The sequence below is a fragment of the Lentzea atacamensis genome, assembly GCF_003269295.1.
Classification (GTDB): Bacteria; Actinomycetota; Actinomycetes; order Mycobacteriales; family Pseudonocardiaceae; genus Lentzea; species Lentzea atacamensis.
Map to the genome: position 1 here is coordinate 1 of NZ_QLTT01000008.1, position 111920 is coordinate 111920.

General features: G+C 69.1%; 114 protein-coding genes, 4 pseudogenes and 1 riboswitch (1 of these 119 running past the window's edge). Of the genes and pseudogenes, 51 read left to right on the forward strand and 67 right to left on the reverse strand.

From position 1 onward, the window contains the following. Positions 1 to 344 precede the first annotated feature (344 nt). Entirely contained in the window at positions 345 to 1196 is an 852-nt protein-coding gene (locus C8D87_RS31035; RefSeq protein WP_170166644.1) for a helix-turn-helix domain-containing protein, read from the forward strand. Continuing rightward, positions 1171 to 1353 (forward strand): DUF397 domain-containing protein, encoded by a 183-nt coding sequence (locus C8D87_RS31040; protein WP_112229356.1) that lies wholly within the window; start codon positions 1171 to 1173, stop codon positions 1351 to 1353. Before C8D87_RS31035 ends, C8D87_RS31040 begins: the two co-directional genes overlap by 26 nt. On the opposite strand, the gene C8D87_RS31045 is transcribed toward C8D87_RS31040, so the two are convergent. Together C8D87_RS31045 and C8D87_RS31050 are read right to left on the reverse strand one after the other, a co-directional pair. Then, positions 1331 to 2662, reverse strand: coding sequence for an O-antigen ligase family protein (locus tag C8D87_RS31045; RefSeq protein WP_112229357.1), 1332 nt, complete (start codon positions 2660 to 2662; stop codon positions 1331 to 1333). The two genes, C8D87_RS31040 and C8D87_RS31045, sit on opposite strands and share 23 nt — an antisense overlap. Then, positions 2641 to 3477 carry a YveK family protein gene (locus tag C8D87_RS31050; protein WP_146771920.1) on the reverse strand — a complete coding sequence of 279 codons (837 nt, stop codon included), beginning with the start codon at positions 3475 to 3477 and terminating at the stop codon, positions 2641 to 2643. The genes C8D87_RS31045 and C8D87_RS31050 overlap by 22 nt, the downstream gene beginning before the upstream one ends. 137 nt (positions 3478 to 3614) lie before the next feature. On the opposite strand from C8D87_RS31050, the gene C8D87_RS31055 reads away from it, so the two are divergent. Continuing rightward, positions 3615 to 4583: a TolB-like translocation protein gene (locus tag C8D87_RS31055; protein WP_109641759.1), complete on the forward strand. Its 969-nt coding sequence runs from the start codon at positions 3615 to 3617 to the stop codon at positions 4581 to 4583. Here the strand turns inward: C8D87_RS31055 and C8D87_RS31060 are convergent. From C8D87_RS31060 to C8D87_RS31070, 3 genes are read right to left on the reverse strand one after another with little or no spacing between them, the layout of a single operon-like run. Next, on the reverse strand, positions 4576 to 5769 hold the full coding sequence (locus C8D87_RS31060) for a rhamnosyltransferase WsaF family glycosyltransferase (protein ID WP_112229359.1): 1194 nt from the start codon (positions 5767 to 5769) through the stop codon (positions 4576 to 4578). The two genes, C8D87_RS31055 and C8D87_RS31060, sit on opposite strands and share 8 nt — an antisense overlap. Beyond that, positions 5766 to 7202, reverse strand: coding sequence for a lipopolysaccharide biosynthesis protein (locus C8D87_RS31065; RefSeq protein WP_109641801.1), 1437 nt, complete (start codon positions 7200 to 7202; stop codon positions 5766 to 5768). Before C8D87_RS31065 ends, C8D87_RS31060 begins: the two co-directional genes overlap by 4 nt. Next, on the reverse strand, positions 7199 to 8224 hold the full coding sequence (locus C8D87_RS31070) for a glycosyltransferase (protein ID WP_233442380.1): 1026 nt from the start codon (positions 8222 to 8224) through the stop codon (positions 7199 to 7201). Before C8D87_RS31070 ends, C8D87_RS31065 begins: the two co-directional genes overlap by 4 nt. Before the next feature lie 109 nt (positions 8225 to 8333). Here C8D87_RS31070 and C8D87_RS31075 point away from each other — a divergent pair, with 109 nt between their 5' ends. Next, positions 8334 to 9176, forward strand: coding sequence for a glycosyltransferase (locus C8D87_RS31075; protein WP_112229361.1), 843 nt, complete (start codon positions 8334 to 8336; stop codon positions 9174 to 9176). Positions 9177 to 9188: 12 nt separating this feature from the next. Here the strand turns inward: C8D87_RS31075 and C8D87_RS31080 are convergent, their stop codons facing one another. From C8D87_RS31080 to C8D87_RS31090, 3 genes are read right to left on the reverse strand one after another with little or no spacing between them, the layout of a single operon-like run. Continuing rightward, the gene (locus C8D87_RS31080) at positions 9189 to 10436 is read right to left on the reverse strand and encodes an MFS transporter (protein ID WP_112229362.1); all 1248 of its coding nucleotides are present in this window, start codon (positions 10434 to 10436) and stop codon (positions 9189 to 9191) included. A 7-nt stretch (positions 10437 to 10443) separates the two neighbouring features. Continuing rightward, the gene (gene asnB / locus C8D87_RS31085) at positions 10444 to 12267 is read right to left on the reverse strand and encodes an asparagine synthase (glutamine-hydrolyzing) (protein WP_112229363.1); all 1824 of its coding nucleotides are present in this window, start codon (positions 12265 to 12267) and stop codon (positions 10444 to 10446) included. 2 nt (positions 12268 to 12269) lie between these two features. Next, on the reverse strand, positions 12270 to 14276 hold the full coding sequence (locus C8D87_RS31090) for a glycosyltransferase (protein WP_112229364.1): 2007 nt from the start codon (positions 14274 to 14276) through the stop codon (positions 12270 to 12272). A gap of 206 nt (positions 14277 to 14482) precedes the next feature. Between C8D87_RS31090 and C8D87_RS31095 the strand changes: the two genes are divergently transcribed. Next, entirely contained in the window at positions 14483 to 15814 is a 1332-nt protein-coding gene (locus tag C8D87_RS31095) for a glycosyltransferase family 4 protein (RefSeq protein WP_112229365.1), read from the forward strand. Next, a complete protein-coding gene (locus C8D87_RS31100; protein WP_112229623.1) occupies positions 15814 to 17106 on the forward strand; it encodes a UDP-glucose dehydrogenase family protein in 1293 nt (430 codons plus the stop codon). Before C8D87_RS31095 ends, C8D87_RS31100 begins: the two co-directional genes overlap by 1 nt. A 270-nt stretch (positions 17107 to 17376) precedes the next feature. On the opposite strand, the gene C8D87_RS31105 is transcribed toward C8D87_RS31100, so the two are convergent. Further along, a complete protein-coding gene (locus C8D87_RS31105) occupies positions 17377 to 18072 on the reverse strand; it encodes a PIG-L deacetylase family protein (protein WP_109641743.1) in 696 nt (231 codons plus the stop codon). A gap of 35 nt (positions 18073 to 18107) precedes the next feature. On the opposite strand from C8D87_RS31105, the gene C8D87_RS31110 reads away from it, so the two are divergent. Beyond that, entirely contained in the window at positions 18108 to 18563 is a 456-nt protein-coding gene (locus C8D87_RS31110; protein WP_233440229.1) for an SLATT domain-containing protein, read from the forward strand. Positions 18564 to 18574: 11 nt separating this feature from the next. Further along, on the forward strand, positions 18575 to 18781 hold the full coding sequence (locus C8D87_RS47145) for a hypothetical protein (RefSeq protein ID WP_215732541.1): 207 nt from the start codon (positions 18575 to 18577) through the stop codon (positions 18779 to 18781). A 134-nt stretch (positions 18782 to 18915) separates the two neighbouring features. On the opposite strand, the gene C8D87_RS31120 is transcribed toward C8D87_RS47145, so the two are convergent. The 3 genes from C8D87_RS31120 to C8D87_RS31135 all read right to left on the reverse strand — a co-directional run bounded on the left by C8D87_RS31120 (position 18916) and on the right by C8D87_RS31135 (position 22028). After that, a complete protein-coding gene (locus C8D87_RS31120) occupies positions 18916 to 20019 on the reverse strand; it encodes a right-handed parallel beta-helix repeat-containing protein (RefSeq protein WP_146771921.1) in 1104 nt (367 codons plus the stop codon). Between the two features lie 270 nt (positions 20020 to 20289). Next, positions 20290 to 21057 carry an enoyl-CoA hydratase/isomerase family protein gene (locus tag C8D87_RS31130; protein ID WP_112229624.1) on the reverse strand — a complete coding sequence of 256 codons (768 nt, stop codon included), beginning with the start codon at positions 21055 to 21057 and terminating at the stop codon, positions 20290 to 20292. Between the two features lie 14 nt (positions 21058 to 21071). Next, positions 21072 to 22028: a magnesium transporter CorA family protein gene (locus C8D87_RS31135; protein ID WP_215732542.1), complete on the reverse strand. Its 957-nt coding sequence runs from the start codon at positions 22026 to 22028 to the stop codon at positions 21072 to 21074. 69 nt (positions 22029 to 22097) lie between these two features. Here C8D87_RS31135 and C8D87_RS31140 point away from each other — a divergent pair, with 69 nt between their 5' ends. Further along, positions 22098 to 23423: a serine/threonine-protein kinase gene (locus C8D87_RS31140; RefSeq protein ID WP_233442381.1), complete on the forward strand. Its 1326-nt coding sequence runs from the start codon at positions 22098 to 22100 to the stop codon at positions 23421 to 23423. Here the strand turns inward: C8D87_RS31140 and C8D87_RS31145 are convergent. Then, positions 23408 to 24274: a hypothetical protein gene (locus C8D87_RS31145; protein WP_112229368.1), complete on the reverse strand. Its 867-nt coding sequence runs from the start codon at positions 24272 to 24274 to the stop codon at positions 23408 to 23410. The two genes, C8D87_RS31140 and C8D87_RS31145, sit on opposite strands and share 16 nt — an antisense overlap. Next, complete coding sequence (locus C8D87_RS31150) at positions 24267 to 24758, reverse strand: RNA polymerase sigma factor (protein ID WP_233442411.1); 492 nt, start codon at positions 24756 to 24758, stop codon at positions 24267 to 24269. The genes C8D87_RS31145 and C8D87_RS31150 overlap by 8 nt, the downstream gene beginning before the upstream one ends. An 84-nt stretch (positions 24759 to 24842) precedes the next feature. Between C8D87_RS31150 and C8D87_RS31155 the strand changes: the two genes are divergently transcribed. The 4 genes from C8D87_RS31155 (at position 24843) to C8D87_RS31170 (ending at position 30610) form a co-directional block, all read left to right on the forward strand. Then, the gene (locus C8D87_RS31155; RefSeq protein ID WP_112229370.1) at positions 24843 to 25337 is read left to right on the forward strand and encodes a GNAT family N-acetyltransferase; all 495 of its coding nucleotides are present in this window, start codon (positions 24843 to 24845) and stop codon (positions 25335 to 25337) included. A gap of 36 nt (positions 25338 to 25373) precedes the next feature. Next, positions 25374 to 26666 (forward strand): beta-propeller fold lactonase family protein, encoded by a 1293-nt coding sequence (locus tag C8D87_RS31160; RefSeq protein WP_112229627.1) that lies wholly within the window; start codon positions 25374 to 25376, stop codon positions 26664 to 26666. 116 nt (positions 26667 to 26782) lie between these two features. Next, positions 26783 to 29320 carry a glycoside hydrolase family 97 catalytic domain-containing protein gene (locus C8D87_RS31165; protein WP_146771922.1) on the forward strand — a complete coding sequence of 846 codons (2538 nt, stop codon included), beginning with the start codon at positions 26783 to 26785 and terminating at the stop codon, positions 29318 to 29320. A 183-nt stretch (positions 29321 to 29503) separates the two neighbouring features. Next, positions 29504 to 30610, forward strand: coding sequence for an endo-1,4-beta-xylanase (locus tag C8D87_RS31170; RefSeq protein WP_112229372.1), 1107 nt, complete (start codon positions 29504 to 29506; stop codon positions 30608 to 30610). A 12-nt stretch (positions 30611 to 30622) separates the two neighbouring features. Here the strand turns inward: C8D87_RS31170 and C8D87_RS31175 are convergent, their stop codons facing one another. After that, entirely contained in the window at positions 30623 to 30814 is a 192-nt protein-coding gene (locus tag C8D87_RS31175) for an MbtH family NRPS accessory protein (protein WP_109641734.1), read from the reverse strand. A 107-nt stretch (positions 30815 to 30921) separates the two neighbouring features. Between C8D87_RS31175 and idi the strand changes: the two genes are divergently transcribed. Then, on the forward strand, positions 30922 to 31497 hold the full coding sequence (gene idi, locus C8D87_RS31180) for an isopentenyl-diphosphate Delta-isomerase (protein ID WP_109641733.1): 576 nt from the start codon (positions 30922 to 30924) through the stop codon (positions 31495 to 31497). 13 nt (positions 31498 to 31510) lie between these two features. On the opposite strand, the gene C8D87_RS31185 is transcribed toward idi, so the two are convergent. The 3 genes from C8D87_RS31185 to C8D87_RS31195 all read right to left on the reverse strand — a co-directional run bounded on the left by C8D87_RS31185 (position 31511) and on the right by C8D87_RS31195 (position 35981). Next, entirely contained in the window at positions 31511 to 32557 is a 1047-nt protein-coding gene (locus C8D87_RS31185; RefSeq protein ID WP_112229373.1) for a ribonucleotide-diphosphate reductase subunit beta, read from the reverse strand. Then, complete coding sequence (locus C8D87_RS31190; RefSeq protein WP_233442382.1) at positions 32557 to 34917, reverse strand: ribonucleoside-diphosphate reductase subunit alpha; 2361 nt, start codon at positions 34915 to 34917, stop codon at positions 32557 to 32559. The genes C8D87_RS31185 and C8D87_RS31190 overlap by 1 nt, the downstream gene beginning before the upstream one ends. Before the next feature lie 107 nt (positions 34918 to 35024). Then, positions 35025 to 35235: riboswitch (cobalamin riboswitch) on the reverse strand. A gap of 197 nt (positions 35236 to 35432) precedes the next feature. Further along, positions 35433 to 35981: a LysE/ArgO family amino acid transporter gene (locus C8D87_RS31195; RefSeq protein ID WP_109641785.1), complete on the reverse strand. Its 549-nt coding sequence runs from the start codon at positions 35979 to 35981 to the stop codon at positions 35433 to 35435. Between the two features lie 99 nt (positions 35982 to 36080). Here C8D87_RS31195 and C8D87_RS31200 point away from each other — a divergent pair, with 99 nt between their 5' ends. The 7 genes from C8D87_RS31200 to C8D87_RS31230 all read left to right on the forward strand — a co-directional run bounded on the left by C8D87_RS31200 (position 36081) and on the right by C8D87_RS31230 (position 40433). Continuing rightward, positions 36081 to 36938 carry a LysR family transcriptional regulator ArgP gene (locus C8D87_RS31200; protein WP_112229629.1) on the forward strand — a complete coding sequence of 286 codons (858 nt, stop codon included), beginning with the start codon at positions 36081 to 36083 and terminating at the stop codon, positions 36936 to 36938. Between the two features lie 17 nt (positions 36939 to 36955). Then, complete coding sequence (locus C8D87_RS31205) at positions 36956 to 37672, forward strand: glycoside hydrolase family 16 protein (protein ID WP_112229374.1); 717 nt, start codon at positions 36956 to 36958, stop codon at positions 37670 to 37672. Further along, entirely contained in the window at positions 37651 to 38394 is a 744-nt protein-coding gene (locus C8D87_RS31210) for an SDR family oxidoreductase (protein ID WP_233442383.1), read from the forward strand. The genes C8D87_RS31205 and C8D87_RS31210 overlap by 22 nt, the downstream gene beginning before the upstream one ends. An 80-nt stretch (positions 38395 to 38474) precedes the next feature. Then, positions 38475 to 39182 (forward strand): DUF998 domain-containing protein, encoded by a 708-nt coding sequence (locus C8D87_RS31215; RefSeq protein WP_233440226.1) that lies wholly within the window; start codon positions 38475 to 38477, stop codon positions 39180 to 39182. After that, positions 39107 to 39517: a type III secretion system chaperone family protein gene (locus C8D87_RS31220; protein ID WP_112229376.1), complete on the forward strand. Its 411-nt coding sequence runs from the start codon at positions 39107 to 39109 to the stop codon at positions 39515 to 39517. The genes C8D87_RS31215 and C8D87_RS31220 overlap by 76 nt, the downstream gene beginning before the upstream one ends. Further along, on the forward strand, positions 39517 to 40083 hold the full coding sequence (locus C8D87_RS31225; RefSeq protein WP_112229377.1) for a TIGR03086 family metal-binding protein: 567 nt from the start codon (positions 39517 to 39519) through the stop codon (positions 40081 to 40083). Before C8D87_RS31220 ends, C8D87_RS31225 begins: the two co-directional genes overlap by 1 nt. 11 nt (positions 40084 to 40094) lie before the next feature. Continuing rightward, positions 40095 to 40433, forward strand: coding sequence for a condensation domain-containing protein (locus C8D87_RS31230; protein ID WP_146771923.1), 339 nt, complete (start codon positions 40095 to 40097; stop codon positions 40431 to 40433). Here the strand turns inward: C8D87_RS31230 and C8D87_RS31235 are convergent. Genes C8D87_RS31235 through C8D87_RS31255 form a run of 5 tightly spaced genes read right to left on the reverse strand, consistent with a single transcriptional unit; the run spans position 40426 to position 44776 of the window. Then, positions 40426 to 40728, reverse strand: coding sequence for a putative quinol monooxygenase (locus C8D87_RS31235; protein WP_109641724.1), 303 nt, complete (start codon positions 40726 to 40728; stop codon positions 40426 to 40428). The genes C8D87_RS31230 and C8D87_RS31235 overlap by 8 nt on opposite strands. After that, on the reverse strand, positions 40725 to 41432 hold the full coding sequence (locus C8D87_RS31240; RefSeq protein ID WP_109641723.1) for a class I SAM-dependent methyltransferase: 708 nt from the start codon (positions 41430 to 41432) through the stop codon (positions 40725 to 40727). The genes C8D87_RS31235 and C8D87_RS31240 overlap by 4 nt, the downstream gene beginning before the upstream one ends. After that, a complete protein-coding gene (locus C8D87_RS31245; RefSeq protein ID WP_112229379.1) occupies positions 41425 to 42105 on the reverse strand; it encodes a DUF3800 domain-containing protein in 681 nt (226 codons plus the stop codon). The genes C8D87_RS31240 and C8D87_RS31245 overlap by 8 nt, the downstream gene beginning before the upstream one ends. Continuing rightward, positions 42105 to 43718 carry a vWA domain-containing protein gene (locus C8D87_RS31250; protein WP_112229380.1) on the reverse strand — a complete coding sequence of 538 codons (1614 nt, stop codon included), beginning with the start codon at positions 43716 to 43718 and terminating at the stop codon, positions 42105 to 42107. Before C8D87_RS31250 ends, C8D87_RS31245 begins: the two co-directional genes overlap by 1 nt. Further along, on the reverse strand, positions 43715 to 44776 hold the full coding sequence (locus C8D87_RS31255; RefSeq protein ID WP_112229381.1) for an ATP-binding protein: 1062 nt from the start codon (positions 44774 to 44776) through the stop codon (positions 43715 to 43717). Before C8D87_RS31255 ends, C8D87_RS31250 begins: the two co-directional genes overlap by 4 nt. Before the next feature lie 154 nt (positions 44777 to 44930). On the opposite strand from C8D87_RS31255, the gene C8D87_RS48075 reads away from it, so the two are divergent. Then, positions 44931 to 46613, forward strand: coding sequence for a cellulase family glycosylhydrolase (locus tag C8D87_RS48075; protein WP_233442384.1), 1683 nt, complete (start codon positions 44931 to 44933; stop codon positions 46611 to 46613). A gap of 24 nt (positions 46614 to 46637) precedes the next feature. Here the strand turns inward: C8D87_RS48075 and C8D87_RS31265 are convergent, their stop codons facing one another. The 4 genes from C8D87_RS31265 to C8D87_RS31280 form a co-directional block, all read right to left on the reverse strand. Further along, positions 46638 to 48116, reverse strand: coding sequence for a glutamate--cysteine ligase (locus tag C8D87_RS31265; protein WP_112229383.1), 1479 nt, complete (start codon positions 48114 to 48116; stop codon positions 46638 to 46640). A gap of 135 nt (positions 48117 to 48251) precedes the next feature. Beyond that, a complete protein-coding gene (locus C8D87_RS31270; protein ID WP_112229384.1) occupies positions 48252 to 48722 on the reverse strand; it encodes an RICIN domain-containing protein in 471 nt (156 codons plus the stop codon). Positions 48723 to 48893: 171 nt separating this feature from the next. After that, entirely contained in the window at positions 48894 to 50057 is a 1164-nt protein-coding gene (locus C8D87_RS31275) for an FG-GAP-like repeat-containing protein (protein ID WP_112229385.1), read from the reverse strand. Then, the gene (locus tag C8D87_RS31280) at positions 50057 to 51370 is read right to left on the reverse strand and encodes a VCBS repeat domain-containing M23 family metallopeptidase (protein ID WP_170166645.1); all 1314 of its coding nucleotides are present in this window, start codon (positions 51368 to 51370) and stop codon (positions 50057 to 50059) included. Before C8D87_RS31280 ends, C8D87_RS31275 begins: the two co-directional genes overlap by 1 nt. Before the next feature lie 288 nt (positions 51371 to 51658). Here C8D87_RS31280 and C8D87_RS31285 point away from each other — a divergent pair, with 288 nt between their 5' ends. Beyond that, on the forward strand, positions 51659 to 54481 hold the full coding sequence (locus C8D87_RS31285) for an AfsR/SARP family transcriptional regulator (protein WP_170166646.1): 2823 nt from the start codon (positions 51659 to 51661) through the stop codon (positions 54479 to 54481). Here the strand turns inward: C8D87_RS31285 and C8D87_RS31290 are convergent. The 7 genes from C8D87_RS31290 to C8D87_RS31320 are packed head-to-tail and all read right to left on the reverse strand — an operon-like array spanning position 54462 to position 60307. Continuing rightward, the gene (locus C8D87_RS31290; protein ID WP_112229388.1) at positions 54462 to 55265 is read right to left on the reverse strand and encodes a carbohydrate ABC transporter permease; all 804 of its coding nucleotides are present in this window, start codon (positions 55263 to 55265) and stop codon (positions 54462 to 54464) included. The genes C8D87_RS31285 and C8D87_RS31290 overlap by 20 nt on opposite strands. After that, entirely contained in the window at positions 55265 to 56080 is an 816-nt protein-coding gene (locus C8D87_RS31295; RefSeq protein ID WP_112229389.1) for a carbohydrate ABC transporter permease, read from the reverse strand. Before C8D87_RS31295 ends, C8D87_RS31290 begins: the two co-directional genes overlap by 1 nt. Then, positions 56077 to 57309, reverse strand: a complete 1233-nt coding sequence (locus C8D87_RS31300) for an ABC transporter substrate-binding protein (RefSeq protein WP_112229390.1) — start codon at positions 57307 to 57309, stop codon at positions 56077 to 56079. The genes C8D87_RS31295 and C8D87_RS31300 overlap by 4 nt, the downstream gene beginning before the upstream one ends. Next, positions 57306 to 58046 (reverse strand): amidohydrolase family protein, encoded by a 741-nt coding sequence (locus tag C8D87_RS31305; protein WP_109641712.1) that lies wholly within the window; start codon positions 58044 to 58046, stop codon positions 57306 to 57308. Before C8D87_RS31305 ends, C8D87_RS31300 begins: the two co-directional genes overlap by 4 nt. Beyond that, a complete protein-coding gene (locus C8D87_RS31310; protein ID WP_112229391.1) occupies positions 58043 to 58792 on the reverse strand; it encodes an amidohydrolase family protein in 750 nt (249 codons plus the stop codon). Before C8D87_RS31310 ends, C8D87_RS31305 begins: the two co-directional genes overlap by 4 nt. Positions 58793 to 58834: 42 nt before the next feature. Next, complete coding sequence (locus C8D87_RS31315) at positions 58835 to 59488, reverse strand: 4'-phosphopantetheinyl transferase family protein (RefSeq protein ID WP_112229392.1); 654 nt, start codon at positions 59486 to 59488, stop codon at positions 58835 to 58837. Continuing rightward, on the reverse strand, positions 59489 to 60307 hold the full coding sequence (locus C8D87_RS31320; protein ID WP_112229393.1) for a metallophosphoesterase family protein: 819 nt from the start codon (positions 60305 to 60307) through the stop codon (positions 59489 to 59491). Positions 60308 to 60933: 626 nt separating this feature from the next. Between C8D87_RS31320 and C8D87_RS48080 the strand changes: the two are divergent. Further along, a pseudogene (locus C8D87_RS48080) lies at positions 60934 to 61338 on the forward strand (transposase); the annotation flags it as partial. Between the two features lie 52 nt (positions 61339 to 61390). On the opposite strand, the gene C8D87_RS31330 reads toward C8D87_RS48080, so the two are convergent. The 7 genes from C8D87_RS31330 to C8D87_RS46260 form a co-directional block, all read right to left on the reverse strand. Further along, positions 61391 to 61915, reverse strand: coding sequence for a CbrC family protein (locus tag C8D87_RS31330; RefSeq protein ID WP_112229395.1), 525 nt, complete (start codon positions 61913 to 61915; stop codon positions 61391 to 61393). A gap of 6 nt (positions 61916 to 61921) precedes the next feature. Continuing rightward, a complete protein-coding gene (locus C8D87_RS31335; RefSeq protein ID WP_112229396.1) occupies positions 61922 to 63097 on the reverse strand; it encodes a sensor histidine kinase in 1176 nt (391 codons plus the stop codon). 13 nt (positions 63098 to 63110) lie between these two features. Continuing rightward, positions 63111 to 64853, reverse strand: a complete 1743-nt coding sequence (locus C8D87_RS31340) for a sodium/solute symporter (protein ID WP_112229397.1) — start codon at positions 64851 to 64853, stop codon at positions 63111 to 63113. Beyond that, on the reverse strand, positions 64850 to 65197 hold the full coding sequence (locus C8D87_RS31345) for a hypothetical protein (protein WP_233440224.1): 348 nt from the start codon (positions 65195 to 65197) through the stop codon (positions 64850 to 64852). The genes C8D87_RS31340 and C8D87_RS31345 overlap by 4 nt, the downstream gene beginning before the upstream one ends. 53 nt (positions 65198 to 65250) lie before the next feature. Beyond that, complete coding sequence (locus C8D87_RS31350; protein WP_233442385.1) at positions 65251 to 66162, reverse strand: LytR/AlgR family response regulator transcription factor; 912 nt, start codon at positions 66160 to 66162, stop codon at positions 65251 to 65253. A 314-nt stretch (positions 66163 to 66476) separates the two neighbouring features. Next, on the reverse strand, positions 66477 to 66764 hold the full coding sequence (locus C8D87_RS31355; RefSeq protein ID WP_112229398.1) for a hypothetical protein: 288 nt from the start codon (positions 66762 to 66764) through the stop codon (positions 66477 to 66479). Positions 66765 to 67155: 391 nt separating this feature from the next. After that, entirely contained in the window at positions 67156 to 67614 is a 459-nt protein-coding gene (locus C8D87_RS46260) for a hypothetical protein (protein WP_170166647.1), read from the reverse strand. Here C8D87_RS46260 and C8D87_RS31360 point away from each other — a divergent pair. The 4 genes from C8D87_RS31360 to C8D87_RS31370 all read left to right on the forward strand — a co-directional run bounded on the left by C8D87_RS31360 (position 67607) and on the right by C8D87_RS31370 (position 68993). Next, positions 67607 to 67867 (forward strand): AMP-binding protein, encoded by a 261-nt coding sequence (locus tag C8D87_RS31360; protein ID WP_170166648.1) that lies wholly within the window; start codon positions 67607 to 67609, stop codon positions 67865 to 67867. The two genes, C8D87_RS46260 and C8D87_RS31360, sit on opposite strands and share 8 nt — an antisense overlap. A gap of 204 nt (positions 67868 to 68071) precedes the next feature. Further along, a complete protein-coding gene (locus C8D87_RS47165) occupies positions 68072 to 68182 on the forward strand; it encodes a cytochrome P450 (protein WP_215732543.1) in 111 nt (36 codons plus the stop codon). Continuing rightward, positions 68182 to 68793 (forward strand): cytochrome P450, encoded by a 612-nt coding sequence (locus tag C8D87_RS31365; protein WP_112229400.1) that lies wholly within the window; start codon positions 68182 to 68184, stop codon positions 68791 to 68793. Before C8D87_RS47165 ends, C8D87_RS31365 begins: the two co-directional genes overlap by 1 nt. Beyond that, on the forward strand, positions 68706 to 68993 hold the full coding sequence (locus C8D87_RS31370; RefSeq protein WP_112229401.1) for a cytochrome P450 family protein: 288 nt from the start codon (positions 68706 to 68708) through the stop codon (positions 68991 to 68993). Before C8D87_RS31365 ends, C8D87_RS31370 begins: the two co-directional genes overlap by 88 nt. Here C8D87_RS31370 and C8D87_RS31375 read toward each other — a convergent pair. Both C8D87_RS31375 and C8D87_RS31380 read right to left on the reverse strand, forming a co-directional pair. Beyond that, on the reverse strand, positions 68971 to 71457 hold the full coding sequence (locus C8D87_RS31375; protein WP_109641702.1) for a DEAD/DEAH box helicase: 2487 nt from the start codon (positions 71455 to 71457) through the stop codon (positions 68971 to 68973). The genes C8D87_RS31370 and C8D87_RS31375 overlap by 23 nt on opposite strands. Before the next feature lie 10 nt (positions 71458 to 71467). Beyond that, positions 71468 to 72802 carry a glutamine synthetase family protein gene (locus C8D87_RS31380; RefSeq protein WP_233442386.1) on the reverse strand — a complete coding sequence of 445 codons (1335 nt, stop codon included), beginning with the start codon at positions 72800 to 72802 and terminating at the stop codon, positions 71468 to 71470. A gap of 316 nt (positions 72803 to 73118) precedes the next feature. Between C8D87_RS31380 and C8D87_RS31385 the strand changes: the two genes are divergently transcribed. Beyond that, a complete protein-coding gene (locus C8D87_RS31385) occupies positions 73119 to 73694 on the forward strand; it encodes a MarR family winged helix-turn-helix transcriptional regulator (protein ID WP_109641700.1) in 576 nt (191 codons plus the stop codon). 66 nt (positions 73695 to 73760) lie between these two features. Here the strand turns inward: C8D87_RS31385 and C8D87_RS31390 are convergent, their stop codons facing one another. The 3 genes from C8D87_RS31390 to modA form a co-directional block, all read right to left on the reverse strand. Continuing rightward, positions 73761 to 75110 carry a pyridoxal phosphate-dependent decarboxylase family protein gene (locus tag C8D87_RS31390; protein WP_112229403.1) on the reverse strand — a complete coding sequence of 450 codons (1350 nt, stop codon included), beginning with the start codon at positions 75108 to 75110 and terminating at the stop codon, positions 73761 to 73763. A 40-nt stretch (positions 75111 to 75150) separates the two neighbouring features. After that, positions 75151 to 77277, reverse strand: a complete 2127-nt coding sequence (locus C8D87_RS31395) for a glycosyl hydrolase family 95 catalytic domain-containing protein (RefSeq protein ID WP_411711471.1) — start codon at positions 77275 to 77277, stop codon at positions 75151 to 75153. Positions 77278 to 77470: 193 nt separating this feature from the next. Further along, positions 77471 to 78202 (reverse strand): molybdate ABC transporter substrate-binding protein, encoded by a 732-nt coding sequence (gene modA / locus C8D87_RS31400; protein ID WP_109641697.1) that lies wholly within the window; start codon positions 78200 to 78202, stop codon positions 77471 to 77473. 152 nt (positions 78203 to 78354) lie between these two features. Between modA and C8D87_RS31405 the strand changes: the two genes are divergently transcribed. From C8D87_RS31405 to C8D87_RS46265, 4 genes and pseudogenes are all read left to right on the forward strand, one after another. After that, entirely contained in the window at positions 78355 to 79041 is a 687-nt protein-coding gene (locus C8D87_RS31405) for an energy-coupling factor ABC transporter permease (protein WP_109641696.1), read from the forward strand. Next, on the forward strand, positions 79038 to 79319 hold the full coding sequence (locus C8D87_RS31410; RefSeq protein WP_112229405.1) for a PDGLE domain-containing protein: 282 nt from the start codon (positions 79038 to 79040) through the stop codon (positions 79317 to 79319). The genes C8D87_RS31405 and C8D87_RS31410 overlap by 4 nt, the downstream gene beginning before the upstream one ends. Beyond that, a pseudogene (gene cbiQ, locus C8D87_RS47170) lies at positions 79319 to 79957 on the forward strand (cobalt ECF transporter T component CbiQ); the annotation flags it as partial. The gene C8D87_RS31410 and the pseudogene cbiQ, both read left to right, overlap by 1 nt. Then, complete coding sequence (locus C8D87_RS46265; protein WP_170166669.1) at positions 79946 to 80734, forward strand: energy-coupling factor ABC transporter ATP-binding protein; 789 nt, start codon at positions 79946 to 79948, stop codon at positions 80732 to 80734. The pseudogene cbiQ and the gene C8D87_RS46265, both read left to right, overlap by 12 nt. Positions 80735 to 80740: 6 nt before the next feature. Here the strand turns inward: C8D87_RS46265 and C8D87_RS31420 are convergent, their stop codons facing one another. Beyond that, positions 80741 to 81538, reverse strand: a complete 798-nt coding sequence (locus C8D87_RS31420; RefSeq protein WP_407657035.1) for a DUF899 family protein — start codon at positions 81536 to 81538, stop codon at positions 80741 to 80743. 1 nt (position 81539) lies between these two features. On the opposite strand from C8D87_RS31420, the gene C8D87_RS31425 reads away from it, so the two are divergent. Together C8D87_RS31425 and C8D87_RS46270 are read left to right on the forward strand one after the other, a co-directional pair. Then, the gene (locus C8D87_RS31425; RefSeq protein WP_112229631.1) at positions 81540 to 82460 is read left to right on the forward strand and encodes an aminoglycoside phosphotransferase/kinase family protein; all 921 of its coding nucleotides are present in this window, start codon (positions 81540 to 81542) and stop codon (positions 82458 to 82460) included. A 106-nt stretch (positions 82461 to 82566) separates the two neighbouring features. Further along, positions 82567 to 82707: a hypothetical protein gene (locus C8D87_RS46270; protein ID WP_170166650.1), complete on the forward strand. Its 141-nt coding sequence runs from the start codon at positions 82567 to 82569 to the stop codon at positions 82705 to 82707. Positions 82708 to 82716: 9 nt separating this feature from the next. Here C8D87_RS46270 and C8D87_RS31430 read toward each other — a convergent pair whose 3' ends face one another. Further along, positions 82717 to 83445 (reverse strand): RDD family protein, encoded by a 729-nt coding sequence (locus C8D87_RS31430; protein ID WP_233442387.1) that lies wholly within the window; start codon positions 83443 to 83445, stop codon positions 82717 to 82719. 19 nt (positions 83446 to 83464) lie between these two features. On the opposite strand from C8D87_RS31430, the gene C8D87_RS31435 reads away from it, so the two are divergent. Beyond that, on the forward strand, positions 83465 to 84472 hold the full coding sequence (locus C8D87_RS31435; RefSeq protein WP_112229408.1) for a stage II sporulation protein M: 1008 nt from the start codon (positions 83465 to 83467) through the stop codon (positions 84470 to 84472). Here the strand turns inward: C8D87_RS31435 and C8D87_RS31440 are convergent. The 7 genes from C8D87_RS31440 to C8D87_RS31470 form a co-directional block, all read right to left on the reverse strand. Continuing rightward, a complete protein-coding gene (locus C8D87_RS31440; protein ID WP_112229409.1) occupies positions 84469 to 84624 on the reverse strand; it encodes a DUF397 domain-containing protein in 156 nt (51 codons plus the stop codon). The two genes, C8D87_RS31435 and C8D87_RS31440, sit on opposite strands and share 4 nt — an antisense overlap. A gap of 14 nt (positions 84625 to 84638) precedes the next feature. Beyond that, on the reverse strand, positions 84639 to 85469 hold the full coding sequence (locus C8D87_RS31445) for a helix-turn-helix domain-containing protein (RefSeq protein WP_112229410.1): 831 nt from the start codon (positions 85467 to 85469) through the stop codon (positions 84639 to 84641). Between the two features lie 89 nt (positions 85470 to 85558). Then, on the reverse strand, positions 85559 to 86848 hold the full coding sequence (locus C8D87_RS31450; protein ID WP_112229411.1) for a DUF58 domain-containing protein: 1290 nt from the start codon (positions 86846 to 86848) through the stop codon (positions 85559 to 85561). A gap of 1 nt (position 86849) precedes the next feature. After that, positions 86850 to 87812, reverse strand: coding sequence for an AAA family ATPase (locus C8D87_RS31455; protein ID WP_112229412.1), 963 nt, complete (start codon positions 87810 to 87812; stop codon positions 86850 to 86852). Continuing rightward, entirely contained in the window at positions 87809 to 88840 is a 1032-nt protein-coding gene (locus C8D87_RS31460; protein ID WP_112229413.1) for a DUF4350 domain-containing protein, read from the reverse strand. The genes C8D87_RS31455 and C8D87_RS31460 overlap by 4 nt, the downstream gene beginning before the upstream one ends. Beyond that, on the reverse strand, positions 88837 to 89436 hold the full coding sequence (locus tag C8D87_RS31465; RefSeq protein ID WP_109641685.1) for a DUF4129 domain-containing protein: 600 nt from the start codon (positions 89434 to 89436) through the stop codon (positions 88837 to 88839). Before C8D87_RS31465 ends, C8D87_RS31460 begins: the two co-directional genes overlap by 4 nt. Beyond that, on the reverse strand, positions 89423 to 90433 hold the full coding sequence (locus C8D87_RS31470; protein ID WP_233442388.1) for a hypothetical protein: 1011 nt from the start codon (positions 90431 to 90433) through the stop codon (positions 89423 to 89425). Before C8D87_RS31470 ends, C8D87_RS31465 begins: the two co-directional genes overlap by 14 nt. A gap of 146 nt (positions 90434 to 90579) precedes the next feature. Here C8D87_RS31470 and C8D87_RS46275 point away from each other — a divergent pair, with 146 nt between their 5' ends. Then, entirely contained in the window at positions 90580 to 90915 is a 336-nt protein-coding gene (locus C8D87_RS46275) for an STAS domain-containing protein (protein ID WP_170166651.1), read from the forward strand. Here C8D87_RS46275 and C8D87_RS31480 read toward each other — a convergent pair. The 5 genes and pseudogenes from C8D87_RS31480 to C8D87_RS31495 form a co-directional block, all read right to left on the reverse strand. Beyond that, on the reverse strand, positions 90912 to 92765 hold the full coding sequence (locus tag C8D87_RS31480; protein ID WP_112229414.1) for a CheR family methyltransferase: 1854 nt from the start codon (positions 92763 to 92765) through the stop codon (positions 90912 to 90914). The genes C8D87_RS46275 and C8D87_RS31480 overlap by 4 nt on opposite strands. Positions 92766 to 92776: 11 nt before the next feature. Beyond that, positions 92777 to 93511 (reverse strand): ATP-binding protein, encoded by a 735-nt coding sequence (locus tag C8D87_RS31485; protein WP_170166652.1) that lies wholly within the window; start codon positions 93509 to 93511, stop codon positions 92777 to 92779. After that, positions 93508 to 93687, reverse strand: coding sequence for a hypothetical protein (locus tag C8D87_RS48085; RefSeq protein ID WP_233442422.1), 180 nt, complete (start codon positions 93685 to 93687; stop codon positions 93508 to 93510). The genes C8D87_RS31485 and C8D87_RS48085 overlap by 4 nt, the downstream gene beginning before the upstream one ends. Positions 93688 to 93692: 5 nt before the next feature. Next, positions 93693 to 94169: pseudogene (locus tag C8D87_RS48090) on the reverse strand (chemotaxis protein CheB); the annotation flags it as partial. 52 nt (positions 94170 to 94221) lie between these two features. Then, entirely contained in the window at positions 94222 to 94800 is a 579-nt protein-coding gene (locus C8D87_RS31495) for a uridine kinase family protein (RefSeq protein ID WP_233442389.1), read from the reverse strand. 111 nt (positions 94801 to 94911) lie between these two features. On the opposite strand from C8D87_RS31495, the gene C8D87_RS31500 reads away from it, so the two are divergent. The 3 genes from C8D87_RS31500 (at position 94912) to C8D87_RS31510 (ending at position 97787) form a co-directional block, all read left to right on the forward strand. After that, a complete protein-coding gene (locus C8D87_RS31500; RefSeq protein ID WP_112229418.1) occupies positions 94912 to 96261 on the forward strand; it encodes a replication-associated recombination protein A in 1350 nt (449 codons plus the stop codon). Positions 96262 to 96593: 332 nt separating this feature from the next. Beyond that, positions 96594 to 96980 (forward strand): RidA family protein, encoded by a 387-nt coding sequence (locus C8D87_RS31505; protein WP_112229419.1) that lies wholly within the window; start codon positions 96594 to 96596, stop codon positions 96978 to 96980. A 171-nt stretch (positions 96981 to 97151) separates the two neighbouring features. Further along, entirely contained in the window at positions 97152 to 97787 is a 636-nt protein-coding gene (locus tag C8D87_RS31510) for a maleylpyruvate isomerase N-terminal domain-containing protein (RefSeq protein WP_233442390.1), read from the forward strand. Between the two features lie 100 nt (positions 97788 to 97887). On the opposite strand, the gene C8D87_RS31515 is transcribed toward C8D87_RS31510, so the two are convergent. Next, positions 97888 to 98466 (reverse strand): GNAT family N-acetyltransferase, encoded by a 579-nt coding sequence (locus tag C8D87_RS31515; RefSeq protein WP_215732546.1) that lies wholly within the window; start codon positions 98464 to 98466, stop codon positions 97888 to 97890. A 152-nt stretch (positions 98467 to 98618) separates the two neighbouring features. On the opposite strand from C8D87_RS31515, the gene C8D87_RS31520 reads away from it, so the two are divergent. The 7 genes from C8D87_RS31520 to C8D87_RS31550 all read left to right on the forward strand — a co-directional run bounded on the left by C8D87_RS31520 (position 98619) and on the right by C8D87_RS31550 (position 105143). Beyond that, a complete protein-coding gene (locus tag C8D87_RS31520; RefSeq protein WP_112229420.1) occupies positions 98619 to 99116 on the forward strand; it encodes a DinB family protein in 498 nt (165 codons plus the stop codon). Between the two features lie 105 nt (positions 99117 to 99221). Next, positions 99222 to 99626 carry a DUF948 domain-containing protein gene (locus tag C8D87_RS31525; RefSeq protein ID WP_112229421.1) on the forward strand — a complete coding sequence of 135 codons (405 nt, stop codon included), beginning with the start codon at positions 99222 to 99224 and terminating at the stop codon, positions 99624 to 99626. Continuing rightward, entirely contained in the window at positions 99623 to 99892 is a 270-nt protein-coding gene (locus tag C8D87_RS46280) for a hypothetical protein (RefSeq protein WP_030471638.1), read from the forward strand. Before C8D87_RS31525 ends, C8D87_RS46280 begins: the two co-directional genes overlap by 4 nt. A 71-nt stretch (positions 99893 to 99963) precedes the next feature. Further along, entirely contained in the window at positions 99964 to 102633 is a 2670-nt protein-coding gene (alaS, locus tag C8D87_RS31535; RefSeq protein ID WP_112229423.1) for an alanine--tRNA ligase, read from the forward strand. Beyond that, entirely contained in the window at positions 102620 to 103108 is a 489-nt protein-coding gene (gene ruvX, locus C8D87_RS31540) for a Holliday junction resolvase RuvX (protein ID WP_109641673.1), read from the forward strand. Before alaS ends, ruvX begins: the two co-directional genes overlap by 14 nt. Next, positions 103105 to 104325: an endolytic transglycosylase MltG gene (mltG, locus tag C8D87_RS31545; RefSeq protein ID WP_109641672.1), complete on the forward strand. Its 1221-nt coding sequence runs from the start codon at positions 103105 to 103107 to the stop codon at positions 104323 to 104325. The genes ruvX and mltG overlap by 4 nt, the downstream gene beginning before the upstream one ends. Beyond that, positions 104325 to 105143 (forward strand): shikimate dehydrogenase, encoded by an 819-nt coding sequence (locus tag C8D87_RS31550; protein ID WP_233440218.1) that lies wholly within the window; start codon positions 104325 to 104327, stop codon positions 105141 to 105143. Before mltG ends, C8D87_RS31550 begins: the two co-directional genes overlap by 1 nt. Before the next feature lie 16 nt (positions 105144 to 105159). Here the strand turns inward: C8D87_RS31550 and C8D87_RS31555 are convergent, their stop codons facing one another. Genes C8D87_RS31555 through C8D87_RS31565 form a run of 3 tightly spaced genes read right to left on the reverse strand, consistent with a single transcriptional unit; the run spans position 105160 to position 107563 of the window. Continuing rightward, positions 105160 to 105549: a hypothetical protein gene (locus C8D87_RS31555; protein WP_146771926.1), complete on the reverse strand. Its 390-nt coding sequence runs from the start codon at positions 105547 to 105549 to the stop codon at positions 105160 to 105162. Continuing rightward, a complete protein-coding gene (locus tag C8D87_RS31560) occupies positions 105546 to 106892 on the reverse strand; it encodes a sensor histidine kinase (RefSeq protein ID WP_109641670.1) in 1347 nt (448 codons plus the stop codon). Before C8D87_RS31560 ends, C8D87_RS31555 begins: the two co-directional genes overlap by 4 nt. Further along, a complete protein-coding gene (locus C8D87_RS31565) occupies positions 106889 to 107563 on the reverse strand; it encodes a response regulator transcription factor (protein WP_109641767.1) in 675 nt (224 codons plus the stop codon). Before C8D87_RS31565 ends, C8D87_RS31560 begins: the two co-directional genes overlap by 4 nt. A 330-nt stretch (positions 107564 to 107893) precedes the next feature. On the opposite strand from C8D87_RS31565, the pseudogene C8D87_RS48095 reads away from it, so the two are divergent. Beyond that, a pseudogene (locus C8D87_RS48095) lies at positions 107894 to 108157 on the forward strand (phosphatase PAP2 family protein); the annotation flags it as partial. A 195-nt stretch (positions 108158 to 108352) separates the two neighbouring features. Here the strand turns inward: C8D87_RS48095 and C8D87_RS46285 are convergent. From C8D87_RS46285 to C8D87_RS31580, 3 genes are read right to left on the reverse strand one after another with little or no spacing between them, the layout of a single operon-like run. Continuing rightward, entirely contained in the window at positions 108353 to 108619 is a 267-nt protein-coding gene (locus C8D87_RS46285; RefSeq protein WP_170155338.1) for an HPr family phosphocarrier protein, read from the reverse strand. A 23-nt stretch (positions 108620 to 108642) separates the two neighbouring features. Then, positions 108643 to 109935 carry a PTS transporter subunit EIIC gene (locus C8D87_RS31575; protein ID WP_112229426.1) on the reverse strand — a complete coding sequence of 431 codons (1293 nt, stop codon included), beginning with the start codon at positions 109933 to 109935 and terminating at the stop codon, positions 108643 to 108645. Then, on the reverse strand, positions 109932 to 110687 hold the full coding sequence (locus C8D87_RS31580) for a GntR family transcriptional regulator (protein ID WP_233440217.1): 756 nt from the start codon (positions 110685 to 110687) through the stop codon (positions 109932 to 109934). Before C8D87_RS31580 ends, C8D87_RS31575 begins: the two co-directional genes overlap by 4 nt. Before the next feature lie 110 nt (positions 110688 to 110797). On the opposite strand from C8D87_RS31580, the gene C8D87_RS31585 reads away from it, so the two are divergent. From C8D87_RS31585 to C8D87_RS31595, 3 genes are all read left to right on the forward strand, one after another. After that, positions 110798 to 111034 carry a glucose PTS transporter subunit EIIB gene (locus C8D87_RS31585; protein WP_109641667.1) on the forward strand — a complete coding sequence of 79 codons (237 nt, stop codon included), beginning with the start codon at positions 110798 to 110800 and terminating at the stop codon, positions 111032 to 111034. After that, positions 111031 to 111486 carry a PTS sugar transporter subunit IIA gene (locus C8D87_RS31590; RefSeq protein ID WP_112229427.1) on the forward strand — a complete coding sequence of 152 codons (456 nt, stop codon included), beginning with the start codon at positions 111031 to 111033 and terminating at the stop codon, positions 111484 to 111486. The genes C8D87_RS31585 and C8D87_RS31590 overlap by 4 nt, the downstream gene beginning before the upstream one ends. Before the next feature lie 194 nt (positions 111487 to 111680). Continuing rightward, positions 111681 to 111920 carry the 5' portion of a prepilin peptidase gene (locus tag C8D87_RS31595; RefSeq protein WP_112229428.1) on the forward strand. It continues 213 nt past the right edge of the window, so only the first 240 of its 453 coding nucleotides appear in the window; the start codon lies at positions 111681 to 111683; its stop codon lies off the right edge, out of view.

Below are 111920 nucleotides of genomic sequence, written 5' to 3' on the forward strand. Positions count from 1 at the left end.
GCAGGAACACGTGTTCGAATGCCATTCCACAATCGGGTGAACACGCAGGTCAGCGGCCCTATGGCACCGTGCGCGCACACTCTCTCTAGTGCGCAACACGCGCCCAGCAACCACCTGCGCAACCGGCGCCCGTCGCACGCACCAGGTCCACGCCCCGCAGCCATCTATGCACGGCGACCACAGAAATTCGGTCCGGCGCACGCCCGACGCAGGAAGGCATGTGCCGGGTCGGCGTAAGGCGAAGCCGTGCCGCCCCAACGCAAGGCACGCATCCGCAGAACCGTTGCGTTTTCACCCGAACGAGCCGGTACCGTGGAGTAAAACCAAGGCATAGCGTCGGGCGCATGACCGCGACCACCTCCACCGCCTACAGCCGGGACCTCGGCGACGAACTGCGGCTGCTGCGTGAGACGTGCACCAATCTCAACGGCCGCGCCCTCGCGATCCACCTTGGCTGGGATCCAAGCAAAGTCTCGAACATCGAGCACGGCAAAGCGCGGGCCAGCGAAATCGATCTCGTCCAGTTCCTCACGGCCTGCGGCAAGGACCTCGACTACTTCCACGAGTTCCGCAACAGGTACCACAACGCGTTCGACCCGTACTTCGCCCAGGTCTCCGACAACCTCCGCACGCTCGCGATGACGGAGTCGATGGCCAAAAAGATCACGGCCTACGACGTCCTGACCGTGAACGGCCTCATGCAGACGGAGAACTACGCACGAACGTTGATCACGGAGACCAGATGGCACGACGAGGCTGAAGTGGAGAAGTTCGTCCAGATCCGCATGGAACGACAGGCGGTCATGCGGCGCCCGAACCGCCCCGAGTGCGTGTTCTACATCCATGAACTCGCCCTGCAGATGCTGCTGGGTGATGCGAAGACCGTAGAGGACCAGTACCTGCGCTTGCTCTTCAACACCCACGTACTGCGGGTCGTGCCGGCGGACGTCAAGGCTGCCGCCTTCCAGTCGAAATGCACGATCTACGAGTTCGAGAAGGCGCCACCGGTGGCCTACACGGAGACCGACATGGTTCAGGTGTTCGCCCAGGACAGCGCCGCTGTCGAGCAGAGCAGGAGGCTGTTCGAGCGACTAGATGCCGTTGCCTTGGATGAGGAACAATCTCGGAGCAAGCTGGCGGAGTACGTCAGCGGACTGCGAGAGGACCCTCATGACCACGGAACGGACCTGGCGTAAAAGCAGTCGCAGCCACGGCAACGGCAACACCGATTGCGTCGAGGTGTCGCTCGCCGGCAACGCCCTGGTACGGGACTCGAAGAACGCGAGCGGCGCTGTTCTCGCGTTCTCCGCCCCGGCGTGGCGCGACCTGGTCAGCTGGCTGGGCTCCCGCTGACCGGAGCCGTCCTGACGGCGGCCTCCTGTCTGGCTGTCCGCAGCAACGCACCGGAAGCGCCTATCAGCAGGAACGTCAGCCCGGTCGCCACGCTGAAGCTGAGCGAGTCGAACGTCGCGGCCCCCAGCGCCGACGTCAGCATCGCGCCGACCAGGCACACGGCGATGCCGCGGATGTTCTCGTCCTTCGACAGCGCGCGAGCCCGCAGCGCCGCGAAGATGCCGCCGAGGAACAGCAACACGAAGGCCAGCAGGCCCAGGTAGCCGTTCTCGATCATCGTCAGCAGGTACTGGTTGTCGAGGATCGTGTACTTCGACGGCAGGAACGTGCCGAAGCCGCGGCCCAGCCACGGGTGTTTGGCGATCTCCAGCCACGCGCCGTCGTAGTCCTTGGTGCGGCCCTGGAACGACGGGTCGTCCTCGATGTTGGAGAACATCGACGTCACCGTGCCGAACAGGCCCGGCACCACGGCCGCCGCGCCGCCCAGGAACACCGCGCCCACGCCCAGCAGGGGCAGGCCTCGCCGGCGGGGGAGCAGCAGGCCGAGCACGATGCCCGTCACCACGAGGCCGATGATCGCGGTGCGGGACAGCGACAGGATCGCCATCAGGCTGAGCAGCGAGAGCGCGAACCACCAACGGCCCTGCGGCTCGCCCCGGTCACGCGCCTGGAAGACGAAGTGCGCGGCGAACGGTACGCCCAGGACGCACACCAGGCCGAACTCGATGGGGTGGTTCACCGTGCCCGCCGGGCGGAAGAAGATCGACCGCGACTCCAGCGCCGAGTAGCCGTTGTCCTGCACGCGCAGGCCGGGCAGGGTCACGTACGACGCGAGGTCGACGCCCAGGCCGAACTGGATCAGGCCGATGAACGCGCCGAACGTCAGGCAGCCCACCATCACCCGCAGCAGGCGGCTGAGTCGTTCGCCGGTGCGGACCGCGTCGCACACGAACACCGCGAGTGCCGCCATCGCCACGATCCGGACCAGGGCCGAGTCCGACACCGACAGCTCGTCGGCCGGCAGGTAACGGCGCGTGGCGATGGCGTAGGTCGTGAGATGCAGGACCACGTACGCCGCGAGCAGGGTGCGCACCGCGTTGCGGCCCTTGGCCATCGCCAGGTGGTCGACGAGGTGCGCGGCGAACCACACCACCGCGAGGCACAGCGCCACGAACAACGCCGGCGGCAACGTGATCGGGACGAACGCGATGGTGAACCTGGCCGGGACGACGAGGAGGGCCAGGACGTAGAAGATCAGCAGGGTGGCGCCGTCGGCACGCTGCTCGGTCAGTCGTCTTTGGTCGGCCATGCCGGGTTCGGTGGCTTGGGCGCGGGGATGATGACCGTCTTCTGGTGCGCGTTGGGCACGCCCTGGGCCGGGGGGCGGTGCGGGTGCCCGCCGTTGCCCTGCGGCTGCGGCCGGGCCGGGGGAGCGTGCGAGGGCGGCGGCGCTGCGGGAGCGTCCTTCCCGGACGGTGCCCCGCCTTCCTTGTGGCGCTTGATCTTCAGCAGGATCGAGTCGGCGGCGAACGTCGAGGCGATCGTCAGCAACAGGAGCACGACCGTCGCCGCGCCCACGTACCGGACCTTGCCCCCGATCTTGGCCGAGGCCGTCGTCGGCTTCACCAGGATCTGCGCCGTGATGAACGTCTGCTCGGGCGCGTTCAGCGCCTTCTGCTGCGAGGCGAGCTCGGCCACGGTCTTGTCGAGCACCTTGCCGACCAGGCCCTCGGCCGCCTCCGCCGAGTCCGCCTCGGTCGAGACGAACAGCAGCGGGCCGCCGACGGGGCCGGTGTTCGCGGTGTAGGTCGCCGTGGAACCCTTGCCCGCCAGCTCCTCCGCCGTCTTCGGGTCGCCGAGGATCTGGGTCAGGATCTGGGCGGTGGTCGTGAGGCTGCCGTCGAACTGCAGCAGCGGGTTGACCTTGACGACGTCCTCGGGCTTGGTCTTCTCCGAGTACCGGCCGCCCGCCGCGGGGGAGGTGAGGACCAGCACGCCGCTCGACTCGTAACGCGTCGGCACGGTGATGTAGACGTACAGGGCGAGGACACCGGTGAGCAGCACCGCGGGCAGGGCTATGTACCACCGCCGCCGCAGCACTCGTACGGTTCCCCAGAAATCCATCAAAATCCCCGATCCGCGGCTCGGTCTTGCGAACGCAATGTTTGTAGGGTATCGCCTGCCTGGAAAATCGTGGTGAGCTGCCAACTGTTACAGGCCGTAGCCGTACGACGATGAAGAAGAGGAATCCAGGAGGCAGCATGCGTGTACGACGACTGACCGTGACCGTCGCGGCCATTCTCGTGGTCATCGGCGGGACAGCGGCGTATGTCGTCACAGCCGCCACCGAGGCGAACGAGCCGGCCGCCAACGCCGAGCACGTCTCGCAGGCCAAGACCGGTGATCTGCTGTTCGTCGACCTCGCCGGTGGGCAGAACCGCGTCGAGAAGCTCGCCGGCGGCGGTGCCCGCACCTCGACCGAGCTCGCCTGCCAGCGGTTTTACGTCGCCGGCGGCACGAGCGCGTGCCTCAAGCTCGCCGGTCCCGGTCCGTCCTACGCCGCCGAGATCAGCCGCGACGGCAAGGTCGTGAAGACCGTCGCGCTGCCCGGCATCCCGAGCCGCGCGAAGGTGTCCCGGTCCGGGAACGTGGTGTCCTGGACCAGTTTCGTCACCGGCGACTCGTACTCGGTGCCCGGCGGGTTCTCGACCCGCACCGGCTTCTACGACGTCCGCACCGGCGAGACCGCCGAGTCGCTGGAGCACTTCGCCGCCACTGTGGAGGGTGCCCCGCTCACAGCGCGTGACATCAACTACTGGGGCTTGACCGTCGGCTCCGACGACAGGACCTTCTACGCGACGCTGGCCAGCGGTGGCTTCACGTGGCTGGTCAAGGGCGATCTCGCCGCCAAGACCGTCACGTCGCTGCGCCGCGACGCCGAGTGTCCGTCGCTGTCGCCGGACGGCACGAAGGTCGCCTACAAGAAGCGCATCGGCCGTCTCGGGCCGTGGGACCTGGCGGTGCTGGACCTCGCCACGAACACGGAGAAGCGGCTGCCCGGCACAGCAGGAATCGACGACCAGGCGACGTGGCTGAGCGAGACTGAGCTCGCGTTCGCCGCGGTGCCCAGGGACGCCAAGCTGCCCGCGGTTCACGTCACCCCTGCCGACGGCTCGCAGCCCGCGAAAGTCCTGATCCCGGACGCCACTTCGCCGTCGCCCGTCATGTAGCGAGTTCGCGGCGGAGCACCTTTTCGAGCTCATGGCCTGCCGCATCCCAGGAACGTCCCTCCACACTGGACGCGGCCGCGCGGGCGATCGCGTCGAAGTCCGGCGATGTGACCACTTCGGACAGCGCACGCGCCAGTGAGTGCGGGGTGGGTGCCGCGTACCGGACGTGGTCGTTGTCCAGGACCACGCGGTTGAAGTGCGCGTCGTTCACCACGGGGATGCAGCCGGCCGCGAGCATCTCGTGCGGAACGAGTGACACGTTGGTCATCGACAGTGACAACCCGGCGAAGCAACGGTTGTAGATGGCGTTCAGGTCGTCGGGCGTGACCAGGCCGTGGTCGACGAACTGCGGCCCCAGCTGCCCGATCTTCTCGCCGTAGACGTGGATCTTCACGTCGGGGTGCTTCTCGGCGAACACCTCGAGCGCCAGCACACCCAGCTCGAACGCGCGCCGCGGTGCCTTGCGCCGGGCGTAGAACACGATGCCGTCGCGCTTCTCGCCGCCGAGCTTGTACCGGTCGGCGTCGCAGCCGAAGTCGAAGTGGTCGGCGGGCATGCCGTGCTCGTCGCGGACCTTGTCGGCGAGGAACCGCCCGGCGGTGAAGCCGTGCATGCCCATCCGGTAGGTGTTCTCCGCCAGCGCGTAGAGGCCGCCGGACGGGTAGAACCACGGCTCGTAGTCCTGCACGAGGTAGAACCTCTTGCCCGCGCACGGGTCGTTGAACGCCGGGTACGCGGTGATCCACGCCGTCGCGAACACCGCGTGGGCGTCGGCCATGCCGTCGGTCACGTCGTGGATCGGGCCTTTGAAGAACGGGAACGCGTCGCGCACCACGGGTTCGAGGTCGGCGACGGTGTTGCCGAACGTCTCGTACAGGTACAGCCGGCACTCGTGGCCGAGCGACTCGAGGTGCTGGATGAGGCGGAACATCGTGGTGTGGCCACCGGATCCCCTGGACGGGGGAGCGGTCACCCAGTTGATCGTGAGCTTGCCGTCCTGCGGGATCGGCGGGATCACCACGGGCCTGCGCGACTCGACGTCGGCCTTGCGGACGTCCTCCAGCCGCACCGGCAGGTCCTCGCCCTCGGCGCCGAGCTTGCGCGTCGCCGCGTTGAGGACGCGGATGCCGAGCTGGCGGGCACCCTGCTCGCGGACGATCTTCGTGACCTGTCTCAGTCGTCTCACGCGTCGGCTCTCTTCCGCAGCACACCAAGGATTTCGTGTCTCATCGGGAACACCACGAGCACGTAGGCGAGGCACGACAGCGTGCCGCCGACGAGGATCTGCAGGAGTTCACCGTCGATCAGGCTCCGCACCGCGAGCACGACCGCGACCATCAGCACGCCACCGAGGAAAGGCCGCAACAGCCGGGCGCCCAACGCACCCGCGCGCACGCCGTAGGGCTTGAACGCGATCAGGTACGCGGGCGCGATGAGCAGAACCGCGACGATCACGTGGGCCACCGCGACCCCGCGGATGCCGTCGAGCTTCGCGCCCAGCGCCAGCAACGGCACCAGCGCGCCCAGCCACACCAGGTGGATCACCAGGATCGCCCGCGACCGCCCGGCGGAGGCCAGGTAGTCGTAGCCGAGCTCCAGCGCCACCCGGACCGCGCCGAGCAGCACCAGCATCGCCAGCGCGGCCGCCGCGGGTGCCCAGCGCTCGCCGTAGACGACGCGGATGAGCGGTTCGGCGAGAGCCGCCAGCAGCACGCACGCGGGCACGGTGACGAGCGCCAGGAGGCCCAACGCGCGCCCGAACGACTTCTGGAACAGCTCGGGGTCCTCACGCACCTTCGAGAACGCGGCGAGGGAAACGCTGCGCACCGGGGCGGAGAACGCCGACACCGGCCAGCTCGCCAGGTTGAACGCCAGCAGGTAGAAGCCCAGCGGCACGGTGCCGAGCAGCGAGCCGACCACGATGTAGTCGACGTTCATCACGCCGAAGATGAGCAGGCTCGACCCGGCGAGCGGCAGGCCGAACGCCAGCAGCGCCCGTGCCTGCACCGGGTCCCAGCCCGGTCGGAACCGGTCCTTGGTGAGCCAGAACATGATGATCGCCGCGGCCAAGTTCTGCACGATCCGCTGCCACGCGAGGCTCCAGGCACCGAAGCCCATGAACGCGAGTACGACGGCGACGGCGGTGCCGCACACGAACGCGGCCGTGTCGGCGTAGAACTTGTGGTCCTGCCGGAAGTTCCGCTGCATCATCGCGCCAGGAACCGCGGTCGCGCCGGCGATGACGAGGGCCACCGACATGAGCTGGATGACGCCGGTCGCCTCCGGTGTGTCCATCGCGTTCGAGAACCACGGCGCGCCGATCACGCAGATCAGCGCCAGCAGCGTGCCCGACGCGAGCGACAGCGTCGTGACGGTCGGCGCCATCTTCTCGACCGGGTCGTTCGTGCGGACCAGCGCCGCGCTGACACCGAGTTCGGAGACGCTCAGCACGATGTTGAGCACGACCAGGGCGACCGCGAAGACACCGAACTGCTCGGGCGCGATCAGCCGGGCGAGCAGGATGCTGAAGCCGACGGCGGCGAGCCGTTGCAACAGCGAGTTGACGGCACTCCACCGAATCGCGGAGGAGACCTTGCCTTCGAGTTGCCGGGTGCTCACCACTCGCCCCGCCACTTCCAGCGCTGCGTGCCGACCCACAGCTTGGCGCGCTTGTAGGCGTGGGGCGCGAGGAACAGCTGGGTGCGGCTGAGGAACGAGGGGCTGAACTTCCGGCGCCGCAGCAGTGCCCGGTACTCCGGCAGCTCCTCCAGCGCGGGGTAGGTCTCGCGGGCGAAGCCGAGCAGCTCCTTCTCGGTGCCGTCGAGCTGGTCGCGGTCGTGCAGCCGGACCGCGCGCCACAGCGCGTCACCCGCGATCGCCTTGCGCACCAACGGCTTCAGCCGCGCGGGCAGGCCGGGGTTCTGCTCCAGCACCAGGTCGAACACGTCACGGCGCTGTTCCAGGTCGGCGAACACCGACTTGAACGTCGTGCGCATCATCGAGTTCTCGTGCACCCGGTAGTACGCGGCAGGCTTGCCGCTGACGTACCCGATGTCCGACACGGCCGCGATGCGCAGCCACATCTCCAGGTCGCCCGCGTGCGGCAGATCGGCGCGGTAGCCGCCGACCTTCTGCTGGATCTTGGTGCGCACCACGACCTCCGGCGAGGAGATCACGTTGCGGCTGCTGCGGAAGCGGTTCTCGATCCACTCCTCGCCGCGCCAGACCTTCGACGTCGTCGGCAGCTGGGTGACCTTCGGCAACGCGTCGTGGTCGCTGTAGTAGACGACCCGCCCGTAGACCATGCCCACGTCCGGGTTCTGCTCGAAGACCGCGGCCGCGCGCTGCAACGCTCCCGGTGCCAGCAGGTCGTCCGCGGACAGCAGCACCGTGTAGTCGGCGCTCGCCCAGTCCAGCAGGCCCTCGTTGTACGTGGCGATGTGCCCTTTGTTCACCTCGTGCCGGTACCCCTCGACGCGCTTGTCGGCGGCCATCAGGTCGGCCATGACCTCAGGGGTGTTGTCCGACGACGTGTCGTCGATCACAAGCACTCGCACGTCCACACCGGGCTGGTCGAGGACGCTGCGGACACAGACCGGCAGGAAGTGGGCGTAGTTGTAACAGGGGATCACGACGTCCACTGTGGGAAGCGTTGGCACAACCTGGTTATCGGTATGGCGCCGTTTTCGTTAGCGCCGCAACGTTTCGTGCCGTTCGGACGATGTAGTGGTGACCGGAGTAAGGGGAGTCATGGACCACGTCATCCTGACGCGCTTCAACCTGCCGTCGAAGGGCGCCGAAAGTTACGTGCGGGCGAAGGAAGGATGGCTGACCGAGCGCGTTGCGCTGTTCGAGCGCTACTGCCTGCCATCGGTCCTCGCCCAGACGGACAAACGGACGCGGTGGCTCATCTATTTCGACCCCGAATCACCGAAGTGGCTCAAGGACAAGATCGCCGGACACGGTGACGCGTACACGCCCGTTTACCGCGCGGAGGTGTCGCGGGAAGAGCTGAGGTCCGACATCCGGTCGCTCTACTCCCAGACCGGCGACGAGCTCATCACCACGAACCTGGACAACGACGACGGCCTGGCCGTCGACTTCGTGGAACGGCTCTGCGCGGCGCCGCGGCCTACGACCACGGCGGCGTACTACCTGGTCAACGGCCTGATCAAGTCGCCGGGCGGCCTGTACCACCGGGTGGACCGGCACAACGCCTTCGTCTCGGTCCGCGAGACCTGGGACGAGCCCGTCACGTGCTGGGCGCACTGGCACAACCACATGCACCTGCACTTCCCGGTCGTGGAACTGGGCGGCGCGCCGGGCTGGCTGCAGGTCGTGCACGGCGGCAACGTGTCCAACCGCACACGCGGCCGGCTGGTCTCGCCGGAGCCGTACCGGGCGTCGTTCGGTGACTCGCTGGACGACGTGGCAGCGCCTGACCTGAGGGCCGTCGCGCAGGACCGGCTGGTGGCTCAGCCGATCCGGTTCATGCGCGACTCCGGCCGGGTGGCCGCGAAGAACGCGGCGATGAAGGTGCTGGGCAAGGGCGGCTTCGAGGCCGTCAAGCAGAAGCTGGCTGCTCGCGGTTGATTCCGCTTCCGCTCACGAGCGCTTTTCTCGTGAGCGGAAGCGGACCTGGTCTCGTTGGTTCAACACAGCGCTGATGATCAGCGTGACGGTGAGTGCGGCGAGCGCCACCGTCACGCCCGTCCCGAAGCTCGTGTACTGCAGCAGCAGTCCAAAAACGACGGACGAGACGAGACGCCCGAGCGCTTGGCCCGTCTGCACGACGGAAAGCCCCGATGCCCGCAGCGACTCCGGCGCCGTCTCGCTCACCTTCGCCGACAGCACGCCGTCCGTGGCCGCGTAGAAGAGTCCGTGCAGCACCAACGCGACCACCGCGACGACCATCCCGCCCTCGGGGATGAACAGCAGCGCGTACACGCCCAGCAGCAGTGCGTGCCCGGCGAGGAACATCCGCCAGCGGCCGGCCCGGTCCGCGAGCTTCCCGAGCGGCGTGGCGGCCGCGAGGAAGACGACCGCCGTGCCGAGCGGGAGCAGGGGCAGGAAGCCGAGCGAGATGTTCGTGGCCTTCTGCACCAGCACGTAGACGAACGCGTCCGACACCGTCGCGAGCCCCAGCAGACCGGCGGAGATGGTGGTACGGCGGAACTGCCGGTCGTTCAGCAGGTCGAGGCCCGCCCGGAACGACGGCCGCGGCCCCTTCGGCTTCTCCTTGGCAGGGGTGTCCCGCACGAACGAGATCAGCACGATCAGGCCGATGACCGCGAACGCCGCGGACACCGCGAAGATCGGCCCCGGCACCATGCCGATCTGGGCGAGCAGCAGGAACGTCACCAGCGGCCCGAGGAGCGCGCCGAACGTGTCCATGCTGCGGTGCACGCCGAACGCCGCGCCCAGCCGGTCCTCGGGTGTGGCCAGTGAGATCATCGCGTCGCGCGGCGCCGTCCGGATGCCCTTGCCCGCCCGGTCGGCGGCCATCAGCGCGCCGATGCCGAACGGTGAGGCGCCGACCAGCGGGAAGAACACCTTCGTCGCCGCCGACAGCCCGTAACCCGCGGCCGCGACGGCCTTGGGCTTGCGGAACTTGTCCGAGATGCCGCCGCCGACCAGCCGCAGCACCGCCGTGGCGCCGGTGTAGATGCCGTCCAGCAGACCGAACTGCGCGTAGCCCAGCTGCAGCGTGAAGAGCAGGTACACCGGCAGGAACGCGGTGATCATCTCCGCCGAGATGTCGGTCAGCAGGCTGACCGTGCCCAGCGCGAAGACGGTGCCCGGCAACCGTTTGCGGAAGTCGGTCTTGGAGGGGCGGGACGAGGCGACGTACACGGCGGGCCTACCAGCTCAGCGTCTGGTGCCACACCTCGAGCGACAACAGCGTCCAGATGCGCGGCTGCTCGTTGCGGTCACCCGAGTCGTGGTCGTCGAGCAGCGCGCGGACCGCCGCCCGGTCGAAGGTCTTGCCCACGAACGACGTGGGCCCGGTCAGCAGGTCGTAGGCCATGTCCCGCAACCCGTCGCGGAACCACGCGTCGAGCGGCACCTTGAAGCCCGACTTCGGCCGGTCGACGACGTCGGCCGGCAGGTGCTGGCGCGCGACCTCCTTGACGACCCACTTGGTCGTGCCGCGGCGCACCTTCACGTTGCCGGGCAACGAGAACGCGAGCTCGGCCACCCGGTGGTCGAGGAACGGCGGGCGCAGCTCCAGCGACGCGGCCATCGACATGCGGTCGCCGCGTTCGAGGAGGTTGTCGGCGAGCCAGGTGTGCGAGTCGGCGTAGAGCATGCGGCGCAACGCGTCGCCGCGCCCGTTCTCGTACGGCGCCAGCACGGACCTCGTCGCGGGCCCGCCCAGCAGCGCGGCCCGTTCCGCCACCGTGAACGGCGCGAACCAGCCCCGCATGCGTTCGGCGTACGAGGGCTCGGCGATCGCGCGGACCGCGATGCCCAGCCGTGCCCTGGACGCCGGGAGGGCCTTCTCGAAGCGCCGCAGGGCAGCGGACGGCAGGACGCCCGCGTACCGGGTGGCGTTGGCGAAGCGGTACTTGGGATAGCCGCCGAAGAGCTCGTCGCTGCCCTCACCGGACAGCACGACCTTCACCTCGCGGCGGGCCAGCTCGGCGAGCCGGAACACCGCCACGTCGGCGGGCTCGGACAGCGGCGCGTCGCGGTGCCAGGACAGCTTCGCCCAGCTGTCGCGGAAGTCGTCGGCCGTCACGATCACGCTGTGGTGCCGGCTGCCGACGATGCCCGCCACCTTCTCGGCCCAGTGCAGCTCGTCGACGCGAGGGTCGCCGAAGCCGGCGGAGAACGTGTGCAGCGGGGCGCCGTCGCGTTCCCTGGCCACCAGCGCGGTGATCAGCGACGAGTCCACGCCGCCGGACAGGTACGCGCCGACCGGCACGTCAGCGACCAGCGCGTCGCGCACGGAGGCCGTCAGCGCCTCGTCGACCAGCCGGACGGCCTCTTCCGGCGTCACCGAACGGATCCGCGACTCGCGCGGCAGCTCCCAGTACGGCTCGGTCCGGACGGAGCCGTCGGCCGACACGACGAGGTGGTGACCCTGCGGCACCTTCCGCACGCCGCGCAGCAGCGTGTAGGGCGCGGGCACCGACCGGTGCGCCAGGTAGTCGTGCAGTGACTCCTGGTCGACGTCGGCCGAGCCGATCGCGGGCAGCAGCGCCTTGATCTCGGACGCGAAGGCGAAGAACGACGAGTCCGCGTAGTAGTACAGCGGCAGGATGCCCAGCCGGTCGCGGAACAGGTGCGTTTCACCGGTCTTGGCGTCGTGGATGGCGTACGCGAACTGACCGCGCAGCTTGGCGACGCCCTTCGCGCCGTGCTGTTCGTAGATCGCGAGCAGCACCTCGGTGTCGCCGTTGGTGCGGAACGGATAGGACAGCTCCGTGCGCAGCTGCCGGTAGTTCAGGATCTCGCCGTTGAACGCGATCTGCGTGGTGCCCGACGCGCCCGCCATCGGCTGCGGTGAGCCGGCCAGGTCGATGATCGAGAGCCGCGTGTGGGCGAAGCCGATCGGCCCGTCGGACCAGAAGCCGCTGTCGTCCGGGCCGCGGTGGTGCAGCCGCTTCGCCATCTCGGCGAGCAGCTCACGGGTGACGGGCGCGCCGTCGAACCGTCTGACGCCTGCGATTCCGCACATGGTCAGCGACCCTCCGCGATCTGCATGAGCTCACGGGCACGGGAGTCCCACGACGCGGTCAGCACGGCCGCACGCCGTTCAGCCGGGGTCTTCAGGCCGCCGTCCTTGAGCGTCAGGCGGATCTGGTCGATGAAGTCGGCCTCGCCCTTCGCGATGCGGATCACGTCGGCGTAGCGCTCGACCTCGGGGAAGTCCGTGGACACCACGGCGAGGCCGAGGGCCAGGTACTCCTTCATCTTGATCGGGTTCGCGTGCTTGATCCAGTCGTTGTCGAGCCACGGCATCAGCGCCACGTCGAAACCGGAGCCGTAGCCGGGAATCTGCTCGTACGAACGGAAGTCCAGCCAGTGCACGTTGGGGTACCTGGCGTAGCGCTCCATCGAGCAGGTGGCGTCACCGATCAGTACGACCGACGCCTCCGGGAACTCCTGCGCGACCTTCTCGATCAGGTCGAAGTCCACCAGGTAGTCGTCGAGGCTGCCGAAGAACCCGATGCGCGGCCCGGGAATCGACGCGATGTCGGCGGGCAGCTCGTCGCGGCGGGTGAAGTGGTCGACGTCCACGCCGTGGTCGAGGAAGTGCGCGCGTTCACCGGTCAGCGGGGACTCTTCCTCCTGCAGCGCGCGGCTCACGTAGAGCACGGTGTCCGAATTGGACAGCAGCTGGTTCTCCAGCGCGGCGATCGTGCCCTGGTCGGCCTCGGGGAACGCCGAGTGCCGGTCCGAGCGGTTGAAGATCAGGCCCTTGTGCCGCATGGGCTCCACGACGTCCCACGCCGTGGGGATGGTGGCGACGACGACCGGCGTGCCCATCCGCAGGAACAGGCACACGAGGCGGACCTGCGTGCGCACCAGCACCGAGTTGAGCTTGCGCAGCCACGGCTTGCCGTAGAACGGCAGGGGAGCGGGCGTCATCACGTAGAAGTTCGGCGTCTCCGGGATCGGCCGGCGCACGAGCATCGCGACGCTCTTGGCCTTGCGCAGGATCCGGCGCAGGAACTGCGTGCTCTTGCCGGGCGACGGCATCCGCAGGCCGATGCTGTTGACCAGCAACACCTTGCGGTGCTTCGCGACCCGGCGCAGCAGCTGGAAGTCCGAGTGCGCCCGGTTGTGGTACCACCAGTCCTGCGCCGAGAAGCACAGGTAGCTCGGGCCCTCGGAGGCCACTTCCTCCGGCCAGGTCCGCATCCGGAACAGTCCCTTCAGCGCGGCCCGGTGCTTGGGCGAGCGGGCGCGCAGGCCCTCGTTCAGCACCACCGCGAGCCACATGAAGAACGCGGCGACCTTGCCGTGCCGCTCGCGGTGCAGGCGGACCCGGTTCGCGGCCAGGAGCGACCACAGCCGCGCGTTCGTGGAGACCTCGCCACCGATGTGCGTGGCCACCGCGCGCGGCTCGTACCAGACGCCTCCGGCGCGCAGCATGTACTCGACCTCCTCCGAATAGAGGAAGTAGCGTTCGTCCAAAAGACCCAGTCGCTCGATGGTCTCGCGCTTGACGAGCCACGCGCAGCCGGTGGCCCATTCGGCCGGGTGGGCGTGCTCGTAGGCCTTGAGGTCGGTCACCATCGCGCCGAGCCCGATCCGCCCGGCGCGGTGGCCGCCGATGAGGGCCTCGGAGATCGCGGTGCGCAGCTTGGGCTCGCGGCGCAGCGAGAAGTGGGTGAGCCCGTCCACGCCGACGATCTTCGGCACGGTGATGGGCTTGTCCGCCGCCCGCAGGGTGTCGATCGTGCCGGGGTGCAGGCGGGTGTCCGCGTTCAGCACGAGCACGTCGTAGCCCTCGGCGGCTTTGATGCCCAGATTCACGCCCGCGGCGAATCCCGCGTTCACCGGGTTGCGGATGATCCGCGCGTCCGGTCGAGTGGCGGCCGCCACACTCACGGTGTCGTCGGTGGAAGCGTTGTCGACGACGAAGACCTCCACGTCGTCGGGTAGCGAGGCCAGGCATCCCGCGATGACCTGTTCGCTCTGGTACGTGACGATGACCACCGCGACAGGTGACCGCTCCACAACCGCTCCTCGCTTTTGGGCTTGTGCCCGCTACATCGAGCTTTTCGGAACCGTTGTTACCGGTGCCGTGATCGTCGGCCTTCGCCCCGTGTTCGGCGGTCAGACGGTGCCCTGCTGAGCGTCGAAGACGCGGTGGAGGTCAGCGGTCACGGCACTGGATTGGCGCGAGCTGTAACCGTTTCGCCCTCCCGAACGAGAACAAGGGCGTGACGTCATCGCCGCACGTGTTGATCATCGTGCAGAACCTCCCCGTGCCGCTGGACCGCCGGGTGTGGCTCGAGTGCCGTGCCCTGACCGCCGCCGGCTACGAGGTTTCGGTGATCTGCCCCAAGGGACCGGGTGATCCCGCTTACCAACTGCTCGACGGAGTGCATCTGTACAAGTACGCTCCGCCGCCCCAGGCCGAGGGAGCCCTCGGCTACGCGTGGGAGTTCCTGTACTGCTGGGTGCGCACGGCGTTGCTGAGCGTGAAGGTTCGCGCGCGCAGGCGGTTCCACGTCATGCAGGCGTGCAACCCGCCGGACACCTACTGGGCGCTCGCCCTGCTGTGGCGGCTCGGTGGCGTCAAGTTCGTCTTCGACCACCACGACCTCAACCCCGAGGTGTTCCTCTCGCGGTTCGGCGAGCCGAAGGGTGCCGCGGGCAAGCTGCAGTACCGGATCCTGAAGTGGCTGGAGCGCCGGACGTTCCGCACGGCCGACCGGGTGACGTCGACCAACACCTCGTACCAGAAGATCGCGTGGACCCGCGGCTCCGTGCCGCCCGAGCACACCACCGTCGTGCGCTCCGGCCCGGACACGACCGTGATGCGACCTGTCGAGGCGGTGGACGAGCTCCGGCGCGGCGGCAAACATCTGGTGGCCTATCTGGGAATCATGGGGCCGCAGGACGGCGTCGACGGCGTCCTCGAAGTCGCACGCAGAGTTGTTTCCGACCGCGGCCGCACCGACGTCCGGTTCGCGCTGCTGGGCTTCGGCGACTGCCTGGAAGACCTGAAGAAGCAGGCCACGGCCTGGGGGCTCGACCCGTACGTGGAGTTCACCGGACGTGTCGGGCCCGAACAGATCACCCGTTATCTGTCCACGTCGGCCGTCGGTCTCGGCCCGGATCCGTTGTCGCCTCTGAACGACGTGTCCACTATGAACAAGACCATGGAGTACATGGCCTACGCGCTGCCGGTCGTCTCGTACCGGCTGACGGAGACCGTGGTGTCCGCCGGCGACTGCGCCGTCTACGTCGAGCCTGGTGACGTCGAGGGGTTCACCACGGCTCTGCTGGATCTGCTGGACGACGCGGAACGCCGCGGACGCCTCGGCTTCGAGGGCAGGCGCCGCTGCGAGGCGGAGCTCGACTGGCGCCCGCAGGCCGAGAACTACGTGGCGGTGTTCGACGGGCTCACCGGCTTCGCCTCGCGCGGGCCGTTCCCCGACGGCAGGCCGGCGCTCGGTGCCGGCACCGACCAATGGGGCAACAAGATGATCGACGTGAGCGACGACGCCGTGCTCCGAGCGTTCGCCGTGAACCGAACGGGAGAATGATGTTCGTCAGAAGGATCGCGGTCGTCGGCACCGGCTACGTCGGTCTCACCACCGGCGCCTGTCTCGCGTCGCTGGGCCACCGCGTGGTGTGCGCGGACGTCGACGCGACCAAGGTCGAGCGGCTCTCGCGCGGCGAGGTCGACATCCTGGAACCCCGGCTCGCGGAGCTCGTCGCGGAAGGCCTGGCGTCCGGCCGGTTGACCTTCGTGCTCGGCGCCTCGGCCGCGGTCGCCGACGCCGAGGTCGTCTTCCTCTGCGTGCCGACGCCGATGGGTGTCGGCGGCATCGCGGACCTGCAGGCCGTCGAGTCCGTTGTGGACGAGACGCGCGACCTGCTGCCGTCCGGCTGCGTGATCGTCAACAAGTCCACGGTGCCCGTGGGGACGTCCGTCCGGACCGCGGAGCTGTTGCGGCGCGACGACGTCGCCGTGGTGTCGAACCCCGAGTTCCTGCGTGAGGGCTCGGCGGTGCACGACTTCCTGAACCCGGACCGGATCGTCGTCGGCTGCGACCAGCAGGACGCGGCCGAGCGCGTCGCCGCCCTGTACGCCCGCCTCGGCGCGCCCACGGTGCTGACCGACGCGGCCTCGGCGGAGATGGTCAAGTACGCCGCGAACTGCTTCCTCGCGATGAAGCTCTCGTACGTCAACGCGGTGGCGGAGCTGTGCGAGCGGCTCGGCGCGAACATCACCGACGTCACCGAGGGCATGGGCTACGACAAGCGCATCGGCCAGGCGTTCCTCAACCCCGGCCCCGGCTGGGGCGGCTCGTGCCTGCCCAAGGACACCCACGCGATGCTCCAGGTCGCGGACGCCGCCGACTTCGAGTTCCGCCTGCTGCGCGCCACGATCGACACCAACGAGCGCCAGCGCCAGCGGATGGTCGAGAAGGTGCGGCTCGCGGTCACCGGCAAGCGCGGCGGCTCGCTGTCCCACGTGCGGCTCGGGCTGCTGGGCCTCACGTTCAAGGCGGGCACGGACGACCTGCGCGACTCGCCGGCGCTGGCGGTGGCGGCGCTGCTGAAGCAGGCCGGTGCCGACCTCGTTGGCTACGACCCGGCGCTGACCGGCGGCACCGACCTGGGCTCGGTGTCCGTTGTGGACGATCCGTACCTGGCGGCGAAGGACGTCGACGGTCTCGTCGTGCTGACCGAGTGGCCGGACTTCCGCTCGCTGGACTGGGCGCGTCTCGCGGAGACCGTGCGGCAGCCGGTCGTGGTGGACACCCGCAACCTGCTGGATCCGGACGTCATCCGCCGTGCGGGGTTCACCTGCACGTCGCTCGGCCGGTAGTCCATTTGAGACAGTCCTTTTAGCTCGATGGTGTGAGTCGGCTTAGCGGTGTTGCCGTGCTGGCGCTTTGATCTCCGGCAACACCCGGCGGGACCAGCCCGCTGAGGTGCGTCGGAAGGTTCCACCGTGGGTGGACTCATGGACGTCATCAGCGGTCTCGTCAACCAGGCGAGCGGTCTCCTCGGCCAGGCGAGTTCGCCCGCGAACGGCCTGCTGTCCGCGCTGCCGCTCTGACGCCGGGTGACGGGGGCGCTCGACGGAGCGCCCCGCTCACCACCGCGGCAGATCCGGGCCGTGGCCGGTGATGCCCGCGAACAGGTCGGTCTCCGGCAGCGGCGCGTCGGTCGTGTCGAGCGCGCGGAAGTAGTGCTCCTGCACGGCGAACGCCCCGTGCACCTGCTGGCTCGCGTGACACCGCAACGCCTTGCGCTTCACGTCGGCGACCTCGCTGATGTCGATCGTCGTGGAACCCTCTTTGGCGGTCAGGTAGAGCTTGGCCGGGATGCCGGTGCGGTGGACGGCGAGCTTGGCCACGCGGATCACGTGCATGTGGTCGCGGTGCGAGCTGTAGTGCGTGACGACGACCTGAGGCCGGTAGTGCTCGATCAGCGCGGCGAGCCGGCCGGCCGCGGTCTCCACCGGAATGGTGCAGAGCCCGCCCTCCGGCACCTCACCGCTCAGGCCGGAGTCGTGATAGCCCAGCAGTTCCAGATCCGAGATGCCCAGCGCGTCGCACGCCGCCTGCAGCTCGGCCCTGCGATGCGCCGCCACGGCCTTCGGGTGATGGCCGACCTCGCCGGGCACTGCGCCGTTCGGAGCATCGTCGAACTCCCCGTTGGTGCATGTCACCACCACGGTTCTGGCGCCCTGTCTGGCGTAGTGCGCCAGCACGCCCCCGGTCGCCGTCGACTCGTCGCCGGGATGGGCGTGCACGGCCAGCAAGGTTCTCGGTCCACCGAACTGCACGCGGGCGAACGTACCCGGTGGCTAGTCTGCCGCGCGTGACCGACTTGCCGTCCGGCCTGAAGCCGCTGGAACTCGCCAACCACGTCCGCGCGCAGATCGAGCGGGGCCACGCCTATGCCCGCTCCCGCAAACACCGGTTCCGCTGGAAATCGGTGCTGGTGAGGCTGACGACGCTGGTCCTTTCGGCGGCGTCGACGATCATCCTCGGGCTGCAGAACCTTGATCCCTGGACGGGCACGGCGTTCTCCCTGATCGCGGTGGTGACCGTGGTGTCCGCTTTGGAGCCCTTCTTCGCCTGGCGCTCGTTGTGGGTGCTGATGGAGGACGCGAGCTACCGGTTCCACCGCCTCGAAGACGACCTGGCGTACTACATCGCCTCACGCCCCGCCGAGGAGATCGACGTCGAGCGGGTGCGCGAGATGTTCCAGCAGTACCAGGAGATCTGGGACTCGCTGAGCTCGCGCTGGCTCAAGTACCGCGACAACGGCTAGGGCCCCGTCGGTTGGGCGATCCGCTGCTGCTTCCCGCCGGCGCCGGGGACCCGGCGTTCCCCTTCGTGGCCTCGATCGACGTCGCGGCCATGCCCACCGGGGCGACGTTCGAGGAGCACCCGCGGGGGCCGCTGCGGGCGGCGATCGACGTGTCGCTGCCCTGCCGCGGCGCTCCCGTTGCCGGACGGCCGCCCGCTGCCAGGGCATCCCCGATCTGAGGAACTGGCCGACCGGTACGTCGGCGTGGAGGACTGCGAGAACGCCACCGTCCACTGGCTGATCCAGCGCGAGGACCTGGCCGCGCGGCGTTTCGACCGCGCGTTCACCAGCGTCTTCCGCAATCCGTGACCTGCTACGGCGTGCCCGCGGGCTTGCCCTTCGCGTCCGGGGCGTTGGGGTCGAGGAGGTAGTTCTCCTGCCACACCGCCCACTTGTAGCCGACGTTGTTGGAGGTCACGTAGGCCGCGCCCCAGCCGCTGCCGGTGAAGCGGTTGTTGATGGCCTTCATGTTGCGGCCGTACTGGTTGCCGTGGCTCGACTCCAGGCCGAGCTGGTAGCCGCCGCCCTCCAGGAGGTTGCCCTCGACGGTGACGTTGTCGATGTCGCCGCCGTAGGTCTGGATGAACAGCGCGCCGGTGTCCTGGCCGGTGGAGCAGTCGATCCGGTTGTTGCGGAACGTCAGCGTGCGACCGGCGTTGCGGTCCAGCGGGAAGTCGCGGACGGTGGCGCCGTCGTTGTGCGCGTCACCGGCCGTGCGCAGGCCCCGGACGTAGTTGCCCTCGGCGAGGCCGCTGAGGGTGGTGCCGGTGTTGTAGAAGCAGATGCCGGAGCCCATGCCGGTGATGTAGTTGCGCTGCAGGGTGCCGACGCCGAGGAACGCGCAGGACTTCGCGATCGTGGACGCGGACAGCCGGGAGCCGTCGATGTTCGAGTCGCGGATGGTCACCGGGGCGCCGGTGACCTGGCAGGAGTTGCTGCCGCACGGGCCGTTCGTGGTGACCAGCGGGGCGGCCTCGTTGAGCTTGGTCGGGCGGATGCAGGACTTCTCGATGGTGATGTTGCCCGCGAACAACGTCAGAGCCTGCTCGATGCGCTTGCCCGAAATGACCGTGCCCGAGCCGGGGGTCGCGGGGCCGGTGTAGACGGGCAGGGAGTCGCAGTTCAGGCCGACTGCGGCCAGACCGGTGTTGGCCTGGGTGAGCTTCCAGCCGGGGGAGCCGGCGGGAGCGGGGGTGCCGGGGTTGGCCGGGGGCTTCACCGGGCCGTTGGTGGCGGACTGCGGTGCCGGGGCCGGGGCGGAGGAGCTGCTGCTCGGGGCGGGAGAACTGCTGGACGTGCTGGTCGAGGTGGCGCTCGTGCTCTCCGCTACGGGTGTCGGGTTGACCGCCTTGGTCGGGGAACAGGCGGCCAGTGTGATGACACCACCGGTCAGCAGTACGGCCAATCTCAGTTTCACGGCTGGTTCTACCTCCACGCGCGTTCACGACGGGGGACCGTGAACTCGCTTATTGTGTCGTCGGCCGGTGCGGAATGTGTACGGAACTCGTGCGACGGAGTTCGCGCTGGGCCGTTGAACGGACTGCACATTGCACGGGCCGACGGGAGGAGTCAAGCGGATCTCCTTGTGCCGCAAGGTCATCTTCGCACCGGGCGGGAATAGTCCGTCCGTGTGAGCTGGCAGATCACGGTTTTATCTCCGAGCCATATGATTCCTTGATGTGTGAGATCAGCGACCCAGGAATGTGGCGCGGCCGGGACCGTCCGTGAGGAAGCTGTGCACAGCCCGTGGCAGATCCTGGGTCTCGAACAACGCGGACGCGATCGTCGTCACGTGAGCGTCGGCCTCCGGAACGCCTCCGTTTTCGAAGTGCGCGAGCACCTGTTTGGTCGCGGCGTGGGCCCTGGTGGGGCCGACGGCGAGCGAGAGGGCGAACTGTTCGGCGGCCAGTGCGAAGCCTTCGTCCGGCAGGACGCGGTTCACGACGTTCCAGCGCTCCAGCGTCGCCGCGTTGTAGAGGTCGCCGGTCATCACGAACTCCTTCGCGCGGCCAACCCCCGCGCGGGCGGCCAGGCGTTGCGTGCCGCCCATCGTCGGCGTGAGGCCCACGACCTTCTCCACCAGGCCGAAGCGCGCGCTCTCGGCCGCCAGGATCAGGTCGCACGCCACCGCCAGCTCGAACGCCCAGGTCAGGCACAACGCGTGCGCGGCGAAGACGGTCGGGATCGGCAGCGCGGCGAGGCGTTGCGGCAGCAGCAGCATGCGGTCGAACAACGCCTGCGCGTCCTCGCGGTACTCCTGGGCCGCGAACAGCGACACGTCGACCCCGCCGGACACGACCTTGCCCGTCGCGTTGACCAGCAACGCCCGCGCGTCGCCCAGCTCGTCCAGGGCGTCGTGGAACTCGGCGTCGAGGTCCAGGGCGTAGAGGTTGAGCGGCGGTGCGTCGATCGTGATGATCGCGAGCTCGTTCTGCCTGGTCAGATGGATCTTCATCGTGCGGGAGTCCCTCACAGCCAGTCACGGCGCTTGAACATGACGTACAGGAAGTAGGAGAGGCCGAAGATGCCCAGCGTGGCCGCCCAGAATCCCCAGGCCTGCTCGTAGCCGGGGTACGGCACGTTCATGCCGTAGTAGCCCGAGATCGCGGTCGGCACCGCGATGATCGCGGCCCAGCTGGTGACCTTCTTCATGATCGAGTTCAGCCGGTTGCCCTGCACGGCGACCTCGGCCTCGCGCAGGTTCGTCACCAGCTCGCGCATCGACTCGGTCAGCTCGGCGGTGAACAGCGTGTGGTCCTTGACGTCGAGGTAGTACGGCATCATCACGTCGTCGACGAGGTCGTGCTCGCGGTGCAGCAGCGAACCCAGCACCTCGCGCATCGGCAGCGCGACCCGGCGCAGCTGCACCAGGGCCCGCCGCAGCTGCAGCGCCTTGCGGCCGACGTGCGGTTTCTCGTCGTAGATCCGGTCCTCGAGAGCCTCGATGTCCTCGTCCAGTTGCTGGGCCACGGCGTAGTGCCCGTCCACGACGTCGTCGAGCAGCCCGTGCAGCAGGAAACCGACGCCGGAAGCGGCGAGAGCCGGAGCGCTGTCCCACCGGCGCTGCACCCCCGCGAGGTCGTACGACTCGCTCTCCCGGACGGTCACCAGCGCGTTGCGGGCGATGAAGACGTCGACCTCGCACGTCTTGATCTCGTGCTCGGCGTACCGGACCGCGTAGACCGAGAGGAACAGGTGGGTGGGGTAGCGGTCGACCTTGGGGCGCTGGCGTTCGGCGAACGCGTCCTCGATCGCGAGCTCGTGCAGTCCCAGTTCGTCGCGCAGCAGACCCATCTCGTCCTGCGACGGCGCGCAGAGGTCGAACCACACGACCGCGGAGGGATCTTCCAGGTGCCGCGCGACGTCGGCGACCGGGAAGTCCCGGTCCACGAGTTCGCCGTTGCGGTACAAGCGGGTCCGACCCATGGGTGACAACGATACGTAGATCTACTCAGATGTGAGGTTCCAGCCCGAGTTCCCGCTACCCTCGATCCGGTGAAGGTGGACCAACCACAACGCATAGGCGACTACCTGCTGCTCGGCAGGCTTGGTCGTGGTGCCATGGGAACGGTCTACCTGGGGCAAGGCAGCGACGGGCGGCAGGTCGCCGTCAAGGTCGCCCGCGCCGAGCTCGCCGACGACCCGCGCTTCCGCGAGCGGTTCCGCCGCGAGGTGCAGATGGCCCGCGCGGTCGGCAGCGCCGGCACCGCGGCGGTCGTGGACGCCGACACGCGCGCGCCCCGCCCGTGGATGGCGACGGAGTACGTGCCCGGCCCGACGCTGCAGGAGGCGATCGAACGGCACGGCCCGCTGCCGGAGCACCACCTGCGCCGGCTCGCGGAGGGCCTGGCCGAGGCGCTCACCGCGATCCACCGCGCCGGCCTGGTGCACCGCGACCTCAAGCCGTCCAACGTGCTGCTCGGCGCCGACGGCCCGCGCGTGATCGACTTCGGCATCTCGCGCGCCATGGAACACACCGCGCTGACCGAGACCGGGATGGTCTTCGGCACGCCGGGCTTCCTCTCGCCGGAGCAGATCACCGGCCAGGAGGTCGGCACGCCGAGCGACGTCTTCGCGCTGGGCGCCGTCCTCGTCTACGCGGCCACGGGCAAGGGGCCGTTCGGCGAGGGCCCGACCGCGACACTGCTCTACCGGGCCGCGCACGGCGAACCGGACCTCGACGGCGTGCCCAAGCCGCTGCGGCCGCTGGTGCAGAAGTGCATGCACCGCGACCCCGCGAAGCGCCCGGAGCCGGCCGAGGTGACGCGCCTGCTCTCCCAGGTCGTCTCGCCGAAGCCGGCGACCACCAAGCTGCCCGCGCCGATGACACCCGCCGCGGCGACGTTCTCGACGTCGCGGATCGTGCCGTTCGCGTGGGGCCTGACGAACCTCGCCGCCGGCCTGCTCGCCGCCGCGATCGCCGACCCGGCCGCCGGGGCCAACGGTGCCACGCAGCTGCTGGCGCTGGCCGCGTTCTGCGTGCTGGTCGTGCGCGCGGTGCGGTACTTCGGCGCCGCCGCCCGCAGCAAGATCGTCATCGAGATCAGCCGCGAGGGCATCGCCACCACGCGCAACGGCAAGTTCCACCAGTACTGGTGGTACGAGCTGGCACGGGTGCGCGTCGTGCCGCACAAGAAACGGCCGTGGGTCGTCGTCTGGCTGAAGGACCCGGCGCCGCGCCGGTTCTTCGGCGCGAATCACGGCGGGGTGCGGGTCTTCCCGATCGCCCACGAGCGGTCCAGACGGCGGCGCCAGCGTGACATCGCCGAGCTGCGCGCCGCCCTGGCCTGGTACCTGCCCCGCTCCTACGACGGGCGCTGATCGGTCCACTCGTAGGTGATGGTCACCGACCGCGGCGGCATCCCCTGCGGCAACGGGCTGGTCGCGGTCTCGACCTCCTCCTTGCCGGTCACCCGGCCCGTGGCGGGATCGATGGCGAACTGGACAACGCTGCCGTCGACCGACAGCCTCCCGTCGTTCCAGCGGATCTCCGGAGACTCGGCGAGCGCGCGGTACACCGCGGCCTTCTCCTCGATCGTCGTGAACGGCGAGAGCAACCGCGGCGACGCGGCCAGCAGCTTCTGCTTCGGGTCGGCGGGCAGCGGCGTGGAGACGCTCTCCTCCTTGCACGGGGTGGCTGCGCAGAACGTGGTCCACAGCTGCGGGAAGCTCATCGTGCTCAACGTCTGCTCCGGCCCCGGCTGCACGCCGGAGATCGGCCGGCGCTGCCCGGTCTCCCTGCGGTAGATGACCACCATCTCGTCGTTCCCGGTGGGCAGCCACACGTCGTACTCGAACTCGACCAGAGTCCTGCCGACCCCTTGGACGCCGAACGACGAAGCGCTGATCACCTCCCAGATCCGGTAGGTGATGTGCTGGTACTTGGCGGCCGGCTTCTCGCTCAGCTCCAGCAGGGTCGCGGCCTCCTGGAGGGACGTGGCAGGTGTGCTGGGCATCGTGGCGGGCGCGTCCCGCTGGGCGGGCCTCAGCAGGACCACCAGCCCGGTGATCATCACCACGCCGACGGCCGCGGCCGCGATGCCGACCCAGCGCGGTGCCCGGCGCACCGGCTTCTCGGCGAACAGCTGCTCGCGCAGGCGGGCCAGCCGCACGTCGTCGGCGCCCCGGACCGGGTACAGCTCGGCGAGGTCGTCGTCCAGCACGTCACGCATGTTCCACTTCCTTCAGCTTGGCGCGCAGGCGGTGCAGGCGGGATCTGGCGGTCGAGGGGTTCATCTCGAGCGCCTCTGCCGCCTCCTGCACGCTCAGCCCCGCCAGCGACACGAGCAGCAGCAGGTCGCGGTCGGTCTCCTGCATCTTCGCGAGTGCACCGGCGATCCGCCGCAGGTGCGAGCGGGCGTCGATGCGGGTCACCACCGTGTGCTCCAGCGTCTCCGCCACGCCGAGGTCGACGCCGTAGCGCTCGGCGGTGCGCAACAGCCGGGTCTCGCGTTTGGCGTGGCCGCGCAACAGGTTCGTCGCGATGCCGTAGAGCCAGCCGACGACACTGCCCTTCCCGGGGTCGTAGGTTTCCTTGCTGCGCATGGCTGCCAGGAACGTCTCGCTGACGAGGTCGTCAGCGACGTCAACACCCACCCGTCGCGCGAGATATCGGTGCAGCGGGTGGGCGTGCTCGTCGAACAGCTCCGCGAACATCACGACCCCAGTTGGCTTCTCGCGGCACGGGTGTTGCAGTGACGTGGGTCACAATTGAGTGGACGCGTTCTCGATGATGTTCGCATGACCAACTGGACCGTGAGAGTTGCTGACGCCGCGTGCTCGCCGCTCAACCGCGAGTACAACGCGGAGATGATCAGCCGCTACTGGGGACGGCCCACGAACGAAGCCGAGATCGACGCCTACGAACGCGACGAGCAGGACCACGACGTGCCGGTGTTCCTCGTGGTCTCCCGCGACGGCGAGGACGCGGGCTGCCTCGGGATGAGGTTGCTCGGCGACGGTGCCGGCGAGCTGACCCGGATGTTCGTGCGAACGCCGTTCCGCGGGCAGGGTGCCGCGTCGGCGCTGCTGAAGGCGATGGAGGAGGAGGCGCTCGCGTGCGGCGTGACGACGCTGAGGCTCGACACGCGCAAGGACCTCGTCGAGGCGCGAAACCTCTACGCCAAGCACGGTTTCGCGGAGATCGGCCGTTACAACGACGCCGGGTACGCCGATCACTGGTTCGAGAAGAGGCTGAAGAGGCTAACGTCCGCTCCTCCGGTCGCGATGTCCTGAGAAGGTCGGGAAGACGCGCGCCAGGAGGCATTGAACATGCGGTTGCGTCCACTGGTGATGGCTGTTGCCGTCACCGCGGCACTGGTGGTGCCCTCGGCCTCGGCGGCTCCCGCCGGTCGGGTGCTGGGTTACGTCGCCAACAACGGCGGCGGAGTGTCGGTGATCGACACGGCCACGAACGCGGTGACCGAGACGATCGCCGACAGCGGTGGTAACTCGCCGTACATGGCGGCGGTCGCGTTCGACGGAACTCGTGGCTACGTGACGAACTCCGCGCACAACACGCTGACCGTCATCGACACGCCGACCAACACGGTCGACAAGTCCATTCCCGTCGGGAGTCACCCGGCGGGTGTCGCGGTCGCTCCGGGTGGCGGCTTCGTCTACGTCACCAACTACGCCGACGGCACGGTTTCCGTGGTCGACACGGCCACGCTGACGGTCACCGCGACCGTCACGGTCGGGCAGAACCCGGACGGTGTGGTCGTCACGAGGGACGGCACGGCCGTCTACGTGACGCACGACGTCGTCGGGCCGAGCAAGGTCTCGGTGATCGACACCACGGCCAACGCGGTCGTCGCCACGATCAACGTCGGCAGCACGCCGACCGCGGTCGCGGCCTCCGCCGACGGCACGCGCATGTACGTGGTGAACAAGGGGTCTGACGACATCTCCGCCATCGACGTCGCCACGCGCACCGTGGTCGGCACCGCGAAGGTCGGCTTCGTGCCGCACGGCATCGCGTTGTCGTCCGACGGAACCCGCGCGTACGTGACGAACAGCGAGTTCGACTCGGTGTCCGTCGTGGACCTGACGGCGATGGTGGAACTGCAGAAGATCGTCGTTGGTGACCGCCCGATCAGCGTGGCCCTCACGCCGGACGGTGCCAGCGCCTACGTCACGAACTTCAACAGCAACACGGTGTCGATCATCGACACGGCGTCGAACACGGTCACCGGGTCCGTTCCGGTCGGCCAGCGCCCGGTGGGCATCGCGATCAGCTTCGTGCCGCCCGCCCCGTCGAAGCTCGTGGCCGGCTCCGCCCAGCTGCAGCTGCGGCTCCTCGGCTTCACGGTCCGCTCGCTCGACGCGACGCTGACCGAGAAGCACACCGGGGCGCCGGTCGCGGGTCAGAAGATCGTGTTCAGCACGGTCAAGGGCAACCCCCTGTGCACCGCCACGACCAACTCCGACGGCAAGGCCACCTGTGATGCTCAGGTGTCTCTGCTGGTCGGCTTGTCCACCCTGCTGCAGGGCTTCACGGCCTCGTACGCGGGCAACGACGAGCACGGTGGTGCTTCGGCGCACGGCAACATCGCCCTGTTGTAGTCATCGGAGTTGTCACGGTTGTTACATCCCTTGACTCGGACGAAATGCCCGGCATAGCGTCCGAGTCATTGGATGTCTTCCGGTGACCGCCGCCCCGGATCACGAGGGGAGTGTCCGTGGCGGTGAGAGTCTTGGCCGTGGTCGCCTTGGTCGCGGGACTGGTGGTCGTACCGCCTGCGCAGGCCGGATCGCGCGGTCCGCAGGCTGTCGTCAGCGCTTCCGGCGGGACCGTCACCCTGGCGGTGACGCACGGGGGCAGGACGGTGCTGCGGCCGTCGCCGGTCGGGATCACGACCGAGCGCGCCGACCTGTCCTCCGGCCTGACGCCCGCCGGCAGGTCGAAGCGGGCGATCTTCGAGCGCTACCGCACGACGTCGGGCAAGAAGCTCGACCGGACCGTGCGCGCCACCGAGACGACGTACCGGTTCACCTCCGGTGCCAACAGGCTCAACCTCGTGGTGCGCGAGTCCTCCGACGGCGTCGCGTACCGGTACGAGCTGCCGCAGGACACCGGTGCGGTCACCGGCGAGGCGTCGGCGTTCGTGCTGCCGGCGGATTCCGCCGCCTGGCTGGCGAAGTTCCGCCGTGACTACGAGAACCCGTTCCTGCGGTACGCCACGGGGACCGCCGAGCAGGCCGAGTACATGCACCCGGTGCTGTTCGAGGTCGGCGGCACGTTCGCGTTGATCACCGAGTCCGATGTGGACGGTCGTTACTCCGGTGGCCGTCTCGTGCACACCGGTGGCGGCCGGTTCCAGCTGAAGCTGTGGGACGAGAAAGTCGCGGTGTCCGGCGCCTTGAAGACCCCGTGGCGCACCATGATCGTGGGCTCACTGGCCACCGTCACCGAGTCGACGCTCGTGGACGACCTCGCGCCGAAGTCCAGGGTGCGGGACACGTCGTGGATCAAGCCGGGCCCGGCCGTGTGGACGTGGCTCGCCGGTGGGCGGTCGGTCCAGCAGGACCTCACGCGGCAGAAGGAGTTCGTCGACTACGCCGCGGCGCGCGGCTGGCCGTACGTCGTGGTCGACGCCGGCTGGTACGACGACCCGAACTGGCGGCGGACCAGCTTCATCCCCGAGCTCGTGCGGTACGCCGAGGCGCGCAGGGTCGGCATCCACACGTGGGTGCGGTTCAGCAGCGTCGACACGGCCGAGAAACGCGCGGACTACCTGCCGTGGCTGCAAAAGTGGGGCGTGCGGGGGCTGAAGATCGACTTCATGGACTCCGACGGCCAGGACCGCTACCGCTGGTACGACGAGATCCTGCCGGAGACCGCCCGCATGCGTTTCCTGATCAACTTCCACGGTGCCACGCTGCCGCACGGCATCCACCGCACGTGGCCGCACGTCATGACGACCGAGGCCGTGCACGGCGCGGAGAAGTCCAGCGGTCTCACCACCTCGCACCTCACCGCGCTGCCGTTCACCCGCAACGTCGTGGGAGGCATGGACTACACGCCGGGTGGCTTCCACCGCGCCCGCGCCAACACCGACGCCGGTGAGCTCGCGCTGACCGTGCTCTACGAGTCCGGGGTGCAGAACCTCGCCGGCCGCCCGGACTCCTACGACGCCCGGCCGTGGGCGCGCTGGTACCTGGAGCAGGCACCGGCCGCGTGGGACGAGACGCGGCTGTTGTCCGGCCGCCCCACCGAAAGCGTGGTGATGGCACGGCGCAGCGACGACCGCTGGTTCGTCGGCGGCGCGGTCGCGGGGGAGGCCCGTGTTCTCGATCTGCCGACGCTCGGCGAGGGACGCTGGCTGGTCGAGGTCGTGCGTGACGGCGCGGCCGGCCTGGCCAAGGAAACCCATGTCACCGACGGGAAACTGACGATTCCGGTGGCCAAGGACGGCGGGTTCGCCGCGCTGGTGTGCCGTCCGGTCCGCGACACCTGCGCGCGGCCGACGTACGGCATCCCGTCAACCACCGTCGTGACCACGCCATCGCAGGTGTCGGTGCAGCCGGGGCAGACGTTCGAGATGACCGGCACGTTCACCAACACGTCGGCCCAGCCGCTGTACGACGTCTCGTTCGCGCCGCGCGTGCCGTCCGGCTGGAGCACTTCCGGTTCCGCGCGGGCGTTCCGGGTGGCGCCGGGGGAGTCGCTGTCCGGCAGGTGGACGGTCACGGCGGGCGCCGATCCGGCCGGTCTGACGGAGGTGCCCGCGGTGGCGCGGTTCCAGCCACACAGGTTCGGCTCCGGCGTCGAGGCGGAGAAGGCGACGCGCGTTCACCTGTGGAAGCCGTTGCCTGCCGGGCAGTCCTACGTGGCGGGCAACGATCGTTCCGTCGAGGGCAGGACGCTGACGACCGGCGGTGTGCGGTTCGGCAAGGGCATCGGCACGACACCCGCGGACAAGGTCGTCGAGCTGGGGCCGTGCACGAGGTTCGACGCCACCGTCGGGGTGGACGACGAGGTCGACGGCCGGGTGGACCGCGCTGCGGGCGCCGGAGGATCCGTCACGTTCGTGGTCGTCGGTGACGGGCGGGTGCTGTACGAGAGCGGGCTGCGCAGGTCCGTCGATCCGGCGCTGCCGGTCAGTGTGGACGTCTCCGGTGTGCATTCGCTGACCTTGCGAGTGACCGACGGCGGCGATGGCACCAGTCTCGACCACGCCGTGTGGGGTGACGCGCGGCTGACGTGCCGGGGGTGAGGCGTCGATCTGTTCGACAGCGGTTCCGTCGAATGCGCAGTCGATTCGGCGGAACCGGATTTCGACGCTGTGCCAAGGACTTCGTGCGGTTGACGCTTCCGCGACAAGCGCCATAGGGTGCCGAAAGGCTCGCCCGTTCGAGCCCAAAGTCTCGGTCACCAGTCGTGCCGAAACGAGGTTCTGATGAAACCGGCTCGTGTGATCATCACGTTGTTCGCCGCCGTGACGTTGTCGATCCCGCTGGCCCCGGTGGCGTCGGCCGCGCCGGACACGGGCGGCCACAAACAGACCTTGCGCTGGGCCGCGCCCAAGGGTTTCCACATCGGAACCGCGGTCGCCGGTGGCGGTCACCACGAGAACCAGCCCTACCCGGACCCCTTCACCTCGGACAGGAAGTACCGGCAGGTGCTGGCCGCGGAGTTCGGCTCGGTCTCGCCGGAGAACCAGATGAAGTGGGAGTACATCCACCCGGAGCGCGGCCGGTACAACTTCGGCACGGCGGACGCGATCGTGCGGTTCGCCCAGCAGAACCGGCAGGTCGTCCGCGGCCACACCCTGATGTGGCACAGCCAGAACCCGGAGTGGCTGGAGCAGGGGCAGTTCACCGCGGCCGAACTGCGCCAGATCCTGCGCGAGCACATCACGACCGTGGTCGGGCGGTACCGGGGCCGGATCCAGCAGTGGGACGTGGCCAACGAGATCTTCACCGACTCGGGCGCGCTGCGGACCACGGAGAACATCTGGATCCGCGAGCTCGGCCCCGGCATCGTGGCCGACGCGTTCCGGTGGGCGCACCAGGCCGATCCCAGGGCGAAGCTGTTCTTCAACGACTACAACGTCGAAGGCGTCAACGCGAAGAGCGACGCGTACTACGCGCTGATCAAGGACCTGCGTGCCGCCGGTGTGCCCGTGCACGGCTTCTCCGCCCAAGGCCACCTCAGCCTGGACTACGGCTTTCCCGACGACCTGGAGCGCAACCTGAAGCGGTTCGCGGGCCTCGGCCTCGAGACCGCGCTCACCGAGGTCGACGTGCGGATGACCCTGCCCGCGAGCGGCGTGCCGACCGAGGCGCAGCTGCGCCGGCAGGCCGACTACTACCAGCGCATGCTCGTCGCCTGCCTGAACGTCAGCTCCTGCAGGTCGTTCACCATCTGGGGCTTCGTCGACAAGTACTCGTGGGTACCGGTCTTCTTCCAGGGGCAGGGCGCGGCCACGGTGATGTGGGACGACTTCACGCGCAAGCCCGCGTACTACGTCCTGCGGTCCACCCTCGCCAAACGGGGTGCCTGAGAAAGCAGGTGTCTAAGCGGCCGAGGGCAGGTCGCCGCGGGTGGCGTTCAAGAAGTCCTCGCAGGACATCCAGGACGCGACGCCGTGAACGACCTGCCACCCGGCGGGCACCCGCAGCACCGCCGGCCAGATCGAGTACTGGCCCGTCGGGCTGACCAGCACCAGGAACAACGTGGTGTGAGCCTGAGCGAACGGGGAAGTCATGACTCCAGGGTGACCTGGGACACCTATGGTCCCGCTATCTCCACGCTCAAGCTCACACCTCCGGCTTCCGGTTCCGGTCGTTCCTGTGATTACGTACTGTCGTGACTGTGGAACAGGTGGTTCTCCTCGCTGAGGACGGTTCGGCGATCGGCGTCGAGGACAAGGCCGTGGTGCACCACGCGGAGACCCCGCTGCATCTGGCGTTTTCCAGCTACGTCTTCGACTCGGCCGGGCGCATCGTGCTCACCCGCCGCGCGCTGCACAAGAAGACGTTCCCCGGCGTGTGGACGAACACGTGCTGTGGTCACCCGCTGCCGGACGAGGACATGGGCCAGGCCGTGCTGCGCCGCCTGCGCGACGAGCTCGGCCTGAAGTGCTCCGATCCGGAACTGCTGCTGCCCCGCTTCCGCTACCGCGCCGAGATGGGTGGCGTCGTCGAGAACGAGATGTGCCCGGTGTTCCGGGTCCTCTCCGACGACGAGCCCACCCCGAACCCGGACGAGGTCGACTCGGCCGAGCGCGTGCCGTGGGCGGAGTTCGCCTCTTCGGTGCTGGACGGCACGCGCGAGATCTCGCCGTGGTCGAAGCTGCAGGTCGCCGAACTGGTGAAGCTGGGGCCCGATCCGCTGCGGTGGCCCGTCGCGGACCGGGCCGGGCTTCCGAGCGCTGTCCGGCTCGGCTGACACGAGTCGTGGCTCACCACTCCAGTGAGCCACCGTTCTGGTATTCGATGACGCGGGTCTCGAAGAAGTTCTTCTCCTTCTTCAGATCCATCATCTCCGACATCCACGGGAACGGGTTCTCCGTCTGCTCCCACACCGGTTCCAGCCCGAGCTGGGCGCAGCGGCGGTTCGTGATGAACCGCATGTACTGCTCGCACAGCTCGGCGTTGAGACCCAGGATCCCGTTCGGCATCGTGTCCCGGCCGTACGCGATCTCCAGCTCGCAGCCCTCGGCGAGCATGGTGCGCACCTCCTTCTGGAACACGTCGTTCCACAGGTGCGGGTTCTCGATCTTGATCTGGTTGATCGCGTCGATGCCGAAGTTCAGGTGGATCGACTCGTCGCGCAGGATGTACTGGTACTGCTCGGCGATGCCGACCATCTTGTTGCGGCGGCCCAGCGACAGGATCTGCGCGAAGCCGGTGTAGAACCACATGCCCTCGAAGACCACGTAGAACGCCACGAGGTCCTTGAGGAAGGCCTGGTCCTTGTCCGGCGTGCCGGTCGTGAACTCCGGGTCCTCCAGGTGCTGAGTGTACTGCAGCGCCCAGGCGGCCTTGTCCGTGATGGACGGGATCTCCCGGTACATGTTGAACAGCTCGCCCTCGTCCAGGCCGAGCGACTCGCAGATGTACTGGAACGTGTGGGTGTGCACGGCCTCCTCGAAGGCCTGGCGCAGCAGGTACTGGCGGCACTCGGGGTTCGTCAGGTGCCGGTACACCGCGAGCACGATGTTGTTGGCCACCAACGACTCGCTCGTGGCGAAGAAGCCGAGGTTCCGCTTGATCATGCGGCGTTCCTCGTCGGTCAGGCCGCCCGATGAAGACGCTGTCTTCCAGAGCGCGATGTCCGCCTGCATGGACACCTCGGTCGGCATCCAGTGGTTGTTGCAGCCGTTGAGGTACTTCTCCCACGCCCAGTGGTACTTGAGCGGCAGCAGCTGGTTGACGTCGGCGCGACAGTTGATCATCGCCTTGTCGTCGACGATCACACGCGCCGCGCCCGCTTCGATGTTGCTCATTACTGGCAAGCCTCACAGTCGGGTTCGGTGACGGAGCAAGCGACGGGGGAGACGGCGTTGAGCTTGCCGTCGGTGCCCTGCAGCGTGGACTTCTCCACGTGCGTGGCGCTCTGGGTGCGCAGGTAGTACGTGGTCTTGAGACCGCGCACCCACGCCAGCTGGTACAGCTCGTCGAGCTTGCGGCCACTGGGCTGGCCGAGGTACAGGTTCAGCGACTGCGCCTGGTCGATCCACTTCTGCCGGCGCGCGCCCGCCTCGATCAGCCACGAGCTGTCGACCTCGAACGCGGTGGCGTACAACGCCTTGAGGTACGGCGGCACCCGGTCGATCGCGCCGAGGCTGCCGTCGTGCAGCTTGAGGTCCGCGACCATCTGCTCGTCCCAGAGCTTGCGCTGCTTGAGCGCGCGCACCAGGTCGGGGTTGATCACGGTGAAGTCGCCGGACATGTTCGACTTCACGTACAGGTTGCGGTACAGCGGTTCGATCGACTGGTTCACGCCGGTGATGTTCGCGATGGTCGCGGTCGGCGCGATGGCCATGACGTTGGAGTTCCGCATGCCCTTGCGGGCCTTCTCCCGGATCCTGCCCCAGTCCATCGTGGACTCGCGGTCGACGTCGAGCTCGTTCTCGCCGCGGTTCCGCGCGAGGATGCCGATCGAGTCGATGGGCAGGATTCCCTGGCTCCACAGCGATCCCTCGAACGACCGGTACGCGCCGCGTTCGGCCGCGAGGTCGGCGGACGCCTCGATCGCGTAGTAGCTGATCTCCTCCATGCTGCGGTCCGCGAACTCGACGGCCGCCTTGCTCGCCATCGGGGTGCCGAGCGTGAACAGCGCGTCCTGGAAACCCATCAGGCCCAGACCGACCGGGCGGTGCTTGAGGTTCGAGTTCCGCGCCTCGGGGATCGTGTAGTAGTTGACGTCGATCACGTTGTCGAGCATCCGCACCGCCGTGCGCACGGTCTTCTCGAGCCGCGCGTGGTCGATGCCCTGCTCGGTGACGTGCCGCGCGAGGTTGACCGAGCCCAGGTTGCAGACCGCGACCTCGTCGACCGCGGTGTTGAGGGTGATCTCGGTGCAGAGGTTGCTGGAGTGCACGACACCGCTGTGCTGCTGCGGCGAACGCAGGTTGCACGGGTCCTTGAACGTGATCCACGGGTGGCCCGTCTCGAACAGCATGGTCAGCATGCGCCGCCACAGGTCCACGGCCTGCACGCGGCGGAACACCCTGATCTCGCCGCGGTCGGCCTTCTCCTCGTACGCACGGTACTTCCGCGCGAAGTCGTCACCGAACGCGTCGTGCAGGTCCGGCACCTCGTCGGGCGAGAACAGCGTCCACCGGCCGTTCGCGCGGACCCGGCGCAGGAACTCGTCCGGCACCCAGTTCGCGGTGTTCATGTCGTGTGTGCGGCGGCGTTCGTCGCCGGTGTTCTTGCGCAGGTCGAGGAACTCCTCGACGTCGATGTGCCAGGTCTCCAGGTACGCGCAGACCGCGCCCTTGCGTTTGCCGCCCTGATTCACGGCTACGGCGGTGTCGTTCGCGATCTTCAGGAACGGCACCACGCCCTGCGACTTGCCGTTGGTGCCCCTGATGTGCGCGCCGATGCCGCGCACCGGGGTCCAGTCGTTGCCGAGACCACCCGCGAACTTGCTGAGCAGTGCGTTGTTCCTGATGCCGTGGAAGATGCCGGCAAGATCATCGTCCACAGTGGTCAGGAAACACGACGACAGCTGCGGGCGGGTGGTGCCCGAGTTGAACAGGGTCGGGGTCGAGCACATGAAGTCGAACGACGACAGCAGCTCGTAGAACTCGACGGCGCGGGCGTCGCGGTCGTCCTCGTCGAGGGCGAGGCCCATGGCGACGCGCATGAAGAACGCCTGCGGCAGCTCGTAGCGGCGGCCGTCGTGGTGCAGGAAGTAGCGGTCGTACAGCGTCTGCATGCCCAGGAACTGGAAGTTCAGGTCACGCGACGCGTCGAGCGCGGCACCCAGGCGGGCCACGTCGTAGTCCGCGAGGCGCGGGTCGAGCTGGCCCAGCTCGATGCCGTGGCGGACGAACTCGGTGAAGTACGACGGGTAGCGCTCGGTCATCTCGGCGTGGGACAGGGGTGCGCCGCAGGCCTCGGCGCGCAGCCTGTCCAGCAGCAACCGGGCGCTGACGTACGAGTAGTCCGGGTCGTGCTCGACCATCGTGCGGGCGGCCATGATCGGCGCCAGGGCGAGCTCGGCGTCGGTGATGCCGGCGTAGAGGTTCCGCTTGGTCTCGGTCAGAACCGCCTCTGCCGACGCGTTGGGCAGGTCGGCACATGCTTCGTTGACGACCCCAGACAGGCGATCCACAGCCGTTGGGCGGTCGGGCACGCTCTCTCCTCGCGAGCTCGGCCCGAGGAAACGCATGCGCACGCCAGCGACGACACCACTGGTGCACACAGCCGCCCTCCCTCGGGGCACCGTGTCGTGCGCGCAGGCTTGCGCGCACACCAGTGGCAGGTCTTCGGACTCGTGGGCGCACCTCCCGCTCCTACCGGCCGTCGCTTCCCAGGTCTCGCGACCCAGTGCTTCGTTGACGGCTTTCGTTCCCACTCACCGCTGCGGGGCAGTCCTGGACTCGCACCAGGTTCCCTCTTGCCTCACCGGCCCGTTGCTCCGGGCCGGTGAACCACCAGCGCGGCAGATACTACATGTGGTGGTGGGCTCTGGGTCACCACCCAACATGGGCGTGTCGTGGGTTAGGGTGATCAACGTGGGTGAAGTTCGGCCGAAGATCATCGCAGGTGCTCTCGTCAGCGCGGGGCTGGCTTCGGCGTCTCTCGCGGCCGGTGCCGCGGCGCCCGTGACGAGCGTTGTGCTGGCGGTGTCGGCGGTGCTGGTGATGATCACGACCCGGCGATCAGGGTCACGCCGAGACTGATCATCACGGCCGCGATCACGCCGTCCAGCACCCGCCACGCGCGGGGCTTCGCGAACAGCGGGCTGAGCAGCCGGGCGCCGAACCCGAGCGCGACGAACCACGTGACGCTCGCCGTCACCGCGCCGACCCCGAAGAGCCACCGGCCGGCCGCGATCGAACCGAGCAGCAGCACGGTGTCCAGGTAGACGTGCGGGTTGAGCCACGTGAGGGCGAGTGCGGTGAGGACGGGGCGGCCGCTCCGGGCCGGCTCCACGGTCAGTGCGGACGGGTTGAACGCGCGACGGGCGGCCAGAAACCCGTAGCCCAGCAGGAAGAGACCGCCCACGATCGCGGCGACGGTGATCGCCTGCGGCCATTTGCTGACGATGGCTCCGAACCCGGCGACGCCGACCGCGACCAGGATCGCGTCCGAGACGGCGCACACCGCGACGACCTTCGCCACGGCGTGGCGGCGAAGTCCTTGGCGCAGCACGAAAGCGTTCTGCGCGCCGATCGCGACGATCAGGGTCAGCATGGTGCCGAAGCCGAGCAGCAAATCAGTCACACCATCGACGGTATTGACGCCGACTTGATGAGACCAGCTAAAGATTCTTACGTACCATTAGCAGCTGTGATGGATCTGGACCTGGTGCGCACGCTGCTCGCAGTGGTCGACGCGGGCACGTTCGACGCCGCGGCGGCGATGCTGCACGTCACGCCTTCCGCTGTGTCGCAACGGATCAAAGCCCTGGAGCAGCGAACGGGCCGGGTGCTGCTGGTGCGGGCGCGGCCGGTGCGGCTGACGCCGTCGGGGGAGGTGCTGGTCCGGTACGGTCGGCAACTGCTCGCGCTGGACCAGGATCTTGACGCTGCCCTCGGGTCGGACGCCGTGGTCCGGGTGCCGATCGCGGTCAACGCCGACTCGCTCGCCACGTGGTTCCTTCCCGCGCTGCAACGGGTTCCCTCGTCGCTCAGGATCTCGTTCGACCTCCACCGCGAGGACCAGGACCACACGACGGCTCTGTTGCGACAGGGCGTGGTGATGGCCGCGGTGACGTCCTCACGTGAGCCGGTCGCGGGCTGTTCCGTGCGGAAGCTGGGCAGCATCCGTTACGCGGCAATGGCGCCGCAGTCCTTCATAGACACGTACGCCGACGGTCCCGTGAAGTCGTGGCTGCCGGACGCGCCGGTGGTGGTGTTCGACCGCAACGACGACCTGCAGGACAGGTTCGTGCGCACGCTGACCCGTGGCCGGGGCGCCGCGGAACACCGCCACTACGTGCCGTCGTCGGAGGTGTACGTGCGGGCGATCGTGGCCGGGCTCGGGTGGGGCATGGTGCCGCCGCAGCAGCTGCAGGAGGGCCTGGTCGACCTCGCGCCGGGCCGGACCGTCGACATCCCGCTGTACTGGCAGCAGTGGAAGCTGGACTCGCCGGCGCTGACCGCCGTGGCCGACGCGGTGGCCGCAGAAGCGGCTGTCGCGCTGCGGTAGGAGTTACCCTCGGTGACATGACCGGACGAGAGCTCGAGTTCGAGGACCGGTTCATCACGCTGGACCGGTGGTACCCGCACTATCTGCCGCACTGGAGTTCCAGGTCGGCCACCGCCGCCCGCTACCGCAACGACAACGGCCTGGTCCTGCGCATCGACGCCGACCAGGAGCCGTGGTGCCCCGAGTTCGACGGCGACACCAGGGTCTCGGGCCTGCAGACCGCGCTCACCGAGGGACAGTCCCGGTTCCGCCCCGACCTCCAGGTGCGGGAGAAGCAGCAGGACCTGCGGCTCTACACCCCGACGTACGGCCGGTTCGAGATCCGCTGCAGGGCGATCGACGACCCCAGCTGCATGGTCGCGCTGTGGATGATCGGACTGGAGGACGTGCCGGAGCGGTCGGCCGAGATCTGCATCGCGGAGATCTTCGGCAAGCACGTCTACCCGGCGAACACCGGCGTCGGGATGGGGCTGCACCCGTTCGGCGACCCGAGGATCACCGACGAGTTCGAGGTCGTGGACGTGCCGATCGACGGGCGCGAGTTCCACGTCTACGGCGCGGACTGGCAGCAGGGCCGCGTCGACTTCTTCGTGGACGGCGACCTGGTCAACACGGTGCACCAGGCGCCGGACTACCCGATGCAGTTCCAGCTCGCCGTCTTCGAGTTCGGGCCGGAGCGGACCGGGCGCTATCCGAAGGAGTTCGAGGTCGAGTGGTTCAGGGCGTACCGGTGAACCTCACCGGCAAGGTCGCCGTCGTCTACGGCGCCGGCACGATCGGCGGCGCGATCGCCGGGGCGTTCGCCGAGGCGGGTGCCGAAGTGCACCTCGCCGCGCGCACCGAGGCGGCGCTCAAGGCCAAGGCGGAAGAGCTCGGCGTCGGGTACGCCGTGGTCGACGCGCTGGACGAGCAGAGCGTCGACCGGCACGCGGCCGCGTTCGAGCGGATCGACATCTCGGTCAACGTCATCTCCGACAACGACGTGCAGGGCACACCGATCCACGAGATGAGCGTCGACGACTACCTCAGCCCGGTCGTCACCAACGTCCGCTCGAAGTTCCTCACCGCCCGCGCCGCCGCCCGGCACATGGTCAGGCAGGGCAGCGGCGTCATCCTGTTCTTCGGCGGCACAAGTGACGGCTCGGTGCACCGCCGCTGGCAGCTCGGCGGCCTGGTCACGGCGTTCGACGCGGTCCAGGCGATGTGCCGCCAGCTCGCCGCGGAGCTCGGGCCGCACGGCGTCCGGGCCGTGACGCTGCAGACCGGCGGAATCCCCGAGTCCATCCCCGCGGGCATCCGTGACCAGGTCGAGCCGGACATCGTCGGCCAGACGGCGCTCGGCAGAGCGGCGACACTGGACGACGTCGGGAGAGCAGCGGTGTTCGTGGCCTCGGACTGGGGCCGCACGATCACAGGAACGCAGGTCAACGTCACGTGCGGAGCCGTGCTGAACTGAACCTGTCGGAAAGCTGGGAGCATCCTGTCGGCTTCCTGAACCCAGGAACCGCACGGGCTCGTCCCGGCGTTGGGCGTTATGTGCTGATTCCTCGACTCGCCGCCACCGGCGGCTCACTCGCCGTCGTCGTGACGGTGGCCATGGTCGGTCTGCTCGACCTGACCGTGGGCCCGCTGCGCCGCACCATCAGCGAGTACGCGCTGGGCGACTACCGCCCCGTCTTCGACGTCGCCGTGCTGCTCCTGGCCTTCGGCTCCCTCGCGATCCTCGCCGCGCTCGTCCACAAGGGACTGACGAGATGGCGGTCCGGCGGGTCGATCGCGCTGATCCTGTGGTCGGTGGGCCTGCTGCTGGTGGTGGCGTTCCCGAAGACGAACTGGGCGATGGGCACGAACCAGGTCAGCGGCAGCATCCACCGCTTCGGCAGCATGCTGGCGTTCGTCAGCCTGCCGATCGCGATCATCCTGCTCGCCCGGCCGTGGCTGAAGGACCACGTGTGGGGCAAGCACGCGCGGTGGACGATGGCGTCCGGGGTGCTGAGCGTCATCGCGTTCATGCCGATCCTCTACGCCATCGTGATGGGCTCGATGGGCGGCGTTCGGTGGTGGCGCGTGTTCCCGTTGGGCTACATCGAGAGGATCTTGCTCATCGCCGAGGTGGGCGCTGTGCTCGTCGTCGGGCTGTGGGCGATCGCGGCAAGTAGGGTTGCGCCATGGCGAGTTGGGGAGATCTCGCGGACTACATCCGCGCCGAGTACGACGTCATCCACGACGAGGACGAGGAGCTGAGGATCCTCTTCACCTTCGGGGATGAGGAGGAGGACGACGACAGCCGCACGCAGGTCGTGATCATCGTCCGGGAAGTGCTCGACAAGATGCACGAATGGGTGCAGATCGCCTCCCCCTGCGGGTTGGCCTCGCAAGTGAACCTCCGTGACGTGCTGGAGGAGGTCGGCAAGTCGACCGTGGCGTGCGGCCTCGCGATCATGGGGGAGCACGTCGTGGTGCGGCACTCGTTGCCGCTGGTCGATCTCGACATCCACGAGTTCACCGACCCGCTCCAGCTGCTCGCCGGCACGGCGGACACGCTCGAGGAACAGTTCTGGGGAGGGGACGGGTACTGATGTACGACTTGACGCCCGCGGCCGATCGGCTGGCGGGGCTCGTGCGCAACGTGACGGACGGCGATTTGAAAGCGCCGACTCCGTGCCCGGACTACACGGTCGGCGACCTGCTCGACCACGTCAACGGCCTGGCGGTGGCGTTCACGATGGCCGCGTTGAAGACCCCGCTGGAGGCCACGGGTTCCGGCGACGCGTCCCGGCTGCCGCCGGACTTCCGCGAGTCGGTGCCCGAGCGGCTGGCCGAGCTCGCGCAGGCCTGGCGCGCACCGCAGGCCTGGGAGGGCATGACGCGCGCGGGCGGCGTCGACCTGCCCGGCGAGGTCGCGGCTGCCGTGGCGCTGGACGAGATCGTGCTGCACGGCTGGGATCTCGCCCGAGCGACCGGGCAGCCGTTCGACGTCGACGAGAACCTGCTCGAGGTCGTTCACGGGTTCGTGTCGTCGATCGGCCCGGACGACCGCGATGGGTCGTTGTTCGGGGCGGCGGTGGAGGTAAGCCCGGACGCGCCTCTGCTCGACCGTGTCGTGGGACTCAGTGGGCGGGATCCCGGCTGGAACCTAAGTTAGGCTCTCCTAACGTGAGAGCTATTACGGTGCAGGTTCGGGCGGGCCTGGGCGTCGGACGCCTTGCCGCCGCGGTGGATTCCCTCGTGGCACTGCATCCCGAACTGCGTCGTTCCGGCTTCGCGCACGTCAACGTCGTCGACCCCGCCGCCGCCACGGACGCCGCGCTGGCGCGGGCGGAGGCGGGGCTCGACCTTCAGGCCGGCGTGCTGATGCAGGCCGTGTGGCTGGACGCCGGACCTGATCGTTCCGGCCGGATGGTGCTGGTGCTCCACGACATCGTGGCCGACCGGATGCCGCGCATCCTGCCGTGGCTCGTGCAGGCGTGGACGCAGCCCGCGCTCGTCAGCTGACTCCGAGCCCACCCACGATCTGGACCCGCTGACCGCTGAACTCGCCGGTCAGCATCGGCATCGCCTCGGCGATGGCGGCCTTGGTCTCGGGGAGCTGCAACGAGTCGGCGTGGTGCTGGGCGGACTCCCAGATCTCGCTGATCCAGATCTTGTCCTGGTCCTCGGGGTCGAGTCCGACCGCGTACAACCGGCACCCGGCCTCCCGCAGACCCTGCTCACCGCGGGTCAGGATCGCCACCACGTCGTCGCGGTGACCCGGCTTGGTCCTCATCGAGCCGATGTAGCCGAACGTCATGCGTGCGATCCCCTCTTCCGCGCCACGAACACGAACTCACGCCCAGGCCGATCCGGCGCGTCGCGTACGTCCACGACCTCGAAGCCGCAGCGCACGAGGCTGGCGGAGATCTCGGCGCGCGACCGGAACCGCAGCGTCGACTCCGAGGAGATCTCCGAGCCGTCCGGGAACCGGTAGGTGTGACGGAACGACACGAACGGCAGGCTCACGCCGAGCAGGTCGAGTTGCTCGCGCACCCCGACCAGCACTCGTGGCTTCGCGCGAGCCCAGTCCTCCCAGGCTCGTCGCTCCGGCCGGCGCGTCTCGAACACGAAGTGCCCACCGGGCCGCAGCGCGTCGCGCACACCTCGAATCGCGGCTTCCCAGTCGTCACCGAGGAACACCTGCGCCACGTTCCCCGTCATCGTCGCGAGATCGAAGGACAGCGCGGGCAGAGCGGTCGCGTCCCCGTGAATCCAGGTGACCCGGGAATCCTTGGCCCGCGCGATCTCCAACGACGCCAGTGCAGGATCGACGCCGACCACCGCACGCCCGGACGCCGCCAGCAACACCGCGAGGGAGCCCGTGCCGCAACCGACGTCGAGCACGCTCGACGCCCCCACCTCGGCGGCGATCTCCAGGTAGAGGTTCAGATCGTCGCGCGGTGCGTCGAAGGCGTCGTAGATCCGTGCCAACCGGGGGTCGGCGAATATCGCATCAGGCATGCCACATCCTAGGTCCGGCGACGAACGGCCGGAGCAGCGCGATCACCTCGCGGTCCGGCCGACCGTTCAGCTCGTCCTCCGCGACGCGACGGGCGATCCCGGCCAGGAAGTCGGCAACCTGCACGCGCGCGTCGTGCTGCGAGTCCACCAGAGTCAGGCTCTCCAGCCCCGGTGCCAGCTTCTTGAGCTGCCGGATCCGCCCGTCGGTCAGCGACAGCTGCTGGTCGTGCACGATCGAGACCGAACCACCTCCCGAGAAATGCCACTGCGCGACGGCGCGGAGAATGGCCGGGAACAGCGGATCCAGGGTTCCGCGCGGCCCGCGGGCGCGCAGCAGGTCGTTGTAGTGCTCCAGCGGTCCGGTCACGGCGCCGAACTCCGCGCGCACCCGTGAGGCGAGGAGCAGCCGTTTGTCCACGAGCTGCACGCGGGCACGACCGGCCAGCGGGCCGGCCGGGCCGAGGAACCACAGCAGCGCCCACCGGTTCTTCTCGCGCAGCAGGTGGTTCGCCTTGTACTCCAGCGCCGGCGACTTGATCATCCGGCGCAGCGACGCGACGCAGGCGGCGGCCTCCTCGTGCGACAGCCGCACACCGGCGTGGGCGAAGACCGCGGTGACCCCGCCGACGAGCTTCTCGCCCTCGGAACCCGACTCGTCGCAGGCGATCTCCATCAGGACATCCGGAAGACGGGGCCACGGGCGCGGAACGGCAGATGCGCACCGGCGGGGATCAGGAACGCGTGCTCGCGCCGGATCCTCAGCACGTCGCACCACCCGTCGGTGATGACGAGAACAGGGCCGGTGGAGGGGAAGTCGGACGCGCGTTCGAGCAGGTCGATGCCGGGCTGCAGCACGGTGCCACCGCGCCCGCGCACCGTCACCCTGCCCGCGATGTCCTCGACGGGAACATATCCGGCGTCATATGCCATCGCGTCACAGAAGACCACGCGGGCCGCAGGTACGTCACGTGCCGCGGCGTAGGAGGCGATCGCGCCCAGCGCTTTGCCCAGCAGCTTGGGATCCATCGACCCGGACGTGTCGAGCACGACCCCGAACGTGGGCCGCGACTCCAGCGTCTCCGGCCGCACCCGGCCCGGCCGCGGAATGTCCGGAGTGGACGCTTGTCGCCGTGACGCACGCGCGTAGGTGCGCCGTTTCTCCACCGCGGGAACGAACTCCTCGAACCACCGCGCCAGCTGGGCGTCCCACGTCAGCGGCGGGTGCTCCAGCGCGCGGATCTCCTCGACCAGCCCGGCGGGCAGCAGGCCGCGCGACGAGGTGTGGTGGCTCAGCCCGGTCAGCAGCGCCCGCCGGTAGAACTCGTCGAGGTCCGTGATGTCCGCCGGGCCGCGCAACGGCTCGCCGAGCAGATCGCCCTTGTGCCCGCCCCGCAACGTGAGCAGCTTCCGGTACCGCCGCAGGTCCGTCGTGATCCGGTCGTAGACGGACTCCGCAGACAGTCCGCTCAACGAGGGATCGTGCAGCACACCCTCAGGTGCGGAACCCACGCCCATCTCGATCAGCCAGCCGTTGACGACGTAGTCCGCGGCGATGTTCCACAGGTACGGGTCCCGCCCGCCGACCCGGTCGCAGTGGCGCAGCGCGGCGTGCAGCATCTCGTGCGCGAGCACGAACCGCCACTCCACGCGGGACAGCCCCGCCAGCGGGTTCACGTAGATCTCCGCCGACGCCGTGGACACCGCCGCGACCGAGATGTCCCAGCCCCGCGCCAGTTCCGCGTCCGCCACCACGGTCATCGCCGACGCCAAAGCACCCAGCAGGGGGTAGTTCGACACGAACCAGCTCAGCGCCAGGTCCCACTCGGTCTTCGCCGGCCGTGCGTCGGACAACGACGAGCGCGCGCCGCCCGCCACGTCGATCGCGGCCACCGCGGCGTTGGACAGCGCGGTGGCGAACCGTCGCGCCCACTTCTCCGGATCCTTCGACTCCTCGCCGCGCACGCACGCTCCCGGCTCCCAGGACGACGGGCGCGTGCCGAACTTCAGCGCGGGCTGGAAGTCCAGCACGTCGTCACACGAGTGCGTGCCGAAACCGAGGTGCAGCAGGCAATGCGCGAACACCCACGCCCACTCGTCCTCGCTCGCCTTGCGCGCCGGATGGGCCAGCAGGAAGCCGTCGAGCGAGATGTCCGCCCAGTCGTGCGAGGAGTCCCGGCGCACGTACGTGGTGAGGGCGGCGAACAGCGGATGCCTGTTGATCCGCTGTTCCGCCGCCGCGAACGCCTGCGCGGCCGGGTCGGTGCGAGCCCTGGAGCGGCGGCTCATGCCCGTGCGGCGACCAGTCGCGGCAGATCGCGGGTCACCTCGACGAGGAACCACGCGGGCAGCACGGGGTTGCCGTTGTCGTCGGCCGCGATCACCATCTGCGCGATCTCCAGCGACAGCTCGGCCAGTTCCAGCAGCAGCGCCTTGCCGCGGTGCGCGAGCTGCTTGCCCGCCGCCGGCGCGTGCGCCTTGTCGTGCGGCAGCTCCTTCACCAGCCGGGCGCGGAACGCCTCGGCCAGGAAGTACAGCAGGTCGCGGTCTCCCGGCGCCGACGGCCAGCGGGCGTCCCCGCGCAGCACGGCCTCCAGCCCGTACGCGTGGCGCACGGTCTTCACGAACGCCTTGAACATCGACGCGTGGTTCGCGGTGACCGTGCCGAACGCCAGCACCCCTAGCAGCTCCTCGGAGACGTCCTCGCCGAACGAGTGCAGTGCGTCGGACAGCATGTGCCAGCCGCGCGGCGTGGAGAACGTCTCCTCGACCTTCGGTGCCGTGCTCCACAGGTGGTCCGGGCGCTGGGTGAGGTACTCGAGCACCCATGGGTGGATGTCGTTCTCACGCGCCCATGCCAGCCAGTCCTTCGCCGACGCGGTGAGGTGCACGTGGACCATGCGGTTCACGAGCGCGGACGCCATCGGGCGTGCCAGGGCGTTGTCGACGGCCCGGTTGCCGGCGCCGATCACGATCGAGCCCTTCGGCAGCTCGTAGGAACCGATGCGGCGGTCGAGGATCAGCGAGTAGAACGCCTTCTGCACCTCGGGGCTGCTCGCGTTGAGCTCGTCGAGGAAGAGGCAGTACGGGTCGTGGCGGGCGATGGACTCCGGCGGGGCGAACCGGGATCGGCCACCGACCAGTTCCGGAACCCCGATGAGGTCTTCCGGAGCGAGCTGCGTGCCCAGCATCGTCACGCACTCGAGGCCCAGCTCGGTCGCGAACTCGCGGACGAGCGAGGACTTGCCGATACCCGGTGCTCCCCAGAGGAAGACCGGTCGGACGACGGCTACGTGCAGCAGCACCTCCGGAAGCTGGGCTGGTGTCACGGTGACTGTGGATCTCATCGCAGGTGAGGATGCCCGACCCGGGGTGTTCCGGTCGCGCGAATTTGTTGACAGGAGCAGTGGTCTAGTGCTGTGATTCAACGCACATCAGATAGGAAAGCTTCCTAACTAAATTGCCGCCACCCTGCTGTTCCTCATCACAGGAGGCACCCCTGTGGCCAGATCCCTGTTCCTGGTTCTACCAGCAGCTCTAGCGCTCGCCGTCCCGGCCGTCGCGGTCGCCGCCCCCGTCCAGTACCAGGCGGAGAACGCGACCGTCTCGAACGGGCTCGTGGAGTCCAACCACTCCGGCTTCACCGGCACGGGCTTCGTCAACTACGACAACGAGGTCGGCAGCTACGTCGAGTTCACCGTGAGCTCGCCCAGCGCGGGCCCGGCGACGCTCACGTTCCGGTTCGCCAACGGCACCACGGCGAACCGCCCGATGGACATCGCGGTGAACGGCTCGCTGGCGGCGGACGAGCTCTCGTTCCCCGGCACGGGCGCCTGGACGTCGTGGCAGACCCGCACCACCACGGTGAACCTGAACGCGGGCACCAACACGATCAAGGCGACCGCCACCACGTCCAACGGCGGCCCGAACGTCGACCGGCTCGACGTCGAACCCCCGTCCGGCCCGCCGGACACGATCGCCCCGTCCACCCCGGGCAACCTGCGTTCGACGGCCAAGACCTCGTCGTCGATCACGCTGGCGTGGGACGCGTCCACCGACAACGTGGGTGTGACGTCGTACGTGCTGTCCAACGGCCAGACCGCGACCGGCACCACGCACACCGTGAGCGGCCTGACCCCGAACACCTCGTACACGTTCACCGTGCAGGCGCGTGACGCGGCGGGCAACCTGTCCGGTGCGTCCAACCCGGTCACCGTGACCACCTCGGCGCCGTCCACCGGGCGTCCGGCCGAGGTCAACGGTCAGCTGCGGGTGTGCGGTGTGCAGCTGTGCAACCAGTACGGCAACCCGATCCAGCTGCGCGGCATGAGCACCCACGGCATCCAGTGGTTCAACGGGTGCAACAAGTCCGCGTGGTGGGACGCGCTCGTCAACGACTGGAACGCGGACTTCATCCGCGTCGCCATGTACGTGGCCGCCGGTGAGGACGGCTACGAGACGAACCCGCGCTACTTCACCGACCTGATGCACAGCTACATCGAAGAGGCCACGCGCCGCGGCATCTACGTGCTGATCGACTGGCATCAGCTCGACCCCGGTGACCCGAACGTCTACACCGCGAAGGCCAAGACGTTCTTCCGGGAGATCGCCGAGCGCCACAAGAACAAGACGAACCTGATCTACGACATCGCGAACGAGCCGAACAACGTGTCGTGGTCGAGGGTCAAGGCCTACGCCGAGGAGATGATCCCGGTCATCCGCGCCATCGACTCGGACAGCCTCATCGTCTCGGGCACGCACGGCTGGTCGACGTTCGGCTACTCGGACGGCGAGGACCCGTCGGTGGTGCTGAACAACCGGGTGAACGCGACGAACTTCATGTACTCGTTCCACTTCTACGCGAAGTCCCACAGGGACGGGCACCTCGCCGCGCTGGACCGAGTGTCCAGCCAGGTACCGGTGTTCGTGACCGAGTTCGGCACGCAGGAGGCGACTGGTGACGGTTCGAACGACTTCACCATGGCGCAGAAGTACATCGACCTGATGGCCCGCAAGAAGATCTCCTGGGCCAACTGGAACTACTCCGACGACTTCAGGTCGGGCGCGGTGTTCAAGACCGGAACCTGTTCGGGCAGCACGTTCGCCGGAACAGGTGTGCTGAAGCCGGCGGGTGTCTGGGTGCGTGATCGAGTGCGCACTCCTGACAACTTCCCAACCGGATGACCAATCCTGGCCGCTGACCTGGGTTCAGGTCAGCGGCCAGGTGTGCACCGGTTCGTTGGCGTGCATCAGTTCCACATAGGACCGCAGCATCGTGCGCAGGGCGTCCGCGCGGTCCAGGTGCGTGTGGTCGTAGTGCCGGTGGAACTCACGTGCCTGCCAGGTCGCGCCGTTCACGCCGGTGAGGCAGCGCTGTTCGATGACGCCCAGTAAACGGTCCCGCTCCGCCGAGTCGACGCCCCACCGGATCAGCCCCTCGTGGGCGAGCGGCAACAACCGGCGCAGCACCAGCTCGACCACCGGCACGGTGCCCACACCCGGCCAGTACATCTGCGCGTCCATACCGTTGCGGGAGGCCGCGTTGAAGTTCTCCTCCGCGGCCTGGAAGCTCATCTGCGACCACAGTGGACGCTCGTCCTCGGCCAGCGCCCTGACGAGACCGAAGTACAGCGCGCCGTTCGCCAGCGTGTCGACGATGGTGGGGCCGGCGGGCAGCACCCGGTTCTCGACGCGCAGGTGCGGCCTGTCCCGCACCACGTCGTACACCGGGCGGTTCCAGCGGTAGATGGTGCCGTTGTGCAGCTTCAGCTCGCTCAGGGCGGGCGTGTCGCCGTGGTCGAGCACGGCGAGCGGGTCCTCCTCCTCGCAGATCGGCAGCAGCGCGGGGAAGTACCTGACGTTCTCCTCGAACAGGTCGAAGATCGAGTTGATCCACCGCTCGCCGAACCACACCCGCGGCCGCACGCCCTGCGCCTTGAGCTCGTCGCCACGGGTGTCGGTGGCCTGCTGGAACAACGCGATGCGGGTCTCGCGCCACAGCTCCTTGCCGAGGAAGAACGGCGAGTTCGCGCCGATCGCGACCTGCACACCGGCGATGGCCTGGGCGGCGTTCCAGTAGGCGGGGAACTGCTCAGGGCTCACCTGCAGGTGCAGCTGCGTGCTGGTGCAGGCCGCCTCCGGCACGATCGAGCTCGCGGTGAGGTGCAGCCGCTCCACACCGTCGATGGAGATCTGCAGGTCCTCGCCCCGCGCGGCCAGCACCTGCTCGTTGAGCAGCGCGTACCGAGGGTTGCTGGACAGCTGGTCGGGCGTCACGTGCTTGCTGCGCAGCGTCGGCAGGATGCCGTTGATGACCATGTGCGCGCCGATCTCGCGCGCCTTCTCCTCGGCTTTGTTCAGACTGCGCCGGACCGTCTCCTCGAACGAGGTGATGCCCCCGCCCGCGAGTCGCCGCGGTGCCACGTTGATCTCGATGTTCCACTGGCCGAGCTCCGTCACGAAGTCCGGGTCGTCGATGACCTGGAGCGCCTCGTGGTTCTTCATCGCCGGGTCGCCGTGCTCGTCGATGAGGTTGATCTCGATCTCGAGACCGGTCATCGGCCTCTCGAAGTCGAACCGCGCCTCACGCAGCATCCTGGCGAACACGTCGAGGCATCGCCGCACCTTGGTGCGGTACCGCGTGCGGTCCTCACGCGTGAACTCGTGCTTCGCGACGTCCTCGCCCATGGTGGCCTCCCGACGGTCGAGGGTTCACCCCACCACTGTGCACCATGGTTGATCAATCCGACACCCGTGTGTCACGTTCCGGGACGGCGGGCCGCCCGGGGGACGACCCGCTGTCACAGGTTGAACGTCCAGTCGTCAGGCGGAGCGGATGGTCCAGTACGTCGCCGACCCGCAGGATGCCGGGCCGACGGCCTGGCTGGAGCCGCCGTTGTTGTGCGCGCAGATGCCTGTGGTCTGGTGCCTGATCTGGGTTCGCGTGGTGCCGTTGGTGGCCCAGTTGGTGCCGCCGGCCGCGCAGTTCGTGGTGGTGAGAATCCTCGAGCCGTCAGAGGTCAGGCAGCGCCGGGTTGCCACGTTCCTGAACTTGCCCGTCGCGTAGTTGTCCCACTGCTGGTTGCGCGTTCCGTTGCAGTCGTGCGTGTAGACCGAGCCTGCGGAGTTGGAGTCCAGGCAGCGCCCGGTGCCCCCGTGCGTGATCCTGTGCACGGCCGCGATGCCGACGTCGTCCCCTGCCACGGCGGTTCCCGGCGCGATCAAAAGCGTCGCCGCCGCGGCGACCACCGCGCCCACTCCCTTGATTCGCCGGGCCATTCCCTTGAATTCCATGTGGTGTTTCCCCTTTGTGAGAGTTGCGGAGTTCCTGCGATCTGAAGGAAACGCTATGGAGGTGCTCTACACACCATCTACATTCGATCTACAGCAAGTTTCCAATGCGGATGGATTCCGCACGGAAATGTGGCCGGCCGTCGTGGAGACGGCCGGCCACGGGTGGATCTGCTAGTTCGCGGCCAGGTCCCAGCCCGTCCAGCCCGACCCGACCTGCGTGCCGGTCCCGAATCCGCCGTTCCCGGTCCCCAGCCACTGCCAGAGCGTGTTGTCCGAGGTCCGGATTGCGACGAGGTCGGCCTTGTTGTCCCCGTTGACGTCCATCGACGTCATCTGCCGGAACCCGTTCCAGCCGGACCCGACCTGCACCGCGGTGGCGAAGTCGGCACCGCTGCGCTTCCAGAAGTAGAGCTCGCCGGAGCTGTTGGTCGCCCAGATGTCGCCATCGCTGTCTCCGTCGGCGTCCGCGGCGGTGTGCCGGAACAGGCTCGCCCAGCCGGCGCCGACGAGGTCGCGCTCGGCGAACCTGCCGCTGCCGCGTCCGACGTAGAGGTACATGTTGCCGCCGTCGCGGGCCAGGATGTCCGCCCGGTTGTCGCCGTTGACGTCGCCGAACGCCACGTTCTCCATGGCCGCCCAGCCGGTGCCGACGGTCTGCGCCGAGCCGAAGGTGCCGTTGCCCTGGTTGTACCAGTAGTAGAGCGTGCCGCTGCCGATGGCCCACAGGTCGGCCCAGCCGTCGGCGTTGGAGTCGCCGATGCCGATCTTCGAGAACCCGCCCCAGCCGGGACCGAGCCGGGCGCCGGCCATGAAACCGCCGCCGGCCTTGCCCTTGTAGATCCACGCCGTGCCGGACGGGTCGACGCCCAGCGCGTCGTCGTACTTGTCGCCGTTCACGCTCTTCGCCGGCAGCACGGGGGCAGGCGCGGCGCCGATTGCCGTGCGGGCGTCGTCCATGAACTGCTTGTAGGAGCCCGACTTGTAGGTCGACCACGGCGTCCAGTCGGTGCCCTGGTCGGAGATCCGGTACGCCTCCTTCGCGTTGCACGCGGCGTTGTAGGCGCAGGAGTCGCTGACCTCGCTGTGCCAGTAGTCGTTGATCTGCCAGAGGCCTCGGTCGACCGAGTTGTGGCTGTCGCTGTTCACATACCGGGCGGACGGGTCGCAACGGGACTCCGCCATCCCGACCGCCACCGCGACGACGAGCTTCTCACCGGAGAACCCCGCGTTACGGCCGTTGGACACGCACAGGTCGATGTCACCGGCGGCCTGAGCGGGCAGCACAACGCCCGTGCACAACGCGGCCGCCACCAGAAGTCCGGAAAGGATCCTCATCAGTTCACCGCCAGGGTGAAGCCGGCCCAGCCGCTGCCGATCTGGGTGGCCTTGCCGAACGTGCCGGCGCCACCGCCCAGCCACTGCCAGAGCGTGTTGTCGGACGTGCGGATGGCCACGAGGTCGGCCTTCGAGTCGCCGTTGACGTCCATAGCCACCAGCTGGCGGAACCCGTTCCAGCCGGAGCCGACCTGCGCCGCGGTGGCGTAGCCGTCGGCGGTCTTCTTCCAGAAGTAGAGATCACCGGCGGAGTTGGTCGCCCAGATGTCGCCGTCGCCGTCCGCGTCGGCGTCCCCCGCCGTGTGCCTGAGCAGACCCGACCAGCCCTCACCGAGCAGCGACCGCGCGGCGAACGCGCCGCCGCCCTGGCCGGTGTAGACGTACATCTTGCCGCCGTCACGGGCGAGGATGTCGGTCTTGTTGTCGGCGTTGATGTCCACAAAGGACACGTATTCGAACGCGCCCCAGCCGGGGCCGACCTCCTGCGCCGTGCTGAACGTGGCGTTGCCGCGGTTGTTCCAGTAGTAGAGGGTGCCGTTGCCGACGGCGAACAGGTCCGCCCAGCCGTCGCCGTTCGAGTCGTTGATCGCGATGCGGCTGAACGCGCCCCAGCCGGCGCCCAGGCGCACGGCGGCGCTGAAGCCACCACCGGACCTGCCGTAGTAGACCCACGCGACGCCCTCGGAGTCGACGCCGATCGCGTCGTCGTACTTGTCGCCGTTGATGCTCTTGGCCGCCTTGTTGAGCGTGCCGCAGTTCTGGCTCACGTACGTCTCGGTGCCCGCGGCGTAGTCGAACGCGTCACCGTGGAACGAGGCGGGCCGGATGTAGTCGGGGTAGCTCTGGCCGCTGCCCCGGTTGCGGAACTCGAAGTGCAGGTGCGCGGAGAGCCCGGAGGTGTTGCCGTCGGTGTTGCCGACCGTGCCGATCACGTCTCCCTGCCGCACGACGTCGTTGAGGTGCACGGACTTCTTGTCGAGGTGGGCGTACAGCGTCGAGTAGCCGCCGCCGTGGTCGATCTCCACGTAGTTGCCGTAGGCGGAGGTTTCGCCGCCCTCCCACCGCACGGTGCCCGCCGCCGCGGCCAGCACCGGCTCACCGAGATCCTCGTTGCCCGTGGTGCCGGACATGTTCCAGTCGATCTCGTTGTTGCGGTGCGCGCTGCTGGAGCCCGAGTCGCCCTTCCAGGACGTGCCGCAGATGAACGGCAGCTCGAGCGCGGGAGCGGCGGCCTGGGCGGTGGGCGGGGCGAGTGCCAGCGCAATCGCGGCCACGGCGACGCCGATGACCGCTCTGCCGATTCTGGAAGACATCACGGAATCCATTTCTCTCGCGGTGGAGGTGGTCAGACCCTGACCAAATGCCGGTGCTTTCCGGCGATCTGCGAGAAAATTTATGGAGCCGATCTACACGGCCTCTACACGTCATCTACAGCATTTCTCGCCCCGCATGTGGTGAACGCCCGGCGAATGTCAGCCTTTTGGCACTGTTTGTGCATCTTCCGGCCCGCCGACCTGCTGCTACGATCCGAAGCCGGTGGCCGGTCAGGGTGGGGAGCCTTGGGAAACACGGCGAGTTTCGAGATTCTGGGTCCGCTGAGGGTGGCCAACGCAGGCCAGCCGCTCAAGCCGGCCGGTCCACGGCAGCGCGCGTTGCTCGCCGCGCTGCTCGTGCGTGCCCGGCAACCCGTCAGCCTCGCCGGTCTCATCGACGCGTTGTGGGGCGAGAACCCGCCCGTGTCCGCCGTCGCGAACGTGCACACCTACGTGAGCCGGTTGCGCCGCGACCTCACCGACATCGGCCTGCCCGGCAGGCTCACCACCGACAGCGCGGGCTACCGGCTGCACGTCGAGCCGGACGAGCTGGACAGCGAGGTCTTCGAGGCCGCGGCGGCGCGCGCCCGTGCCGCACTGGCGGCAGGGGACGCCGCGAAGGCCGTGGCGATCTGGCAGGAGGCGTGGCAGGTCTGGCGCGGCACGCTGCTGGAGGACGTCCCGCGCGCGGGCTGGCTGGAGGCCGACGTGGTCCGGCTGGAGGAAATGGCCGCCGCCGCGCGAGAGGACTCCGCCGACGCCCGGCTCGCCGCCGGCCAGTACGGCGCCCTGATCACCGAGCTCGGGGTGCAGGTCCGGCAGTTCCCGTTGCGCGAAGGCCTGTGGTGGCGCCTGATGCGGGCACAGCACGAGGCGGGCCGCAGGGCGGAGGCGCTCGAGACCTACCGCGCGGTTCGCGAGGTGCTCGTCGACGCGCTCGGCGTCGACCCGTGCGACCAGATCCAGGACCTGCACCAGGAGATCCTGCGCGGCGGCAGACCCGAGGGCCTGAACCCGGTGCGCCCCATGCAGTTGCCGCCCGACGTCGACAACTTCACCGGCCGTGCCGCGGAACTGGCCGAGCTCCGCAAGGTCCTCACGCAACGCACCAGGTCCACTCTGGCCGCGATCACCGGCAAGGCGGGCGTCGGCAAGACGTCACTGGCGGTCCGCGCGGCCCACGAGGTCGGCGACCAGTTCGGCGGCGGCCAGCTCTACGTCCGCCTCGGCGGCACCGGCTCGTCGCCGCGCGACCCCGCGACCGTCCTCGCGGAACTGCTCATCGCGCTGGGGGTGCACCCGCACGCGGTCCCGGAGGACCTCGAGGCGCGCGCCGCGCTCTACCGCTCCCAGCTCGCCGCCCGCCAGGTCCTGATCGTCCTGGACGACGCGAAGAGCATGGCCCAGGTCCGCCCGCTGCTGCCCGGCTCCGACTCGTCCGCCGTCCTCGTCACCAGCCGCGTGCAGCTGGTCGGCGCGCAGACGGTGAACCTCGACGTGCTGGGCGCCGAGGACGCGGTCCGGTTGCTCGGCGAGATCGCCGGCGCGGACCGCATCACCGCGGAACCGGACGCGGCCGCCGCCGTCGCCCGCTACTGCGGCAACCTCCCGCTCGCGCTGCGCATCGCCGCCTCGCGCCTGGCCCGCCGCGGCCACTGGACGGTCGGCCGCCTCGCCGAACGCCTCGCCGGCGAGGGCACCCGGCTGAACGAGCTGCGCATCGACGACCTCGAAGCCCGCGCCAGCCTCGCGTGGAGCTACGACGCGCTCGACGAGGTGCAGCAGCGCGCGTTCCGGCTGCTCGGCCTGCTCGACGTGCCGGACTTCCCCGGCTGGGTCGTCGCGGCGCTGCTCGGCGTCGACGTGCCGGACGCCGAGGAGATCGTCGACAGCCTCGCCGACGTGCACCTGCTGGAGGTGTGGCAGGGCCGGTACCGCTTCCACGACCTGCTGCGGGTGTTCGCGAGGGAGCGCGCCAACGAGGTCGACTCCGCGGACGACCGTGCGAGCGCGCTGCACCGGGCCTTCGCCGCGTGGCTCGACCTCGCCGTCCAGGCCGAGTCCGGCCTGCCGTGCCGGTTCCTCAAGGTGCGGCTCGCTCCCGAACGCAGCGGGCTCGACACCGGTCGCCTGCTCGCGGATCCACTGGCGTGGCTGGAAGCCGAACGGGACGCGCTCGTCGGTGTCGTCGAGCAGGCCCTCGAACTCGGCATGACGAGCCTCGCCTGCGACCTGGCCTGTGCGCTGACGACGTTGTTCGACCTGCGCAGCCACTACGACCTGTGGCGCCACACCCACGAGCTCGCGCTGAGCGCCGCCGTCGAGGACCGGCACCGGGCGATCCTGCACCAGGGGCTCGGCGCGCTGGCGTTCTACCGCGACCACTACGGCGAGGCGAGCGAGCACTTCGGCCAGGCGCAGGAGATCTTCGCCCGCACCGGCGAGCACCGCGGCCACGCCTACGCGAACCTCGGCCTCGGCAGCGTGCACCTGTTCCACGGCAGACTGGACGAGGCCGCGGTCCGGCTCGAGCGGTCCCGCGAGACGTTCGGCTGCTGCCAGGACGAGAGCGGCGAGGCGTTCGCGTTGCAGGCGCTCGGAATCGTCCACCGCAACCAGGGCAGGCTCGACGACGCCGCGCGGTGCCTCGGCAAGGCACTGGAGATCTTCCGCCGTCTGGGCAGCCGGTACGGGCAGGCCTGCGCGTTGTTCAGCATCGGCCTGCACCACAAGGCCAGGGGAGACCTCTCCCAGACAGAACAGGCGCTGCTCGACGCCATCGAGCTGTTCCGCGCGGCCTCCTGCCCGCGTGACGAGGCGCTGGCGTTGCACGTCCTCGCCGCCAGCTACGCCGAGCAGGGCGACGCGGGCAAGGCGTCGGAGATGATGTCCCGCTCGCTCACCGTGTTCTCGCCGGAGGACGAGAGCGCCGGCAAGGCGGCCACCCTCTACAGCCTCGGCTGGGTCGCGCACCGCAACCAGCGTCCCGACGAGGCGGCCGCCTGTTTCGAGCAGGCGCTGCGGCTCTTCCAGCGCCTCGACATGCAGGTGCACGTCTCCAGGACCGTCAACGCGTTGCAGCAACTGGGGCTCACCGTCCAGGGCCGGTGAAGCCGACGGTGCTGACCAGCCGCCGTTGCAGCAGCAGGAACACCAGCAGGCACGGCAGCCCGGTGACGGTCGCCGCGGACATCAGCTCGGGGATCGTGAGGTGCCCGGCGTCCAGTGTGGACAAGCCGACCGTCAGCGTGCCGGTGTCGCCGGTCCCCGACACCACCAGCGGCCACAGGAAGTCGTTCCAGTGCCAGAGGAACACGAACACCGCGAGCGTCGCGAGCACCGGGCGGCACAGCGGCAGCACCACGTTCCAGTACACCCGCCAGTCCCCGGCGCCGTCGATCCGCGCGGCGTCGAACACCTCGTCCGGCAGCGCGCGGATGAACTGCCGGAGCAGCAGCACGGCCTGCGCGTTGGCGAGCGTCGGGATGATCAGTCCCCAGTAGGTGTCCGCCCAGCCGAGCAGCTGGATGATCACGATCGACGGCATCAGCACCGCGTGGAACGGCACCATCAGCGTCGACAGCAACGACCACAGCAGCACGTCCCGGCCGGGAAAACGCTTGCGCGCGAACACGTACGCGGCCATCGACGCCGAGAGCAGCACGGCGACGACCGACACCGCCGAGTAGATCACCGTGTTGCCGGTCCACCGCAGGAAGCTCTCCGTCGACAGCACCCCGACGATGTTGTCCAGGGTCAGCGACGCCGGCCACGCGTGCGGGAGCACCGGTGAGTAGCGCGGCGTCAGGGCGATCACCACCATCAGCGCGAACGGGCCGATCGCCAGCAGCGACACGACCGACAGCAGGATGGTCAGCCACACACGCGAACGCATCACGGGTTCCGTTCGAAAGCTCGGCGCTGGGTGAGTGACACCAGCAGCACGATGGCCCACAACACCAGCCCGGCCGCCGCGGCCTTGCCGATCTCGACGTACGTGAAGCCGTACTGGTACACCGCGTACGCCAGCGTGTAGCTGGCCCGCACCGGACCACCGCCGGTCATCACGTAGATGAGGTCGAAGACCTGGAACGCGCCGATGGTCTCCACCACGACGACGAAGAAGATCGCCGGCCGCAACGACGGCAGGATCATGTGCCGGAACCGTTGCCAAACGCTTGCACCGTCCACTTTGGCCGCTTCCAGGCAGTCGGCCGGCACGTTCCTGATGCCCGCGAGCAGGACCAGCATCGCGTAGCCGAACCCCTTCCACACCCCGACGACGGCGAGCGCGGGCAGCACCGTCGACGGATCCCGCAGCAGGCCCGCGGGCTCGAACAACCACTTCCAGATCACACCGCTCAGCACCAGGCTCGTGACGTACGGCGCGAGCAACGCGGCACGGAAGAACCCGCGTCCCCACGGCACCGAGTGGAGCAGGAGCGCGGTCCCCAGCGCGACCACGAGGATGAGCGGCACGTAGATCGCGGCGTAGGTCAGGGTCGTGCGCAGGCTCGCCAGGAAGTGGTCGTCCCCCACGAGGCTCGCGTAGTTCTCCGCGCCTGCGAACTCCACGTCGCCGCCCGGCTGGTAGTCGGTGACGCTCAGCCCGGCCGCTCCCAGCATCGGCAGGAACCGGAACGCGCCGAACAGCACCAGCACGGGCAGCAGGAACACCAGCACCGTCAGCGGTTCGCGCAGCCGGCTCATCGCTTCTGCTGCAGCAACGCGTCGACCTCTACCGCCGCGTCGGCGAGCGCCTGCTCGGGTGTCCTCTCGCCGAGCAGCGCGGCCTGCAGGTGCGGTGCCAGCAGCCCCATCACCCTGCGCGCCTGCGGATGCGTGTCCCCGGCCCTGGCGAACTCCAGCGCCTGCGCGAAACCCTTGTCCACGTCGTCGACGACGGGCGGCATGGCGCCGGTCCACGGCAGGAAGAAGCCGGAGTGGACGCACAGCTCCTCGATGACCTTCGGCGTGGTCATGTAGGACAGGAACTTCCGTGCCGCGTCGGGATTCTTGGCCGTGCGCAGCAACGACAGCGCTCCGGGCTGCCCGAACGTCACCTGCGCCCTGTGCCGCAGGGGAGCGCCGACCACCGTGTTCTCCGCGCCGGCCGAGCGGACGACGTTGCGGGCCGTCGTCGAGACCATGGAGTGCGACATCGCGGCCTTTCCTGCCGCCACCGCGTCGTCCACGAGCCGGGCGCGCTTGGTCGCGGCGTCGCGCGGCAGGCCGCCCATCGCGTTGAGGTCGACGAGGAACCGCAACGCGTCAACGCCTTGCGCCGACGAGAAAGCGCTCTTCGTGCCCTCCTCGTTGAACACGCTGCCACCCGCCTGCCACAGCAGCGGGTAGAAGGTCATGTTGAGCGTCTCCTCGGTGGAGCCCGCGTAGTCGAGCACCGGGACGCCCTTCGCGGCGAGCTTCGGCGCCGCGGCCCTCACCTCGTCCCACGTGTCCGGCAGCTCGGTGATGCCGGCCTCGGTGAAGAGCTTGCGGTTGTACACCGTCGTCGTGACGGTCTGGTACAGCGGCAGCCCGTAGGCCTGGTCCCCGACGGTCAGCGCGGTGATCGCCGACGGCCGGTACTGGCGGTCACCGGCCTTCAGCACGTCGCCGACCGGCAGCAGCGCCTTCTCCTCCACGTACTGGGGAATCATGTCCGGCTGCAGCAGCACGACGTCCGGCCCGCTGCCCGCCATGAGCGCGGCGCCGAGCTTCTCCTGCCTGCTCTCCCACGGCTGCAGCTCGATGCGGACCTTCAGGCCGTGCTCGGCCTCGAAACCCGCCTCGACCTTCTGCCAGTACGCCCGGTTCTGCGCCTGGTCGGCGATGACCGGGTACATCCACAGCGTCACGGCGTCGTCGCCGGGCCGGGCACCGCAGCCGGTGAGCGTCGCGACCGTGCAGGCTGCGACGAGCGCTGCCGTTCTCTTCATGCGGCTTGGTCCGTTTCGATGCCGAAGAGGCGCGCGGCGTTGCGCCACATCACGTGTTCGTACTCGTCCTCGGTGAGGGCGGCATCCACTACTACACCCATCGCGATGGCCGGGTCGACCAAGGTGCTGTCGGTGCCGAACAGCATCTGCTCCAGCGGCACCCGGTCGAGCGCGTACCGGTAGCGGCCGGCGTCGGTGATCGAGCAGCACGGTTCGAGGTAGAGCCGGTCGGTGCGGGTGGCGGCCTCCACCGCCGTCCGCCACGCCGGTCCGCCCATGTGCCCGGCGATCACCCGCAGGCCGGGATGCCGTTCCAGCACGTCGACCAGGCCGAGCACGGACTCGTCCCAGGTGTGGACGAGCACCGGCAGACCGGCCTGCGCGGCGAGCGCCATCGTGTCCTGGATCGCCTTCGACAGCAGCGTCTGGCCGGGATAGGTGGTGTGCACCTTGACACCGACGAACCTGCCGGTCGGCTGGTACTTCTCCAGCTCGCGCGCCCCGGCCGCGAGGTCGTTGGGGTTCACCACGACGTAGCCGAGCAGCCGCGGGTGGGCCTCCAGCACCTCGGCCATCCACCTGTTGCCCGCGACCATGTCGTAGGTGACGGCCTCCGACGCGGAGACGATCTGCCGGTCGATGCCGTAGCGGTCCATCAGGGTGATGTTGAGCTCGGCGGCACCGACGTCCGTGGCGAAGAACCACGGCCCGGCGTGCGCGTGAACGTCGATGATCACAGTGCTTCTCCCAGCCACCCGGCCGCGGTGCCCCCGGCGACCTGCTTCCACTCCTGTTTGGTCAGACCCGCCATGCGCAGCCGCAGCGCGGACGGCATGACGTCGTGCAGCGGCGTCCGCGACCCGTACGCGAGGTGGTGCGCGCCGACCTCGCCGGCGATCCGCTCGATCGAGTCCGGGCCCACCAGCATCCTCGTCGAGGCCACGAAACCGGGCTCGCGGCGGGCCGTCACGACGAAGTCCGCCACCCGGTAGGCGTGCACGTCGAGGAAGCACACCCGCGCGCCGCGGTCGGCGAACGGCCGCCAGAACTGGCTGAAGTCACCGCTCGTCAGCAGCACCAGGTCGTGGCCGACGGCGGTGTCGATGATCGCGGCGAGGCCGGGGGAGCCCGGTTCCACCCACTGCTCGGGCGGGAAGAGCCGCAGGATCTTCACCCCGGCCTCGGCGAGCCTGCCGATCTCGTCCTCGGCGCCGAGCGCGTCGCGGATGTCCACGCTGCCGACGGGCACGAACCGCTGCTGCTGCTCGGTGGCTTTGCGGGTCTCGTCGTTGCCGGAGGAGACGTCGAACAACGCACCGCGCAGCGAGCAGAGCAGGCCGCGGCGGATCCCGTGGCTCTCCTGCTGATGGGCCACCGCGTCCAGCGACGCGTCCAGCTGCCGGTGCGGAACCGCGCCGAACAGCACGTCGACGTCGATGCCGATCACGTGCCGCTCGGCGGGTACCGGGGGAAGTCTCACCATGAGAGGCAGTCTGGTGACCGCCTCTACACGTCTCCTACACGGTCATTTCCCCTGCGTGGCCGCTGGCACGGCGATGGTGGTGACGAGGATGTCGCCCTGCACCAGCCAGCGGCCTCCGAACCCGGCGACGGGAGTGTCGGGCAGCAGGATGCGCGAGTGGAAGGTGCGGTCGGCGTTGAGGGTGATGTCGGCGTCCTCGAAGCCCAGCCACCGCTGCGTGAGCGGGTACCAGGCCTTGTAGGTGGACTCCTTGGCGCTGAACAGGAGCCGGTCCCAGCAGATCTTCGGGTCGTCGACCTTCAGCCCCGGCATCCTGCGCAGCTCCGCCGGGATCGCGATGGCGTTCAGCACGCCCTCCGGTGCAGGGGCGTGCGGTTCGGCGTCGATGCCGATGGTGAGGAAGTCGCTGGTCAACGCCAGCGCCGCGGCTCGGAAGCCGGCGCAGTGGGTGAGGCTGCCGACGACGCCCTCCGGCCACTGCGGCTCCCGCTTCGGGCCAGGCAGGATCGCCACCGGCGCCACACCGAGACGCTTCATCGCCTCACGGGCACACCAGCGGGCCGTGCCGAACTCGAGCCTGCGCTTCGGCACGGCGTTGCCGACGAGCGCCTCCTCCTCGGGGAAGAGCTCGACGGGCAGGTCGTCGTCGTACCGCTCCACCGCCGCGATCGGCGGGGGAAGAAGCTGTTCCAGCACCTATGACTCCCGCAGCACGTCGTGCAGCTTCACCTGGGTGGTGCCGCGTGGTTTCCACTCGCGCGGGTAGCCGAGCGAGACCTCGTCGAAGCGCACGCCGTCGTAGTGCGTCGTGCGCGGGATGTGCAGGTGGCCGTAGACCATCTCGACCGCGTTGAACCTGCGGTGCCAGTCCGCGGTCAGCGTCGTGCCGCACCAGAGCGCGAACTCGGGGTAGCGCAGCACGAACGTGGGGTCGCGGACGAGCGGGTAGTGGTTGATGAGCACGGTCGGGCCGGTGACCTGCTTCAGGCGTTCCTCGGTCTCCGCGACCCGCGCCCGGCACCACGCCTCGCGGGACGGGTACGGGTCGGGGTGCAGGAAGTACTCGTCCGTGCACACCACTCCCGCCTCGTGCGCGATGGCGAGCGCCGACTCCACGTCCGTGGCGCCGTGCGGCCGAAAGGAGTAGTCGTAGCCGAGGAACAGCGGACAGACAGTGACCGGGCCTCCGTCGCCCTCGAAGACCACGTACGGATCTTCCGGGGTGATCACGTCCAGGCTGCGGCACAGCTCGACGAGCTGCTTGTAGCGCATCTCCCCGCGGGCCTGGTTCTCGTCGTCCTTCGTGGTCCAGAGCTCGTGGTTGCCGGGCGACCAGACGACCTGCGCGAACCGCTGCCGCAGGGTCCGCAGAGTCCATTCCACGTCGACGAACTTCTCGCCGACGTCCCCGGCGATGATCAGCCAGTCCTCCTGGCCGGAGGAGGCGATCGCGTCCACGACCCGGCGGTTGTCCTGGTAGGAGACGTGCAGGTCGCTCGTGGCCAGAAGCTTCACAGTTCGAACGGTATCTCTGGCGTCAACGACCGGATCATCACCGTCCGGTGGAGAGCGGTCCGTGAACGGCCGGCGACACTCGGTCGTGGGAATGATCCCCCGACCGGTTATCCGTTCGTCGCAGACAGTGGGCCACTCGTCTCAACAGGGCAAGCCGCGTATCGCCGGTGTACGCCCGCTCATCGCCTTCCACGGCCTACGTACTTACCGGTCTTCTGACCGCCTTCTTACTGTGAGCGCTGTCACCTGACGGAAAAGTCCTGGCGGAGGACCACACCATGACCGACTCACAGTTCGCTCGCACCCCGGACCCGCGTCTCGCGCGGCAGGTCCCGCCCCGTCAAGTGCCCCAGCGGCCCCTTCCCCCGCGGCAGGCCCCGGTCGGCCAGGTGCCGGCCCGCTACGGCCAGCCCGTGGACCCGCGTCTCGCCGCGAACCCCTCGTTCCGCCGCACCGTCGGCGCCGAGATCCGCCAGGCGCAGCAGCACTCGGCCTACGCCGTCCCCCAGCGCCGCACCACGGCCGAGGACACGGCACTGGCCACCCTGCTCCGCTCCCGTCAGCGCGCCGAGTCCGCCCGCCAGGACGCACGGCCCGCCGACGCCGCGCCGCGCCAGGACTCCTGGATGCGCACGTCCTGGCCGGAGCACGGCGCAGAGCCCGGTCGCGGTGACGTCATCGAACAGCTCTCGGCGCGCCTGGTCTCGCCGAACCTGTGGGCCGTGATCGAGCCGCTGATCCCGCCGGCCAAGGTCCGCCGCCAGGGTGGCGGCCGGGGCCGCGTGTGCAACCGCTCGGTCTTCACCGCGATCGTCTTCGTGCTCTCCTCCGGCTGCGCGTGGCGGCACCTGCCGGCGTCGTTCGGCGTGACCGTGCCGACCGTGCACCGCCGGTTCCAGGAGTGGACCGACCTCGGCCTGTGGGTCCGCCTGCGCCGTGCGGCCGCCGAGGGCGCGTGCGGTACCGAAGAGATCGACTGGATCCGGGCGGTGCTGGACGCGGCCGACCGTCGTGCCGCGAAGGCCGCCAGCTGATCTCCTGGATTTGGCCGGGGTCATCCTGAACAAGGGTGGCCCCGGTCGGTCAAGCGGAGTCGGTGTAGGCGAGGTGCGTGGGGCAGACCCGGCAGCGGAACAGGTAGGCCGTGGGTGGGTCGTCCCGGCTGAGCGCGGCGACGTACGCGCTGATGGCGTCATCCGACCACCCCAGGAGTTCCGCGCGCACGGCGTTGAGCGCCGCCGTGTTCAGCTCGTCGCCGCCGGCCCTGCCGAGGAACTCGGCCCCGTCGCCGCAGTGGAACAGCCACCGCTCCTGCTGCCAGCCCGAGAATCCCGGTGTGCGCCGGCAGATCACGTCCACCACCGCGTGGGGGACTCCGTCGGGCGCGAAGGCATCGGTGAAGGTGGCGTCGAACGCCGCGGCCGCGCTCCCGTCCTTGATGCACCACGGGCACAACGAGACCTTCTCCACGGCGTAGACCGGTCCCGCGTAGATGAACCCACGAGCCGACCCGCACCGCGCACACGCCTTCCCGGACGGGACCACGGAACCCATCTCGAGCGGCCCGGGGTGGTAGGGGAACGACGGCAGTCTCGTCGGCAGCCTCATCTTCGCTCACACGTCGCTGATGCCCGCGTGGTACTTCGGCACCCGCACGGTGATCTTCGTGCCGAGCCCGCACGCCGTCTCCACCACGAGCCCGTACTCGTCGCCGTACACGCGCCGCAGCCGTTCGTCGATGTTGCCGAGCCCGATGCCGGCGGACTCGTCCACCTGCCCGGCCAGCGTCCGGCGGAGCTTCTCCGGGTCCATGCCGATGCCGTCGTCCTCGATGGTGATCTGGGCTTCGGCGCCGCTGTCGTTGGCGTAGATCTGGATGTGCCCCGGCTCGACCTTGCCCTCCATGCCGTGCCGCACCGCGTTCTCCACCAACGGTTGCAGACAGAGGAACGGCACCGTCACCGGCAGCACCTCCGGCGCCACCTGCAAGGTCACCTTCAGCCGTTCGCCGAACCGCGCCCGCTCCAGCGCGAGGTACTGGTCGATCGAACGGAGCTCCTCGGCCAGCGTCGTGAAGTCGCCGTGGCGCCGGAACGAGTACCGCGTGAAGTCCGCGAAGTCCAGGAGCAGGGTCCGCGCGCGCTCCGGGTTGGTCCGCACGTAGGAAGCGATGGCGGACAACGAGTTGTAGATGAAGTGCGGCGAGATCTGCGCGCGCAACGCACGCACCTCCGCCTCCACCAGCCGGGTCCGCGACCGGTCCAGCTCGGCGAGCTCCAGCTGCCCGGCGGCCCACCGCGCCACCTGGTTCGTCGCCCGCACGAGGCCGGCCGACGCCTCACGTGAGTAGGCGGCCAGCGTCCCGACGACCCGGCCCTCCACGGTGAGAGGGGCGACGACCGCGCAGTTGATCGGGCAGTTCGGTTCGGTGCAGCCGATGTCGTACGCCTGGGTGCGCCCGGTCAGGAACACGTCCTCGGCCTGCGTCATGGCGTCGGCCGCGTGGTGGTCGGAAACCCCTTCCCACGCGACGACTTCCGTCTCGTCGGTCAGCGCCAGCGCCGGTGTGTCCAGCAGGGTGCGCAGGTGCCGTGCGGACTTCTTCGCGGCATCAGGCACCAGGCCGGCGCGCAGCGGGGGAGCGGCGGACCACGCCGTGTGCAGTGTCTCGTAAGTGACGCGCTGGGCCTCGGTGGAGAGCGACTGCTTGTTGCGCGTGCCCCGCCACAGAACGAGAACGGCCGCTCCACCGACGATGAGGATCGCGGCGGCGGTGAGGAAGTCCTGCATCTCGCATCACCTTCTAGGAGCGCTCGTCGGCCGTGGTGGACCCCGAGCCGTCCAGCCCGAGGTTCTCGGGTGCGTGGAGCTTGACCATCGTCCGCTGCACGCCCGGCGGCACGTGCCGCCGGGTGAGCAGGGAGACGACGTACATGACGGAGAAGCCGAGCGGCACCGTCCACGCGGCAGGGCGCGAGAGCAGCACCGTGTGCCAGGAGTCGCCGGTGTCGGTGAACATCGTGACGAGGCCGGCGGTCAGCGCGGGCACCCCGCCCGCGAGCATGCCGGCGATGGCGCCGATGGTCGTTATTCGCGACGACCAGATTCCCAGCATCAGCAACGGGCACAGGGACGAGGCCGCGACCGCGAACGCCAGGCCGACCATGTCCGCGACGGGCATGCCGGTCGACACGAACGTCATCGCGAGCGGCACGATGCCCGCGAGCACCGTGGAGATCCGGAAGCCGCGCACACCGCCGAGCCGCAGCACGTCCTGCGACAGCACGCCCGCCAATGACACGACGAGGCCCGACGACGTCGACAGGAACGCCGCGAACGCGCCACCGGCCACCAGCGCGCCGAGCAGCTGGCCGCCGATGCCGTCGATCATCCTGGCGGGCAGCACCAGCACCACGGCGTCGGTCTGGCCGGTCATCAGCAACTCGGGCGTGTACAGGCGGCCCAGGGCACCGTAGAGCGGCGGCATCAGGTAGAAGACCGACAGCAGGCCGAGCACGATCAGCGTCGTCCGGCGCGCGGCCGAGCCGTTCGGGTTGGTGTAGAAGCGCACGATCACGTGCGGCAGGCCCATCGTGCCCAGGAACGTCGCGATGATGAGCGAATACACGCCGTACAACGGGAAGCGTTGCCCGCTCGACTCCGGTTGCGCCCACGACTCGTTGGTGTTGTGGGCCATTGTGGACACGTGCGGCACGGGGGCGCCTCGGGGGAAGGTGAACTCCGAGCCGTGCCCGATGCGGTGGTAGCCGTCGGTCAGCACGTGGCCCGCGTTCTCGATGCGGAGCCCGTCGATCTCGCCGGTGCCGTTGATGAAGATGGACCGCTCGGCGTGGATCGTGGTCTGGTGGCTGAAGGTGACCTTGGTGTCCTGCCGGAACTGCGGGTACTCCGGCTTGGTCATCGACTCCGCGCCGTGCACCTGCCACACCACGATCAGGAACACGATCGGCACGGTGATCGCGGTCAGCTTGAGCCAGTACTGGAACGCCTGCACGAACGTGATCGACCGCATGCCGCCGGACATCACGTTCACCGTCACGACGACCGCGACGATCAGCGCGCCCACCCAGTCCGGCGCGCCCGTCACGGTGTTGAGCGTCAGGCCCGCGCCTTCCAGCTGTGGCAACAGGTACAGCCACCCGATCGCCAGCGCCAGAACCGACGCGACCCCGCGCACCACCCGTGACCGGAACCGAGCTTCGGCGAAGTCCGGCAGCGTGTAGGCACCGGAGCGACGCAGCGGAGCGGCGACCATCGTCAGCAGCACCAGGTATCCGGCCGTGTAGCCGACCGGGAACCACAGCATGTCCGGCCCGTAGGCGAAGATCAGACCGGCGATGCCGACGAACGACGCGGCGGACAGGTACTCGCCACCGATCGCGGACGCGTTCCACCACGGGGACACCGTGCGCGAGGCGACGTAGAAGTCCGACGTGGTGCGGGAAACGCGCAGTCCGTAGGCACCGACCAGGATCGTGCCCAGTGCGACGATCAGCACCGCCACGATGGCGTAACCACTCGTCATGGACGTTCGACCAGCTCCGCGAACTCGCGTTCACTGCGCTCGGCCTGCCGCACGTAGAACCAGCCGGCCAGCAGGAGCATCGGGAACGTCGCCACGCACAGCAGGAACCACGGCAGCCCGAGCCCGAGCACCTGGGCCTTGCCCAGGTCCGGTTCGATCGTGAACAGCAGCGGCAGGAGGCCCAGCGACGTGCACACGACGAGGCACACCGACAGCCCGAGCCGCCGTTGCGCCTTGATCAGCGTGCGCATGTAGACGGCGCCGAGCTCGCTCTGCTCGTTGATCTCGCGCGTGCCCGAGTACGGGCGGCGCGCACGCGGTGCCCTCGTGCGCGGGCTCGTCACCACCACACGCTGGGTCGGCTTCGGCGCCGACCCTCCCTGGGGTGGTGGCGTCGTCACGACCCGAGCCCGTTCCTCGGTTGCGCGGCGCCGGCGGGCGTGGTCTGACCGGGCACCGGCGCGGGCCGGGCGCGCCGCACCAGCAGCTGCCGAAGGTGCCTCGCGTGCCGGCGGCTCACCGGCAGCACGGCGCCGCCGATCGTGACGCTGAGGTGACCGTCCTCGAGCCGCAGCTCGTCGATGTGGCCGAGCGACACCAGGTGGCTGCGGTGGATGCGGACGAACCCCGCGCTGCGCCACCGTTCTTCGAGTCCGTTCAACGCCGCGCGCACCAGGCCGCTGCCGGTCGCGGTGTGCAGGCGGGCGTAGTCGCCGTGCGCCTCGACGTAGCGGATGTCGGCGAGGCGGATGAACCGCGTGACGCCACCGAGCTCGACGGGGATGACCTCGTCGCCCATCTCCGGCGGCGTGGTGTTCGCGGGCTGCGCGGAGGCGGCGGGCAGGGGCTCGGTCGGGGCCTTGGAGTCCCAGACCTCGTGCACGATGCGGTGCACCGACTCGGCGAGCCGTTCCTGCCGCACGGGCTTGAGCAGGTAGTCGAGGGCCTTGAGCTCGAACGCCTCCACCGCGGGCTGCTGGTGCGCCGTCACGAACACGACGGGCGGAGGCTGCGCGAACCGCGACAGCACACGGGCGAGGTCGAGACCGTCGAGGCCCGGCATGCGGATGTCGAGGAACACCGCGTCCAGCGGCTGCCCGGCGTCCATCGCGCGGTGCAGCACCCGAAGCGCCTTCGTGGCGTCGGTGACCGCTTCCACGTGAGCGATGCGCGGATCGGAGCGCAACAGGTACACGAGGTCTTCCAGCGCGGGCGCCTCGTCGTCGACGGCGAGCACCCGGAGGGAGCGCTCGAGGCTGCCACGTCGATCAGGCCCCTCGCAGACGGGGCAGGGCAGACCTGAGGTCATTCGAGATCGAGTCCAAACTGTGTACGGCCGATCCTCACGTGGCGGCGATTAGACCACGCTCGGTCATCGCGCGCCTGGTGAGCCGTGGGCGTCGGATACGCGATCATGCCCGCTCACGGAGGGTGACCCGAAACGGGGGTCGGATTGCACAAAGTGTGCATACCTCACCCCTTCGCCGCATGAAAAGCCCGGTTGGGCGCATCATCCGTCAGGCGGAGGAGGTGCGGAAACCCGCCGATCGGGTGTGTCTCGGATGGGAGACGACACCGCTATCACGCAGCGTTGCTTTTCCTGGGTCAGGCCCGGGCTCGCGCTCACGGCTGGCGGAGGGCGCGCGGCTGGACGGCCAGCGCGTCACCGAGCGTGATCTCCAACTCGATGAACGACTCCTCGGCGCGGCGGGCGGCGACGCTCACCGACGCGGCCGCGGCCGGCCCGACGAGCCTGCGGGTGGGCGCGCGCAACGCCTGGATCGCCTCTGACCACTGGTTCGACAGCTTGGCGAGGCCGCTGAGCGTGTCGACGAGGTCGTCGGTGTTCTCCGGCGGCGACGCGATGATCTCCGCCAGCCGGTCGCGCAGCGCGTCCAGTGCCGGGTCCACGGAACCCTCCCGTCGTGCTGCGCCAGAGCTGAGTACAGGTGCGGGCATTTCCCCCACTGAGCAACACCATATCTCGAAAGCTGTGGTCCAGCGCAATGATGTTGCCCCATCCCGGACCGCGCGGTCAATCGCACGCCATTCCGTCTCAATTGGTTCGTCTCAACTGGCGCACTCTTATGGCCATCGGCTGAATTGGCCTGGTTTCACGGTTCGTGCCTGGTAGGCCAGGTGGCGCCAGGGTGTTGGGCCGAATCGGTGTGTCCTGGATCGCATCAATCGCCGCATTGTGTTCACGGCGCGGTGACTTCTTGGCGGCCGTATTAACTCTTTTGCTGCAGTGGGGTGCCGTCCGGTGTGCGTGAGCGTGCGTCCGGAGTTCAGTCGTTCGGGTTCATACAGGGTTGGTGGCGGTCGGCGGGTGATCACCCTGGGAAGGTTCCACTGTCCAGCCGTGCCTCGTGCGGTCGCCTTCGAGGTGGCGGGGAATCGCTCGATCATCCGCTCGTTCGTCGAGGCTGCTCATTCCGGTGATTGGCGTCTGGTGGCGGGTAACGCACTGCTTTACGGCTCCGGTTGTCTCGTTTGGCGAGTACTTACATTTGTCAGCAAATGAACTGTTTATGCAGGTCAGCAGTGGTTCTTGGTGCTTGTTTTGCTGCTCCTTGAATCCTGCTGGGCCGTCCGTGTCATGCAGATGACAGGCGATGGCCGAATCTCCGATACGGGCGGGTTCCGTGGTCGGGTGTGCGTTGCTACGGTCCTGAACGATGAAAACGAGCATTTCGTCCTGCTCTGTCGGTGCTGCTTTCCGGGCATTGTGGAAACGCTCTCCCGAGCGCTCTTTGTTCACGTTCGTCGACGAACACGGCCGCGACGAGGAGACGATCACCGCCGCGGCCCTCGGCGAGGCGGCGGCGGCGATCGGCGGCGCGTTGCGCGGCTGGGGCTTCCAGCCCGGCGACCGCGCGCTGCTGGTCCACCCGCCCGGCGCGGACTTCGTGCGCGCCCTGCTCGGCTGTCTCGCGGCGGGCGTCGCCGGGTCCCGGTGTACCCGCCGAACCCCGTGCGGCTGGGTCACGACTTGGCCGGTTTCCGGTCCATAGTGGACAGCTGCAGACCGCGAGCCGTCCTGACGAACAGCGCCTACGACCGTGCCCGCACCGGCGGCGCCGTGACCGGGTTCTTCGACCGGAGCAAACCGGAGTGGCCGCGCCTGCGCTCGCCCGGATTCGTCGCCGCCGTTCAGCAACCGCCCGTCGCACACGCGGCTGCGCAAGCTCATGAACCGCGGCTTCACCCTGCGCGCCATGGCACACCGCCGGAACGTGGTCGAGGAAACCTGCCGGGAACTGCTCGACGGCTTCACCGGCGGCGACTTCATGACCGAGGTCGCCTACCCGTTCCCCGCCGCGTCGTGATGGATCTCGTCGGCGTGCCGAGAGACGACCAGCGGCAGCTCACCCGCTGGGGCACCGACGTCATGAAAACGCTGGGGGAGGGCCAGTTCGGCGCAGACCCGATCGCGGTCGCGCACGCCTCGTCCGCCGCGATGGACGAGCTCGTCGACTACCTGCGAGCCCTGGTCGCCGAACGCCGCCGACGCCCGTGCGACGACCTGATCTCCGCACAGCTGCAGGCCTCCAGCGCCGACCTGTTCGGAGAGCGCGGCGAGTGGGACAGCGACGACGAACTGATCGTCAACGTCATCTCACTGATCAACGCGGGCCCGGAGACGACGGCCAACCACCTCGGCAACGGCGTGCTCGCCCTGCTGCGCAACCCTTCGCAGTACGAGCTCCTGCGCACCGCACCCGTCGCCGCGACCGCCGCCGGGGAACTGCTCCGCCACGACTCGCCCGCACCCATCATCACCCCGCAGCTCGCGAGCGAGCCTGGAGATCGGGGGGGAGGAGGATCAGGGCGGGAGAGCTGCTGTTCCCGGTGCTCGGCGCGGCCAACCGCGACCCGGCCAAGTACACCGACCCCGACACTCTCGACCTCACCAGGGAGTCGGCGGTCACGCACCTGACGTTCGGCGCGGCCATCCACTACTGCATCGGCGCGTTCCTCGGCCGGCTGGAAGGCCAGGTGCTGTTCCCGATGCTGGCCCAGCGGTTTCCGGGGCTGCGGCTCGACCCGGACGCGGGCGAACCGGAGTTCCGGCCCGACCCGGCGCTGCGCGGACTGAAGGAGTTGCGCCTGCTCGTCAGAGGCGGCCGACGTCCGTGATGACCACGACCGCCTCACCCAGCTCGTCCGACGCAGCCAGGTCGACCTCCGCGTTGAAGCCCCAGTCCTTGTCCCCGGCCGGGTCCTCGAAGATCTGCCGGCACACCCAGCGCTCGCGCTCGACGTTGATGATCAGGAACGCCGGGCCGCGCGCGTTCGGGCCCGCGCCGATGTCCGAGTGCTCCTCGAAGTACGGCTCCAGGGCGTCCATCCACTCCTTGGCCGTCCAGCCCGACTCGTGGTCGAGCTCGCCCAGCGAGTACCAGTCGCGCTTCGCGGCCAGCTCGACGCGGCGGAACAGCGCGTTGCGGACCAGCACGCGGAACGCGCGGACGTTGCGGGTGACGGCGGGCGGCAGGTCGACGCGGACCTCTTCGACGGGAGCGTCCGGATTGGTGAGCTTCTCCCACTCGTCGATCAGCGACGAGTCGACCTGGCGGACGAGCTCGCCCAGCCACGAGATCAGGTCCTGCAGCTCCTCCGTCTTCGCCTCCTCCGGCACCGTCTGCGACAGTGCCTTGTAGGCGTCGGCGAGGTACCGCAGCACGAGGCCCTCGGAGCGGGCGAGGCCGTAGAACGAGACGTACTCGGTGAACGTCATCGCGCGCTCGTACATGTCGCGCACGACGGCCTTGGGGGACAGCGCGTAGTCGCCGACCCACGGGTGGCCGCGGCGGTAGGTGAGGAACGCGGCGTCCAGCAGCTCGGCGAGCGGCTTCGGGTACGTGACCTCGTCCAGCAGCTCCATCCGCTGGTCGTACTCGATGCCGTCGGCCTTCATCGCGCCGATCGCCTCGCCGCGCGCCTTGTGCTCCTGCGCGCCCAGGATCTGCCTCGGGTCGTCCAAAGTGGACTCGATCACCGACAGCACGTCCAGCGCGTAGCCCGGCGCCTCGCGGTCCAGCAGCTCGATCGCGGCCAGCGCGAACGGCGACAGCGGCTGGTTCAGCGCGAAGTTGAACTGCAGGTCGACGGTCAGCCGGAAGTCGTCGCCGTCGCGCTCGACCACGCCCGCCGCCACCAGCGCCCGGTACATCGCCAGAGCTCGCTTGATGTGCTTGAGCTGCTTCGGGCGGTCCTCGTGGTTGTCCTCCAGCAGGTGCCGCATCGCGTGGAACGCGCCACCGCTGGGACGGCCGATCACGTTCAGCAGCATGGCGTGCGAGACCTGGAACGACGACGTCAGCGGCTCCGGTTCGGCGCCGACGAGCCGCTCGAACGTCGATTCGCTCCACGACACGAAACCGTCCGGCGCCTTCTTGCGGACGACCTTGCGGCGCTTCTTCGGGTCGTCGCCCGCCTTGGCGAGCGCCTTGATGTTCTCGACCTCGTGCTCCGGAGCCTGCACCACGACTGTGCCCACGGTGTCGTAGCCCGCGCGGCCCGCCCGCCCGGCGATCTGGTGGAACTCGCGGGCCTTCAGGATCCGGGTCCGCGTGCCGTCGTACTTCGACAACGCGGTGAAGACGACGGTGCGGATCGGGACGTTGATGCCGACGCCGAGCGTGTCCGTGCCGCAGATGACCTTCAGCAGGCCCGCCTGCGCGAGCTGCTCCACGAGCCGCCGGTACTTGGGCAGCATGCCCGCGTGGTGCACGCCGATGCCGTGCCGCACCAGCCGCGACAGCGTCTTGCCGAACCCGGCGCTGAAGCGGAAGTTGCCGATCGTCGCGGCGATCGCCTCCTTCTCCTGCTTCGAGCAGACGTTGATGCTCATCAGCGACTGCGCGCGCTCCAGCGCGGCGGCCTGGGTGAAGTGCACGACGTAGATCGGCGCCTCACGGCCGTGCAGCAGGTCCTCGATCGTCTCGTGCAACGGCGTGAGGACGTACTGGAAGTTCAACGGCACCGGGCGCTGCGCCGAGCGGACCACCGCGGTCGGGCGGCCGGTGCGCCGGGTCAGGTCCTTCTCGAAGAACGTGACGTCGCCCAGCGTCGCCGACATCAGCAGGAACTGCGCCTGCGGCAGCTCGATCAGCGGCACCTGCCACGCCCAGCCGCGGTCGGGCTCGGAGTAGAAGTGGAACTCGTCCATCACGACCTGGCCGACGTCGGCGGACGCGCCGTCGCGCAGGGCGATGTTCGCGAGAATCTCCGCCGTGCAGCAGATGATGGGCGCCTGGTCGTTGACCGAGGCGTCGCCGGTCATCATGCCGACGTTCTCCGGGCCGAACACCTCGCACAGCGCGAAGAACTTCTCCGAGACCAGCGCCTTGATCGGCGCGGTGTAGAAGCTGCGCTGGTTGCCCGCCATCGCCACGAGATGGGCACCGATGGCCACCAGGCTCTTGCCGGACCCCGTCGGCGTGCTGAGGATGACGTTGGCCCCGGAAACGAGTTCGATGACCGCCTCCTCCTGCGCCGGGTACAGCGCCAGGCCGCGTTCGGCGGCCCAGTGGGAGAAGGTGTCGAACAGTTCGTCTTCGTCGGCGATCGAGGTGAGCCGGTCCGTGAGTGCAGTCATCGCAGGTGAACTATAGGTGGTACGCGTACTCGGTGAACTCCCAGTCGGTCACGAACCGCTGGAACCGGGCCACCTCCTCCCACTTGAAGTCCACATAGGACCGCACGAAGTCCTTGCCCAGCACCTCGACCATCGCTGTGTTCTCCTCCAGATAGGCGAGGGCGTCGGGCAGCGTGGCGGGCAGCGTGGGGGCCTTCGACGGGTCGTAGCCGTATCCCGCGGACGGCCGCGGCGGCTCGATCCGGTCGCGAATGCCCAGGTAGGTGGCCGCGATCAGGCCCGCGATGCCGAGGTAGGGGTTGGCGCTCGCGTCACCGAGCCGCAGTTCGAGCCGGGTGGTCTCGCCGCGCTCGGCTGGCACGCGGAGCATGGCGCTGCGGTTGTCGAGGCCCCAGTCGATCAGCCACGGCGCGAGCGAGTCCGGGCCGAACCGCTTGTAGGAGTTGACCGTCGGGTTGAGCAGCGCGGCCAGGGCGGGGGCGTGCTTGAGGATGCCGCCGATGGCCCAGCGCGCCTCGTCGCTCAGGCCGTGCGAGGTGCCGGCCGCCTGGAACGCGTTGCGGCCGTCCTTCTCGTGGCACGAGAGGTGCAGGTGGAAACCGCTGCCGCCGCCGTCGTTGAACGGCTTGGCCATGAACGTCGCGAGGCGGCCTTCCCGTCTCGCCAGTTCCTTGACCGAGGTCTTGAACCGGAACGCGCGATCGGCCGCGTCCATGGCGGGCGAATGGACCAAGTTGATTTCGAACTGCCCGCCCGCGTACTCGTGGTTGCCGCCCGTCGTCTGCAGGCCCGCCGAACTGAGTGTGCGAAGAGTTCTCAACAGATGACCGTCTGAATCGCCCCTGCGTCCGGTCGCATACACGTTGCCCGGCTCGTCGCAGTAGGGACGCCACCCGTTCGGGCGATCTTCGTCCGGCTCGCAGAGAAAATATTCCAGCTCGGGCCCGACCACCGGCGAGAGCCCCGTCGTCTCGAATATCTCGAGGGCCCGGCGCAGAACCTGCCGCGGCGATTCGTCCACGGGTCTTTCGTCAGCGGGACTGACGGCGTCGCCGATGCACCATGCAACCCCCGGTTCCCACGGAATCGGCAGGAGCGTGTCGAGATCCGGGACCACGATCACGTCGGGCAGCCCGGCGTCGAGCACACCCCCGTTCTCGGTGGTCTTGCCGCCGGGAGTGGTGCTGTAAACGGCACGGCAGAACGACAGCCCGCGCTGCGTAACCGCAGGTAGATGCTCCACGAGAACATCACGGCCACGGTCAGTTCCGAGCAGGTCGGGGAAGACGACGCGCACGACGTCGATACCGTCCTCGCCCAGCCTCTCCGCGAGTTCCCGTGTCACCTGTTCACCGACCACGTCGAACTACCTTTCCGGCACAGTGTGTCGCTGGCGCGGAGGGGATAACGTTGAGGGGCAAACGCTATCGACCCGTCCGTGGAGTAAAGACCATGATCGGTCTCAGTGCGTGCTCCACACTCATCGTCCACCACGGGGCAACAGTCCGTAACTGGACGGGTGACGACCGTCACGAGATCATGCACGATGTGGGATCGTGATCAAAGTGGTTGCGGACCGACTCGCACCACAGCACGGACATAGTTCGGAACCGCAAGTATTGTGCCGGGAACACCTGAGCTCGAGCACGGGAGACTTTGAGTTGTCTGGTCACCACACGATTGCCGAGACCGAGAAAGCCGTCCAGGCGAAGCTCGGTGCGGTGCCGCTGCATCGCGAGCAGATGGCGGCGGTGTCGAACATCCACCGCGCCGCTACCGCGATCCGCCAGCACCTCGAGAACTCGGTGCTGCGCACCAGCGATCTGACCTGGACCGGCTTCGTCGTGCTCTGGGTCGTGTGGATCTGGGGCGAGATGGAGACGCGCTACGTGGCCGAGGAGGCGGGCATCTCCAAGGGCACCCTGACCGGCGTCGCCAAGACGCTGCAGTCACGGGGGCTGCTGGAGCGCCTCGGCCACCCCACGGACGGGCGCCTGGCGGTTCTGCGTCTCACCCCCGAGGGTGAAGAACTGATGGGCGACCTCTTCCCCAAGTTCAACGAGGAAGAGGTGTTCGTCTCCGACCCGCTGGAGTCCTCCGAGGCCCAGTCGCTGGCCGAGATGCTGCGCCGCATGGTGACGCACCTCGAGGCCAACGGCGAGCAGCGGCGGCTCGACCTGCGCGGGGACACGCCGCTGCCGCCGCGCCGGTCCGGGCGGCGGGCCAAGCACGGCTGATCCGCCCGCCTGCTGGGCGACTCACCGCGGGGTGAGTCGCCCATTTCGGCGTTGCCGGGGCCGGGCTCAGAGCAGGCTGAGCACCCGCGCGTGCAGCGAGTCGAGGTAGTCCTCGGACTCCGGCTTCATCAGCACGCTGCGCAGCACCCTCGCACCGTCCGCATCGGCCTCCACCTCGGGATGCCGCGCCGCGAACGCCGCCTTCGACGCCCGTGCCACGCTCAGGAAGATCGGGTCGACGGCGGCGTGCATGCCGGTCTCCATGACCCGGTGCGAGGCGGCGTCCACCGCGGACAGGGTCAGCGGGCTGGTCCGCGGGAAGTACGTGACGATGTCGAGCTCCGGCTCCTGGTAGAGCTCCAGTCCTTCCGACTCGCGGATCATCGACGCCCACCGCACGGCCGCCCGCCGTCCGGCCGCCAGCACCTCGCCCAGACCGTCGCGGGTCAGCGGGAGCAGCCGCAGCGTCAGCCAGAGTCCCGCCGCGGCCGCGCCGGCGCGGGAGCACTCCAGGCTGATCTCGCCGAGGTGCAGCTCGTCGGACGTGAAGTAGGTGTAGGGCGAGTCGTGCAGGTAGAAGCGGCCGACGGACGGGTCACGGAACAGGACCGCGCCGCAGCCGTAGGGCTGCAGGCCGTGCTTGTGCGGGTCCACGACCACGGAGTCGCACGAGGCGATGGCCTCCCACGGCTCAGGTTCCAGGTCCGTGCCCGCCAGCAACGTGAAGAAGCCGCCGTACGCACCGTCCACATGCACCCGTGCGTCGTAGCGGCGTGCGATGTCCAGCACGAGATGCACCGGTTCGATGGCACCCAATGCGGTGGTTCCCGGGGTGACCACGACCGTGCCCACCTTGCCGGTCCGCAAAAGCTCCTCGAGAGCCGAAAGATCCATGCGCCCGCGACCGTCCACAGGCACCGGGAAACCCTCGATCCCGAGCACACCGCACATGCGTGAGTGTGTGTAGTGAGCCTCGGAGGAGTAGGCGACACCACGACCCGGATGCAGCGAACGGGCGACGAACAGCGCCTCCAGGTTCGCGATCGTGCCGCTGGACGTCAGGTGGCCGAGGTGCTCCTCGGAGTACCCGAACATCGAGGCCAGCGAGGAGACGACCTCGCGCTCCATGGCGGCGGTCGCGGGGCCGCCGTCCAGGGCGTGGTTGTTCGGGTTGATCAGCATCGCGGACAGGTAGCCCACGACCGCCGCCGGGTGCGGGGGCTTGAGCATCTGGCCCGCGTAGCGCGGGTGGAAGAACGGGTAGTTGTCGCGCAGGCGGTCCTGCAGCTCGGCGAGCGCGGAGCCGAAGACCGCCGGGTCGACCTGCAGGGACGAGTGGGGTGTGAAGGCTCCGTACTCGGCGGTCCACTTCTCGTGGTTGGCCAGCGCCTCGTTGAGCCAGTGCTGAAGATCCACCGCACACCCCACTCGTCCGCACAATGTTCGAATTTGTACGTTACGGCAGACCCCAGCGCGAAGACGAGCCGTTGGCGGCCACGTCGCGTGGCGAGACGTCAGGGCGTGTTCCACGTCGAGAGACGACGGCCGTCTGACCTCGGCGCAACGGGATCTCGATCGCCGAACCGCGCGTCTTGTAGTCCAGGCGACGGCCCCAGCGGTCCCGCACGTCGATGTCTCCGGTGATGCCGTGTTCCAGGACGAGCGGCGCGCCGGCCTCGGAGTGGACCTGGACCCAGTCGGTGCGTCCGCCCGAACGGGAAGCGTCGACCAGGAACGCGCCCTGCGTCCTCAACGAACTGATGGACGCGTCAGCCCAAGTGGACGAAACCGACGGGAACACGCGCACGACGTTGTTGTGCGACTGAACCATCATCTCCAGCACCGCCTGGCCGGACATCAGCGGCGATTCGATCGCGAGGTTGCCGCCCTCGCGGTAGAAGGTGTTCTCGGTCAGCACGGCGTTGGTGCCGACCTGCTTGCGGTCGAGGAAGTGGCGCAGGAACGACAGCGCGTCCTCCGGCCGGTTCATCGCCGAGTACATCGCGGACGCGGCGCCGTAGCTGTAGCCGGCCCACGCCTCGCGGCGCGAGGTCCAGAGGTCGACCGTCTGCGTGATGAGCGAGCGGTGCTCCGGCATGTCCCACGTGAGCTCGCGCAGCGGGTAGAACCACAGCAGGTGCGAGAAGTGGCGGTGCGAGTCCTCGAGGGCCTTGTCCCTGCCGATCCGCACGCCGGTCGCGTCCTGGGAGTAGGGCGTCAGGCGGTTGTGGATGTCGCGCCAGCGCGGGTTCTCCTCGATCGAGAGCAGCGTCTTCACGCCCCAGCGGATCAGCGACAGGTCGTAGGTCGAGTCCGTGGTGTTCGCGTACTCCGGAGAGCGGGTCTCCGGCAGGTGCAGCTTGCCGTCGGTGCCCTCGACGAGGAACCGGGCGTAGTAGTTGACCGCCTTGGTCAGGATCGGGACCAGGACGTCGGACAGGATCCGCTCGTCCATCGAGTGCCGGTAGCCCAGCCACACGTTGTGGCAGGCCCAGAGAAGATTGCCCGTATGGTCGTTCGGCGCCACGCCGGGGACGCCGCAGTAGCGCGGCCCTGAGCGCAACGTGCGGTCGCCGGGGTGGCAGATCGCGTACGAGTTGCCGTCGCGGTAGGCGGGGTTCACGTTTAGCTCTAGGTTGTGCTCGTACCGCTTCAACGTGGTGGTGACGGCGTCGAGCTCGTGGTGGTTCGAGCCGTTGACCAGCGGATACGAGATCTGGACGTTGAGGTTCCACCACACGGCCGTCCAGCTGGCACCCTGCTCGGGGAACCACGGGCCCCACTCGGTGATGACCGGCGCGTCGGAACGGGTGGCGGCGGCCATCTTGTAGAGCTGCGCCCAGTAGAAGCGCTGCACGAGCTTGTCCGGCACGGACACCAGCGACTTGCTGTAGTAGGCGTTCCACCAGCGACGATGCTGCATCGTCAGCACCTCGAACGGGATCGCCAGCGCCTGACGCACCTCACGGATCGCGTCAGACGTGTGCGTGTTCGCAGGATGTGTGTACGCCACGTGGGCCGCGAAACGGCCGTCACGGGCGTGCCAGGCCGTTGTGTAGCCACCGCCCGCGTGCAGCGGCTGTGCGGCGTAGGAGACGCCATTGGCCGTGCCCAGCGTCGGGTCGGGGTTGGGCGTGTAGTCGGCCGGCTTGCGGATCGTGCGCGTGGTGGCCGACTGCAGCGGCTGGAAACCCCACGTCACGTCGCCCTTCACCTTCGCGAGGAACGTGCTGCGCGCGTTGTGCACGAGCATCGTGAAGGTGGCGCTGCCCTGTGTGGTGGTCACCGAGCCCGTGAGCTCGGCGTTCCACAGGTCCAGCGTCCAGTCGACCGCGGTGATCGCGCCGGCGAAAGCCAAGGTCAGGTACCCGATCGGCAGCCGCGACAGGCCGATCGCGGCCTCCCAGTGCTCGCGCTGGTCCTGCACCTCGGAGTGGCTGAGCATGAGCTTCAGCTCGTTCGGCGTGCGTCCGGCGTAGACCTGGACGCCGAGGAAGCCGTTCGCGAGGAACGGGCTGTCGCCCCAGTTCTTGGGCAGGCGCTTCCACTCCATGCGGGCGTCGCGCACGACGTCCCGATGCACTGTCGAGCTTCCGGTGTGACCCGATGTTTCGGGGGCTGCGGGAGATGCGACCGCGGTGCCCGCGCTGAGCGCAGAAGCCCCTACAGCCGCGCCTGTCCCGTACAGAAAGGTTCTACGCGACAGCTCTGTCACTGTTCGTCCCTCCGTGCCGTGGCGGCGGCGGGAGGGATCTTACGCAGAAATCATCGGATGACTAGGGGAGCTCGAACCCGGCGTCGGTCAACACGGCACGCGCCTTCTCGCTCAACACGAAGTCGTAGAACTTCTTCGCCTCGGGCGAACCGGACACGATGGCGATCGGAAACTTCAGGTCCGCCTTCTGCGAGGGCTCGTTGCCCAGGCGCGTCGGCACCGAGAAGAGCCCGGGGTTCGCCTTCACGTCCGAGGCGTACACGAACGCCGAGTCGACCTCGCCCGAGGTCAGCTTGGCGAGCGTCTCCTTGACGTCCTGCCCGACCGCTTTCGGTCCGGGCACGCCGCCCCTGAGGGGTGCGTTCTTCAGCACGTTCTTGGCGGCCGCACCGCAGGGCGCCTCTTCGACGCACATCGCGTACGACGTCTGCGCCGCTCCGGGGACGAAGCTGTCGTAGACCCTGACGTTCTTCGGGTTGCCCTGCGGTATCGCGAGCACCAGCCGGTTCAGTGCGAACACCTTCGAGTCGTACTTCATGTTGTCGACGCTCGCGGACGCGAAGACGTCGGCGTCGGCGGCCAGCTTCTCGAGTGCCGAGCTGGCGCCGAAGACGAAGCCGGCCTTGATGCCCTGCGAGGCCTCGAAGTCCTTGCCGATCTGCGTGAACGCCTCGGTCAGCGCCGAGTCCGCGTACACCGTGAGCGGCTTCGCCTCCGGGCGTGGCGTGTCGTCGTCCGGCGTTGGCGAGCAGGCCGCGAGCGCGGCCACGAGCATCAGCGTGAATCGCTTCATGTGTGAAACCCCCAGGTTTCGGGCCACCCTAGCGAACCGGGCGGACCTCCCGGTGCGAAAGCCACGCTGTGACCACCGACTCGCACTTACCTCCAAATTGTTGTTGCACACTGCTGGCCATAGCCGCCGCCAGGCAATTAGCGTGACCACCCATGTCACCTGTTGCCATGCACATGAGCGACGGTCTGCTGAACGCGCCGCTGTCGGTCGCCTTACTCGTCATCGCGGCGGTGGGCGTCGGCATCGCGCTGGTCAGGGCACGTGCTGACCTCGACGACCGCACGGCGCCGATGGCGGGCCTGGTGGCCACGTTCATCTTCGCCGTCCAGATGATCAACTTCCCGATCCTGCCGGGAGCGTCGGGGCACCTGCTCGGCGGCGCGCTCGCGGCCATCCTGGTCGGCCCGTACGTCGGCGCGCTGTGCGTGACGATCGTGCTGGTCGTGCAGGCGTTGTTGTTCGCGGACGGCGGTCTCACGGCCCTCGGTGCCAACGTCACCAACATGGCGCTGATCGGCACGGCGGCCGGGTTCCTCGTCGCCGTGGCCCTGCGCAAGCTGGCGGAGCGGGGCAAGGGCGGTCTCGCGGCCGTCGCGTTCGTCTCGGCGTTCGTCAACACCCTGCTCGCGGCGACCGGCTTCGTCGTCGAGTACGCGATCGGCGGCGCCGGCGGTGTCGAGATCGGCAAGGTCGCGCTGCTGATGTGGGGCCTGCACGCGCTGATCGGCATCGGTGAGGGCCTGATCACCGCCGTCACCGTCACGTCGGTCGCCTCGATCCGGCCCGACCTCGTGCATCTGCTGCGCGGCAACGCCAAGCCGCTGGAGGTGCGGTCGTGAAGAAGTTCTTCATCGGGTTCGCCCTGGTGTCCCTGCTCATCGCGGGCGTCCTGTCGTACTTCGCGTCCGGCGATCCCGACGGCCTCGACAAGACGGTGGAGGACACCGGCATCGCCGAGCACGCGCAGGAGCACCCGTTCGCCGGCAGCACGTTCGCCGACTACGCGCTCGGTGGTGACGACAAGTTCACCGGCCTCGCCGGTGTGCTCGGCGTGATCGTCGTGCTCGCCGTGTCGTTCGGCCTGTTCTGGTTCCTGCGCAAGAAATCTGACGCCTGATGGGTGGCAGCCACGACGTCCTGCACCACGCCGGTGACTCGCCGGTGCACCGCCTCGCACCGCACGTGAAGATCCTCGTGGCGTTCGGGGCAGTGCTGGGCGTCGTGGCGACCCCGCGCACGCTGTTCCCGCTCTTCGGCCTGTACCTGCTGCTGATCGTGGCGGTGTGGGCGATCGCGCGGGTTCCCGTGCTGTGGTTCGTGAAGCGCGCGGTGATCGAGCTGCCGTTCGTGGTGCTCGCGTTCCTGCTGCCGATCTTCGGCACCGATCCGCGCACGGACTTCCTCGGCGTCTCGGTGTCCGTGGAAGGCGCGCTGGCGGGCTGGAACATTCTGGCGAAGGGCACGCTCGGCGTCCTCGTCAGCCTCACCCTGGCCGCCACGACGGCGCCGGGGGAGTTGTTGCGCGGCCTGCAAACGTTGAAAGTGCCCGCACCGCTGATCATGATCGCCACGCTGATGCTCCGCTACGGCGAAGTCGTGGTGGCAGAGGCGAAACGCATGCGCGTCGCCCGCATCTCCCGCGGCGACGACCCGCGTTTCCTGTGGCAGGCGGGCGCGACGGCACGCGCGGTCGGCACACTGTTCATCCGGTCCTACGAACGCGGAGAGAGGGTGCACCTCGCGATGGTGTCGCGCGGCTGGACAGGCGGGCCCGCGGGCTCGGCCACGATCGTCCCGGAAACCCCGGCCGAGCCCGCGCTGGAGGTCTCGAAGCTCGCCTTCGCCTACCCCGACGGGCACCAGGCGCTGTTCGGCGTCGACCTGCGCGTCGAGCGCGGTGAACGGGTCGCCGTCCTCGGCCCGAACGGCGCCGGCAAGACCACGTTCGCGTTGCACCTCAACGGAGTTCTCTCCGGCGGCAGCGGCACGGTGTCGGTCGCCGGGCTCGAGGTCGCGAAGAAGAACCTGCGCGAGATCCGCCGCCGCGTCGGGCTCGTCTTCCAGGATCCCGACGACCAGCTGTTCTGCCCGACCGCGGGGGAGGACGTGGCGTTCGGCCCGCGCAACTTCGGCATGTCCGATGTGGACGAACGGGTCCAGAAGGCGTTGCGCGCGGTCGGCATGGAGTCCGTCGCGGACCGCTCGCCGCTGCACCTCTCCGGTGGTCAGCGCCGCCGGGTGGCGCTGGCGTCGGTGCTGGCGTGCGACCCGGAGATCCTGGTGCTCGACGAACCGTCCGCGAACCTCGAACCCGTGGCCCGCCGCGAGCTCGCCGAGCTGTTGCTGTCGCTGGGCCGCACGATGCTGATGGTCACGCACGACCTGCCGTTCGCACTGCAGATCTGCCCGCGCAGCGTGCTGATCGACGACGGCGTGGTCGTCGCGGACGGCCCGACCCGCGAGATCCTCGCCGACGCCGCCCTGCTCGCCCGGCACCGCCTCGAACTGCCCTACGGCTTCCGGCTCGACTGAACCCGGTCAGTGGAAGTCGTCGTCGCGCCGGCCCAGCGTCTCCACGGGGCTCGCGCCGGGACGGGTCCACTGCGGCACGGGACGGCTGGTCTCTCCCCAGGTGGCGTTCCCGTCCGCGTCCGTGCGCCAGTACCAGCAGGGGACGTCGCCCTCGGGCCATCCTTCCGGCTTGTCCTCCCACGCCTCGCCGCGGCCGTACGGCGTCATGTCGAGCACGCCGATGGACGAGTTGAGCCGCTCGGTGCCACGGCCCGTGGTCGAGTAGGTGATGAACACGCGGTCGTCGTCGCGCAGGAGACTGGTGAGGTGTCCCGGGCCCATCGGCGCGTCCGCGTCACGCACCGAGTACCAGGGCTGGGTGTAGCCCATGAACTCGACGTAGGCGGCCACCTCCTCCCAGCCGCCCGTGCTCAGGACGGCGAACGAGACGCCGCGAGCGTTGAGGTAGAGGGCGTCCTTGAGGTGCCAGACCGTGGTGGTGCAGCCCTCGCACTGGCCCTGTGGCGGCGCTCCGTCGTACCACATGTGCTGGTAGACCACGAGCTCGTCGCGGCCCTGGAACAGGTCGACGAACGGGACGGGGCCGTCGGAGCCGGTGAGCTCGATCGTCGCGTCGAACTCCACCATGGGCAACCGGCGACGGGCCGCCGCGATGGCATCACCCTCACGGGTGTGGGCCTTTTCGCGGACGAGAAGCTCGTCACGGGCGGCCTGCCAGGTGGCGCGGTCGACGACGGGCGGGCGGCCGTGCAATGAGGTCGTCATGATCTCTCCGATCCGTTGCGCGTCTGGCACAGTCGTCACCGTGCCGTTGAACGATCTACCGGACTGGCTGCCGGACTGGTGCGTGGACCAGCTGGGGGACGAGCCGGTCGATGTGCTGTTCGAGGCGCGGTCGATCTCGGCGGTGTTCGGCCTGCGGCTGGCCGGTGGGCGGGAGGTCGTGGTGAAGGCCCGCGAGGACGACGGCCGTGCCGCGTCGTGTGTCGCCGCGCAGGCCCAGCTCGCCCAGCGGGGGTTCCCGTGCGCCCGGCCCGTCACACCTGTCACCCGTGTCGGGGCACTCGCCGTGCACGCCGAGGAGTCACTGCCCGGCGGTTCGATGCTGCTCGGCGACATACCGTCAGTTGCTCGGCGCTACGCGGCCGTGTTCGCCCGCCTGATGGCCGGACTGGAGGACGTCGACGTCGCGCCGCCGCTGCCCAGCCCGCGCTGGGCCCGTTGGGACCACACGGATTCCGGGCTGTGGCCGGCGATCGGCTTCCTCGACGAACGAGACCAGAGCGTCGTGCCCGCGTTCGTCGCCGACACGGCCGAGCGGGTGCGCAAGCGGTTGCTGGCGGTTGAGCTGCCGTGCGTGCTGGGGCATGCCGACTTCGAGGCGCAGAACCTCCGCTGGCTCGACGGCGAGGTGTGGGCCGTGCACGACTGGGACAGCCTCGCGTGGCAACCGGAGGCGGCACTGGTGGGTGCGGCGAGCGGAGCGTTCGCCAACGCTTCGCCGCCGACCCTCCCTCCGATCGAGAGCTCGGCCGCGTTCATCGAGACGTACCAGAAACTTCGCGGGCGCGCGTTCACCGCGGAGGAGTTGGAGATCGCCTGGGCGGGGAGCATGTGGACAGCCGTGCACAACGCGCGTTGGGAAGTTCTGCACGGTGACGCGCCGGTGTCCCTCAACGCTGTTCGGGAGCAGGCGGCCGAGCGCCTCCGCAGAGCGAACGCCTAGCTATGATCGCGCGACCTGAACCAGAGATCGCGCCCTGAGGAGCAACCCGTGGAACAGGCCAGGGCGCTGCCGGACGTACGTCGACGCGGCCGAGACGCAGCTGTGCGTGACCACGTTCCTCGGCCTCGTGGCCTACGCCCTGCTCGGCTGGACCTGGCTGGACGCGGTGGCGGGACTGTTCATCGCGCTCTTCGCCCTCAACGAAGGCCGTCGTGCCTGGTCCGGCGAGCTGACCTGCGACGTGTGACGGCGTTGCTCAGCCGGCCCGGCGCCGCCGTTCCGCCAGCACCGCCGCCAGGTACGGATGCGGATGCGTGTACTCGACGCGCGGCGAGCGGATCGCGGCACCCACGTCGTCGGACAGCCGCGCGCCCAGGTCCCACCGCGCCTGCTCGCCCAGCTCGTGGTACCGGCTGAGGTACTGCCGCGCGGCGAGCACCAGCTCGTCGGACAGCTGCGAGAGATCCAGCCCGCGCGCCCACTCGGCGAGCTGCGGCGGCATGTCGGCGAGCTCCACGTCCTGCTGCGGTATCCGCGTGCGGATCACCAGGGTGCCCGCCAGGTAGTCGCCCACGCGCTTGCCCTGCGGCGAGAACAGCGACGTGAACAACGCGATCGCGCCACCGAGCCCGAGCATCCAGAAGTCCACGAAGAACCCGCCCAGGGCGCGCACCAGGGCGTGCCGGAACCGGATCGAGCCGCCGTCGTCGCGGACCACGCGCAGACCCATCACGAACTTGCCCACCGAGCGGCCGCGCGTCAGCGACTCCACCAGCGTCGGGTAACCGACCAGCACGAGGACGGTCAGCGACAGCGCGAGCGCGGTCTGCAGAGCGTCGTCGAACCCGATCGGCGCGATCAGGTACACGCCGAGCAGCAGAAGGAACTGCACGGCCACGTCGAACGCGTACGCGACCGCCCTGCTCGCGAGCTGAGCGACGCGCAGGTCCAGAACTACGGCTTCACCGGTGACGAGGTCCCCCACGCGGATAGTGTGACTCATCGTGGATCTGGACGTGTTCATCGATCGCCACCGCGCGTCGTGGGAGCGGCTCGAGCAGCTGGTCAAGCGGTCCGGCCGGCTGAGCGGCCCGGAGGCCGACGAGCTGATCGAGCTCTACCAGCGCGTGACGACGCACCTGTCGGTCGTGCGCAGCCAGACCCCGGACCCGGCCACCGTCGAACGCCTGTCGTCGCTGGTCGCGCAGGCACGGTCGGCGCTGACGGGCACGCACACCCCCGCGTGGCGCGTGGTCACCCGCTTCTTCACGCACCGGCTGCCCGCCGCCATCTACCTCGGCTGGCGCTGGTGGGTGCCGGCAGGCGTGGTGTTCTACCTGGTCACCGGCATCATGGCGGCCTGGATCGCCTCGAACCCCGACGTGCAGGCCACCATCGCCGCGCCCGAGGAACTCCGCGAGATGACCAGGGTCGGCGGCGGCTACGAGGCCTACTACTCCAGCGACCCGGCCGGTTCGTTCGCCGCGAAGGTGTGGACGAACAACGCCTGGGTCTCCGCCGCCTGCCTGCTGCTGGGCGTGCTGTTCGCGATCCCGCCCGTCTACCTGCTCTTCACCAACGCGGTGAACCTCGCTGTGGGCGTCGGCCTGATGTTCGGCGCCGGCCGGGGCGGCCTGTTCCTCGGCCTGCTGGCGCCGCACGGGTTGCTGGAGCTGACGGCGGTGTTCGTGGCGGCGGGCATCGGCATGCGGCTGGGCTGGCAGGTCATCGACCCCGGCAAACGCACCCGTGGTGCCGCGCTGGCCGCCGAGGGACGGTCGGTGGTGGCGGTGGCGCTCGGACTCGTCGTGGTGCTGCTCGTCTCCGGCGTGCTGGAGGGGTTCGTGACACCGTCCGGGTGGCCGACGTGGGTGCGCGTCGGCATCGGGGTGGTCGCCGAGGTGCTGTTCCTGCTGTACGTGTTCGTGATCGGACGGCGGGCCGCGCAGCAGGGGGAGACGGGCGACGTGGACGCGAGCGAACGAGAGGACGTCGCCCCCGTCGCCGTCTAGGACTTCACGCTGCGCAGGAACGCCGACCAGGCCGCCGGGGACACCGGCAGGTGGGAGGCTGGCGCCTTGCTGTCCCGAATGCCGATGCGACGACCGACTTCGACGCAGTCGTTCGAGTTCGCGCTGTAGCTGCTCTTGCGCCAGACCGACATGCGGAAACATCTCCTCAGATCAGGATGCTGTTGATCAGCTCCTTCGATTGTTCCGCATCCAGCGCTTGCCGGTCGAGAAGCCTCAGCACCTCGGCGTACGTGGCGAGCGACCCCTTGTCTTCGAGGAAGAGACTGGAGTTCTCACCTTCCAGGTAGACCACCGGTTCGAACTTCTCATAGCCGAGATGCATGAACGAGCCGCCGAGACCAGCGTGCGCGCCGATGGAGATCGGCACGATCCTGACTGCGACGTACGAACGTTGAGCCATCGCCAGAAGATGGATCAGTTGGTCCTTCATCACATCAGGACTTCCGACCGGCAGGCGCAGCGCCTGTTCGTGGATGTAGAACACGAACTCACGGCTCCAGTGGAACAGCTCACGCCGCTTGATCTTCGCGGCGATGACCTCCTCGTAGTCGACCGACTTCGAGCGGGCGGATCCCTCGACGACGGCCCGCATGTAGTCAACGGTCTGGAGTCGGCCCGGGATGAGATTCATCGACCAGACGGTGATCACATTGGCGAGGCGCTCTTGCTCGACAAGGCTGCGCACCAGGTCCGGGACACCATCCGCGGGAATCTGGAGGTACCCGGTTTCGCGCGTCTCTCGGAACAGCGCGAGCAGACGTCGGACCTCGGCCGGCGGCACCCGGCAGAAGGCGAGCAGCTGCAGCACCTCGGACTCGCTGACACCGCCCTTGCCCCGCACCAGGTCGGACAGCTTGGACTCGTCCCAGTCGAGCATCCTGGCGATCTCGCGGTGGGTCATCTTGGTCTGTTCGATGGCGTGGCGAACGCCGATGCCGAACTCCCGGCCCACCACGCTGGAGTTTCGTCGTGGCATGGCAAGAAACTAGGAGCAGCAAGGCCTTCCGCTCCATCGTTTCCGCCCGAATAGCCCTGAAGGAAGTACTTTTTGGAGCCGGTACAAGTTCAGAGTTTGCCTGCGGCCTTCAACGACAAGTAGCGATCCGCGAGAGCGCGTGGCAAATCATCGGGCAGTGCGTCCACAACGTCAACACCGTGCCGTGCAAGCAAAGCGGTCAGATGGCGTCGTTCGGCCAATGTCCGTTCCGCAGCAGCAGCCGCGTAAACCGACTCCAGGTCCCCACGTCCGGCAGCCATTGCGTGCACGGCGGGGTCGGACACCGAAGCGATCAGCAACCGGTGCCGCGAGGCCAGCGCGGGCAGCAACGGCAGCAGCCCGTGTTCGATCGACGGCTCCAGCGAGGTCAGCAGCACCACCAGAGACCGGCGCCCGGCCCGGCGCAGCACCTCCGCGACCACACCGCGCGCGTCGAACTCCACCAGCTCCGCCTCCAGCGGAGCCATCGCCTGCACCAGCACGGGCAACGTCGCCCGCGGCACCGAGGCACGCACCTTGTGGCTGAACGCCAGGAAGTCCACCTGGTCACGAGCCTGCGACGCCAAGGCGGACAACAACAACGCCGCGTCCATCGCCGCGTCCAGCCGCGGCACGCCACCCAGGGCGCCTTCCACGCGTCCAGCCGCCGTGCGGGCGGTGTCGAGCACGATCGTCACCTGACGGTCGCGCTCGGGTCGCCACGTCCGCACCACGACGTCCGACGACCGGGCCGAAGCGCGCCAGTCGATCGAACGGACGTCGTCGCCGATCACGTAGGCCCGCAACGAGTCGAACTCCGTGCCGGCACCACGGATCAACGACGCCCGGCGGCCGTCCAGCTCGCGCAAGCGTTCCAGCAGCGGCGGCAAGTGGCGGCGGCTGTGGAACGGTGGCAACGCGCGCACGGTCCACGGCACGACGTGAGATCCCTGCCGCGCCGCGATCCCCAACGGCCCGATAGAACGCACGGTCACACGGTCGGCAATGCGATCGCCTCGGCGTACGGGCCGCAGGTCGAAGGAGAACGTCCGCGAGCCACCCGCGGGCACATCGACAGGAACGCGGTCGGCGACCACACCGGCAGAAGGCGCCCACGCATCACGAAGAACGCCACGCAACCGACGCCCCGGGTTCTGCACCGTCAGCTGCACGGAACAAAGCTCACCCGTCCGCACCGAGGAAGCACCCGCGCGAACGAAGGTCAGCCGCCGAACACCGGCCGCCAACGCCAAATCCACCACAACGCACGCCAGTAACACGGCGAGCACGAGGAGAATCCCCTGCCACGACGGCAAGAGCAACCCGACGAAGAGAACACCGATGAGCGCGAGCAGCCCCGCGCGGCCCGTGAGCGCCACGTCAGCGCGGCACCGGGACCGCGCCGAGCACGCCGTCCAGCACGCCGTCCGCCGTCACGCCCTCCAGCTCGGCCTCCGGACGCAGCTCCAGCCGGTGCCGCAGAGCAGGGCGGGCCAATGCCTTCACGTCGTCCGGCGTCACGTAGTCGCGCCCGGACAGCCAGGCCCACGCCCGCGCCACCGCCAGCAGAGCCGTTGCCCCGCGCGGGGAAACGCCCAGCCGGACAGCGGGGGACTGGCGCGTCGCCCGGCACACGTCGACCACGTAGGCGATGACCTCGGGTGCCACAGTCAATGCGCGCACGGCCGCCGAACCCGCCTCCAGGTGCGCCGCACCCGCGACCGGCGACAGCCCCGACAGATCGCGCGGGTCGAAGCCGGACGCGTGCCGCGTCAGCACGTCGATCTCGTGGTCGCGCTCCGGAATCGGCATGTTCACCTTCAGCAGGAACCGGTCCAGCTGCGCCTCCGGCAGCGGATAGGTGCCCTCGTACTCCACCGGGTTCTGGGTCGCGACGACGATGAACGGTGACGGCAGCGGCCGCGTCCTGCCGTCCGCCGACACCTGCCGCTCCTCCATCGCCTCCAGCAGCGCGGACTGCGTCTTCGGCGGCGTGCGGTTGATCTCGTCGGCGAGCAGCAGGTTCGTGAAGACCGGTCCTTCGCGGAACGAGAACGCCGCGTTGTGCGAGTCGTAGACCAGCGAGCCGGTCAGGTCTCCCGGCATCAGGTCCGGCGTGAACTGGACACGGGTCGTCGACAGGTCCAGCGCACGGGCCATCGCCCGCACCAGCAACGTCTTCGCGACGCCCGGCACACCCTCCAGCAGGACGTGTCCCTTGCACAGCAACGCGAGGATCAACGACGTCACGGCGGAGTCGTTGCCCACCACGGCCTTGCCGATCTCCGTGCGCAACGCCACCAGCGCCGTGCGTGCCTCTTCGGTGGTGACCACTGCCGTCATCCCTTGCGCACCTCGTTCTCCAGAGCATCGAGCTCGTCAGCCAGCGCGACCAGCCCCCGGTCGTCCACCGGCACTTCGTCGTAGAGCAGCGTCCGCACCGAACCGGCGGAACGCGATGTCCTGCGCGCGATCTCCTCCGAGGGGTCCTCACCGTGAGGCAGCCCCAGCAACGGGGTCAGCCGGTCACGGGCCGCCTGCCGCAGTACCGCGGCGGCGTGCGCGGACGCGTGCGAGCGCCGGTACAGCCGCGCCCTGCCCTCCACGGTCTCGGCCGCGCGCACCACCACCGGCAGCCGTTCCGGCACCACCCGGCCCAGCCTGCGCGCCCGCCACAGCGCGATCACCACGGCCGCGATCCCCAGCTGCCACGCGGCGAACTTCCAGCCGTCCGGGATCAGGTCCGTGAACGACTTCTGCTGCGAGCGGTCCGCGGCCGACGGCAGGTACCAGACCAGCCGGTCGTGCTGGCCCAGCAACGCGAGCGCGAGTGCCGCGTTGCCCTCCTCGTCGAGGTCGCGGTTGGTGAAGATCGCGCCGAACCCGATCGTCGTGACCGTGCCGGTGCGCACCAACGTCGAGTCGTAGCACCGTTGTTCGCCCTCGTACACGAACCCGCCGGTGGTCGCCGGCCCCGCCTTCGACGCCAGCGGGCAGCCCGGTTGCCGCGTCTCGACCTCCACCTTGCCGACCTCGGTCGCCGGGGCGAGCAGCACCGTGGCGGCGGCCCGGCGGCTCAGCTCCGACAGTCGTTCCGGGTCGATGAGGTCCGGGTGCGTGACGAACAGCGTCGCACCCTCCACAGAGGACACGTTGTCGGTCAGCTCGACGCGGACACCGTTCTGCTCCAGCAGTGCGGCGACCGCGTGACTGCCCTCCGGCCGGTACGAGCGCGGGTCGAGCGAACCGCCCTCACCGCCGCCGCGCAGCAACGTGATCACGACGGCCGCGAACAGGATGATCACGCCGATCAGCACGGGTCCGCGCGCGGCGGTCCAGATCCGCCCGGCGTCGGGGGAGACCGCCGTCATCCGCGCACCCTGTCGTCGACGGAGACCAGCTGCCGGTACCCCTGCTCGGTGGCGGGCCTGCCTCCGTACCAGACGTCGTCGAACTGCACGGCCGCGCCGCGCAGGTCGTCCGCCAGCACCGGAAGTGCCCTCCCCGCCTCGACCGCCACCTCGTCGACCGTGCGGCCGGCCCGCGGGTCGAGCACGCCGCGTTGCTCCAGTTCCCGCACCACAGCGCGGAAACGCTCGCGCACGGCCTCGGCCAGGTTCCCCGCCGCCGCGGCACGGTCGGCGGCGGCACGGTGCTCGGCCGCGGTCAGAACGGCGTCGAACACCTCACCACCACGCGTCCGCCCGGAGCGGGTGGTGCGGCCGGCCCGGAGCCTGATCACGATCACGATGATCACCACGACCACGACGATGATCGTGATCGCGGTGATCCCGTTCATGCCCGCCGCACCGGCGAGCAGCTCGCCCAGCCGGTCCAGCACCCAGTCGAGGGCGCGTTCCAGCGGGTTCGGGTCGTCCGAGACGTACGCGGGGTCGCTCAGCTCCCGTGCGGCCGCCTCGCGGGCGTCGTCGCGGCCGAGATCTACCGGTACGTCAGATACCGCCATGTCCCGCGGCCCGCTGGAGTTCGATGTCCATGCCTTCGACCCGCATCCGGCGGTCGACGTAGAGCAGCACGGTCACCGCGGAGCTGAACGGCAGCGTGATCGTCGACGCGATGATCGCGCCGATGGTCGACAGGACCAGCGAGCCCGCGCTCAGCGCCGCCGTCGGGTCGCTGCTGAAGCCGGTGGTCGCCGCGCCCAGCAGGCCGAACGGGAGGCTGATGATCCAGCTGATCACCCAGCTGATCACCACGGTGAGCAGCAGGATGCCGAACGTGCGCCACCACGCGCCGTTGACGAGGTTCTTCGAGCGGCCGAACGCCGTGCCGACACCGCAGCGCTCCAGCACCAGCGCGGGCGTGACGAGCGCGAACAGCACCCACAGCCAGATGCCGGGCACGACGCAGAGGATCAGGCCGACGGTGATCACGAGACCGGACAGCAGCGTCGCGCCGAGCAACGGCAGCAGGCGCGGCTTGAACTCCTCCCAGGCCTGCGCGAACGTCACCTGCCGGCCCAGCACCGCGTGGCCGACGATCACGGTGATGAAGCCGGACAGGAACACCGTGCCGAACAACAGCAGCACGACGCTGAGCAGCGTGCCGGTGAGGAAGCCGGCGAGGGCGCCGGTGACCTGGTCGACCGCCTGTTCCTGGGTCATCGTGTTCGGGTCGAGCGTCGCCACCGAGGTGAGGTCGTCCAGGAACGGCAGCTGCACCAGCAGGCCGGCGATCTGCGTGACCGCCGCGACGACCGCGGCCGCGCCGATGATCAGCTTCGGGTACCGGCGCATCGTCGTGATGGCGCCGTCGACGATCTCGCCGACGGCCAGCGGGCGCAGCGGGATCACGCCCGGCTTGATCGTCGGCTGCGCTCCGGGTGGCGGCGGCGCGTAGTAGCCCGGCTGAGGCTGCCCAGGAGGCGGCTGTGGCGGCTGCTGCGGCTGCTGCGGCTGGTTCGGTTGCTGGTCGGGTGAGGACCAGCCGGGCGTTTCGGTCATCGCGGCTACCCCCGGGTCGTCGTGTGTGCGGCATCCTGCCAGAACGGTGCCCTCGTCACAGCGCGACCCGTGCGGGATCCGATCACGATTCGGCGTTTGGGTGCGTGGGCGTGCGTGGTAGCCAACAGGGCAGGAAGGTGGGACGCGTGAACGAGTCGTCGCCGCTCGAACTGACCGCCGACCACGTCGGTTCCTCGACGGTGGTACGGGTGGCGGGCGAGATCGACCTCGCGACGGCGCCCGCGTTCGAGTCGTTCCTGCACGAGCAGCTCGCGCACACGCGCGCCGTGCTCATGGTCGAGCTGTCCGGCGTGGACTACCTGGGGGCGGCAGGCCTGGAGGTGTTGCTCTCGGTGCGCGCCGAGTGCGATCGCCGCCGGGTCGACCTCGTCTTCGCCGAGTGCTCGTTCATCGTGCGCCGGGTGTTCGAGGTCAGCGGCCTCACCGGGTACTTCCTGCGCGGGGAGGGCGCGGTCGGTTAGTCCTCCTGTTGCTCCATCACGAGGATCGCGCCGTCAGGTTCGCCGCCGTTGGCCCGCAGCGAGCTGCACACCACCCGGATGAGTACCTCGCGGCCACGCCGGTTCACCGCGCTGAGCTTGACCTCCTCCAGGAACATGCCGTCGCTGAGCGCCGACCGCACCACCGGGCGCAGGTCGGCCACCGGCAGCCCGATGTCGAGGTTGAGCAGGTGCTCGCCCTCGGCCTCGTCGCGCCGCATGCCCCACAGCTCCTCTGCGCCGCGGTTCCACGCCAGCACCCGCATCTGCACGTCGAGCACGATCACCCCGGCCCGCAGCGAGGTCAGTATCGACTCCAGGAACTCGTTGACCCGGTCCAGTTCGGTGGTGCGTTCGCGCAGGGCTTCGTTGATGGTCTGGAGCTCGTCGTTGGTCGACTGCAGCTCCTCGTTCATCGTCTCGAGCTCTTCGTTGGTCGACTGGAGTTCCTCGTTGGTGGTCTCGAGCTCCTCCACCGTCGACTGCAACTCCTCGTTCGTGGTCTCCAGCTCCTCGTTGGTCGACTGAAGTTCCTCGTAGGCGGATTCCAGCTGCCGGTTGGCGTGTTCGAGGTCTTCCAGCAGCCGGCGCGCGGCGGTGACGTCGTGGAAGACGACCGAGACGCCGAGGATGGTGTTGTCGAGGCCGACGAGCGGGTTGACGTGCACCTCGAACCACATCGCCTCGCCGGGACCACGCAACCACTCGACGTCCTTGATGCGCAGCGACTTGCGTTCCAGGCGCGCCTGCTCGATGTAGCCGCGCAGCTCGACCGGGCGGTAGGAGATGTCGACGTCGCGCAACGGGCGGCCGATGTCCTTCGCGGAGAGCCCGAACGTGTTCTCCACCTGCCGGTTGATGAGCGCGACGACGTCGTCCGCCGTCACCACGATCTGTGCGACAGGGCTCGCGGAGAAGGCGTGTTCACGCAGTTCGTCGATGCCGCGCAGGTCCACCCTGCGATCGTGCACCATCGCGTGCGAAACGAAATGGGCCGGAGTGCCCATACCGCTGGCCGCCTTGCGGAAGATGCGCCGCTTGAGGTCGATGGGGTCGAAGATGCGGCTGTGACTGAGCAGCATCTCTGCCTTGCCCAGGAACAGCACGCCCTTGGGCATCAGCGCGAAGTGGAACCGGCCGAGGATCTTGGACTGCGTCTCCTGGTTGAAGTACATGAGCGTGTTGCGGCACACCAGCAGGTCGATCCGTGAGATCGGCGCGTCCTGCACCAGGTCGTTGCGGCCGAAGATGACCGAGCGGCGCAGGTCCTTGCGGAAGCTGTAGCGCCCGTTCTGCTGCTCGAAGTACTTGGCGGCGAGCTCGGGAGGCAGGGACTGCAGGTCCCGTTCGACGTAGCTCGCGTGCCGGGCGTGGGTGAGCGCCTCGTCGTCGACGTCGGTGGCGTAGATCTTGACCTGCTGCCGGAACCGCTCGGGACCCATCGCCTCCGCCAGCGCGATCGCGAGGCTGTAGGCCTCCTCGCCGGAGGCGCAGCCCGCGCTCCACACCCGGATCGGGTCGTCCGGCCCGCGTTCGGCGAGCAACGTGGGGATGACCTCCTCGCGCAGGTACTCCCACGCTTCCGCGTCGCGGAAGAACGCCGTGACGTTGATCAGGATGGTGTTGAACAGGACGCTGAACTCGTCCGCGTTGACCTGCAGCTGGTCGATGTAGTCGCCGTAGTCGTCCACGCCGATCTGGCTCATGCGGTGCCGCACCCGCCGTATCAGGCTGGTGCGCTTGTACCCGGTGAAGTCGAAACCGCGCGACTCCTTGAGGTACTGCAGTACCTCTTCGAAGTCCTCGTCGTGGGTCGGCTGGCCGTCACTCACACCTGGAGAACCTACTCGCCTCTGTGCAGGCCGAGCACCGCCCACACGATCTTGCCCCCGTCGGATGACGGCGCCCAGCCCCACGCGACGCTGATCCGGCTCACCAGCAGCACGCCTCGATGCCCCGGCACGTCCGGACCCGGTGACTCCAGCAGCGGTGGCGCCGGGTCGTTGTCGCGCACAGCGAGCGACAGTCCGGTGGGACGCAGCTCGACCCTCAGCACCGACTCCGAGCGCGCGTGCCGGACCGCGTTCTCGACCAGCTCACTCACCACCAGCACCGCGTCGTCGGTGAGCCGGCCGAGGCCCCACAGCTCGCAGGCTTCCCTGACGGCCGCGCGGGCCATGGTCGGTGCGGTCGGTGAGCAGGGCAGTGGGATGCGGCGGAACCTGCGCTGTGGTGGCTGTTCCACGGCTTTGAGTGCCCCCTCCAGGTCTGGCGCCGTGCGCACGAACCTGGTGACGCCGCTGGTGCACAGCTCATCGCGGTGTTCTCGGGTCTCGGCCAGGATCACCACCGGGATGTCCGGCCACTGCGAGACCTTCATGCACACCGTGGTGAACACCGACAGCATCGTCCTGCTCGGAGCCTCGAAGCCCGCGCCGAGACGGATGACGAGGGCGAGGGGTGCGTCCGCCGCCACTTTCAGGATCCCGTCGCGCAGTGAGACGTAGGAGGCGAGGTCCAGGCGGCCCTCGGGGGTCGCGACCACGACACCCGCGAGATTCTCCGTTTTGATCTTCATGTGCCCGTCTCCTCGCGCACCTCGCCTCGCAGCAGATGCTTCCGGAGCACCTCTGCCGCCGCCAGCGCTTCTTCTTCCTGCCTGACGTACCGCTCGGCGACCAGCCCGCGCCCGGCGTTCTTGGAGACGTCCACCATGCGGCGCGCCAGCGAAGCCTTTTCATCGAGGGTGCGCAATGCAGCGGCATACCGGGGTAGACGGCGTCCTCGGGGTCCTGCACCACCGTGACGCCGCCCCGGCTCTTGATCGCGGCCATGCCGGCGGTGCCGTCGTCGAGCGCGCCCGACAGGATCACGCCGATCGCCGCAGGCCCCTTCGCGAGCGCGGCCGAGCGGAACAACGTGTTCACGGCGGGCCGGTGCCCGTTCTCCGTGGGGCCTTTGGACAGGCGCAGGACGCCGTCCTGCACCAGCACGTGGTGGTCGGGGCGGGCGACGTGGATCCGCGCGTTGCGCAGTTCCAGGCCGTCCTCCGCGGTCACCGCGGGGAGCGGGCCGCTGCGAGCCAGGATCGAGGACAGCGCCGATGAGCCGCCCGCGGGCATGTGCAGTACCACGACCACCGCCGCCGGCAGATCTCTCGGCAGTGCGGCGACCAGGAGTCGCAAAGCTTCGACACCTCCCGCGGAGGCGCCGACGACCACGAGGTCTCTGCGCACCGAAGCTCCTCTGCCTTGCGGCTTTCGCTCCGGGTACCCGTGACCTGCGGTCTCACACGGCCAGTTCGGCCCTCGCCCTGCCCGGCGTCGTCCGCCGCATGCCCGCGCCGACGCACCTGCGGACCACCTGCGGCTGTTCCCGCATCAGCCGCAGACCCCGCCTGATCAGCGTCGGAACCGGCTTGCGGGCCTCCGCCACGTCCCTTGCGAACCTGCGGGCGAACGTGACGGCGGCGCTCGGGGCGAGCACCACGGCGTCCTTGAGCACGCCCGCGTCTTTCGCGCCCTGGACCAGGAGATCGGCGAACAGGCCCTCGGCGATGAACGCGGGCGCGTCGCCCAGCTCGATCGTCTGCGTGCCGACCGCGCGGTCCTCGCTGATCGAGTAGACCGGCGCCTCCGTCTTGCCGGTGTTCGAGAGCTCGACGACCGCCTGCAGCGCCTTGTCCGCGTTCCAGGAGCCCTCCGCGTCCCAGTCCGCGCGGCCGTGCTCGTCACGGGGGAGCAGCGGGTCGTCGCCGTCGCGGTAGAAGTCGTCCAGGCGCAGCACGGGCCAGCCGAGATGTGCGGCGAGGGTCGACTTGCCGGAGCCGGAGGGGCCTGCGAGGAGCACTGCGCGGGGGATGGGCACGGAACGCAATCTTCGCACACGACAAGCGCCTGCCTTACAGGTCTCGTGCGACGGGAGCTGCGCCGGCTGTCGCGAACGTGGACCCCTGAAGCAGGCGCTACCCTCGAACGCATGAGCGAAGGTCTGTTCGACGAGGGCCTCTTCGGTGCGACCGACGAGGAGAAGGCCGAGCGCATCGCGGCCAACGCCCCGCTGGCCGTGCGGATGCGTCCGGCCACATTGGACGAGGTCGTCGGCCAGGACCACCTGCTCGGCCCCGGCGCGCCGCTGCGCCGCCTGGTGGAGGGCGCCACGCCGGCGTCCGTGATGCTCTACGGGCCTCCCGGCACGGGCAAGACGACGCTCGCGACGCTGGTGTCGAAGGCGACCGGGCGCCGGTTCGTGGCCCTCTCCGCGCTGTCTGCGGGCGTCAAGGAGGTGCGGGCCGTCATCGACGAGGCCCGGCGGCGGCTCGTGCGGTCCGGTGAGTCCACCGTGCTGTTCATCGACGAGGTGCACCGGTTCTCCAAGACCCAGCAGGACGCGTTGCTGGGCGCGGTCGAGGACCGGATCGTGCTGCTCGTCGCGGCCACCACGGAGAACCCGTTCTTCTCCGTCGTGTCGCCGTTGCTGTCGCGTTCGCTGGTGCTGCAGCTCAAGTCGTTGACCGACGACCACGTGCGCGCGGTGATCCGCCGCGCGGTGTCGGACGAACGCGGGCTGGGCGGCTCGGTGGTGGTGGAGCCGGACGCCGAGGACCACCTGGTGCGGCTCGCGGGCGGGGACGCGCGTCGTTCGCTGACGGCGCTGGAAGCCGCGGCGGACTCTGCGGCGGCGTCGAACAACGGCGTGATCACGCTGGAGCTGCTGGAGTCCACTGTGGACAAGGCGGCGGTGCGCTACGACCGCGACGGCGACCAGCACTACGACGTCACGTCCGCCTTCATCAAGTCCATCCGCGGCTCGGACGTGGACGCCGCCCTGCACTACCTGGCCCGCATGATCGAGGCGGGGGAGGACCCGAGGTTCATCGCGCGGCGGCTGGTGATCCACGCGAGCGAGGACATCGGCATGGCGGACCCGACCGCGTTGCAGACGTGCGTCGCGGCCGCCCAGGCCGTGCAGCTCATCGGGTTGCCCGAGTGCGCGCTGAACCTCGCGCAGGCCACGATCCACCTGGCGACCGCACCGAAGTCGAACGCGGTCACCACTGCCATCAACGCCGCCATGTCGGATGTGCGCAAGGGCGCTATCGGCGCGGTGCCACCACATCTGCGCGACGGGCACTACGCGGGTGCGGCGAAACTGGGGAACGCGCAGGGATATCGCTACCCGCACGACGTCCCGGAGGGCGTGCTGACGCAGCAGTACGCGCCGGACGACCTGGTGGGCCGCGACTACTACGAGCCGACGGGCCGCGGTGCCGAACGCGCGGTGGCCGAGCGGCTGCCCCGGTTGCGCCGGGTGATCAGGGGCGAGTGACGGCTCTCGACCGCGGAGCCTTCGCGCTCGTAGAACGCCCTCGCGCACGCTGGCGGCGAACTGTTCGATGTGGACCTTGTAGATGTCCATCTGCGCGATGAGGGCGTCGATCAGGCGCGGTGCGCTTCCGCGGCCGCGGAAGTCCGGGTGCAGGTGCAGCTCGTGGATGGCGTCCTGCCCTGTGCCTCCGCCACGACCGCCAGGCCCCTGGTCACGCCCTGGTGATCTGCGTGGCGGTCCGGAAGCGGAGCTGCTTGCGGGTGCGTATCGCCACGATGTCGCCGGGCACCGTGTCCCGTATTTCGGTTGAGGTCATGTCGCATGATCACCACATGGAACTCGTGCCGCACAACCCCGCCGACGGCGTCTACCCGGCGACCGACGACTACGTGCACGCCATGGAAGTCCGTGGTGCCGAACGGTTGCTGTTCGTCGCGGGCACCATGGGGCTCGACCCGTCCGGGAAGCCCGGTGCCGGCCTCGCCGAGCAGCTCGACCTGATCTGGTCCAACATCCGCACGATCCTCGCCTCGGCGGGCATGACGGTCGACAACATCGTCCGCCTCACCAGCTACCTGCGTGACGCGTCGTACGCGGAGGCCAACGCCGCCGCACGCGTGCGGGCGCTCGGCGGCAGGCCCGTGCCGACCACCGCGATCGTCGCCACCACCCTCGTCAGCGACTGGCTGGTCGAGATCGAGGTGGTTGCCGCCGGCTGACCTGCGCCGAGTACGCTGACGATCGCGTTGAGTGACCGCACGACCACCGGGGGCAACGATGATTCTGGTTTCCCGTCCGCCGCAGCCACCTCGCCGTCCCGAGGACGACGAGGACGTGAGCGACGCCGTAATTCCCTTTGCTCCAGCCAGAATTCGCGTAGGTTCGGCGAAGTGACGATCAGAGAGGACTTCCTCGCCACCGCACGCATCGCGCTGGAGCTCATGCGCCACCAGCGGGTGAGCGAGAACTGGGACAAGCCGAGCGCCCTGCCCGAGTTCGGTGTCAGCGGCCTCGTCGGCCACATCGGCTACCAGGTCCTGCCGCTCCCGTCGATGATCTCCTCACCGGTCGGCGACGAGCCGGTGGTCTCGTTGATGGAGCACTACGCGCGAGCGAACTGGACCGAGCTGGAAGTCGACTCGGACTTCCACACCCGCATCCGCGCGGGTGGCGAGAAGATCGCGGCGGAGGGCCGGGACGCGGTCTGCGACCGGTTCGAGCAGACGCTCGGCGAGCTCGAGAAGACGTTGCCGGGCCAGGACAACCGCCCGGTCCGCATGCCGCACTGGGGCCCGTGGGCGGTGCCGCTCGACGAGTACCTCGTGAGCCGGCTGATGGAGTTCGTCGTGCACTCCGACGACCTCGCGGTGAGCGTCGGCCTCGACACCCCGGAGTTCCCGCGCCACGTCAACGAGACCGTGATCGACCTGCTGACCCGCATGTCGCTCAACCGCCACAGGGCCGTGGACCTCGTGCGCGCGTTCAGCCGCAAAGAGCGCGCACCGCAGGACATCACCGCGTTCTAGTGGCGCGTCCCGGACCGTTGGCGAGGTGATTCACGCTCAGCAGGGCACCTCGCGGCGGTCTGACCGCGAATTCCCCCGGCAACGTTCCGGGCCACACCAACTAGCGAAGACACACCATCAGCAGGGCCAGCTTGTTCGGCAGCATGATCTCGTCAGCGGCCATGAACCCGCCGGCCTCGAACGACCTGATGGCCCGCTTGTTGCGCACGTCCGGTTCAAGCACGATCCGCGTGCAGTGCGGGTCGGCCTCGAACAGCGCGTCGGTGAGCCGGGGGAGCAGCGACCGCACCAGCCCGCGGTCGGTCATCGCCAGCTCGCCGACGGCCAGGTGCAGCCCGAGGTCGTGCGGCCGGGCCCGGTAGCACTCGGCGACGGCGTCCCGTGCCGCGCGGCAGACCTCCGCGTAGATCACCGGGCGCCCGTGCCAGCTGATCAGCAACGGGCGGACGTCGTCGCCCTCCAGGTGCGTCCGCAGCCGTTCCTCCCACCGGGGCAACGACCAGGCGCGCCGCGAGAACGCCGCCACGTGCGGTGCCTGGTTCCAGCGGTGGACGAGGTGCAGGTCGTAGCCGTCCGAGCGGGCGACGCGCGCCTCCCACGGGTCCGTGAGCACCGGGATCGGCGGGGCGCCCGCGGTGGCGTGCTTGCGGTAGGAGTCCAGGTGCGACACCGGCTTCACGTGGCCTCCTGCACGGTCAACTAAGGGTTGCCTTACTTCACTGTGCGGGCGTGCCGGTGTCAAGCCCTGTGTGACGGGTATTTCACAGGCGGTGACCGGCCGAGTCAATGAAGCGGCCCGAATTCGTTTGGCCCGCGGCGTAGGTTCGTGTCATGGCCGAGACTCAGCGCGAACCGGTGCCGCGCGTCGACACGGGTGAGCTCGACGTCGCGCACGCCTTTCTGAAGTTCCAGCGCCACTGCGTGCTCAAGAAGGCGGAAGGGCTGACCGAGGACCAGCTGCGCAGGCCGATGGTGGACAGCGGCACGTCGATCCTGGGGCTGATCCAGCACCTCATGGAGGCTGAGCGCTTCTGGTTCGACCACCACCTCGGTGGCGCCCACTGGTCCGAAGAGGACGAGCTGGACATGGCGGTGCCCGCGGGGATGAGCTCGGGCGAGGTGATCGCGGACTATCTCGCGGCCGCCGCGGACAGCGACCGGGCCATCGAGGCCGCCGGTGATCCCGAGGCGCCGATGGCGATCCCGCTTCCGGACGGCGTGCGGCACTCGCTGCGCTGGATCCTCGCCCACATGACCACCGAGACCGCCCGGCACGCGGGCCACGCGGACATCATCCGGGAGCAGCTCGACGGCGCGACCGGCCGCTGAAGATCAACTACTGATGATCAACTGCCGTGCCGCTCATTTGGGTGTCGGACCCACCCGGTAATCTCACCGGCAATCAAGCCACAACGCCGGTCACCAGGAGGATCCGTGTCGCCAGGGGAGATCGCCGCGTGGGTCGGCGCCGGAGCGTTCGTGCTGGTCGCGCTCGTGGTGCTGATCGTGGGGATCAAGGCAGCGCGGTTCTTCGACAAGGCCGCGATCGCGATGGAGAAGGCGGCTGACGGCAGCGATCCGTTGTTCGCCGGCGCCAACACGACGCTGACGCACGTGAACACGCAGCTGGAGCGCGTCGACGGCATCACGGCCAACGCGCGCGCCGTCACCGGCAACGTCTCCGCGCTCACCAGCCTCTTCACCGCCACGCTCGGCGGGCCGCTGGTCAAGGCCGCCGCGCTGTCCTACGGCGTGAGCAAGGCCGTGAAGGCCCGCCGCAAGGCCGCCGAGCAGCCGAACAAGCACAGCAAGCGCCGTACGAGGCGAGGTGCGAAATGAGCCGTCTCTTCTGGTTCGGGCTGGGCGCCGCCGCCGGTCTCTTCGTCGCTAAGAAGGCCGCCGAGGTCACAAAGCAGGCGACTCCCGCCGGTATCGGCGCTAACGTGGGTGAAGGCCTGCGTGAGCTCGCCGGCGCCATCGGTTCCTTCGGGGCCGAGGTGCGCGCGGGCATGGCCGAACGGGAACAGGAGTTGCAGGAGACCGTGGAACGTCAGACGGGCTTCACGCCGGGGCGTCGAGCGCCCAGGGCGAACGGAAAGCACTAGCACCGTTCGCCTCGGCTGCATGCCCTTTTGGGGCATCCCCTGACAACCCCAGCAACAAACGAGGACTTCCCGTGCAGACCCACGAGATCATCAAGCGTTTCCGCGAGCACTTCGAGCGCAACGGGCACAAGTACATCCCGTCCTCCTCGCTGCTGCTCGACGACCCGAACCTGCTGTTCGTCAACGCCGGCATGGTGCCGTTCAAGCCGTACTTCCTCGGCGAGGCCCCGCCGCCCGCCGTGCGGATGACGAGCATCCAGAAGTGCGTGCGCACGCCGGACATCGACGAGGTCGGCAAGACCACGCGCCACCTCACGTTCTTCCAGATGGCCGGCAACTTCTCGATCGGCGACTACTTCAAGGAAGACGCCATCAGGCTCGCCTGGGAGCTGGTCACCGGCTCGCAGGACGCCGGCGGCTACGGCTTCGACCCCGAGCGCATCTGGGTCACCGTCTACCAGGACGACGACGAGGCCATCGAGCTGTGGCAGAAGGTCGCCGGGCTGCCGACCGAGCGCATCCAGCGCCGTGACGGCAAGGACAACTACTGGGACATGGGCGTGCCCGGTCCCGGTGGCCCCTGCTCGGAGATCTACTTCGACCGCGGCCCCGAGTACGGCAAGGAGGGCGGCCCCGTCGTCGACGAGGACCGCTACCTGGAGATCTGGAACCTGGTCTTCATGCAGGACGTCCGCGGCGAGCTGAGCCCCAAGGAGGGCCACAAGCCGATCGGGTCCCTGCCCGCCAAGAACATCGACACCGGCATGGGCGTCGAGCGCGTCGCCTACCTGCTGCAGGGCGTCGACAACGTCTACGAGACCGACCTGGTCCGTGCGGTCATCAACAAGGCCGAAGAGCTGTCCGGCCGCAAGTACGGTGCCGACGAGAAGGACGACGTCCGTTTTCGCGTGATCGCCGACCACGCTCGTTCCGGCGTCATGCTGGTCGGCGACGGTGTCACCCCCGGCAACGAGGCCCGCGGCTACGTGCTGCGCCGCCTGCTGCGCCGCATCGTCCGCTCCGCCCGCCTGCTGGGCGTGACCGAGCCGGTGCTGGTGCAGTTCGCCGAGGTCGTCCGCGACGCCATGGGCCCGGCCTACCCCGAGCTGGTCAGCGGGTTCGCCCGCATCCAGCAGGTGCTCAAGGCCGAGGAGGACACGTTCCTGCGCACGCTCGACGCCGGTTCGCGGATCTTCGAGAACGCCGCCGCCGAGGTGAAGGCCGACGGCCGCGCCACGCTTCCCGGTGACCGCGCCTTCCAGCTGCACGACACCTACGGCTTCCCGATCGACCTCACGCTGGAGATGGCCTCCGAGGCCGGTCTGTCGGTGGACGAGGACGGCTTCCGCAAGCTGATGGCCGAGCAGCGCGCCCGCGCCAAGGCCGACGCCGCCGGCAAGAAGACCGGCCACGGCGACCAGACCGTGTACCGCGAGCTGCTCGAGCAGGGCCCGACCGAGTTCACCGGCTACACCGAGCTCGCCTCCGAGGCCACGCTGCGCGGCATCGTGCTGAACGGTCAGCGGATCAAGTCGGCCAAGGAGGGCGACATCGTCGAGGTCGTCCTCGACCGCACGCCGCTCTACGCCGAGTCCGGTGGCCAGGAGTCCGACGCCGGCACGATCGTGACGGGCAGCGCCGAGCTCGAGGTGCTCGACGTGCAGAAGGTCGCCCGCAAGCTGTGGGTGCACCAGGTGCGCGTCGTGAACGGCGAGATCAGCGAGGGCGAGCACGTCGAGGCCCGCGTCGACCCTGAGTGGCGCATCGGTGCCCGCCAGGGCCACTCGGGCACGCACGTCGTGCACGCCGCCCTGCGCCAGGTGCTCGGCCCGTCGGCCCTGCAGAGCGGTTCGTACAACAAGCCCGGTTACCTGCGGCTCGACTTCGCCTGGACCGGTGGTCTGTCGAACGAGGCCCGCAGCGAGATCGAAGAGGTCTCGAACCTCGCCGTGCGCAAGGACCTGCCCGTCAGCATCGTCTACACCGACATGGCCGGTGCCCAGGAGATGGGTGCCGTCGCCCTGTTCGGCGAGACCTACGACGAGACCGTGCGCGTCATCGAGATCGGTGGCCCGTGGTCGCGCGAGCTGTGCGGTGGCACGCACGTCGAGCACTCGTCGCAGATCGGCCCGATCACCCTGCTGGGTGAGTCCTCGGTCGGTTCCGGCGTGCGTCGTCTCGAGGCCTACGTCGGCATCGAGGCCATGCGGTTCCTGGCCAAGGAACGCGCCATCGTGCAGAACCTCTCCGACATGCTGAAGGTCGGCTCCGACGGCCTGCCCGAGCGGATCGAGTCGCTGGTCGAGCGCCTGAAGACCGCCGAGAAGGAGCTGGAGAAGGTTCGCGCCGCCCAGCTGCTCGGCAACGCCGGGTCGCTCGCCGACAAGGCCCTCGACGTGCGCGGACTGTCGCTGGTGGCCCTCGGCCTGGAGGGCGTGTCGGGCAACGACCTGCGCACGCTCGGTGGCGAGGTCCGCAACCGCCTGGGCAACAAGCCCGGTGTGGTGGCCCTGTTCTCGGTCGACGGCGACAAGGTGAGCTTCGTGGTCGCCACCACGGCCGCCGCCCGTGACCTGGGCCTGGCCGCCGGCAAGCTGGTCCCGGTGTTCGGCCCGGCCATCGCCGCCCGCGGCGGCGGCAAGCCGGACCTGGCCCAGGGCGGCGGCACGAACCCCGCCGGCGTGCAGGACGCCATCACGGCTCTCACGAACGAACTGGACAAGGTGCTTGAACAGCGCTGACGTTCCTGGTGTCGACGACCCGGGCCTCGGACGGAGGCTCGGCGTCGACGTCGGATCGGTCCGCGTGGGTGTATCACTCAGCGATCCGTCGGCGTTTCTGGCGACTCCGCTGGTTACCCTGCAGCGTGACGAGAAGCGCGGCTCGGACCTCACCGAGCTCGTACGTCTCGTGGCCGAGCATGACGTGGTCGAGGTCGTGGTCGGCCTGCCCAGGACACTCGCGGGGCGGCACGGCCCGGCAGCCCAGGCGGCGACCGCGTACGCTGCCGCCTTGGCCGGACGCGTCGCTCCTGTGCCGGTCCGGCTGAGCGACGAGCGGCTGACGACGGTCGTGGTGAGCCGCGTGCTGGCGCAGCGCGGTGTGAAGGGCAAGAAGCAGCGTGCCGTGGTCGACCAGGCTGCCGCTGTCGAGATCCTGCAGTCTTGGCTGGACGCACGGGCACGCACTGCGACCGCCCGAAAGGACGAGGTGTGAGCGACGATCTCGGGTTGTTCACCGACCCCGACGTGGACGAACGGCGCCCGCTCAAGCGTGAGCGCGGACGGGACAACAGCGCCCGCACCAAGGCGAAGAAGCGCAAGAAGACGATCCTGTGGCTCGTCGTCGCGCTCATCCTCGCCGTCGGCATGGGCGGTGCCTACTACGGCTACAAGGAGCTGCGCGGCATCGGCTCCTACGACGACTACACGGGCAGCGGCGAGGCCGACGTCATCGTCGAGGTCAAGGACGGCGAGGTCGTCAGCCAGATCGCGTCGAGCCTGTACGACAACGGTGTGGTGGCCTCGGGCCGCGCCTTCACCGAGGCGGGCAAGAAGGACACCCGCGTGACGTCGATCCAGCCCGGCTTCTACCTGATGAAGACGAAGATGTCGGGCCAGCAGGCCGTGGCCCGCATGGTCGACCCGAAGACCAGGGTGCCCGCCGTCCAGATCATCGGCGGGACCAAGCTCACCGACATCAAGGTGGGCGACAAGGTCGTCAAGGGCGTCTACTCTCTGCTCGCCGACGCGAGCTGCACGGAGAAGGACGGCCAGAAGAAGTGCCTGACCGTCGACGAGATCCGCGCCGCCGCGGAGCAGACCGACCCGGTCGCGCTCGGCGTGCCGGAGTGGGCACTGGCCGACGTCAAGAAGGCCGAACCCCGGTACCGCCTCGAAGGCCTGATCATGCGCGGCGTCTACCAGGTCAAGCCGGGCGTGTCGGCGGTCGAGCTGATCCGCGGCGTCATCGTCTCCTCCGCCCAGAAGCTGCAGGGCGCGGGCATCCCCGGTGGCACCGTGAACACGGGCTTCCGCCCGTACGAGATCCTGATCATGGCGTCGCTGATCGAGAAGGAAGCCATCGAGAAGGACTTCGCCAAGGTCTCCCAGGTGATCTACAACCGCCTGAAGGAGCCGATGGCGCTGCAGTTCGACTCGACGGTGAACTACCTGCTGGACCAGCCGCACATCCGCACGTCGGACGCGAACCGCGCCAGCCAGAGCCCGTACAACACGTACAAGTCTCCCGGCCTGACGCCGACCCCGATCGGCTCGCCCTCACAGCAGGCGATCGCGGCCGCGATCAAGCCGGAGGGCGGCAGCATCATGTACTTCGTGAAGTGCCAGAAAGACGGCACGTCGTGCTTCTCCAACACCTACGACGAGCACAAGGTGATCGACGAGAAGTCCAGGAACGAGGGCGTCTACTAGTGCGCAAGGCGGCGGTGATCGGTTCGCCGATCGAGCACTCCCTGTCTCCCGTGCTGCACAACGCCGCGTACGCCGCGCTCGGGCTCGACTGGGAGTACACGCGGCTGGAGTGCGCGGAGGCCGACGTCGCCTCTCTGGTCGCTTCGTTGGGCCCGGAGTGGGCAGGGCTTTCGTGCACCATGCCGACGAAGCGCGCGGCGCTGGCCGTCGCTTCGTCGGTGACCGCGCGGGCCACGGCGGTCGGTGCGGCGAACACGCTGGTGCGCACGGACTCCGGATGGCACGCCGACTGCACCGATGTGGACGGTGTGGTGGGAGCGTTGCGGGAGAAGGGTTTCTCCGGCGGCTCACGTGGCGTGGTGATCGGAGCGGGTGGCACGGCCACGGCCGTGCTGGCCGGGTTCGCCGCCCTGGGGATCTCCTCGGTCTCCCTCGTGGTGCGGGACCCTTCGCGTGCCGCTGAGGCTGTTGCCACGGCTGGGCGGGTCGGGGTTTCCGTCGAGGTGCTGGCTTTGTCCTCTGTGGACCTCGGTGAGCTGGCCGCCGCGTCGGACGTCCTCGTGTCCACGGTCCCTGCTGACGCGACCGTGCCGTTGGCGTCCGCGATCGCGCGGGCGCCCCACGTGCTGGACGTGATCTACCACCCGTGGCCCACGCCGGTCGCCGTGGCGGTGGAGGAGGCCGGGACGCGGCTGGCCACCGGGCTGGACATGTTGCTGCACCAGGCTTTCGGTCAGGTCGAGCAGTTCACCGGGTTGCCCGCGCCGCGGGAGGTCATGCGGTCGGCGCTGGACGCGGAGCTCGCCACGCGCTCGTAACCGCGTGCTCGCTCCGCTAAGGGCAGGAGAAGCCCGGCTGCGGTACACCCTCCACCTTCGCCCGGCTCGCGATCGCCGTGCAGTACAGCTGCAACTGCGCCATCTTCGACAACGGGCCCAGGTCCTCCGGCAGCACGATCAGGTTCGACACCGCGTACACCCGCGAGGACGTCGAAGGGACCTCGGTGGACAGGCCGAGCTTCTTCTCCTCCTCGGTCGGCCCGGCCACCAGGAGATTGATCGCGGTCGCGGTGTCCACGGTGCCGGAGTAGGTGCGGGTCCGGCGCACCAGGTCGTCGTGCTTCGGCGTCAACAGGTAGACGGTCAGCTCGTGCGAGGAGATCGTGGGGGCCTCCGCGCCGGTCAGCACCGGAGTGGGGCGCACACCGCAGCCGGCCAGGGTCACCAGGGCAAGCGCAAGGTGAAGACCGCGCCGCCCGAGGGCGCGTTGGCCGCTTCGATGGTGCCGCCGTGCAGGCGTGCGTTCTCCCATGCGATCGCCAATCCCAGTCCGCTGCCCTCGGAACGGGAGCGGGCCGTGTCTGCCTTGTAGAAACGGTCGAAGATGTGGGGGAGGGCGTCCTCGGGGATGCCGGGGCCCTGGTCGGACACCTCGATCACGCCGGGGCGCACGGCCACCCGCACCGGGGCGCCGCCGTGTTTCAGGGCGTTGCCGACGAGGTTCGCGACGATCACGTCCAGGCGGCGGCGGTCCACCCGGCCCGTGATGCCGTCGGGGAGCGACGCCTCGACGGACGAGGTCCAGCCGCGTGCGGCCAGCGAGTCGCGGACAGCGGTGCCGATGTCCCACTCGTCCAGCTCCAGGAGGTTGCCGCCCTCATCGAAGCGCGAGATCTCCATCAGGTCGTTGACCAGGCGGGTGAGCTTGCGGGTCTCGGCGGACACCAGGCGGGCCGCCACGGCGGTGTCCTCCGGGAGGGAAGCGGCGTCCTCGTCCAGCACGGCGGTCACGGCGTTCATCGCGGTCAGAGGTGTGCGGAGCTCGTGGGACACGTCCGCCACGAAACGCCGCGAAGCCGCCTGGGAGGCCTCGAGCTGCTCGGCGGCGCTGTTGAACGTGCGGGCCAGGTCGGCGAGCTCGTCGGAGCCCCGTTCCTCGACGCGGGTGTCCAGGCGGCCGGAGCCGAGGGCGCGGGCCGCGGCGCCCAGCCGGCGAACCGGTCGCAGGACGCCACGGGCGGTGAAGAGGGCCAGGCCGAGGGCCAGGGGGAGCACCAGGCTGACGCCGACCCAGGCGGCGGTGGCGAAGCTGTCGATGGCGCGCTGAGGGCCGCCCAGCGACGTCCACGCCCACACCTCGACGCCTGTGGAGGTGCCGTCGGGGCGCAGCAGCGGGATGCCGATGACCACGTAGGGCTCGGCGGAGTCGGTGCGGCGCTGCCAGATGACCGTCCTGCTCGACTTCAACGCCTCGCGCATCTCGGCGGACACGGCGCCGAGGTCAGGGCCGTTGCGGGAGCGCAGCCCCTCGAAGACCACCACCGCAGGGCTGCGCAGGAAGGACTGGAACTCGTCGAGGTCCTGCTGGGTGGGAGGAACGGTCAGGCGGGGCGCGTAGTTGCGGACCTGCTCCACCAGCGGGTTCATGAAGCCGTTCTGGGCGTCCTCCAGCAGGAGGTTGCGGGCGGTCGCGTACGAGGCGCCCGTCGCCGCCACCGCGCCGAGCAGGGTCAGCAGCAGGAAAGCGGCCATCAGCCGGGGCCGCAGCCCGCGGAACAGCGACCTCATCGCGGGCCGAAGCGGTAGCCGAAGCCTCGTACGGTGTGGACGTAACGGGGTTCGGACGGCACGTCCTCGATCTTGGCGCGCAACCGCTGGACGCACGCGTCGACCAGCCGGGAGTCGCCCAGGTAGTCGTGCTCCCAGACCGCCTCCAGGATCTGCTGGCGGGTCAGCACACGGCCCGGTGTCCTGGACAGCTCCAGCAGCAGCTTCAGCTCGGTGGGCGTCAGTGAGACCTTCACGTCGTTCTTCAGCACCTGCAGGCCGGCGCGGTCGATCATCAGCGAGCCGTGACGCTCCACGTTGGACGGTTCGGACACCGTCCGCCGCAGCACGGCGCGGATCCGCGCCTCCAGGACGCGTGGCTCGACGGGTTTCACCACGTAGTCGTCGGCGCCCGCCTCCAGGCCCGCGACCACGTCGAAGTCGTCGCCGCGCGCGGTGAGCATGATGATGGGCACCTCGGCCTGCATGCGCATGCGGCGGCACGTCTCGAAGCCGTCGATGCCCGGCAGCATGATGTCGAGAACGACGATGTCGGGACGCGACTCGCGCAGTCGCTCGACGCCTTCCTCTCCTGTTCCGGCCGCCCGGACGTCGTGGCCCTGGCGGCGCAGCGCCAAACCGAGTCCTTCACGCACGGACGGGTCGTCCTCGACCAGCAAGACCATCGCCACGAGATCCATTATCGGCAGGTAACGGCACCTGCGCCGTTTCTGTAGCGGAACCATGACATGGCGTGGACGTTCCCGTAGACCGGCTCGCGGAGTCTCGATCGCATGGCCGGAAGCTTGGTGGGATTCCTCTTCACGTACTTCGCGCTGGTGTGGACGTCGTTCGGGCAGAAGGCGGAGAACGCCGCGTTGCCAGAGCTGTCGCTGCAGCGCTCCTGGGCGTCCGACGTGGACATGGTGATCATCGTCGCCGCAGTGCTCGTGATCCTCATAGCGCGCAAGAAGGCGTTTCCGCCGTTGCTGGTGCTCGGCGGGTCCGTGTTGCTCGCGCAGATGCTGAAGCTCCACGTGCTGGTGCGGCCCGCGCTCGACGAGGACGCGGTGCTGGTGCACAACAGCTTTCCCAGTGGGCACACGACCGCGGCGGTGGCGTCGGTGATCGCGGTGACCATGGCGGTGCCGAAGCGGTTTGCCCTTTTGGTCGCGGTGCCCGGTGCGCTCGGGGCGGGTGCGGTCGCGGCGGAGACGGTGTCGCTCGGCTGGCACCGGTTCAGCGACACGCTCGGCGCGGCGCTGCTGGTCTCGACGCTCGCGTTCCTGGTGCTGCGCAAGTGGACCGCGGGGCTGGTCGTGCCGCCCGCGATCGCGGCGGGCGGGGTGTGGCTCATGGTGACGTACCCGCAGGCCACGCCGTCGACCTTGGCCGGCGTCGTGACCGCGGGTGTCGTCCTGCACTTCGGGTGGGCGGTGAGTGGTTCCGGCCGTCGGGGCGACCGGAACCACTCACCCGACTCACTCGTCGTGGTCGGTGGCGATCAGTTCGGCGATGGCGTCCAGAGCGGCGTCCGCTCCGTCCCCGTCGGCGCTGAGCACCACCTCGTCACCGTGCATGGCGCCGAGGGTCATCAGACCCAGCACACTCGCCGCGTCCACGGCTTCGCCGCCGTCCTTGCGGATGGTGACCGTCACCGGCTGGTCGGCGGCGGCCTTCGCCAGCAGTGCGGCAGGTCGGGCGTGCAGTCCGACCTTGCTGGCCACGGTGACCCGTCGCTCGGCCATGATGGTTCCTCCCGGTAGAGCTGCTACTTGTCGGTCTTCGGGTCGCGGACGTCGGTCTTCGTGGTGCTCGCCTCGTCCCGCGCGCTGCCCACGACACTCTCGTCGGCTTCCGGCGACTCGTCGTCCTCGCGGCCCGGCGTCTTCAGGTTCCACTTGGTGATGACCCAGCGGAACAGGAAGTAGTAGATCGCCGCGTAGATGAGGCCGAGGACGATCAGCAGCCACGGCTTGGTGGCGATGTTCCAGTTCAGGATGAAGTCGATCGCACCGGCCGAGAACGAGAAGCCGTCGTGGATGCCGAGTGCGTTCGAGATCGCCAGCGAGGTGCCGGTCAGGACCGCGTGGATCAGGTACAGCGGCCACGCGACGAACATGAACGCGAACTCGAGCGGCTCCGTCACACCGGTGATGAACGCGGTGAGCGCGGCGGAGCCCATGATGCCGGCGATGATCTTCTTCTGGCTGGGCCGCGCGGTGTGCACGATCGCCAGTGCGGCGGCGGGCAGCGCGAACATCAGGATCGGGAAGAAGCCGGTCTGGAACGTGCCGGCGCTCGGGTCGCCCGCGAAGAAGCGCGGGATGTCACCGGTCTTCTCGTTGTACTCGCCGAACTGGAACCACACGACGTTGTTGATGATGTGGTGCAGACCGAGCGGGATGAGCAGACGGTTGATCATGCCGTAGAGGCCGGCACCGATGATCGTGCTGCCGGTGACCCAGTTGCCCAGGGCGGTGATGCCCGCGTCGAACCACGGGTACACCAGACCGAGCATCACGCCGACGAGCACCATGACGCCCGCGACGATGATCGGCACGAACCGCCGGCCACCGAAGAACGCCAGGTACGGAGGCAGCTTGATGCGGTGGTACTTCTGCCACAGCAGGGCGGTCAGGAGCCCGACGACGATACCGCCGAGCACTCGGTAGTCGATCAACTCGGGCTTCGCGGCAGGGTCTGTCGGCTGGTCGAGGACCAGCGGAGACATCGCCTTGAAGACGCTGGTCAGCGTCACGTAGCCGACCACGGCGGCCAGGGCCGTGGAACCGTCACCGCGCCGGGCGAACCCGACGGCGATGCCGACCGCGAACAGCAGGGCGAGGTTGCTGAACAGCGCGTCGCCCGCCGCGCCGATCACCGCGGCGACGGCGTTCCAGCCGAGACCGTCCTTGCCCAGCATGTCGTCTTGACCGAAGCGGAGCAGGAGACCTGCCGCGGGCAGCACGGCGATCGGCAGCATGAGGCTGCGACCGAAGCGCTGCAACGTGGCGAGGCCCTTGATCTGACGACCGCCCACATCTGCGGTGTTGGCGCTCATCGGGTACCTCCCTTGGCGGAGTTCGGTCCGGTCCCCGGGACGGTCCGGTCCAGTTGCATGGTCACCTGGTAGAGATCGCCCCGGTACCAGGAAGTAACGTCTTCGCACGGCCGCCCCTGTGAGCTGGCGACCCTTCTGAACACGAGCAGCGGGCTGCCCTTGCGGACGTCGAGCGCCTTGGCCGTGTCGGCGTCGGCGGTCTCTGCCCACACGGTCTGCCTCGCGTGGTCGAGCTGGACCCCGTACTTCGCCGCGAAGAGCTCGTAGAGCGACCCGGTCAGGTCGCACCGGTCGAGCTCGGGCAGCAGGTGCGGGCTGTACCAGCCGGCCTCGACAGCCAACGGTGCCCCGTCGGCCTTGCGCAGCCGCACGACGCGATAGGCGTACTCGTCGTCGTCCAGCCCCAGCGAGGCCTTCGAGCCGGGAACCGCCTGCCCGCAGCTGATCACCTCGGTGCTGGGCTCGAGCCCGCGCGCCTTCATGTCCGAGGTGAACGAGGCCAGGAACAACTGCAGGTCGTAGCGGCGCCGCGCGGTGAACGTGCCGCGCCCCTTGGCCCGCGTGAGCAGGCCTTCTGCGACCAGTTGGCCTACTGCCGCCCGCACTGTGATGCGGGACACTCCGTACCGCTCGGCGAGGTCGCGTTCGGACGGAATGGGCGAGCCGGGGGCGAGGTCGTGCTCGGCGAGGCGACGCAGGATCTCGCGCAGTTGTGCGTGCTTGGGCTTGGGCCCGTCCACGATCTCGTGCACTCGCTCACCTCCTCGCAGTGGTACTTTCCGGTCTAGACCAGTTGGTGCGGGAGAATGCTCCGCGCACTGAGCGGGTGTCAACCGCTGTTACGGGAACGAGAGGTACGAACGTGGCTGACGACAAGGCGCAGAAGATCATCGACGCGCTGGGCGGCGCGTCCAACATCGTCGAGATCGAACCGTGCATCACCCGCCTGCGGTGTGAGCTCGAGGACGGTTCCGTGGTGGACGAGAAGGCCCTGAAGGCGTTGGGAGCACACGGGGTCATGCGCTCCGGCAACGTCGTTCAGGTCGTCGTCGGCCCCGAGGCGGACACGATCGCGTCCGACATCGAGGACCTCCTGTGAGCCTCCGCGTCGGCAGCCCCGTGACCGGCCGCGCGGTCGCGCTCTCCGCGGTGCCGGACCCGGTCTTCTCGCAGGCGATGGTCGGCCCCGGCGTGGCCGTCGAGCCGGTGCGTTCCCGGTCCGACGTGGTCTCTCCCGTCGACGGCACCGTGGTGACGCTGCACCCGCACGCGTTCGTGGTCGCGACCGGCGACGGCGCGGCCGTGCTGGTCCACCTCGGCATCGACACCGTGAAGCGCAAGGGTGAGGGCTTCGAGCTGCACGTGGTCAAGGGCGAGGAGGTGCGGGCCGGTCAGCGGATCGTGACCTGGGACCCGGCCGAGGTCGAGGCGGCGGGCTTCGCCCCGATCTGCCCGGTGATCGCGCTGGACGCCTCCGCCGACGTGCTGGCCGACGTCGCGGTGGACGTGGACGTGGCGGCGAACGACGCCCTGTTCGACTGGTCTCGCTGATCTTGTCGGTGGTGCCGGCCAGGTTGGGTTGCGAGGGGATCCCAGGCCGGGGGTACCCCTGCGCAGGCCTGCGGCACCACCGGTTCGGGCGTTTTCCCAGCCCGTAACAGGGCACGTTGGGGCCGTGCGTGAACGGACCGTTCACGACCGGTCGCGATTTGTGTCCGAGTCGTACCCGGCAGGACCGTGGTGTCATGACCACGGTCCTGCTCGCGTCTCTGCTGAGTTCGCTGTGGACGGTCGCGGACGCACTGGACGCGCCGCCGTCGTCGTACCTGCTCGCCTGGTTCGGCATCGTCCTCGCGATGGTCGACCTGCGGCACCACCGGTTGCCGGACGCGCTGACCCTCCCGCTGGCCGCCGCGCTGCTGCTCCTGGAGTCCCACAGACTGGGAGCCGCGGCGCTCGCAGCGGTGATCTTCGGTGGCGCTCAT

Bases quoted from the DNA above. Each gene is read 5' to 3' on its own strand.
- C8D87_RS31035 (WP_170166644.1), top strand. From the start codon at position 345: ATGACCGCGACCACCTCCACCGCCTACAGCCGGGACCTCGGCGACGAA.
- C8D87_RS31040 (WP_112229356.1), top strand. From the start codon at position 1,171: ATGACCACGGAACGGACCTGGCGTAAAAGCAGTCGCAGCCACGGCAAC.
- C8D87_RS31045 (WP_112229357.1), bottom strand. From the start codon at position 2,662: ATGGCCGACCAAAGACGACTGACCGAGCAGCGTGCCGACGGCGCCACC.
- C8D87_RS31050 (WP_146771920.1), bottom strand. From the start codon at position 3,477: ATGGATTTCTGGGGAACCGTACGAGTGCTGCGGCGGCGGTGGTACATA.
- C8D87_RS31055 (WP_109641759.1), top strand. From the start codon at position 3,615: ATGCGTGTACGACGACTGACCGTGACCGTCGCGGCCATTCTCGTGGTC.
- C8D87_RS31075 (WP_112229361.1), top strand. From the start codon at position 8,334: ATGGACCACGTCATCCTGACGCGCTTCAACCTGCCGTCGAAGGGCGCC.
- asnB (WP_112229363.1), bottom strand. From the start codon at position 12,267: ATGTGCGGAATCGCAGGCGTCAGACGGTTCGACGGCGCGCCCGTCACC.
- C8D87_RS31100 (WP_112229623.1), top strand. From the start codon at position 15,814: ATGTTCGTCAGAAGGATCGCGGTCGTCGGCACCGGCTACGTCGGTCTC.
- C8D87_RS31130 (WP_112229624.1), bottom strand. From the start codon at position 21,057: ATGAAGATCCATCTGACCAGGCAGAACGAGCTCGCGATCATCACGATC.
- C8D87_RS31135 (WP_215732542.1), bottom strand. From the start codon at position 22,028: ATGGGTCGGACCCGCTTGTACCGCAACGGCGAACTCGTGGACCGGGAC.
- C8D87_RS31145 (WP_112229368.1), bottom strand. From the start codon at position 24,274: ATGCGTGACGTGCTGGACGACGACCTCGCCGAGCTGTACCCGGTCCGG.
- C8D87_RS31150 (WP_233442411.1), bottom strand. From the start codon at position 24,758: ATGTTCGCGGAGCTGTTCGACGAGCACGCCCACCCGCTGCACCGATAT.
- C8D87_RS31155 (WP_112229370.1), top strand. From the start codon at position 24,843: ATGACCAACTGGACCGTGAGAGTTGCTGACGCCGCGTGCTCGCCGCTC.
- C8D87_RS31160 (WP_112229627.1), top strand. From the start codon at position 25,374: ATGCGGTTGCGTCCACTGGTGATGGCTGTTGCCGTCACCGCGGCACTG.
- C8D87_RS31170 (WP_112229372.1), top strand. From the start codon at position 29,504: ATGAAACCGGCTCGTGTGATCATCACGTTGTTCGCCGCCGTGACGTTG.
- C8D87_RS31175 (WP_109641734.1), bottom strand. From the start codon at position 30,814: ATGACTTCCCCGTTCGCTCAGGCTCACACCACGTTGTTCCTGGTGCTG.
- C8D87_RS31185 (WP_112229373.1), bottom strand. From the start codon at position 32,557: ATGAGCAACATCGAAGCGGGCGCGGCGCGTGTGATCGTCGACGACAAG.
- C8D87_RS31195 (WP_109641785.1), bottom strand. From the start codon at position 35,981: ATGCTGACCCTGATCGTCGCGATCGGCGCGCAGAACGCTTTCGTGCTG.
- C8D87_RS31200 (WP_112229629.1), top strand. From the start codon at position 36,081: ATGGATCTGGACCTGGTGCGCACGCTGCTCGCAGTGGTCGACGCGGGC.
- C8D87_RS31205 (WP_112229374.1), top strand. From the start codon at position 36,956: ATGACCGGACGAGAGCTCGAGTTCGAGGACCGGTTCATCACGCTGGAC.
- C8D87_RS31220 (WP_112229376.1), top strand. From the start codon at position 39,107: ATGGCGAGTTGGGGAGATCTCGCGGACTACATCCGCGCCGAGTACGAC.
- C8D87_RS31225 (WP_112229377.1), top strand. From the start codon at position 39,517: ATGTACGACTTGACGCCCGCGGCCGATCGGCTGGCGGGGCTCGTGCGC.
- C8D87_RS31235 (WP_109641724.1), bottom strand. From the start codon at position 40,728: ATGACGTTCGGCTACATCGGCTCGATGAGGACCAAGCCGGGTCACCGC.
- C8D87_RS31240 (WP_109641723.1), bottom strand. From the start codon at position 41,432: ATGCCTGATGCGATATTCGCCGACCCCCGGTTGGCACGGATCTACGAC.
- C8D87_RS31245 (WP_112229379.1), bottom strand. From the start codon at position 42,105: ATGGAGATCGCCTGCGACGAGTCGGGTTCCGAGGGCGAGAAGCTCGTC.
- C8D87_RS31250 (WP_112229380.1), bottom strand. From the start codon at position 43,718: ATGAGCCGCCGCTCCAGGGCTCGCACCGACCCGGCCGCGCAGGCGTTC.
- C8D87_RS31255 (WP_112229381.1), bottom strand. From the start codon at position 44,776: ATGAGATCCACAGTCACCGTGACACCAGCCCAGCTTCCGGAGGTGCTG.
- C8D87_RS31265 (WP_112229383.1), bottom strand. From the start codon at position 48,116: ATGGGCGAGGACGTCGCGAAGCACGAGTTCACGCGTGAGGACCGCACG.
- C8D87_RS31270 (WP_112229384.1), bottom strand. From the start codon at position 48,722: ATGGAATTCAAGGGAATGGCCCGGCGAATCAAGGGAGTGGGCGCGGTG.
- C8D87_RS31275 (WP_112229385.1), bottom strand. From the start codon at position 50,057: ATGAGGATCCTTTCCGGACTTCTGGTGGCGGCCGCGTTGTGCACGGGC.
- C8D87_RS31280 (WP_170166645.1), bottom strand. From the start codon at position 51,370: ATGTCTTCCAGAATCGGCAGAGCGGTCATCGGCGTCGCCGTGGCCGCG.
- C8D87_RS31290 (WP_112229388.1), bottom strand. From the start codon at position 55,265: ATGCGTTCGCGTGTGTGGCTGACCATCCTGCTGTCGGTCGTGTCGCTG.
- C8D87_RS31295 (WP_112229389.1), bottom strand. From the start codon at position 56,080: ATGAGCCGGCTGCGCGAACCGCTGACGGTGCTGGTGTTCCTGCTGCCC.
- C8D87_RS31300 (WP_112229390.1), bottom strand. From the start codon at position 57,309: ATGAAGAGAACGGCAGCGCTCGTCGCAGCCTGCACGGTCGCGACGCTC.
- C8D87_RS31310 (WP_112229391.1), bottom strand. From the start codon at position 58,792: ATGGTGAGACTTCCCCCGGTACCCGCCGAGCGGCACGTGATCGGCATC.
- C8D87_RS31330 (WP_112229395.1), bottom strand. From the start codon at position 61,915: ATGAGGCTGCCGACGAGACTGCCGTCGTTCCCCTACCACCCCGGGCCG.
- C8D87_RS31335 (WP_112229396.1), bottom strand. From the start codon at position 63,097: ATGCAGGACTTCCTCACCGCCGCCGCGATCCTCATCGTCGGTGGAGCG.
- C8D87_RS31340 (WP_112229397.1), bottom strand. From the start codon at position 64,853: ATGACGAGTGGTTACGCCATCGTGGCGGTGCTGATCGTCGCACTGGGC.
- C8D87_RS31350 (WP_233442385.1), bottom strand. From the start codon at position 66,162: ATGACCTCAGGTCTGCCCTGCCCCGTCTGCGAGGGGCCTGATCGACGT.
- C8D87_RS47165 (WP_215732543.1), top strand. From the start codon at position 68,072: ATGGCACACCGCCGGAACGTGGTCGAGGAAACCTGCCGGGAACTGCTC.
- C8D87_RS31365 (WP_112229400.1), top strand. From the start codon at position 68,182: ATGGATCTCGTCGGCGTGCCGAGAGACGACCAGCGGCAGCTCACCCGC.
- C8D87_RS31375 (WP_109641702.1), bottom strand. From the start codon at position 71,457: ATGACTGCACTCACGGACCGGCTCACCTCGATCGCCGACGAAGACGAA.
- modA (WP_109641697.1), bottom strand. From the start codon at position 78,202: ATGAAGCGATTCACGCTGATGCTCGTGGCCGCGCTCGCGGCCTGCTCG.
- C8D87_RS31405 (WP_109641696.1), top strand. From the start codon at position 78,355: ATGTCACCTGTTGCCATGCACATGAGCGACGGTCTGCTGAACGCGCCG.
- C8D87_RS46265 (WP_170166669.1), top strand. From the start codon at position 79,946: ATGGTGTCGCGCGGCTGGACAGGCGGGCCCGCGGGCTCGGCCACGATC.
- C8D87_RS31440 (WP_112229409.1), bottom strand. From the start codon at position 84,624: ATGTCGGTCTGGCGCAAGAGCAGCTACAGCGCGAACTCGAACGACTGC.
- C8D87_RS31445 (WP_112229410.1), bottom strand. From the start codon at position 85,469: ATGCCACGACGAAACTCCAGCGTGGTGGGCCGGGAGTTCGGCATCGGC.
- C8D87_RS31455 (WP_112229412.1), bottom strand. From the start codon at position 87,812: ATGACGGCAGTGGTCACCACCGAAGAGGCACGCACGGCGCTGGTGGCG.
- C8D87_RS31460 (WP_112229413.1), bottom strand. From the start codon at position 88,840: ATGACGGCGGTCTCCCCCGACGCCGGGCGGATCTGGACCGCCGCGCGC.
- C8D87_RS31465 (WP_109641685.1), bottom strand. From the start codon at position 89,436: ATGGCGGTATCTGACGTACCGGTAGATCTCGGCCGCGACGACGCCCGC.
- C8D87_RS31470 (WP_233442388.1), bottom strand. From the start codon at position 90,433: ATGACCGAAACGCCCGGCTGGTCCTCACCCGACCAGCAACCGAACCAG.
- C8D87_RS31485 (WP_170166652.1), bottom strand. From the start codon at position 93,511: ATGAAGATCAAAACGGAGAATCTCGCGGGTGTCGTGGTCGCGACCCCC.
- C8D87_RS31500 (WP_112229418.1), top strand. From the start codon at position 94,912: ATGAGCGAAGGTCTGTTCGACGAGGGCCTCTTCGGTGCGACCGACGAG.
- C8D87_RS31505 (WP_112229419.1), top strand. From the start codon at position 96,594: ATGGAACTCGTGCCGCACAACCCCGCCGACGGCGTCTACCCGGCGACC.
- C8D87_RS31520 (WP_112229420.1), top strand. From the start codon at position 98,619: ATGGCCGAGACTCAGCGCGAACCGGTGCCGCGCGTCGACACGGGTGAG.
- C8D87_RS46280 (WP_030471638.1), top strand. From the start codon at position 99,623: ATGAGCCGTCTCTTCTGGTTCGGGCTGGGCGCCGCCGCCGGTCTCTTC.
- C8D87_RS31560 (WP_109641670.1), bottom strand. From the start codon at position 106,892: ATGAGGTCGCTGTTCCGCGGGCTGCGGCCCCGGCTGATGGCCGCTTTC.
- C8D87_RS46285 (WP_170155338.1), bottom strand. From the start codon at position 108,619: ATGGCCGAGCGACGGGTCACCGTGGCCAGCAAGGTCGGACTGCACGCC.
- C8D87_RS31575 (WP_112229426.1), bottom strand. From the start codon at position 109,935: ATGAGCGCCAACACCGCAGATGTGGGCGGTCGTCAGATCAAGGGCCTC.